The following is a 113,774-nucleotide window of genomic DNA, read 5'->3' on the forward strand; positions in this document are numbered from 1 at the left end:
GGCAGAGCGATCGCGGACACGGACTTCGTCGACGGCCACCCGAAAACAGAAGGCGCCGGCGATCGGGCCCGGGGCCGCGGCGCGTGGTGCGGCCGAGTTGCTGCAGAGCCTGATCAGCCATCGTGCCGAGGGGGTGTCGGCCGTTCGGCGCATCGAGGGTGGCTGGTGTGTCGAGGTGGAGGTCCTCGAGCTGGCACGCATCCCTGACACCACGAGCCTGCTCGCCACCTACGAGGTGAAGCTCGACGAGCAGGGCGAGCTGCTCGAGTACTTCCGTACCCGCCGCTATCGCCGAGGCTCGGCCGACGAGTGAGCGCACGGTGCTCACGCGATGAAAGGACGTCAGTAGATGGCCGCCACGAGCACATATTCCGGCTTCGCCGGCGAGGTCGTCCCGTGCCCGCCCAGAGCGGGCACGTTGTACGACGTGCTGGAGCTCATCCTGGACCGCGGCATGGTCATCGACGTGTTCATCCGCGTGTCGCTGGTCGGTATCGAGATCCTCAAGATCGATGCCCGCATCGTCGTCGCCAGCGTCGACACCTATCTGCGTTTCGCTGAAGCGTGCAATCGACTCGACCTGGAGCGGGATTCGGGAAGTGTCACCGTTCCCGAACTGTTCAGCGGCCAAGCCGCAAAGAGCATCGGGAAGAGCAAGGTCAAGAAGGCTGCCAAATCCGTCGGCGACACCGTGCGCACCGCGGTGGGAGCGGGCGACGACTCGGATGAGGATTCCGAGGAGGAAGCGCAGCCGAGGCGCCGGCGCGCCCCCGCCCGGTCCGGAGCGGCTTCCCGCCGGCGCACATCCGGGGAGGACTGACCGGTGACGGACGACGGCGTCTACGTTTACGGGATCGTCCGTGCGGCGCATCCGGTGCCCACGGTTCTGCACGGGGTGGGCAACCCGCCCGGAGCGGTGACGACGATCGGCGCAGGGCGGATCGCCGCGGTCGTCAGCCCCGCCCCACCGCAGCTGCGCGCCCGCCGCCGTGACCTTCTGGCACACCAGGAGCTGCTGCTGACGCTGGCCGAGCAGGGGCCGCTTCTCCCCATGCGATTCGGAATGGTCGCGCCCGACGCGACGGCCGTACGCCGGCAGCTGGCGGATGCCGAGGATCGCCACCTGGCAGTCCTGGACCGGGTCGCGGACCGGGTCGAGGTCAACGTCAAGGCGATGCCGGCCAAGGACTCCCTCGTAGCCGTCGTCAAGGACGACCGCACCGTCCGCGAGCTGCGCGAGGCGGTGCGCCGCCGGCCGAGCTACGAGGCGAACGTCCGCCTGGGATCGGCCGTGGCGGCGGCGTTGTCCCGCCGGGCCGCCGAAGCGGGGCGCGATGCCGTACAGGAGCTGCGCCGTGCGGCTCATGCGGTCGCTGCCGGACCGGAGGTCTCCGGGTGCGTGGTGAACGTATCGTTCCTGGTCGGCCGGGATGACTGCGCCGGCTTCACCGAGGAGGTGCAGCGGCTGGCCCAGCGCCATCGCGACCGGATGGAACTGAAGGTCGCCGGCCCTCTCCCGTGCTACAGCTTCCTGGAGCCCGAGCACGTCGCCGAACGAATCGGCGCATGACATGGGGCTGATCAGCGGACTGCTCACCCTGCCGCTCGCCCCCGTGCGGGGCGTGACCTGGGTCGCCGGCCAACTCGCTGAGGCCGCCGATCGTGAGCTCCACGATCCGGCACTGATCCGCGTCCGGCTCGCCGCCCTGAACCAGGAGTACGAGAACGGCCATCTGTCCACCGAGGCGTTCGAACGCGAGGAGGACCGGCTGCTCGACCTGTTGCACGGGTGCTGACCCGGTACGTGCGACGGCGCGGCGGCGGGTGGGCCGTTCGGGCTGTTCCGGTGCTTCGCGGCGAGGGCGAAGACGGGCGGGACGCGGAGGCCACGGGGAGTACGGGGACGGGCGGTGGGGGAGGGGCCAGGGCCGCCAGGGGGACGCAACGCCGGTAGAAAAGGGGAACGGGAGGAATAGGTGACTACATGACAGATGTCGATTACCGGCCAGGCGCCGCTCCCGCGTCCGGTCCCAGTACGGCCAGCCTCGCCGACATTCTCGAACGTGTCCTCGACAAGGGCATCGTCATCGCCGGGGACATCAAGATCGACCTCCTGGACATCGAGCTGCTCACGATCCGGCTGAGGTTGTTCGTCGCTTCGGTCGATACCGCGAGGAAAGCCGGCATCGACTGGTGGGAGACGGATCCGGCGCTCAGCTCGAAGGCGGCCCGCAGCGCACTCCGTGACGAGAACCGCCGGCTGCGCGAACGCGTCGAAGCCCTGGAGTCCGCCGGCGACGAGGCATCGGCCGCCCCTCGGAAGAAGAGCGGGGCGGAGGCATGACGACGCAGGCACCCACCGGTATGACGCGCCCTGCGAGCGCGGGATCGTCCGACCACGCGAGGGCCGAGACCGCCGTCTACGTCTTCGCCGTGTGCCGCCGACTCGACCCCGCGGCCCTGACCGGAGTCCCCGGGCTCGCCGACGGCCCCCCGGTGCGCGCGCTGCCGTTCGGCTCGCTCACGGCGGTCGTCCAGGACGTACCGGCCGCTGAGTTCACGGAAGAGGCGTGGCACCGACGCCTCGGCGACCGCCGAGAACTGGAGCGCTGCGCACGAGCCCACCATGAGGTGGTCACCGCGGCGGCCTCCTGCGGGCCGACGGCGCCCCTCGCGCTGGCCACCCTCTACCACGGCGAAGAACGCGCGAAAGAAGCCCTCGGCCGGGACGCGGACCGCTTCGGCACGGCGCTGGACCGCATCGACGGCCGGGCCGAGTGGGGGGTCAAGGTCTATGTGTCGGCTACGCCCACCGAGCCGTGCGGAGGCGGACCTGCCGCGTCGCCGCGGAACGAGTCCGATGCGGGCGCCGGTGCCGGCCGCGCCTACCTGCAGCGCAAGCGCGGGCTGCACCAGGCGCGAGAGCAGCACCACGACCGCACGCTGCGGATCGCCGAGGACGTCGATGCCGTGCTGTCCGGTCTGGCGACGGCCTCCCGACGGCTCGGCCTGCACGGCCAGGAGGCGACGGGGGAGAGGCATCGGCTGCAGATCCTCAACGCCACGTACCTGGTCCCGGCCACGACGGACGGAGAACTCCACACCGCGGTGGGAGACCTGCGGCGTCGCACCGGGGCGCACATCGAGATGTCCGGGCCGTGGGTGCCGTACTCCTTCGTCGGGGAGGTGTGAGCCGTGCCGGCGTCGTCCCATGAGCCTGTCCCCTGGGAGACACCCGGCCCCCTTGCCGGTCCCGTCGGTGTCCCGCTGGTGGACCTGCTGGACCGCCTTCTGGCCACAGGTGTCGTCATCAGTGGCGACCTCGTCATCGCCATCGCCGAGGTTCCCCTGGTACGTCTCTCACTTCACGCGCTGTTGTCCTCGGTCAGCGAGCGTGTCCCCGCCCCATGGTCGGACGGAGGCCCCTTGTGACGGACCAGGGCGCACGGGCGGAGAGCCGCTTCGACATCGACCGCGACGAAGTGGGCCGCGATCTGGTCGCTCTGGTGCTGACCATCGTGGAACTGCTACGGCAGTTGATGGAACGACAGGCGATCCGGCGGGTGGACCAGGGCGACCTGAGCGACGCACAGGTGGACCGGATCGGCGAGACACTCATGCACCTCGAAGAGCGGATGACCGAACTCTGCGACCAGCACGGCCTCCGCCTGGAGGACCTGAACCTCGACCTCGGGCCGCTGGGCTCGTTGCTGCCCCGCGCCTGACTCGGCGCTCTTCGGGCAGCGCGGTGCGGCGGGGCGGGTGGGCCTGCGCCGAGGCGGTACGTGGGGGAGTCCCGACGCAGGCGGGTGGGGGAGCGGGCCGGGCGCCGCGGCGCCGCGGTGCCGGTCAGTTGCGCAGCGGGCCTTCGCACTGGTAGTCGGCCGTGCCCGTACGCCCGTCGGACCCGACGGTCACCTCGCCGAAGGAGCAGTTCATGTCGGTGAGGTTGTTCACGCCCTTCGAGGCGCGCTCCAGGACGGCGTCGTCGACGGTCTTGGACATGTCCTTGAAGACGGCGTCCGCGCTGCCCCCGTCGGTCAGCTCCGTGGTGATCCGTCCGGTGCAGGCGAAGCGGCGTCGTTCGGTCGCGCCGGTGGCCCGGCATTCGGGGGTGATGCCCGTCGTCTCGGTGAACGAGGAGCGGATCTCGTCGGCAGTGGCGGCCCGGAGGTCGGGGAGGGCCGTGAACGTGGTGTCGGGCACGAACAGGTCGTCGACGTGGGCGATCTGCTCGTCGAGGAAGGCGTCATAGGCGCGCTGCAGTCCGGCGTCCTTGCCGAGACGGTCGCGCCACGCGTCGAAGGCCGCGGGGTCGTTGTCGCGGAGATGGCGGTACATCTCCCGGAGCAGCGACGGGTGTGCGTTCCACAGGAACTCGAAGAACGTGCCCGCGTAGTCGTAGAAGCGGAAGCCGTCGCCGTCGTAGGTGGCGTGCAGCAGCCGGTCCACGGTCATGCGCGGCCCGCCGTTCGCCGTGTCCGCGATGATGCCCTTGACGAGGGACTTGCGGACCTTGATGCCGTCGTCGCGGGTGCCGCCGTCGAAGAACTCAGCGGTGCCCTCGTCCATCGCGGTGGTGCGGTCGCCCTCGTACCAGGGGCCCTCACCGAAGAGGCCGGGTACCGCCCAGCGGCCGTTGAGGTAGTGCGTGTACTCGTGGCGGAAGAGTTCCTCGAGGGTGAGCGTGGAGTCCTGCGGTACGCGCCGCTGGTAGGTGTAGAAGGTGGCGCCCTGCTCGATGTACATGCCGCCGTTGTCGGTGCTGAGGCCGGTCAGCAGCGGCTGGAAGTTCTCGTAGTCGGCGCGCGAGGCGTAAAGCATCGTGGTGAGCGTGGTGTTGGTGTCTCCGGCCAGTGGCTCCCGCGTGCCGACGACCCGGTGGAACTGCGTCCTGACCTGCTTGCTCGCGTAGTAGAGCTGGTCGACGGTGTCCCGGTCGAGCGCGGTGCGCACGGTGATGCCGTCGGTGCCCCGCACGTCGTACGTGTAGGTGTCCGGGAAGAGGCGGCGCTCGATGTCCGCCTTGCAGACCTGGTACGGCGCGCAGGCGTCGAACTCGTTCAGCCAGGTGGCAACCTTGGCCCACGGGGCGCTCAGCTCGCCGAAGTTGCGGGCGGTGGTGTCCAGGAGCGGGCCGAGGGCGGAGACGATCTCGGAGTGCACGGCGTCGATCTGGCCGATGCGGCCGTACTCCAGCAGGGCATCCCGCACCACCCAGGCGTTGGGCCCGTCCTTGAGGTGGGTGTGCCCGGCGAAGTCCTTGAGCGAGGCCCGGTAGGCGGGGTCGGCGGTCACCGCCGACCGGAAGGCGGTGTCGTTGTTGCCCGGGGAGATGCCCAGGAAGTTCACGGTGAGCGCGCCGAACGCGGCGCCGCCCCAGGCGGGGCTCCGGGCGGTGTCGGGGTGAGCCGCGTCCATGGTGGCCAGCACCCTCTTGATGAGCGGGAGCTGGTACTGGCGCAGGCCCGGCGCGCCGGCCGCGATGAGGGCTTCGCGCAGCGTGTCGCCGTTGGTGTCGGTGGCGTCGAAGGTGTGGGCGGCCGTGCCGACGGCGTCCACCGCCTGGCGCATGGCGTCCACGGTGGGTGGGTCGGTGAGGTCGATCTCGTCGTGCGAGAAGTCGTGGAAGACGGCGGCGTGGAGATAGGTGAACATCTCCAGGAGGTGGCCGCCGTTCTTGCCGTCGTGGGCCGGGGCCAGCTGGGTGATGCGGCGGGAGACGGCCTGGACGTGCTGGTCCGACAGGACCGGGGCGAGCCGTGGGTCCCAGGTCCAGATCAGGTCGCGCAGACAGCCCTCGGCGGTGACGGCGGGGTCGGCGAGGAAGTCGGCGAACTCCTCGGGGCTCAGGCCCGTAATGCCGTCGAGGGTGCACGGTACGGAGGTCCGGCCCACGGTGGCGCGGGGCGCGGGCGCTTTCGCCGTGCGCGGTGCGGGCGTAAGGGCCCCGGGAATACGGGCGCGGGTCAGCCCGCCGGGTGCGGGGAGCGTCCGGGCGGCCGGGTTGGGGGCCTTGGCGCGGTGCTCGACGTGGTCCTGCGGATCGCCGCGATGGACCACCGATGCGGGTGCGGCCGCCGCGGGCGGTGCGGTCTTCGCGTCGGCCGCGAGTGCGGCGCCGCTGGGGACGGCGGTGACGCACAGGGCGACCGCCGTCGCGGAGGCGAGCAGGTATCTGCGCAGAGACAGCAGCGATGTCCGTGGGGCTCTGCGGGGGGTGGTCGAAGGGAACACCGAAGACTCCTGTGTGAGGTGTGGGGGAAGCGCTCGGCACGGTGTGCGACCGGACGGACCGCAGGATCACCAACAGTGGTGCGAAGAAGGGCAGTTGGGGATGCGCTGCGGCACCATGTGATGTGTAAGGTAGTAATGTGATATTGCACTGGCAAGGTGTCTGTCGCGTCTTTCTCCGCCCCACTACCGCGCGTTGAGCGCTTGGAGGGCCCGCATGCACGAATCAGAGAACGCCGCCCCGCGCACGGCCGGCCACGACCTGCCCCCCACCCCGGAACTCGAGACGTTCATGACGCGCGGCTGGGCCGCGAGCCCACCGCCCACCGACCTCCGCGTGCCCGCAGCCGCCCTCACCGCGGCCCGCCGCGCCCGGCTCTCGGCCCGCTTCCCCGGCGAGCGGCTCGTCGTCCCCGCCGGAGTGCTGAGCGTCCGCTCCAACGACTGTGACCACCGCTTCCGTCCCCACAGTGCCTACGCCTGGCTGACCGGACTGACCGGGGCGGACCAGGCCGGGCACGCCCTGGTCCTGGAGCCCGACGGGCCGCACGGCCACGAAGCGGTGCTGCACCTGCGTCCCCGCTCACCGCGTACGGGCAGCGGCTTCTACCGGGACCGACGCCACGGCGAGTTCTGGGTCGGCCGCCGCCCCGAACCGGCCGAGGTCGAGTCCCTGACCGGCATCCGCTGCACCCCCCTGGGCACCGAGGCGCCGTTGCCGCCGGGCCGCGGCGCCACGACGGACTCCGAACTCGCCGCCGTGCTGAGCGAGTTGAGGCTCGTCAAGGACGCCTGGGAAATCGACGAGCTGCAGCGCGCCGTCGACCACACCACCACCGGGTTCGAGGACGTCGTGCGCGCCCTGCCGCGGGCCCTGGCCCACCCGCGCGGCGAGCGCTGGATCGAGGGCGTCTTCGACCTGCGCGCCCGCGCCGAGGGAAACGGCACGGGGTACGAGACCATCGCCGCTGCCGGCGCCCACGCCTGCGTACTGCACTGGACCCGCAACGACGGGCCACTCGACCCGCGCGACCTGCTGCTCCTGGACGCCGGTGTGGAAACGGACGGTCTCTACACCGCCGACATCACCCGCACCCTGCCCCTGTCCGGCAGGTTCTCGCCGGTCCAGCGGCAGGTGTACGACCTCGTGCTCGCCGCCCAGGAGGCGGGCATCGCGGCACTGAAGCCCGGGGCCCGCTTCCGGGACTTCCACCGCGCCGCGATGCGGGTGATTGCCGAAGGTCTCGCGGACTGGGGGGTGTTGAAGAGCCGGGAGGGCGACCTGCATCGCCGCTACACCCTGTGCAGCAGCGGCCACATGCTCGGCCTCGACGTGCACGACTGTGCGCAGGCGCGCGCGAAGGCCTACTTGGACGGCGTCCTGGAAGAGGGGCAGGTGCTGACCGTCGAGCCCGGTCTGTATCTGCAGCCCGACGACGAGACCCTGCCGCGCGAACTGCGCGGCATCGGCGTGCGCATCGAAGACGACCTGGTCATCACGGCCGAGGGCGCACGGCTGATGTCGGATGCGCTGCCACGTACCGCGGCGGCGATCGAGGAGTGGATGGGAGCGATGGCGGAGGGCTGACCCGAAAGGCTTCCGTGGCAGGGGTGTTGGGGGTCTTGGCAAGGCAAGTGCAATGTGAAATGTTACTGCCGTGCTGACGAGAGACTCCTCGGACGTGATCGTCGTAGGCGCCGGTGTGATCGGTGCCGCCTGTGCCTACTACGCGGCACAGGCCGGTCTGTCCGTCACCGTGATCGACCGCGGCCCCGTCGCCGGCGGCACCACCGGATCCGGAGAGGGGAATCTGCTGGTATCCGACAAGCCGCTCGGCCCCGAGCTCGAACTCGCCCTGCTGTCCTGCCGGTTGTGGCGTGAACTGGCCGACGTACTGCCGTCCCGCATCGAGTACGAGGAAAAGGGCGGCCTGGTCGTGGCATCCGACGACACCGGGATGGACGCCCTGCGCGACTTCGCCGCCGCGCAGGGCAGGGCAGGCGTCGTCGTCCAGGAGGTCCCGGCCGACCGGCTGGGCGAGGCGGAACCCCACCTGGCCCCGGGCCTGGCGGGCGGCTTCCACTACCCGCAGGACGCCCAGGTGCAGCCCGCTCTCGCCGCGGCGCACCTGCTGCGGGCCGCGGGCCCGAAGCTGCGGCTGCTCCTGGGCGAGGAAGTCACCGCGCTGCTCACCGGCGCGGACGGCCGGGTGCGCGGTGTGCGCACGGCGGCGGGTGAGCTGCGCGCGCCGCAGGTCGTGAACGCCGCCGGCACCTGGGGTGGCGAACTCGCGCGCCGTGCGGGCGTGGAGCTGCCCGTGCGGCCGCGCAGAGGCTTCGTCCTCGTCACCGAGCCACTGCCGCGCATGGTGCGCCACAAGGTGTACGCCGCGGACTACGTCGCCGACGTCGCCAGCGACTTGGCCGCGCTGCAGACCTCCGCCGTCGTCGAGGGAACTCCCGCGGGCCCCGTCCTCATCGGCGCCAGCCGGGAGCGCGTCGGCTTCGACCGGACGCTTTCCACCGCCGCGCTGCGCCGCCTCGCCGCCCAGGCCACCCGGCTCTTCCCGGCCCTCGCCCAGGTGCGCGCGATGCGGACCTACGCCGGATTCCGCCCCTATCTGCCCGACCATCTGCCCGCGATCGGGCCTGATCCGCGCCTGCCCGGGCTGCTGCACGCCTGCGGGCACGAGGGCGCGGGCATCGGACTCGCCCCGGCAACCGGACTGCTCATCGCACGCCGCATCACGGGTGCCGAACCGCCCCTGGATCCACGCCCGTTCAGACCCGAACGCTTCGCGCAGACCACCTGAACCGTCCTCGATGCCGCGTTCCGACCGGCCGCCGCGCCCCACCGCGCAGGACGCCCGCGCGCCCGGGCCGCCCGCCACGAAAGGAGGCCACCCCATGGCCCGTACCCCCGCCGACCTGGTCGGGGCGCAGCCCGATCCCCCCTTCGAGATCTCCTTCGACGGGCGCCCCCTGACCGCTCTGCCGGGGCAGTCCGTCGCCGCCGCGCTCTGGGCGGCCGGCATCCTCGCCTGGCGCACCACCAGGCGCGCCGGCCGCCCCCGCGGCGCCTTCTGCGGCATCGGCCACTGCCACGACTGCCTGACCACCATCAACGGCCGCCCCAACCAGCGGGCCTGCCTGGTCGCTGCGCAGCCCGGCGACGCGATCACCACCCAGGAGGGGCACGGCCATGCCGCACTCGGTATCTGATCGCGTCTTCGACCTCGCGGTGATCGGCGCGGGCGCCGCCGGACTCGCGGGTGCCGTCACCGCCGACGAACTGGGCCTGTCCGTCGCCCTGCTGGACGCCTCTGCGCGATGGGGCGGCCAGTTCTACCGGCACCCGGGCCCGGGGCTCGGCGCCGCCCGCCCCCAGGCGCTGCACCACGACTGGTCCACCTTCGCCGACCTGCGGCGCCGTGTCGCGGCTGCCGGCCTCACGCACCTCGCCGGTCACCAGGTATGGGGGGTGACCCGTGACGGCGACGACAGCGACGGCGAGGGCGGCGGTGGCGGTGGCGGTGGCGGTATCTGGAGCGTCCACGCGCTCACCGGCCCGGACGTCGACCCGGGGGAGGAGCGACCGGTGTGCGTACGAGCTCGCGCGGTCCTGTTGGCCACGGGCGCCACCGAACGTCAACTGCCCTTCCCCGGCTGGACGGTGCCCGGCGTCGTGGGTGCCGGGGGCGCGCAGGCCATGCTCAAGTCCCACCTGGTCCTGCCGGGCAGGCGCATCGTCGTGGCGGGCAGCGGCCCCCTGCTGCTCGCGGTGGCCGCCTCACTCGCCGCCGCCGGGGCGCGCGTCCCGGCGCTCGTCGAGGCATCGGGATACGGGAGCTACGCACGCCACCCCCGCACCCTCGCCGCCAACCCGGACAAGCTGACGGAATCCCTGGCCTACGGCTGGGCGCTGCTACGGCACCGGGTACGGGTGCGCACCCGCAGCGCCATCACCCGGGTGCACGGCACCGACCGTGTGGAGGCGGTCAGCGTCTGCCGCCTCGACCGCGGCTGGCGGCCACGGCCGGGCACCGAGCACCGCATCCCCTGCGACGCGCTGGCAGTGGGGCACGGCCTCGCCCCGCAGATCGAGCTCGCCACCCAGCTCGGCTGCGCCACCCGGCGCACCCCGGACGGCACGCACGCCCTGCTCCTGGACGCGCTGCAGGAGACCTCCGTGCCCGGGCTGTGGGCGGCGGGCGAGACCGGCGGCATCGGAGGGGTGCGACTGGCCCGTACGGAAGGGGAGTTGGCCGCCCGCGCCCTCGCTGCCCGGCTGCGCGGGCGGCCCGCCCTCGCCGACGGTGCCCGGGTGCGCGCACTGCGCCGTCGTCGCACCCGCCTGCGGGCCTTCGCCGAGGCCATGGCCACCGCCCATGCGCCGGGATCCGGCTGGCCGCACTGGCTCGACGACGGCACGGACGTGTGCCGCTGCGAGGAGGTCACCGCCGGGCGCATCCGCGAGGCCGTCGCCGAGCTGGGGGCCCGCGACGCGCGCAGCGTCAAGCTGCTCACCCGGGCGGGGATGGGCTGGTGCCAGGGCCGTCTGTGCGGCACGGCCGTGGCCTGCCTCGCAGCCCAGGGCGACCGGGTGCCGCCCGCACCCGAGCGCCGTCCCTTCGCTGTCCCCGTCCCGCTCGCGGCCCTCGCCCGACTCACCGAACAAGTCCCGGAGGACCGCGAGTCGGTCACGGGACCTGACCCCGACGCACTACCGCGATCCGGCCCCGGCCATCGCGGCCGACCGCCGGCCGGCCGGGTCACGCAGCCACCCGCCCCCGCTCCACCGCGCGAAGGACGCCCACCGCGCGAAGGACGCCCACCGCGCGAAGGACACGCACCCCACGAAGGACACGCACCCCACGAAGGACACGCACCCCACGAAGGACACGCACCCCACGAAGGACACCCACCACAGAAGGACGGCCCCTCCGAATGAACGACTTCCCTTGGACCGCCGAGCGCCCCTGGCGCGGCATCATGGTCGCCACCGCGCTCCCGCTGCGCTCGGACCTGAGTGTCGACCACGACGCGTATGCGGCGCACGTGCGACGGCTCCTCGACCACGGCTGCGACGGCGTGGTACCGAACGGCTCCCTCGGCGAATACCAGACGCTCACCGATGCCGAACGGGCCCAGGTGGTCCACACCGCCGTCGCGGCCGCCGGGGACGGTGCCCGGGTCATGCCGGGCGTGTCCGCGTACGGCAGCGGAGAAGCCCGCCGCTGGGCCGAGCAGGCCGCCGAAGCCGGTTGCGGCAGCGTCCTGCTCCTGCCCCCCAACGCCTATCGGGCCGACGCGGCGGCCGTGCGCGCCCACTACGCCGAGGTGGGCGCGGTCGGGCTGCCGGTGGTCGCGTACAACAACCCGATCGACACCAAGGTCGACCTCACGCCCACCCTGCTCGCCGAACTGCACCGCGAGGCAGGCATCGTGGCGGTCAAGGAGTTCAGCGGCGATGTGCGTCGCGCCTTTGAGATCGCCGAACTCGCCCCGGATCTCGACCTGTTGGTCGGCGCCGACGACGTCCTTCTCGAACTCGCCCTGGCCGGTGCCGTCGGCTGGATCGCCGGGTACCCCAACGCCTTCCCGGCGAGCTGCGCCGAGCTCTACCACGCCGCCGTCGCCGGCGACCTGGCCACCGCGCTGCCGCTGTACCGCTCCCTGCACCCGCTCCTGCGCTGGGACTCCAAGACCGAGTTCGTGCAGGCCATCAAGGTGTCCATGGACCTGGTCGGCCGCCACGGCGGCCCCGTGCGCCCGCCCCGTTCCCCCCTGACCGGCGCGGCCGCGGCCGCCGTGCGTGAGGCGACCGGAAAGGCCGTCGCCGACGGGCACCGCTGAGCGTCGGCAGGAGGACCACGCCCGCCCAAGAGCCGCTGCGAGAGAAAGAGGACCCCTCATGCGTACGCGCCACGTCTTCCACGCCGTCGACTCGCACACCGAGGGCATGCCCACGCGGGTCATCACCGGTGGCGTGGGGGTGATCCCCGGAGCCACCATGGCCGAACGGCGCCTGTACTTCATGGACCACATGGACTCCCTGCGCACCCTGTTGATGTACGAGCCGCGCGGCCACTCCGCCATGAGCGGAGCCGTCCTGCAGCCGCCGACCCGGCCGGACGCCGACTACGGCGTGCTCTACGTCGAGGTTTCCGGCCTGCTGCCGATGTGCGGCCACGGCACCATCGGGGTGGCCACCGTCCTGGTGGAGACCGGGATGGTGCCTGTCGTCGAGCCCGTCACCACCGTGCGTCTGGACACCCCGGCGGGCCTGGTGAGCGTCGATGTCCAGGTCCGGGACGGGGCGGCCGTCGCGGTCACCTTCACCAACGTGCCCGCCTTCTGCGTCGCCCTCGACCGCAAGGCGGACGTGCCCGGCTTCGGAACGGTGACCTACGACCTCGCCTTCGGCGGAAACTTCTACGCCGTCGTCGAACTCGACGCGCTGGGCCTGCCGTTCGACCGCTCCCGCAAGGACGACCTGCTCGCCGCCGGACTCGCCCTCATGGACGCGATCAACGCATCCGCCCACCGCCCCGTCCACCCCGAACAGCCCGAGATCGCCGGGCTCAAGCACGTCTACCTCGCCGCTCCCGGCTCCGACGCGCACCGCTCGCGGCACGCGATGGCCATCCACCCCGGCTGGTTCGACCGCTCGCCCTGCGGCACGGGCACCAGCGCCCGCATGGCCCAGCTGCACGCGCGCGGCCTCCTGCCCCTGTCCCGCGACTTCGTCAACGAGTCCTTCATCGGTACGGAGTTCACGGGCCGTCTCGTGGAGGAAACGACCGTGGGCGGCCTGCCCGCCGTGGTCCCCACCATCACCGGCCGCGCCTGGATCACCGGCACCGCCCAGTACTTCCTCGACCCGGACGACCCCTTCCCCCAAGGGTTCCTGCTGTGACCGGCACGCCTGCCCCCGTGGTCTCCGCCGCCGGCTCGACGACACCGGCCTGATCCGCACCAACGCCCCCGCCACTCGGCGTCCACGTCCGCCCGAGTGCCTGTCCGCCCGCCTGTCCGCCGGCCCGTCCGTCCGTCCGCCCGTCGGCGGTGCCGAGGTCATCCCGCGACGACCCACGCGAACAGGGCCGCGTCTCCTCGGAGTTCACTGTCACAAGCCGGGCCGACACCCTGTCACCAGCGGGAACAACGTGACATTGTACGGTGGGCCACCGCGGCAGCACCGGAGGGAACAGCATGGGCCACCTGAAGCAACGCACCCTGATCACCGCCCGAGAGCGGCTGCGCGACCAGGTCGCCCATGCACTGCGCGCCGCTCTCATCTCCGGTGAACTGCGGCCCGGCGAGGTCTACTCGGCGCCCGGACTGGCGGAGGACTTCGGCGTCTCCGCCACGCCGGTGCGCGAGGCGATGCTGGATCTCGCCCGCGAAGGGCTCGTCGAACCCCTGCGCAACAAGGGATTTCGGATCACCGAGGTCAACGAGCGCGACCTCGACCAGTACACCGAGATCCGCCTGCTGATCGAGGTCCCCATGATCGGGCGCATCACCCGCAGCGCGGACCGCGCCGACCTGGAGGCGCTGCGCCCCATCGCCGAGGGGATCGTGCGCGCCGCACGCGAGCACGACCTGATCGGCTACCTGGACGCGGACCGGCAGTTCCACCTGACGCTGCTCGCGCTCGGCGGCAATGACCGGCTCGTCGAGACCGTCGGCGACCTGCGCAAGCGCTCCCGCCTGTACGGCCTGACGGGGCTGGACGAGCGGGACCAGCTCGTCCCCTCCGCCGAGGAGCACCTCGAACTCCTGGACCTGATGGTGGCCGGAGACGTCAGGGGCGCCGAGGAGTGCATGACCCGCCACCTCGGCCATGTGCGCTCGCTGTGGGCCGAGGGTGAGGAGAGCATCCCGGCCGAGCGCCCTGTGCGGAAGAGGCTCGGCGCGGCACGCCAGTAGGGCGGTTCCGCGGGCCGTTGCCGTTCCGCCGTTGCGGGGCGCGTCGGCCCGCTTTCGGCCAATCCCGTTCGCCGTCTGGTGCTGCCGTGCGGCGGATTCGTAGCGTTGCCTGGCAGTCGTGACGGACCGCGCTTCGGTGGTGGCCGCGGGCAACGGCTGGCCGGTCCCGTCCCGATGAGCGCTGTCCCGTCCCGCTGAGAGAACAGGACCCCACCGCCTTGACCAGCACATCGCTCCGGCCCGACAGCGGCGGATATGCGGAGAACTTCGCCGCGTTGTATGACACCTGGTTCGGCAAGCCCGCCGTCACCGGCCCCACCGTCGACTCGCTCGCCGGGCTCCTCGGCGACCTCGCAGCGTGCAGCCCGGATCCGGGGCCGGTGCTGGAGCTGGGGGTGGGCACCGGCCGCGTCGCGCTGCCGCTCCGGGCGCGCGGATACGACGTGCACGGCGTCGACGGCTCACGCGAGATGGTGGCGCAGCTGCGGACGAAGCCCGGTGGCGACGAGATGCCCGTCGTCTTCGGGGATTTCGCGGATGTCCCGGTGGACGGCCCCTTCTCGATGGTCTACCTGGCCGGCGGGACCTTCGCCGAACTCCCCTCCCAGCAACGGCAGTCGGACTGTTTCATGGCGGCAGCCCGGCGGCTGCGGCCGGGTGGCCTCTTCGTGCTCGACGCGTACGTCCCGGAGGCGCTGGCCCTCGCGGCGGGACGCGGCCCGCAGGTGACGGACGGGGCCGACGGCTCCCTTGTCGTCTGCCACCGCAGCCTCGACCCCTCCGTACAGCGCTACACCTCTGACTACGTCATCACCTCCATGGGCAGTTCGCGCCACTTGCGGGTGCGGTTCCGGTACACGGGCCTCGGCGAGCTCGACCTGATGGCCGCCGCCGCCGGGCTGCGGCTGCGGGAGCGGTGGGGCAGCTGGTCCGGTGACCGCTTCACCGGTGCCAGCTCCTACCACGTATCGGTGTACGAGCTACCCGAGTGACTGGCCGAGATGCCGGTCGGGGCGCCTACGGGCAACGGCAGGGGGCACCCGGCTGCGAGGCTCACGTCCGGGGGCGGACGCCTGGAGTGCGGTCACCCGGGAGCGGCCGGGGCGAACGCCCGGGAGGGCTGCGGGGCGAGGGGACGCCGGTTGCCGAAGGGGAGAGTGGTGCGCCGGCATCTGACCGGAAGACCTCTGGCACGGCGATTCCGACGGCGGCACGCTGGTCGACGTTGTCCGGTACGCCGGTGTGCTCCCGTCATGGGACCGCATCGTCCTGAGTACAGGGAGACTCCATGGAAGAGATTCGTGATTCCGAAGTCGAGGCTCTGGAACCGGTGGGGGAGCAGGAACTTCCCGACTTCGCGCTGATGATCGACCTCCCCGACTGAGCCGGGTCGGCCCAGCGCACCAGCGGGGTCGGGCGTCAGCTCCCGGCCCCGCTGTCGCGCGCACCGCGAGCATCACGCAACAGCCCCGCGCCGCGCGGCTGACCGAGGAACGCCGAAGGACCAAGGACGGTGAGCGGATGACGGAGGCGTGTCCTGTACACCTCCTCACGCCCTATCCGTCCTTCCCCCGCCTGCTGTTCGGGCGCTGCGCCGTGCGATCGGCCGCCTTCCCCGCGAACGACGCGGCGGGCGGGCAGCGGGTGCTGATCGGATCCGCGGCGGGAACGGCCGAGGCCGACGCCGTGGCCGAGGCCGACGTCACGGCACGGGCGCTCGGCGAGCTCGCCGAGCGCGTGCACAACACCCTCGCAGGACGGGCCGCGGAATCGGATCCCACTGCCCTCGTCGCGTCGTACTCCGAGCTGCGCCGCAGGGGAGTGCCCGCGCTCGACCCGCTGTGCTGGCCGGAACTGGCGGCCCGACCGGAGCCGGCCCGGGACGCTCGGCTGCTCTGGGTGCCGGGCGAGTCGCTGACCGGTGGCGGGGAGGTGTTCGTCCCGGCGTGTGCGGTCCATCTCGCCCACCGTCCGCCGCCCGGCTGCGCCGCGCCCCTGCGGCCCGGTTCCACCGGCGTGGCCGCACACCGCACGAGGGCCGCAGCGACGGAGCACGCGGCGCTGGAGGTCCTGGAGCGCGACCTTCTGTGGCGGGCCTGGTACGGCGACGGCCGCCGGGCCGTCGTGCCGTTCCCGGAGTACGGCGCACCACTGCGCGAAGGGCTCGCCGCCCTCGGTCTGACCGCCGCGGTTCTGCTGCTGCCGGGCCCCGGCGGCACGGTGTGTGTGGTCGCGTGCCTGCACGACGGCAGCGGAGCCGCGCAGAGCTTCGGGGCGCGCGCGTCGTTCGCGCAGCCGGAACCGCAGTCGCAGCCGGAACCGCAGTCGCAGTCGCAGCCGCAGTCGAAGCCGGAGCCGGGGACGGCGAGCACGGCGGCGTACGACAGCGGCCCCGTCGCGCCGGCAACCGCCGTACGAGCTGCGGTACTGGAGGCGCTGATGGTGCGGTGGAGCCTGCGGACCCCGGCTGCCGAAGCGGCTCTGCGCCGGCTGCTACGGGACGGGTGGCGCGAAGTCGACGGGCCGTTGGCGCATGCCCTCTACGCCTTCCACCGGCAGGACGGCCTCGCCCGGCTCCTGGACGGTGGCGCCGCGCCGCACGACCGTCCGGCCGGGAGAGCGGCTCCGCCGCGCGGACCGGTCGCGCCCGGTTCGGCCGGCCGGATCCTCGCCGAGCACACCGGCGAGGACGTGGTGCTGGTCGGGACCCGGGCGCCGCGCTCCGTGGAGGCCGCCGGGGACCGGGACGTCGTACGCGTCGTCGCTCCCGGTGCGCGCAGGCTGCCCGCCCGCGAACGCCTGGGCTCTCCGCCGACCGGTGCGCGCGACCCCGCGCCGCACCCCCTCGGCTGACTCGAGCTCCCCGGACCCCCAGCCGCGAAGGACACTCATGCCCTCGGTGCCCGCACATGCCGTCATCGTCGTCCTGGCCGCCGTACTGCTGGCGTGCTTCGTGGTGTGGGGCACCAGGACCGACCCCCACCGACCGTTCTCGTGGGGCATGTACTCCGGGTCGTCCAAGGGCTTCCTGTGGACCCGGGACGGCGACGAAGGCGGACCGCCCCGCCTCGTGGGCCACCGCGAGCTGGGGCTCTCCCCGGAGGCGCACTTCATGAACGTCCCCGAGCTGCACCGGCTGCTGACGGCCACCCGCCCGCCGCTGTCCTTCGAGGGGCTGATCATCGGGTCCCAGGGTGGCTGGCGGGTGCAGTACGACGGGAAGAGCGGCGTCCTCAAGGCCGCCCGGGTGCCCGAGGGCCAGGAGCTCGACCGGCTCGTGCGGTCGCTGCGACGGCTGGGATGAACGGCTCGTTCACGGCCGGTTGGACGCCGATGGCGGTCGCGGTCTGCGCGCTGGCTCTCGCCCTCGTCTGGCGGGCCGGACTCGTCCTGTCCGACGCGCGGAGCGTCCGGCGCGACTACGCCCGCGCCGGCGCCTACCGCCCCGGCCGGGGATGGACCGGCCCGGACGCGCTCGCGGCCGAGTGCCGTCGGGCGGCGTCCGGACTGCTGCTGGGCGTGGCGCTGCCCTGCGCCGCGTTCCTGCCGCCGGGGCGTTGCTGGGGAGCCGCGGCCACCCTGCTGTGCTGTTCGGCCGCGCTTTGGCCGACGCTCGGGTACGGGCGCCTGCGGCAGGCCCGCTACACCACCGTGTGCCTGCTCGTCCTCGCCGCCGCGGTGGCCCTCGGCGCGGCCCTGGTACTGCTGCGTGTGCCCCGGTCCGCGCAGGTCACCGGCGGATTCGCCTCCTTCTTCGCCGCCCAGCTGTACCTGGTCGCGGGAGCGCGCAAGCTGCGCTCGCGCCACTTCATGTCCGGCCGGGTCCTGGTAGACAACGCGGCCTACAACGCGTGCCAGGCCGCGACCGGCAGCCGCGACTTCCTGCCCGTACCCGGCCCGCGCCGACTGACCGCGCTCCTGGCCGGACCCGCCTTCCCCGCTGCTTGCCGCGCGGCCGCCGTCCTCACCGCGGCCGGCGAACTAGCGCTGGGCCTGGGCGCTCTGGGAGTCGTTCCGGCCGCTTCGACCCTGGCCCTGGCGGTGCCCTCGCACCTGGCCTTCACGGCCGTCAGCCCGCGCCGAATCGTCCCGTTCTCGGCACTCGCGTTCGGGCTGCTGGTCCTCGCCACCTCTCACCCGCTGCTGTGACCGCCCTCCGCCGTCACCGAGGGAACGGCGTTCCCCAGCAGGGACGATGCCGGGACGGTGATCCGGCGCACCATGGACCGCCCGGCCGCCGTGAGGGTCGCACGGTGGTGGGCGCCGGCCGGGTCGAAGGGTTCGCCGCCCAGGGACTTGGCGTAGCGGCCGCACGCGGCGGCGAAACCGTCGGGCAGGTCGTCGGGCGCACCGAGCCGGAGCCAGCGCTCGGCGGCGCGCAGCGCGCCCGCCCGATCGGCGGTGAACGTCGCGTAGTCGAGAAACCGCACCCGCTCTTCGCCACCGGATCGCGGTTCGGGAGCGGCGAACGGTTCCACCAGCGCCCGCCACAGGTGGGCGTAGAACGCCGTGTCGGCTTCGGCTTCGGCTTCGGATGCGGCGCCCGGCGCTGCCAGGTCCAGTAGCGCGCGCAGCGCCGGATCATGCCGCAGCGCCTGCCAGCTCGGTGGTGACGACGTGAGCGACGCCACGACCTCCGCCGGATCGCGCCAGACCAGCAGCCAGCGCGCGGGCCCGGCCAGGCCGCCCAGCACGTCGAGCACCACCAGCGAGGTCCAGCTGGTCAGTTTGACCACCAGACGGCGGCCGTGGGCCTGCGCCGCCGCGTCGCAATAGGCCAGCAGCGCCCGCACCACGGCGTGCGCTGACCGTCGTTCGGCGTCGTTCCGGGCCCGCATCGCGTGCAGGGCGGCGTCCATCAGGAACAGCGGTTCCTTGAGCACGAGCGTCCCCTGACGCAGGGACAGTTGGTTGGCGAGCATGGTCGAGCCGCAGCGGCTGGTGTGCGCGATCAGGCGAAGCGCCCGGGGCGGGGAGTGGCACGCTCCGTCGGTGTCCGCCCAGGCGAGCAGGTCCTCCAACGGCCGCCACACCAGGAGGCGTTCGTCGTCGGTCGGGTACGCGACGTCGTACCAGGGCTCGTGGAATCCGCTCAGGGCCAGCGGGCGCAGGGCGATGCGCCCGGCGGACAGGTCGAGGGCCACCGGCAGGCGGCCGTCGGTCACGTCCATGAGGAGGACCCGTTCGGCAAGGAGAAGGACTCGCGGGAGGGGCGGGCGGCGTCCCGCGCCGCGAAGAACGCCTCCAGCACGGCGGGGTCATCGAGCCGCTCGGCGAGGGCGGAACGCAGCTGCGAGAGCGCGTCGGACGACGCGGCAGGCCCTTTGCCGCGTAGCAGGCTCACGTCCAGCGCCGGATCGTCGGGCAGCGCCGCGCCGAGCCAGCCCAGCAGGTCGGCCGGGGTGGGGCGCCAGACGCCGAGCGTCAGATGGAGTGAGGGCGCCGTCTCGGTGCGCGTGCCGTGCCACCAGCCGCGCGGTACGTACAGCACCTGCCCCGGCTCCAGCAGGACGTCCGCCTCCAGGGGCCCGGGGCACTCCTGTCCCGCTCGGCCGCTGCGGTCGGCCAGCGCCGCGCCGACCGGTCCCGCGGCCCGCCCGTGGAGGTGCCACCGCTTGTGCCCGGCGACTTGGAGGACGAAGACGTCGTGGTCGTCGCGGTGCGGCCCGAAGCCCTCCGCCCCGGGCCAGGCGGCGTACGCGGTCACCTCGACGCGTTCGCGCAGCCGCCGCTCGACCGCCGCGGCCAGCCTCCCCACCCGCGAGTGGAAGACGTCCACCTCACTCAGCGCCAGGGTCCCGCCGCTCCGCAACCTCTCGGTGAGGGCGGTCGGCACCAACCGGTGCCAGGGGATCCGCCGCCGGGACAGCTCGGGGACCGTATACGCATCGGAGGAGACGAGACGGCCGTCCTGCACCACCCGTAACTGACGAGGCGTCAATCGGTGTCGCGAAAGGATCTCGTTGAGGTCCTGCCAGCCGAAGAGCGCGTCGAATCGGTCGTCCGGTGCCCCGGTGAAAAGGTGGAACGCCCGGCCGTAGACGCCGCGGTGGAACGCTCGCGTACCCAGCGGTGCCGTCAGATCGTCAAGGTCGTACGCACACACCGGCGAAGGCACGGCCACCCCCGAATCGCCACCCCGTGCGGAGAGTCGCTGACCGGCTCAGCGTACGGGCTCGGAGAGCGGCCCCGCCAGGGCGCGTGCACCGGCCGGCCGGCGCACCGCGATGCACAGCCAGAGCCCGCAGGCGAGCGAGACGGCCAGGCTTCCCGCGCCGGCGACGATGAACGCGATCCGCGGGCCGCCCCACTCCACCAGCGCCGCACCGAGGCCGAGTGCGGCAGCGGTGGACGCCTGCCGCACCGCCCCCACGGCGGCCTGCACCCGGCCGCGCGCCGACTCCGGCGTGAGCAGCTGCACCAGCGCTCCCCGGGCGATCAGCATCCCACTCGCGGCCAGGCCCGCCACCACGTAACACAGCGCGGTCGCGGGGACGGTGGCCAGCAGACCGCATCCCAGCACCGCGAGCCCGGTGACTGCCTCGCCGCACACCGTCGCGCCGACCAGCACGGACACCCGGTCCGGCAGCTGCCGCGCCAACGGCACGCACGCGAGCATGCCGCCGGTCCAACAGGCCGCGATCAGGCCGTAACCGGCGTCGCCGACGCCGAGCACGTCCTTGACGAAGAACACCTGCACCACATTGGTCGTCGCCGCGAACAGCGCGACGACGCCGGAGCCCGCCGAGACCGCCAGCAGCAGCGGCGGTACGGGCGACCGCCTCGGCCGCCCCGTGCGACGACCGGCCCGCCTCGCCCCGGCCGACCCGCCGCCGGGGCCGCGCCTGGTGCGGATCGCCGCGCACCCGAGGCCGAGCAGGACGAAGCTTGCGGCGTCCAGCGCCAGGGCCGCCCCCGTCCCCGCCCACTCGGCCAGCACGCCCCCGGACGACAACCCCACCGCGCCGCCCAGCAGCGTGGCACCGCGCTGCCGTGCCGTCGCGTCGACCAGCCGGCCCGGCTCCGCCAGCGAGGGCAGCAGCGCGTTGAGCGCGGTGGCCCCGGTCAGGGCGGTCACACCCAGTAGCGTCACCACGAGAAGCAGTCCGCCGAACGACGGGACGGCTGTCAGCCACAGGCAGCACAGCGCCGAAGCGGCGTTGGCGCAGATCATGAGCGTGCGGCTGTCGACCCGGTCGGCGAGGAGGCCGGCGCCCGGCGCGCAGGCGGCCACCGGAAGCGCCCCCGCGAGCAGCAACGCCGTGACGCTCCACGGGGCGTGGGACACATCATGAACCCGCAGCACCAGGGCGCTCTTGGCCAGCGAGTCCCCGCACGCGGAACCCCCCGCCAGTGCCGCGGCAATCCGCAGATCACGACGTGCCCGCGAACCGCCTGCGGCGGCGGGTGCATCGTGGTGCGTCTCTTGCCTCATGCCGTCTGCCGGTGCACGCGCGTGATCCATCACGATGGGCAAATCTACCCATAGATGAAGAAACGGACGAAGCTGAGTGCCGAAAGAACGGCCCGACGAACGATCGCCCCCTGGGACGCCGCCTCAGATCCCCGGGTCCACCAGGTCCGGTTCCCCCCACGGCCATCTTCCGATGCTCACCCTCGCCGAACAGTTCGCCGATCACCATGCCCGGGAACCCGATCGGCTCCGCGCGGCCCTCCAGCGCCACCCGAACCCACCACTGCCGCCCCCGATGTTCCACCAGCACATCCGCCCACTCCCGTGACGGCGCGTTCAGCCCGCGCAGCACTGGGCCGCCCTCCGGGCCGTACTCCCTGAACGACGACAGGAACCCCAACTCCCGCACCAGTCATGCCAGATGTGCCCACGGCGACATCGGCAGCGGAGGCCAGTCCCACCGGCAGCGCTCGGCATCGTCCTCCGGCACTTCACCCGCCCCGGACACCAGCGGAGAATCAACCGCCGCACCGGTATCCCTGAAGGTGAACGTCCGCGACGCGATGCCGCCCGGAGGGGTGAGTGTCCGGGCCCCACCCGTCCGGCGTCTCCGTCACACGACCAGCGTCGCCAGCAGCGTGACACCCGCCAGGAACCAGGCGACATAGTCGCCCACGTGACCGGAGTGCAGCCGGCGCAGCAGTGTGGCCCAGCGCGGCGGTTCGCGGAGTGCGGGCCGCCGCACGGCCAGGAGGGCGAGCGCCACGGCCAGCGCGGTGGCCAGCACGTCCCACAGCACACCGGCTGTGGCCCAGTGCGGCGGGGGAGTGTGCGCGGGCTCCGCCGCTCGCCCTTACAGGACGGCCGCGAGGTAACCGGCGTGGTCGGTGAAGGCGTCGGCGGCTCGGCCGATGCCTGTGCGCAGGGCCGGGACCGGCCCCACCGCCAGCGCCCCGGCAAGCAGTGCCGTGGGCACGACGAGCATGCTGTCCGGGATCCGGGAGAGCCGCCCACCACGGGTCTCCGGCTCCTCCTCCATCCCGGTCGTCTCCTCGGCGGCGCCGTCCGGGCGGGGCTCCGGGGCCGCCCTCTCCGGAACCGGTCCCCGCCCCAGGAACACCCGCGCCCCGGCCCGTAGCACCGCGCCCCCGGTGGCCGCCGACACCAGGACGCACAGCGCCGTCGCCCAGCCGCCCGCCGCCTCTTCGACGACGGCCTTGCCCAGCGCGGTGCCGAACGGAGGCAGCCCGGCGAGTGCCAGTCCGCCGGTGCCGAACAGCCCCGCCACCCAAGGGAGTTCACGCCCCCTGCCGTGCAACTGGAGCTCGTCGACGCTGCCGAACCGGTCCAGGAGGATGCCCACGCAGGCGAAGAGCGCGGCCTTCACCCCGGCATGCGCCAGCACGTACAGGGCGACGCCACCGAGCCCTTCCGGGGTGAACACCGCGAGGCCGACGAGGAACAGTCCGGCGTGCGCGACGGTGGAGTAGGCGAGCAATCGCTTGACATGGCGCTGCTGCCAGCACATCACCGCACCCGGGACCGCGGTCAGCACGCCAAGGGCCAGCAGCGCCCGGTGCGCGTCGGGCACCGGGATGCCGCCGGGGCCCGCGAAGACCGTCCAGTAGACGCGGGCCGTGCCGTACACGCCCAGCTCGACCATGACCCCCGACAGCAGCATGCACACCGGCGTCGGCGCCACCGCATGCGCATCGGCGAGCCAGAAGTGGAACGGCACCGCCGCCGCCTTGACCAGCAGACCCGTGGCGACGAGGACGAAGGCGGCGATCACCAGCGCGTCCGGCCCGCCGGGGTGCGCATCGAGGGCGCGGCCGATCTGGGCGAAGCCGAGTTCGCCGGTGCGGGCGTACAGCAGACCGATGCCCAGCAAGGTGGCATAGGCGCCGAGGGAGTTGACGATGCCGAACACCAGCGCCCCCTGGACGGCGCGGGCCTCCTCGACGCGGTGGCCGGTCAGCGCATAGGCGACGACACCCATCAGCTCGAAGAAGACGAAGGCGTTGAAGAGGCCCCCGGTGAGCGAGAAGCCGCACATGCCCGCCTGGAAGAGCAGCACCAGGGCGGGGAAGGAGCCCGCATGGCCCCGTGGCGGCTCGTCGAAGTACCGCCAGGCATAGGCGAAGGCGGCCAGCGCCAGCAGCGAGACCAGCGCCGCCAGGCCGAGACCGATGCGGTCACCGACCAGCACGATGCCCACACTTGCCCCGCCGTGCGGCCGCCACCCGCCCAGCCATTCCACGGGCCGCTCGGTGGACGACTGCGTGGCGGCCGATGCGCACAGCGCAAGCGCCACGGTGCCCGCGGCGAAGAGGCATCCCAGCATCTCCGCCGCATACCGGGGCAGCCGGCGGCCCGCTCCGACCAGCAGCGCCGCGCCGAACAGCGGAGTGGCCACGATCAGCGGCAGGGTCTGTGCGACGGTCACCCCCGCAGCTCCGAGAGTTCGTCCGGGTCCACGGTCCGGTGCCGTTTGGCGACCTGGATCACCAGGGACAGCAGCAGCGCGGTGACGGTCGCCCCGATGACGATGTCCGTGAGGGTGAGGGCCTGGACGACGGGATCGACGACGGGGCGCGAGCCCGGCGCGATGTCGGAGAACACCGGGGCGGTGCCGCCTTCCCGATACCCGATGGCGAGCAGCAGGACATAGGTCGAGGACTGGCAGACCGCGAGGCAGCCCACGGCGTGGATCAGGTTGCGGCTGGTGGCCAGCCCGTAACAGCCGATCAGAAACAGCCATGCCGCGATCACGTACGGCAGCAGACTCATGTTCTGCCCTCCGTTTCGTCGTCCAGGTCTTCGCTCTCGATCTCCACGGCCTGGTCCAGGAAACGGGCCAGCAGCACGACCACCCCGCACGCCACCTCCACGCCGATGGCCGCGTTCAGCAGGGGGACGGTGCCCCCGGAGGAGAGCGTGTTGAAGGTGTCGTAGGGAAGGAAGTTGGTCAGGAACGCCGCCCCGGTCAGCAGCGCGGCGGCCCTCATCATGAACTACGGACCGCACGCCGTGCGCCAGCTCGTCACGCTGCGCCGGCTGCCGCCCGCTCCGCCGGACACCCTGCAACGGGCCCTGGCCGTCGTACTGTGCGCCACGCCCGACGTGCGCGACCGGGCTCGAACTGTGGCGGCAGGCGGTGGCCCGGATGCGGGAGGGGCGCCCGCCCCAGGCCACCGCATCGTTCGTGGATCCGTGGTCGCTGGAGGTGCGGTCGGCGGCACTGGCCGCGCATGCCCGGTACGGCAGTCTGGAGGCGCTCGACGGGTTGTCCGGACAACTCCGGGAACAGCTGCGGAAGTTGCTGGCCGGTCGGCCCGTGGTGGGACCCCCCGAGCAGCTTCCGGTGTACGGCACGGTTCTGCGGGCGCTGGGCCTGGCCGGTCTCTGCCAGGGCGACACCTCGGCCGTACGGCTGATGGCGTTGGCGGAACGGATGCGTGTACTGCGGCAATTCCCGACCCTGTCCGCCGCCCGGGCCCGGGAAGCCGTCGGGGCCGCCGGGGACGCGGTCCGGGCGGCGTACGCCGACGCGGTGTCGGAGTACGCCGCCCTGGGGAGCGCCGAGTTGCGGGCGGCGGCGCTGTGCGCGATCAGCGCGTCGCCGGGTCCCGATGGAACCGCGCCTTCGACCAGAAGTAGCCGAGCAGGGTCAGGCCCAGGCACCAGACGACGGCGAGCCACCCGTTGCGGCCGATCGCGCTGCCGAGCAGCAGGCCGCGCAGGGTCTCGATGGCGGGGGTGAAGGGCTGGTACTCGGCGAACCAGCGGAACCAGCCCGGCATGGCGTCCACCAGCACGAACGCGCTGGACAGGAATGGCAGCATCATCAGCGGCGTCCCGTTGTTGCCCGCCCCCTCGGGCGTGGGGCTGGCCAGGCCGACGCCGACGGCGATCCAGGTCAGCGCCAGGCTGACGAGCGTCAGCAGGCCGGCCGCCGCGATCCACTCCACCACGGTGGCCTGCGGGCGGAACCCGATCGCAAGCGCGATGCCCAGCACCAGCACCAGGGCCGCCAGCGTCTGCACCACGCTTCCCACGACATGGCCGATCAGCACGGAGGAACGGGAGATCGCCATGGTGCGGAAGCGGGCGATGATGCCCTCGGTCATGTCGACGCAGACCGACACGGCGGTTCCGACGGAGTGCCCGCCGATGGTCATCAGCAGGATGCCGGGGACCAGATAGGCGATGTACGCGGAGCGGTCGGCGCCGCCGCCCGTGATGCCGGCGCTCATCACGTCGCCGAAGACGTACACGAAGAGCAGCAGCAGGACGATCGGCGTCAGCAGGACGTTGAGGGTGAGGGAGGGGTAGCGCAGCGCGTGCAGGAGGTTGCGCCGCAGCATCGTGGACGAGTCGCGCACGGTGAGGGACAGGGGGCTCATCGGACGGTCTCCTGGGCGGCGGACGTGCCGGACGGGCCGGAACTGGTGGACGTGGCGGACGGGCCGGAACTGGTGGACGTGGCGGACGGGCCGGAACTGGTGGACGTGCCGGACGTGGCGGGTTGGTCGCCGGTCAGGGCGAAGAACACGTCGTCGAGGTCGGGGGTGTGCACGGTCAGTTCGTCGGCCTCGATACCGGCCGCGTCGAGCCGGTCGAGGAGGGCGCGGAGCTCGCGTTGGCTGCCGCCGCTGGGGAGGGTCAAGGAGAGCGCTTCCTCGATGGGGGCACCCCCTGCTCGAGCGACGCCGAGAGCGCGGGGGAGGGTGGCGTCGCGCAAGGCGTCGGCCGCGTGCTCGTACGCCTGAGGCTCCGCGAACCGGAGGCGGACATGCCCACCCGGGACGAGCCGTTTGAGCTCCCCGGCGGTGCCCTGGGCGACGATCCGCCCGCGGTTGAGGACCGCGATGCGGTCGGCGAGTTGGTCGGCCTCCTCCAGATACTGGGTGGTGAGGAAGACGGTGACGCCCCCGGCGACGAGCTCACGAAGGATGTTCCACATGGTGTGCCGGCTGCGCGGGTCGAGGCCGGTGGTCGGCTCGTCGAGGAAGACGATCCGCGGCCTGCCGACCAGCGTCATGGCGAGGTCGAGACGGCGGCGCATACCGCCGGAGTAGGTGGCAGCGGGCTTCCTCGCGGCCCCGGCCAGATCGAAACGCTCCAGCAACTCGGCTGCGGCCCGGCGGCCTTCACGGCGGGGGAGATGGTGCAGGTCGGCCATGAGGAGCATGTTCTCCTCGCCGGTGATCATGCTGTCCACCGCGGAGAACTGCCCGGTGACGCCGATTGCGGCACGCACCGCCTGGGGCTCGGCGGCAAGGTCGTGCCCGGCCACCCGCAGCACGCCGTCGTCAGCGGCGATGAGGGTGGAGAGGATCTGCACCGCGGTCGTCTTGCCGGCACCGTTCGGCCCGAGGAGGGAGAAGACCGTGCCCGCGGCGACGTGGAGGTCGACGCCGTCGAGGACGGTCTTGTGCGGTTTCAGCGCGGTTTCAGCCGTCTCCATGCCTCCCCTGTGGGGCTCTCCGACCGCCTCCCGCCGCCGACCCACCAAGCGGCGGCCGACGGCCCGCCACTCACAGGGAGACGTCGGGGTGGAGGCGCCCGACGGTCCACACCCGTTGGCGTCGTACGGCGAGGGCGGTCATGGCGAGGAAGCCGGCCGTGAAGAGGAAGAGGACGACGAAATCCCGCAGCAGGTTCGCGGTGAGCCCGCCCGATACGGTGACCCGCAATCCGTCGACGAGGTAGGTCATCGGGAGCAGGGGGTTCAGCACCTGGAAGAAGGCCGGCTCGGTAGGCAGCGGATAGAGCCCGCCGGAGGCCGTGAGCTGGAGGATGAGCAGGACCAGTGACAGGACGTCGCCCGGCACCCCGAAGACGGTGCGCAGGCAGTGATCGACGGCGACGAAGGCCGCCGCCGCGGTGACCAGGAGCGCGAGCATCCCGAAGCGGTGGACCGGACTGAGCCCGAGGGTGAGGTCGACGACGCCGTAGAGCACGAGCGCCCCCACGGCGCCGAGCACCGCCGCCGGCAGCCACCCTGCGACGGCGGTGGTGAACGCACCGACCCGGCCGGCCAGGGCACGGGCGTTGAGCGGCCGCAGCAACAGGTAGGCGAAGAGGCCGAACACCCACAGGGCGATGCCGAAGAAGAACGGGGCCAGACCGCGTCCGTAGACCCCCGCCGGGTGCAGGTTGCCGCGATCGATGTGGACGGGTGTGCCCAGTACCTCGGCGGCGTGGGCGACCTGGTCGGGGCTGGTGCGGGGAATCTTGTGCAGTCCCTCGTCCACGGTGCGGGAGACGTCGGAGGCGCCGTCGTGCGCCTGGTCGGCGGCGGAGCGCAGGGCTCCGGAGCCCTTTTCCAAGGTGTCGAGCCCGTCGACCAGGCCGCGCGCGCCGTCGGCGGCGCTGTGGGAACCGGTGTCGACGAGGCGGAGCGGAGTGTGCAGGGCCAGCACATCACTCCTGATGGAGCCGATGTCGCCCTGGAGTCGCTCGGCGTCACCGAGGGAGCGCCGGGCGTTGTTCTCGGCGGCGGCGGCCCGGCCGTCGAGGTCGGTGGCGGTGGTATCCAGGTCACGGGCGTGGCTCAGGGCCGTTCGGTAGACCGGGTCGTTGCGCAGTTCGGGATGGGAATCGGCGAGATCGGTGAGGTCCGCCACGGCACGCGAAGTGCCCTTACGGGTGGCGCTGGTGGCGGTGTGCACCGCGTCCAGCCCGTCGGTGGTCAGCCGGGCGGTGGTCACCAGAGCAGCGGCGGCGCCGGGCAGGCGGTCGGCCGCGGCCCTGTCGAGGCGGCCGGAGAGGTTGTCGATCTGCCCCGCGGCCCGGGCGGTCTGCTGCGCCCCGGTGGAGACGCCGCCGGCACCGTGGTGCAGCGTGGACGTCGCCGACGCGACCGTGGAAGTGCCCTGCTGCGCCACGCGGGTGGCGCCCACCAGCCGGTGGGCGCCATCAGCCGCGGTGGACAGCTTGTCGCGCACGTCCGACAACTCGCCGTAGACGCTGCGCACATAGGCGGCGTGGGTGGCGGAGTTGACCTGGTCCTGCAGCTTGTTCTGCACCACCTCGGTCATGATGCCGGCGATGTAGTTGTGGGCATCGTTGAGTTCGATATGGATACCCGCCTGCTGCGGGCGGGTGTCGGCACCGGTGGCGAGCTTGCGGCTGAAGTCGGAGGGGATGTCGATGGTGAAGAAGTAGCGGCCGTGCTCCAGGCCGTCCCGTGCCTCGTCCGGTCCGACGAAGTGCCAGTCGAAGGTGCCGGATGCCTTGAGCTGCTTGACCAGTTGGTCGCCGGCGTCCACCCGGCGACCCTGCTTCGCATGCGCCGGCCGGTCCTGATTGACGACGGCGACCGGCATACGGTCGGTCTTGCCGTACGGATCCCAGTTCGCCCAGAGGTACATGGCCCCGTACAGCAACGGCACCAGGCAGAGCAGCACGGGGACCAGTCGGCGCGTCGGGCCTCGGAAGCGCCGGAGTTCCAGCAGCGCCAGCTTGACGGCTTTCATATGTCGACGTCCTCTCGGACAGCGGCCGGCGCGGCCGGGAGACGGTCCCGGCTGCGCCGCGGCAGTAGCAGCGCGATCAGGCCGGGAGCGGGCGGGGGCGGACGGAGGCAGCCGGCCAGCACGGTGGGACCGTTGTCCTGGACCCGGCGCAGGGCCTCCCACACGGGTCCGTGCGCGCCGGGCGGCAGGCCGTCGTCGACGTCGTCGACCACGAGGGCGCCGGGCTGTTCGGCGAGGGCCAGTGCGGTCGCCAGCAGCAGCCCGTCGGCCGGGCCGAGGTCCTCGACCAGGTCCGCCTCCCTTGGGGCGAGGCCGAGGGTCTCGAATGCCTGGCGGATGCGGCGCTCCGTCACCCCCGGGCTGGTCAGGCAGCGTTCGGCCATCACCTCGCGCACCCGCAGCCGCCCTTCGAGATCGACCGCGGGCGCGGCCCGGGCGACGGCGACCAGCCTGCGCACCCGCCGCCCCTCGGCGGGCAGGACATACCCACCGACCCGGATGGCTCCGCCGGAGAGCCGCATCCGTCCGGCGAGCGCCAGCAGCAGAGAAGTACGCCCGGAACCGGCCGGGCCGTGAACAGCCAGCAGTCCGCCCGCGGGCACGTCCAGGTCCACTCCCTCGAAGACCGGGCCTCTCGGCCCCCGCACGCTCGCCCCGCGGGCCACCACGTCGACTCCAGCAGCTGTCATGCAGCAAGTCCTCGCCAGGATCGGTCAACCCACCCCTGAAGCACGCCAGTTGTGATGCTCTTCACGCGGTGCTGCGGTGCCCGGGTGCCCGAGGCGGGACGGGTCCGTCAGTCCACAGGAGCGGGGACACGGCGGCGCGCGATCACGCCGAGAACGATGTCCACGACCAGGAACGCCACGAGCGAAATGCCGAGCAGCGGCACCGCCCAGCCCACCATCCCTACGACGAGCGCGAGCGGAATCAGCACGGGCAGCGGAACCTGCCGCCACGCCCCGCGCCGCACCGGACGCCCGAAGGACAGGGGGCGGTCGCGGGTGGGGCGGCGCTGCCACCACATCCGGTAGCCCCAGACGATCAGGAAGATCAGCGCCAGTGCGAGCGCGGCCAGCGCGAGCTGGTTGACGATGCCGAAGAGGGTGCCGGTGTGCAGGTCGATGCCGTAGCGGCTGAGCTTGGCCAGCACGGGATAGTCGGAAAAGCGCGAGACGTCGGTGACCTCTCCCGTGCTCGGGTCCACGGCTACGGCGTCCTGCTTCTCGGGCCAGCTGCGCTGGACCTGCTTGACGACATAGGCGGTGCCCCGGTCCGTCGGCAGGTCGATCTCGACGGGGTGGGACAGCCCCTCGGCACGGGCCGCCCTGAACACCTTGTCGATGCCCACGTCCGCAGACGCGGACCCACCCGACGAGCCGCCCTCCGGCCCGCCCATCCCTGGCATGTCCGGCATGCCCGCCATGCCTCCGGAGTCGCCATGGTGGGCATGGTCCCCGGCCACGGCCGTCGAGACGGTCGGCGTCGCCTGCCCGAGGGACCGGCGGAACGAGTCGATGTTCGCCCCGGTGTACGTGGACCAGGTCAGGCCGGTCGCGGAGAGGAACATCAGGCCGACCGCTGCCCACACCCCCACCGCACCGTGCCATGACAGCGTCCGGCGCCGCCCGGTGCCGGTGCGATCCGGCAGTGTGAGAGCCCGCAGCTTGCGGTGCGTACGCTTCCGGCCGATCCACAGCGCGAGCCCACCGCCGGCGACCACCCACAGCCAGCTGGCGGCCAGTTCGCTGTAGAGGCGGCCGTTCTCGCCGAGGTGCAGGTTGCGGTGGAGGTCGTCGAGCCAGGTGCGCAACGGCAGCGCACCCGTGGCGCCGTACGTCTCCAGGGCACCCCGAACGCTGCCGGTGTGCGGGTCGACGAAGACGGCGAGCTGGTGGTCGGCGGGCACCCCCGGCACGTCGGCGAGCAGGACGCGGGTGGTGTCCCCCGGCTGCGGTGCCGGGCGTACGGCGCCGACCGTGCCCTCCGGGTGCGCCTTGCGGGCGCCGGCGACCTGTTGCGACAGCGGCAGCGTGCGCTCACGGCCGGGACCCTCAGCTCGTGCGCATAGATCATCTTCTCCGCCTGGAACGAACCGGCGTACAACAGGCCGGTGGCCGCGGTGACAAGGAGAAAGGGCGCGACGAGCACACCGGCGTAGAAGTGCAGTCGCCGCACCAGCGGGCGAAGGACGGACCACCCGGTACGCCCTACCGTCGCCTCTCGCTCGCCGGAGTCGACGGTGTCCGAGGTGTCGCCGGTATCGCTCGAGGCGAGAGGTTGTTCCGTGGGCACGCGGGTGCTCCCAGCTCGAAGGTGATGTGGCCCAGTCCTACTGCCGCGCCGTTCAGGGTGTCGGGCGAACGAACGTGTGAGTTCCGGCGGCGTGGTGTGAGGCGGCCCACACGGCAGGTTGTCGAGATCCGACCCGCACTTCAGATCGTGAACCTGCGGTGGGCGGTGGGCGGTGGGCGGTGGGCGGTGGGCGGTGGGCGGTGGGCGGTGGGCTTCGCTATCCGGTTCATCGCTCCGGTTCAGCGACGGCGTTGGGCCGTAGGAAGCGTTGGAGGATCAGGCGCAGGGTGGGGAGCTGTTCGGCCGGGCTGAACGAGGGATCGGTAGCGGCGCTGGTGTAGAGAGCGGCGATGAGAGCCATCACCCACGATGCGGTGTCGTCCGGGTCCAGGTGGGGGTCGATCTGGCCTGCTGCGGCCGCGTTCCGGAGCAGGGTGGTGATGGTGGACCGCTCCTCGTCGTTGTCACGGCTCAGCAGCGCTTCGAGGTCGGGGTCGCGGTAAGCCTGCATCATCGCCTCCATGACGAGGGCTGGGACCAGCGGCTCCGTGGAAGGGGCGGCGAGGAGGTCCACGGCGCCGAGGAAGGCGGTCCACGGGTCGTCGGCGGCGCGGGCGGCGGCGAGACGCTCGGCCTTGGTGGCGCCGTCGTGCCCCTCGTCCTCGAAAACGGCGTGGAAGATCGCCCGCTTGTTGGGGAAGTAATGGAACAGGTTGCCCGCACTCATGCCGGCGGCTCTGCAGATCTCTGCCGTGGTGGTGCGCTCGAAGCCTTTGGCGGCGAAGAGTTCGGCCGCGGCGTTGACGATGTGCCGGCGCCGTGCCCGGTGCCTGGCTGGGTCGACCGTCCTCATCGCGCCCTCCTTCTGGTCGGTTCATTCCCGTCGGATCCCAATAATAGACCGAGCGCTCGGTCTATTATTGGGATCCACAGCAGGGATGAGGGGGAGCATGGACATGGACATGGACAAGGACAGGGGCAAGGGGCCGGCGCGGGAGCTGCGGGGTGACCGGCTCACCGTGCTCGGTCGGCCGACCTGGAGCACCGTGTGCGTCTGCGCCGTTCTCGTGCTGGTGGGGGCGGGCGTCGGCTGGCTCGTCGGCTTCCTGGCCGGCTGGCTCGTGACGCTGCCGTGGGCGCCGTTGCAGGGACCGGCCCGGCTTGTCGCGTCAATCCCCGCTCCGGGGCTGCCCGTCATGGGCTCGCTGGCAGGGCTGGCCCTCGGACTTGTCGCCCAGCACGAGCAGTTGGTGATCCGCCTGTCGGAAGATCGAGTCGTGCTCACACGAAAGGGCCGTGAGCAGGAGTTTTCGCGCGCCGCCATCGCCACAGTGTTCCGGGACGGCAAGTACCTCGTCCTGCTCGGACACGGCGGTGGCGAACTCGACAGGCAGGAGTGCGACCTGGACGTCGGCCGCGTCGCCGACGCCTTCACCGAGCACGACTACGTGTGGGCGGATGCCGATCCGCACAAGGACGAGTTCCGCCGCTGGGTCCCGGATACTCCCGGACTCCCGGAGGGCGCGAACGCCATCCTCAGGGCCCGCCAGGAGTCGTTGGAGAAGAAGGGCTCCTCCGACGACGACGTTCGGGAGCTCCGTGCGGAACTGTCCCGTCTCGGCGTCGTCGTGAGGGACGAGAAACGACGTCAGTACTGGAGGACGTTCCGCCAGGCAGGCCCGGCCGTGGAATGACGTGAGCGCCGCTCGCGCAGCACGCCCGCCGGGCCGAGGTGCCGTCCGCCGGGCCGAGGTGCCGTCCGCCGGGTCGAGGTGCCGTCCGGCTTCCCAACTCTTCCCCGGTGACGTCGTCCGCCCGCCGCCGGTGTCGCCGCGATTCCGTGATCAAGAATCGTTCGGTCCGGGAACTGCGGGAGTCACTCCGCTGCTGCGTCGCGGGTGCGCTGGTAGTGGCGCCTTGCCTTCATACGGTTGCCGCAGACGGCCATCGAGCACCAGCGGCCCTTGTTGGTCTTGCTGCGGTCGAGGAGGAACCGCCGGCACTCCGGGTTGGCGCACGGCCGCAGCCGGCCGGGCATCGCCTCCTGCAGCGCGCTCCACGCCATGACCGCCTCTACCGCCATCCGGCGCTCCGCTGGGGCGTCCAGCTCCCACGACACCCCCGCGGACGAGAGGTGCGGGAAGGAGGTGACGTCTTTCAGGAGCGGCGCCAGCGACGTGGCGGGCCGACTGTCGCGCACCACGTCCTGCAGGGCGTCGCGCGCCTGCACGAGGCTTCGGAGCTCGTCAGCGGTGCCGCGGCCGCCGTGGGCCTGCTGCCAGGACCTGGCGGCTTCCGGGTCTGCGAGCTGGTCCTGGACTACGCCGTTGACCACCGGCGTGGTGTTGAGGAGGTCCAGCAGTGCGTCCTGCTGTTCTCGACCGGCCACCATTCCACCTCCTAACCTTATCGATTCGCTTGACAGGTTACACAAAGACCCGTTCCGACGAGAGATCCGACGAGAGATCCGACGAGAGAAGCGCATTTTGGTGATCCGTCTCCTCGGCTGGGCTCCGCCGGCCGGCGACCGTTCGCGGGCGGAGGCTTGCGGCGGGCCGCCGCCCTGCCGTCCCGGCATGACGGCGCCCCGACCGCAATCTTCAACTAACCCATAAAAGCACCTTGACAGGTTAGGTCGATCGTGCTCGACTGGATGCATAACCATCAAAGGTCGATAGAGAGGTTAGGGACATGGTCTCCGCAGTCCACCACCGCACCGCCACCGTCAACGATCTCGAGGTCTTCTACCGGGAGGCCGGCGACCCGAAGTCGCCCGCCGTACTCCTCCTCCACGGCTTTCCGACCAGCTCGCACATGTTCCGCCACCTGATCCCGGCGCTCGCCGACCGCTACCACGTCATCGCCCCCGATCACATCGGGTTCGGCCAGTCCGCGATGCCGGCCCTGCAGGACTTCCCGTACACCTTCGACGCCCTCACCGACGTCACCTCCGGGCTGCTCCAGCACCTGGGCATCGACCGGTTCGCGATGTACGTACAGGACTACGGCGCTCCCATCGGCTGGCGGCTCGCCCTCCAAGCCCCCGACCGCGTCACCGCGATCATCACCCAGAGCGGCAACGCCTACGAAGAGGGCTTCGTCAAGCCCTTCTGGGACGGCGTCTTCGCCTACGCACAGGCGCCCGGACCGGACACCGAAGCTCCCATGCGCGGCGCCCTGACCCCCGAGATCACCCGCTGGCAGTATGTGAACGGAGTCGCCGACACCAGCCTGGTCAGCCCCGACAACTGGGTTCACGACCAGGCGCTGCTGGACCGCCCCGGCAACGACGAGATCCAGCTCAGGCTCTTCCGCGACTACCCGACCAACGTGGACCTCTACCCGCGGGTCCACCAGTACTTCCGCGACTCGCAGGTCCCGCTGCTGGCGGTCTGGGGCGCGAACGACGAGATCTTCGGCCCCGACGGCGCCAGGGCATTCACCCAGGACCTGCCACACGCCGAGATCCACCTGCTCGAATCCGGGCACTTCGCCCTGGAGAGCCACCTCGAGACCATCACCGAGCACATGAGCGACTTCCTCGGCCGCGTCCTCACCTGACGCGCAGGGGGCGGCCCGCACTCGCGAGCCGCCCCCTCGGACGGAGCCGTCACCCTCCTTGGGCGGAGCCGTCACCTCGCTTGAACGGAACCTTCACTCCGCGGTGATGTCCCGGGTGGATTCGACGAGGACGCTCCCTCCGTCCTGACCGGTCATCACGAGCCGTGGCAGCCAAGGACCCTTACGTTCGTAGGCATGGGTGACGGCCGCCTCGCCGGTCTCCCGCTGCGTACCGTCGCCGAAGTACCAGTGGTAGCGGTAACCTGCGGCGGGCGGCTTTCCCTCCACCGTCACCGACATGTGGACCTCACTGCCGACATGCACATGCTTCGGGACGTCGAGCTCCGCCCGAGGCCCCTGCCGGGGGAGGTGGAACCACTCGCGAACACTTGGGTTGAGGAGGAAGGCGTCGGCGTACTGCCGGGCGCCCTCGATGTCGGGGTGACCGACGGCCGCGCTCAGGCACTGCGCCGGAGTCGGGCTGAGCTCGGGGCAGGCCCGCGTGCGCAGCGGAAAAGCCGGGTCGGTCACCGGGGTGTTCCAGACCTTGGAGTTCCGGGTGAGCAGGGCGTTGTCCACGGTGAACAGCCCGTCGGCCGCAACGGCGTACGGCCCGTCCGCGGACGCCTCGTTGGCGGCGTCCGCCGCCTGGCGATAGGCGGCATCGGCCAGTTGTGTGTACTGCTCGTAGCGCTCGGCCACCCTGCCGAGGGCGCCTTTGCAGGAGGTCAGCCGCGCCCCGGAGACCCCCGGGGCCGAACAGGTCCGTACCGGGATCGGAGAACTGCTGCGGCTCAGCGCGTAGTAGAAGTCGGCCACGATCACCTTCGGTCGCCCCGGCAGGGAGTGAGCCTTCTCGATTGCCGCCTGCATCCCGCGTCCGCCGTATCCGACCTTCGCGCCGCTGAAGTACGGCACGTTCTTGGCCGGGTTCTCCGCTGCCGCGCCGATGCCGGAGCACTCGCGCTTCACCGCCTTGGGCAGGTTCTCCGAGCCGGGGGTGACGCCGATGCCGATGCCGAAGAAGGGGTCGAGGTCGTTGATGCACCCGTTGATCACGACCAGATCGAGGCCGTGACCGGCCGCCCGCGCCTGCGCGCCCGCGTTCTCCAACTGGCAGAACACGTCCGGCATTTGCTGGGTGACCTCGCCGAACTCCATCTCCCCGTCGCCGTCCGGGTCCTGCTTCTCCGTCGTGCGCAGACAGGCCGCGTCATCGTTGCCCGCGGGCAGCTCGGGCGCGTCCAGCACCGCGCCGGAGATCGAGTAGTCCATGTGCTGAACGCCTCGGCCGGTCTCGCGGCCGAGCAACTGGCCGGTCAGGTAGGGGAATTTCTGGTCGTGGTCCAGGCCCTGCCCCCAGACCACGGAGTCACCGACGGACGCCACCCGCACCGGGTCGCACCCCCGGCGCACGCTGTCCCGCCAGACCTTGCCATAGCGGCCGGGTGCAGGGCCGCCGGACGAGGCGGCGATACGGGCGTCGACCTGTAGGGCGGTCTCGGTTGCAGGCACCCGGTCGAAGGGGATCCTGAACTCCGCCGTGCCGATGCCGGCGGCCATGTCGAGGCGCCCGCCGGCCAGCCGCTTCTCACCGGCGCGTACGCGCCACTCCACGGCGGCTCCGCGCTTCGCCGCGGCGGGATCGTAGACCTCCACCCGGCCGCGCACGTCTCCGCTGCACACCGGATTCGGCGTCAAGTCCACGTCGAGGACGAGGGGGAACGACGATCCCGGCAAGGCGCTGGTCTGCGCCACGGCGGGGAACCCGCCGAGGAGCTGGCCGAGGAGTACGGCGGCCGCGCCGGCCGCCGCGAAACGCCTCGCCGCCCACGCGCGACGGGCCACCCCCGGCCGGCCGGGAACGGAACCCGCGCCGGTGCCCGGCCGCCTCGCCACAACCCACCGCGTCCACGGCAATCTCACGCCAACACCCCTGTCCTCGTGGTGATTTCAGTTCGTACGGAGTCCGGAATCCCGCATCGGTAGGGATGATGACAGTCAGGAGACCGGCATGGACTGCGGGCGAGGTCCCACACCGAGTGAAACTGATCACTTACCTGCAGTTACGGCCCGCGGTGCAAGGCGGCGCGGGCGCAGAACGAGCGGCCGGCGGAGCCGGGTGGGCTGGGGACGGCTCGGTCGCCGGCGCCTGGAGGGCAGGTCGACGGGGTGGGTGTCGGCGGTCCGCCAGGACGGGGCAGGGCCTTCAGGGGTGCTCAATGAGGGTCGCGATGCCGGCGCAGAGAAGCCGCACGCTCCGGATGAACTTCTCGTCCTGGTCGTGGGCGGCCGCAGCGGTCACGGTCCTCGGGAAGCGCTCGCGGAGATCGGCGATGTCCTCGGCGCTGATGGTGGGGGTGGTCGACTCGCCCTGTTCCTGCAGTACAAATCCGGTGATGTGGCTGAACAGTGCGTCGGCTGCGATGCCGGCCTGTTCTTCGGGTACGCCGGCGTCGTTCAGGGTCTGCAGCAGCCGCTCCATCAGCGACAGGGCTCCGGAACTGAGTACTTTCGGGCTGTCGGCGAACATGACGGCCCCGCCCAGGTGCTGCCGAATGCCCTTCCGGAGGGTGACGGCCTGGGCCTCGACCCTCTTCTGCCAGGCGGCGTGGACGGGCAGCGCGGCCAGCGCGGTGCTGCCCGCGTCGTATGCCTGCCGGGCCACTCGGTCCGCCATCAGCTGGAGCAACGCGGCCTTGTTGGGCACGTGGTAGTAGAGGCTTCCGGCGTGTGCACCCAGCCGTTCGGCTACCCGCCGCATGGACAGCCCGTGGTACCCGGCTTGTGCGAACACGGCCAGGCCCGCGTCGATGATGCGGTCTGCGGTCAACTTCATGAAGCGATCCTCACGCGAATTTTCAAACAGCGTTTGAATTCTACCTCCGAGAGGGCTAATCTCGGCATGGACAATTCAAACGGGGTTCGAAGGGGGATGGTGGCGATGGGCAATCTGCTGTTCAACGTGACCACAGCGGCGCTGATGGTGCTGATGTTCAAAGGTGGCCTGGCCCTTGTCGGACAGGAGACGGTGGGGCAGCGTCGCATCCCCTGGGCCGCGGCCGGGCTGACCGCGGTCGCACTCGCCGGCGTGCTGGCGCAACTGTGCTGGTCGGGAGCGATGGACGCGTTCGACAGCGACCCGAGCAAGTCGGGCTGGTGGCGTGTCGTCACCTCCGTCTTCCTGCAGAACGGAGGGGTTTTCGGCGCGGTGTGGAACATCGCCACCCTCGCCGTCATGGCGGCTCTGGCGGAGTGGTTCTGGGGCGGTCCCCTGATGGTGGCCCTCTTCGCCGCAGGAATCCTCCTGCCGCAGCGCATCGACGCGCTCTTCGGCGAGACCGGCGTCAGCGCCGACCCCCGTAACTTCGCCGGGAGTTCGGGAGCGACCTACTTCCTCGCCGCGACCCTAACCGCCGGTCTCCTGTTGCGAGGTGGCGACGGCAAGAAACCCTCGACGGAGAGGTTGCTCGCCCTGGGCGTGCCCGTGCTCGGGCTGGTGCTGTGGTTCGCGCAGTCCAATGGACACGGGCTGGTGGCGTTCTACGGATTCGCCCTCGGCGGCCTGGTGCGGGCCGCGGGTCGCCACATGCTCCACCCTGACCGCGACCTCCGGCAGCCTCCACGGACGACCATGGCCTCGCTGGCGGGGATCGTCTCCAAGCGGCCCCGCCAGGCCGGCTGAAGCCCGCGCCGTCGCCGAACGCTCCGGCGACGCGCCGTTCCTCGCCCCTCACCGGACGAGCGGCCGCAGAGCCTCGCCGGTGGTCAACTCGGCCACCTCGAGCATGTGGCGGTTCAGGACGGCGCAAACAGGTCAGCAACTGCAATGCGTGGGGGCGATCACACCACGCCTGACCAGCCATTCCGTGAGTTCGTCGAGGCGCAGAAGCGGGAGCTGGCCAGGCCATCGGTGCCAGTCCAACCCTCCGCCCAGATGATGCGTCAGCACACCGAGCGGCATGCCCAGTTCACCCCGGACGGTGAAGGTGACGTCCCCCCAGCACATGCAGCTGAAAGGAGCGGCTTCCAGCTCTACCTCCAATAGGGCAGCCAGCTCGGCGATCTCATGCACACCGCCCACCATGACCGACCGTTCGCCCACCTGGGGCCGGCGAGGAGATACCTCAACGGAACGAACGGACGCCCACAGAGCATCCACCCGTCGCAGCGCGGCTGAACCCATGCCATCTCCCCTCGCCGTACGGTAATGGCGGATTCGTCATGGAACCAGAGTCACGACAACCCACCGACACTTCACGAGGCTAGGGCGGTGAGGAGGACGCGCTCGCGTAGCAGCGGGAGGTCGGCACGGCCGAACATCCGGCGCTTGATCGAACGTGTACCAGATCCGGTTCTCGCTGACGAAGCCACACGGGGTTGCGGGCGTGGAGCCGGCGGGTCGTCTTCGCGGGTACGGTCGACGCCTGACGCGGCCAGGGCATGCTGGACGTGTACGCCCGGCGGCCGACGGGGAAGTGACTGACCGGCCGCCGCGGGGCCACGGGGCGGGTCGGCGGCGGGGCGGCCGCTGGGCCGAGGCGGGAGGACGACGGGACACGATCTGCGCCGTGCGGCGGTGCTGGGGCGAGGTGAGGGGGTGGGCCGAGGTGTCCTCGCGTTTACGGGCGTTCGCCCGGTTGATCACGGTGGTGGCGGTCGTCACCGTCTATGTCGCGCTGCACTTGACGGTCACCGCGGGCATGGACCTGCGGGCCCACGACCGCTTCCGCGGCGCCCCGGCGCGCGCTTCCGCGTTTGCCGCCGCACTGGACCGCCACGCCGACGGGGCGGCGTCGGCGCGCGCTGATATCCGTGACATCCGTGAGGGCGCCGCGTGGTTCGAGCGGAATGCCCCGTCGGGGAAGAGCCGGTCCGCGGTCTCCTCCGCTGCCGGCGACGTCGAGAAGGGCAGGGTCGTCCTGGCCCGCGCGCGTGTCGCCGGGCTGGCGGCGGAGGTCGGGCGGGAGCAGGCGGGGCTCGAGCGGGAGCTCACCTCGTCGAACGTGGCCGCGCTGTGCTGGGCGGCGTCCGCCGGGGCGCTGCTCATGGTGGCGTGGTGGCTGCGGCGGCGGCGCCGGTCGGGTGCGGCGGAGCTCGTCGACGTCGTGAGCCGGTTCGTCCCGCGGCAGCCGTGGTGGCGGCGACCGGTGTTCCTGGTGGCCAGCGGCGTCGGGTGCGCGCTGTTCGCGTCGGGATTCCTCGCCGCCTCCATGTCGGAGCAGCAGGGCTACAAGATGGCGCTGGAGGCGCAGGCGCTGTTGCTGGTCTGCGGCCTGGCAGCGCTGGGGGCCGGAGTTCTGATCCTGCGATACACCCGCCCGCGCTCGGCGCGCGGCGCGGCCCAGGCCCTGCTGGCCGACGGTCGCCGACCCGTGCTCTACCTGCGCAGCTTCGCCGACGACGACACTGCGGCCCAAGTCGACGACGGGACATCCGTCAACATCCACTCGCGGGAGGAACAGCTCGCGGGGGCGTTGGGCGCCGTCGGCCCCGTGATCGCGGTGGGCAGGCCGGGGGAGCCACTGCCGCGGCTGGGAGCGGCGCGGTTCTACCTGCCGCTCGACGACTGGCGGCCCACAGTGCTGAGGCTGATGGAGCTGTCCCAACTCATCCTGTTGCGCCTGGGTTTGGGAGACGGGCTGTGGTGGGAGGTCGAACAGGCCCGCGCCACCCAGCCCGCACGGAAGCTGGTCCTGCTGGTGCCGGGCGGGCTGCCGGGCGTGGCGGAACGTCTGGACGAGCACCTGCCGACGCTGTCCGGGCTGGCCGAGGTGTCCGGGGACGATCCCTGGACCTCCGCCGTCATCACCTTCGGCCCCGAGTGGACGCCCCATGTGCACCCGGTGGGGCCCGTGCCCGGTACCCCGCGGGGCGTGCTCGCGCGCTGCCGGGCCCGCGCCAGGCAGGCCGCTCGGGCGTCGATGACCGTATACACGCCCACACACCACGTGGCCCGCGCCCTGAAGACCGCCCTGGCGTCCGTGGGAGTCCGCAAGCGGACGATGGCCTGGAGGGCCACCCTCGCCACACAGGCGTCGCTGTGGAAAGGTCTCACGCTGGTCGCGGCGCTGGGGCTGCTGTCGTGGCTGGTGTCCCGGGCGCTGCCGCTGCTCGACCTCCGGTAGCGCCGCCCCGTGGCGACAATTCAGCTCAACAACCCCTGGAAGAGCGGGACTTGCCAGAAACCGGGGACGCGACAGGGCGGCAGAGAGTAACGTCCTCCCGACGTCACGTAGTGTCCAGCGCTCGTACGCGCTTCCGGGGGGATCATGGACGCTCCACAGCAAGGCACGCCCACGGGCGCGAGCCCGGTCGGCACACAGCGGCACAGGACGGTGACCGGCCCGGCTGGCGCCGCCACGATACTGATCCTTTTGGCGCTCGTGGGCAGCGTGCTGGGCACGGTGTCCGACTGGCGCAACTACCTCGTCGTCCACGACTACCTGGCCGGGGCGGCGACGGTCACGGACCTCGAGGCGGCCGACACCTTCTCCACGTCCGTGTCGATACCGGGGTCCGTGGTGTACATCGCGGCCGGCGTGGTGTTCCTGGTCTGGTTGTGGCGGGCGAGGATCAACGCCGAGCTGTTCGGCGGCCCCACCGCGCACCGCCGGTCCCGAGGGTGGGTGGTCGGTGGCTGGATCACCCCGGTGGCCAACCTGTGGGTCCCGTACCAGGTCGTGTCGGACATTTGTCAGGCGAGCGCGCCGCGGCGACCGGCTCTCCGCGGCCTGGTCATCGCCTGGTGGGCGCTGTTCGTCGCTGACACGATGATCAACCGTGCCCTTCTGCGGTTCTACCTGAGTGAGGAGATCACCGAGAAGGGGCTGCGGAGCACCGCGAACCTGGCCACCCTGACCACGGTGCTCGAGGTGGCCGCCGGCGCGCTGATCGTCCTGATCATCAAGCGGATCACCACGTGGCAGACTCAGCGGCTTGCCCAGAGTGCGGTGTGAAGGAATCGAGTGCGCACGCCGTGAACGCGGCGACGCACGAACATGAGGGGTCTTGAACGGCAGTCGGCGGCGGCCTGGACTCCGGCACTGCCACTGCCACCGTCACCGTCACCGTCACCGTCACCGTCTCATGCTCATTTCGGCCGTCCGGTGCTGCGTTCGCGAGACGGGATCGGGTGGCTGCGGCGGCGAGCGCCTGGGGGCCAGACCACATGGACGGGCATGCCCGCTTCCCGGGCCTGGGCGACCACGGCGGCCGTGCCACCGCCCTTCTCCGACGGTTCCCCGTCCCACACGGCGATCAGTATCTCCGCCCGCTGGAGCAGTTCGGTGTTCGCCGCTTCGAACGCCGTCAGACTCGCCTCCGGATAGGGCATCACCGTGATGTGGGAAGCCGCTTCCATCAGGCGGTCGAACCGGGCTCTGTGCTCCTCGTCGTCCAGCGATCGCCGGTAGTCGCGGAACGGCAGGACCACCGAGAGCTCGCTGCCACAGGCCAGCACGGCTTCGGCGAACAGCGAGTCGGCGCCGGGTGCGATGCAGGACACGCCGACAAGGCCATGGGCGCCCGCGGCCAGTTCGCCGAGCACCTCGCCCAGCGCATCCCGCAGGAGGGCGTCCGTGCCCTCAGCGAGGTCCATATGGCCGGTTACGCCGACTGTCCGCATCACACCTCGTTCGTCCGCCGGTTCACGCTGCATGGCCAGTGTCCCACCGGACCCGCCGCGTGCGCCCGACGGCACCCGGCGCGGACGCTCAGAAGGCAGCGGCTACGAAGCCCACGATGTAGGTGACGCTGAAAATGAGGGGAACGACCTGCTCCACGTAGGTGAGCGGTACATACCGGCGCCAGTCTCGGCCCTCGCCCAGGGCACCCCACTCCGCGTCCGAGTACGCGAACGCCGGCAGCTTCCGCTCCAGTGCGCCGATCACCGCGTATTTGGCCGCGTTGAGTTGACGGTAGGAGCGCGTGATCACGAACCAGGCCAGACACTGTGTCAGCAGGATCACCAACCCTGCCAGGAGTACCCACATCGAGCCGCCGGGCCAGTTCGCCCCGGACGTGGCGGCGACGGCAGCCACGACCGCCGTGTTGAGGGTGAGGAAGAAGGTGTTGGTGAGATTGCGCCGGGAACTGACCCGATCGGCCATCTCGACGCACAGCTTGTACTGCTCCAGGATCGCGCCCTGGTATGTGTCCGTGGAATCGGCGTAGTCCGACGGGCTGACGCCTTCGTTCCAGAGCATGTCGTCGATGCCGACCATGGGCTCATGATGGCCGACCGCCGACTGCGGGTAAAGCGATTCAGCGTGGGAAGTGCTGTCAACTGGTCTGAAACCGGACTGAGTTACCGCCTTCCCGGAGGCATCCGCTTGGGCGACGACGTACGAGCAGCTACGGCAAGGCACGTGCTTCGAGAAGCCCTGCCGACGTTGCCGTGTTGCGAAGGGCGGGGCTGCCTCACCACCTCAATTGTCGATCAGATCGCTGCGCGCGCGCCCTGCGTTCCGTACGCTCGAAACATCGAACACTACGAACGGAGAACCGATGAAAACCCCCCTCAGCCGCCTGGTCTCCCGCGCCACGTCATTCCTGCTGCGCGGACGGCGGCCCCGGTTCGACCACGCCGAGTCCCACCGACCCGCCAGGCCCGACCAGCACGCAGGTCTGATCAACCACTACCGCCCCTCTCCCCCCGCAACGGGCGGAGGTCTGCACGGGCCCATGTGACCCCACGCTGCGCAGTGGGCTCAGGGCGCCACCCGCGTCTGTGAGCCGCCTATCGCAGCAGCGCTGCCGGCCCGCCCCGACGCACCGCAGCCGGCGCCGCATGGTCGCCACGCCATGCGGCACTGCTCGACGCGGTCGACGAACTGCACGACTCGGCGCCACTCTCGCAGCCTGCCTGGGATGCCCTGGGCGTCCACTACGAGGACGCCCAACTCCTGGAGTTCCTCGTGCTGGCCGGCTGGTACCGAACCATCCGCTACCTGGCCAACGGCCTCCTCTTGGAGGAGGAAACCTGGGGCGTCCCGTTCCCGGCACAGTGACCATCATCCTCTGTCCCTGTCCCTGTCCGACAGTGTGGGACAGCCGTCCGACTGGATCTTCCCTTCCCTGGTCCATGGAAGGGCCGGCCTCGTACGCGGGGCGGCGCGAAGGGCGACGGTCGTCATGGACGGGACGTCGCGGGGTAAGGGAGAGCAATGGTCCAACGCAGCGTCACTGCACCGATCCCGGCCTACGCACCACGTGAAGGCCCTGTGTGGGCGGGCTGGGTGTACCTCGGGCTGGCGGCGTTGGCCGGTGCGCAGCTGCTGGCCGCCGTGCTGCAGGCGCCCGCCGGTGCACCGGAGCCGGAGCTGGTGTCCAGCCTGGTCGGCGTGGTCGCCTTCCCCGCTTTGGCGGCGACGGCCTTCCTGCGGGGCCGTCGGCCGGCCCGGCCCCACGACCGGGCCGGCTCTCGGCGGTAGTGGTCAGGCGGTGCGGAGCGCGGGGTCGCTGGTACCGGGCGCGCCCGTCTCGACGTGGCCGGCGAGCCTGCGCAGGTAGCCGCTGTCGCTGTCGGAGTGCACGCGCAGGTCGTACCAGCGCTTGCTGTGGCCGAGGTCGACCCATCGGGTCTGCCGGCCGCCCGCCTCGATGGTGATCTTGCTGCTCTTGCCGCCGTAGGCGTTGGTGACGGTGAGGTGGCAGGCGGTCTTGGCGGGGTTGGTGACGGTGAGTTCGATGCGGCCGGTGTTCTCGTCGTGGTGGCCGGTGACTTCCGGGCTCGCGGTCGCGGCGGTTCCTTCGTAGGTACGCAGGTAGCTGTTGGGGCCGTGCACGGTCAGCTTGTACGTTCCGTCGGAGGGGCCGGCGCTCCAGGTGTCGGAGATGTTCTTGCCTGCTTCGGCGGTGTACGTCCAGGGCCCGTCGTCGCGGTTGCCGGAGGTGACGAGGAAACAGGCGCCGGCCTCGTCACCCGGGGTGAAGGTGAGCTTGATGTTGCCGCTGGAGGGCTTGACGGCCGCGGTGACGAGGGGTGTGTAGGGAAGGGGCCGGGTGGGCTTGGTGCCTTTTTCCTGCTTGGGCAGGGCCGGGGCGGCGGGCGGCGAGTGGGTGTAGCTGCTGTGCCGTTCCTTGTCCGGCGGCTGGTAGGCGTCGGTGCTGGGCAGGGGTGCGTGCTTGGTGTGTTTGAGGCTGAAGTCGAATGCGGAGGTGAGGTCGCCGCAGATGGCACGGCGCCAGGGTGAGATGTGCGGTTCGTGGACGCCGAAGCGGCGTTCCATGAACTGGATGATGGAGGTGTGGTCGAAGACCTCGGAGCAGACGTACCCGCCGGTCGACCACGGGGAGACGACGAGGGTGGGGACCCGCATGCCGAGCCCGTAAGGGCCCGCGCTGTAACTGCTGTCGCCGGGGAAGAGGTCGAGCTTGGTGTCGACGGTGGAGGCTCCCCAGGAGGAGTCGGTCGGCGGGTAGGGCGGCGGCACGTGGTCGAAGTAGCCGTCGTTCTCGTCGTAGGTGATGAACAGGGCGGTCTTGCTCCATACCTCGGGGTTGGACGTCAGCGCGTCCAGCACCTGCGAGATGTACCAAGCACCGTAATTTGCGGGCCAGTTGGGGTGTTCACAGAAGGCTTCCGGGGCGGCGACCCAGGATATCTTCGGGAGGGTTCCGGCCTTGACGTCCGACCGGAGGTCATCGAGGAGATGGCCGCTCTTCTTGATGTTCGTTCCCTTGCACGCCTTTTCGTAAAGGGGGTCGCCTGGCTTGGCGTTGCGGAACGTGTTGAAGAACATCAGCGAGTTGTCGGCGTAGTTTCCGCGGTAGGCGTCTTCCAAGGCGCCCCACAGCCCGTCCTCGGTCAGTCCGTCGCCGATGTCCTGGTAGATCTTCCACGACACCCCGGCCTTCTCCAGGCGCTCGGGATAAGTGGTCCAGTCGTAGCCGGCCTCTTCGTTGCCGAGGACCGGCCCGCCGCCCTTGCCGTCGTTTCCGACGTGGCCGCTGTAGAGGTAGTAGCGGTTGGGATCGGTGGCTCCCATGAAGGAGCAGTGGTAGGAGTCGCAGACCGTGAAGGCATCGGCCAGGGCGTAGTGGAACGGTATGTCTTCCCTGGTCAGGTGGGCCATGGTGCCGGATGTCTTGGCCGAGATCCAGTCGTCGTACTTGCCTTTGTTCCACGCCTGGTGGCCGGTGTCCCAGTTGTGGTCGAGTCCGGCGATGAACTGCATTCCCAGATCGTCGGCGTCCGGATGATAGGGCAGGACTTCCTCTCCGCTCCCGGACTGATGCCATACGGACTTTCCGCTTTCCAGCGTCAATGGCCGGGGGTCCCCGAATCCTCGGACGCCTTTGAGGGTGCCGAAGTAATGGTCGAAGGAACGGTTCTCCTGCATGAGCACAACGATGTGCTCGACGTCTTTGATCGACCCCGACCGGCCGGCGGCGGGGATGCCGGCGGCGCGCATGATGCTGGCGGACAGAGCCGCGACGCCGGCGGTGCCGCCCGCTGCCTGGAGGAAGCGTCGGCGGTTGAATTCAGGCATGGAGCTGTACCTCTGAAACGTGGGGGATAGAGGGTCGGTCACCGTAAACCGGCTCACCCTTGAGACGTCAAATGGTGCGAAGGAAAGGTGAAGGACCGGAGATATTTCACCTTCAGAAGCAACGTGGCGACCCTTCAGGGCCTCTCCTTCTGTCGGCGCACAGGGGGCGCGGAAGGCCGGCTGCGCACCTCCGCCCATGTGTCACCGCACCTGCCGATCGGTAGGTGCGGTGACACATGGGCGGCATGAGTTGCCCGTTCGAAAGGACGGGGCCGGGAACGGGGCCGGGAGGGAGACCCGGGCATCGCGGTCGTCAGCCGCGGGGGCTGCTGATCCGTTCGGGTCGGATCACATAGATCACCCGGACTTGGTCGCGGCCGCCGAACCAGGGGTAGGGCCCGCCGAGATACTTCTGTGCGAGCGCCTCGATGTGGTCGATGGCCCCCTCGGTGGTCACACGCACCACCCGGCCGCGGATCTGGACATAGGAGGCCGGTTCCGAAGGGTCGGCGACCGCGACGGCCACCCGCGGATCGCGCGCGATGTTTCGGGTCTTCTGATGCGACTCGACGCTGTTGATCAGGACGTGCTCGCCGTCGGTGTCGACCCATGTCTGGGTGAGCTGGGGCGAGCCGTCGGGCATCGTGGTGGCGATGTAGCAGGTGCTGGGGCGGCGCAGCAGCGCCACCACGTCCTTGCCGAGGGGTACGGGCACGGGGTTCTCCGGGAGTCGGTTCGGCGGGGTGCTGGGCAACGGTAGCCACGGTGGGGAACCCGGCCCTCCTCGCCCCCTCGACCCGTCGATCACCGGCGTGTACGGATCAGAACGGTCACCCGGGGCGGCGGTCGGCTCGCCCTTCGACATCGGTGACGTGTGTGGCCGAGCCGGCCGCAGACGCCCCTGTCACCCGGCAGCGCCCGGTCTTCCGGAATGCGGTCCAACCCTTTACCCGAATCGCTTGGTGAGCCGCAGCAGGCGTGAGGAAAGGCGGGCGTAGGAGCAGCTCGACATGTTGGCCGGCGCGTCAAGGGGAAGGAATCGCTGGGTGGCGATGGTCTGCGATTCGGTGTAATTGAGGATGCCTTCGCGTCCGTGGCGACGGCCGATTCCGGAGTCCTTCATCCCGCCCATGGGGGCGTCCAGCGAGGCGTAGGCCGCTGCGTAGGGTTCGTTGATATTGACTGTTCCCGTGCGGATGTGGGTTCCGAGATTCCGCCCTCGTCGGGGTCGGGAAGTCCAGATGCTGGCGTTGAGTCCGAAGGGCCCGGTGTTGGCTTGACGGATGGCGTCGTGTTCGTCATGGAAGGGGTAGACGGCAGCGACGGGCCCGAATACCTCTTGGCCGTGCAGGGGCATGTGCGGTGTCACGTCGGTGAGAATTGTGGGTTCGTAGAAGAAAGGGCCGACCTCGGGACGGTGATGGCCCCCGGTTACCAGTCGTGCGCCCTTGTTGACGGCGTCTTCGACATAATTGTGTACTGACTCCAGGTGGGTGGCAGAAACCAGTGATCCCATATCGGCGTGGTAATCCAAGGACGTGCCCAGGCGGAGCGCACGGGTTTTTTCGGCGAAGGCATGGAGAAATGCGTCGTAGCGACCGGTGTGTACGAGTACGCGCTCCGTGGACATACACAGTTGGCCGGCACTGGTGTAGCAGGCACGTACCGCGCCTGCTGCCGCGTCGTCCACATCGGCATCGTCGAGGACGATGAAAGCGTTTTTTCCTCCGAGCTCCAGCGTGCAGCCGATAAGGTGCGCTCCGGCCAGTTGCGCGACATCGCGGCCTGTTTTGGTGGAGCCGGTGAAACAGACGTAGTCGCTGCGAGTCACCACGAGCGGGCCGACCTGGTGGCCAGGGCCGGTGACAATCTGGAAAAGGCCTTCGGGAAGACCTGCACGACGCATCATCGTCTGTACCCAGACCGCTGTGAACGCGCCGTGGACATCAGGTTTGCACACCACGCCGTTGCCGGCGATCAATGCGGGCAGGACGTCGCCCACGGCGAAGGTCAGTGGGTAGTTCCACGGCGTCAGTACGCCGACGACGCCGCGTGCGCGTCGGTGCTCCACTGCTGTGGTGAGGAGTGGCAAGGCTCCTCGGCGTCGGCGAGGGCGTAGCAGGGCTCTGCCGTGGAGGCTGTAGTAACGGGTGGTCAAAGCAGCGTCGATGATCTCTTCGAAGGCGTGTTTGCGGGCCTTGCCGGATTCGAGCTGGATGAGGTCGAGGACTTCGTCCTGGTGTCGGAGAAGCAGGTCGTGGAAGCGGAGGAAGACCGCTGCGCGTTGTCGTGGGTCGCGCGCCGACCACCGCTGTTGGGCTGTCCGGGCGGCGATGAAAGCGCGGTCGACGTCGCCGGCGTCGCAGTGGGGTACCTGGCCCAGCGCCGCCCCGGTGAAAGGCGCGATGCTGGTGATGTACGTATTGCCGGATGCTGGTACGGCCGCCCGTCCCAGTGGCAGATGCACTTCAGTTGCCTGATGGTGGCCGGCTGGTGTGTCATCGGGCGGTTGCAATGCGGTTCCATTCCCAGGACGTTGAAGTACCGGCTCCTACCCCATGTGGCGGTTCGAGTAGGACTTGCGTCGCGCGAACAGGGGGAAAGCGTCAGCGTGCAGCTACGGTACTGCGTGGCAATGGGTTCGGCGATGAAGGCATCCGTTGTGTTCGACGGTGGATGAGTTTTCCTTGCTCCCCACCGAGGCGTGGGTTCGCACGGTCACCACTGGTCTGTGTCGGCACGGCACATCACGAGGAGAACTGATGCGGCGAAAGGTGATTGCGCACCGCAGAGAGAATCAGCTGAAGCGCGGCGCGCCTGCCGTTTTCGCAGACCGGTACCGTCATGCTCGACATATCGCGTCCCTCGACGCCTTCCGTGATCATCTGGAGATCTATCGGATGAGTTCGGGGCTGGAATTTCCCTGGGACTATCAACGATCGCTTGAGCTTGCTTTGGTGCGGACGTTCGCCGTCCCGGCGATCGGTGGACTGCTGGACGCCACTGGGGAGTTCGACCGGGCCGGCCAGCGGCGATACGACGACACACTGGTGCTGATGGCGGCACTTGCCAAATACGGGTACGACTCGCCGGAGGGCAGGACGGCACTCCGGACGATCAATGCAGCGCACAGCTGGTACAACATCGGGAACGACGACATGCTGTACACGTTGTCGGCGTTCGTCTACGAGCCCATCAGATGGATCGAGAGGTTCGGGTGGCGGCCGCTGCTTGACCAGGAGCGGTTTGCTGCCTTCTGGTTCTATCGCAACGTGGGGGTCCGGATGAATATCTCTGGAATCCCTCTCTGCTACCGGGAATTCGAGAAGTACAACAGAGAGTACGAACGTTCCCGATTCGCTCTCACCGCGGGCGGCCACAGGGTGTCCGATCACGCCATCGGGGTGGTGCGTGAATGGTTTCCGAGAATGCTGCGCCCGGTCGTCGGCAGGAGCGTGGTCTGCCTGATGGACCAGTCGATGCGTGGCGCGCTCGGGTATCCCGACCCGCGAATCTGGTCGCAGGTGGTTCTGCGCGCCCTCCGTCTGCGGCGATGTCTGCAGCGTCTGGCTCCACCACCTCGACGGTCGTACTACGACAAGCCGCCCAAGGTACGCAGCTATCCGGGATCGCAGAACGACTACTGCGTCGCGGACTTCGGAGTGACAGTTCCCTCTCCGGTGGCCGCGAAGTGGCGGCGGAGTCCGTGATGCCTACGCGATACGTGCCCGCTGCACGGTGTATCGCGAGAGTGCGTGGATGAAACGGGTGTGAGGTGACCGGGGGAGCAACGGCTTCAGATGCGCCCAGGCCGGTTCCAACATCTGCTCGGTCTCTTCGACGCAGGCATCGAGGGCTCCGCAGGATTCCAGTGCGATGGTCACGTCCCGCACGCTGGTCTCGGACATCTCGCCGTTTCGGATTTCCTCCCAGACGGCACGGAAGTCTCGGCGAGGCAGCAGCGCCACCGCATGGGCCAGCGGCATGGTGACCTTCCCGTTGCGCAGGTCTTCACCGACCGACTTCGTCGGCGTTCCCGCGTGCATGACTCCTCGAAGATCCAGGACGTCGTCGGTCACCTGGTAGGCGGTCCCGATCGCCTCCCCGAACCGCTCCAGTGCACCGAGTGGTTCGGGGGAGGCCCTGACGAGTAGTCCCGCGATGCGGAAGGCGGCCCTGACGGGGATTCCCGACTTCAACCGGTGGGCGAGCCGCACCTGGTCGAGAAGCGGCTCGGCGCGTCCGGTGGCGATGGCCAGGTCCATTTCCCGGTGCAGGCCGAGGATGTCGAGGGCTTGCCCTGCGTGCGCGGCACGCAGGGCTGTCAGATAGGTCTCCTGAAGGGTGCAACGCAACAAGGCGTCGTCCGGCACGACCTTGCGCAATGCGCGGTCGAACGCGAAGAAGGCCGCGGTGCCGGCGTTGATCGCGGTGGCGGTTCCGTAGACCGTGTGGGTGGTGGCCTGTCCGCGCCGCAAGCGTGCCGTGTCTTCGATGTCATCGATGATCAGGGAGCCGGTATGCATCAACTCCCCGGCAGCCAGGAGCGGTGCGAAGTGTGTGCTGTCGCCGCCCAGCACATCGATGACCTTGGCCAGGAGATATGGGCGCCAGCGCTGCCCACCGGCATCGAGGAGGTGGCGTACGGGGCTGACGAGTGTCTGATGGATGCGGTGCTGAACCTGTTCGGCGAGCGCGGGGGCGAGTTCCTGGCCCTCCGGCAATCCCAGCAGGTCGCGCGTCAGATCCAGGTCCACCGCGCCGGCGGCGGGATACAGCGCGCCGATGTGGGCGTTGAGGTGTGCGGCGAAGCGGCGCATGTCCCTGCGCGCGATGCCTGGCAGCTTTGCCGCCTGGCGGTGCTTTCGGCGCCGCGGTCCGGGATGTGTTCCCCTCGCGGTGGCACACGTGGCGAGCGCGTCGCCTCTGCCGTCGTTGCCTGCCGATGGTCTGGGGCCGGGCCACATCTGTCTACCTCCGTCACATCAGAAGTCAGCGGACTGTCGAGGGTCGCCCTACACCATGACGGTCAGGGCTCGTCGCGACGAGGAAAAGGTCATCTTTCTGACGGGTGCCAGTGGTTCTCCGTCGACGTGGTACGGCATGGGCCGCGAGGCGGTGACGGAGAGGACCGTCTGCTGCGCGAAACGGCGTACCGGTCCCACGTGTTCACAGCGCGGCCGCAGCAGCATGCGCGTCATGAAGGATGCGCAGCGGTGCGCAGACAAGTCCATGAGGGCCAGGGCTTCGAGATCGGTACGGAAGGACGCTCTGGGGCTTGGACACAAAGGCCAAGATCCCAGGTAGGCATACGGTGAGGTGTTGGAGACGAGGCAGGCGAAGACGGCCTGTGCTGCCTCGCCGTCACCCGAGGACACCGTCAAGGCGGGGTTCCTCCGGTCGGTGCCCCACAGGAAGTGCCGTCCGCCTTCGGCGACGTAGCGTGTCCAGGTGGCGGCGTGACCTGAGCGGCGGTGCTGGTGGATCCGCTCCATCAGCTCCGCGCCCCAACCCATTCCGGCGCTCCCGAGGAAGTACCGCTCATTCGTCTTTCCGAGGTTGACCACCATGCGTCGCCCTTGCCTTGCCGCAGAGGCCAGTTGGCGGGTGCTGCGCACCACGTGGGGCCGCAGCCCGAAGGCCCGGGCTACGACGTTGATACCCCCCGTGGGAATGATGCCCAGTGCAGGCCGGCTCTCGGGAGGGCGGTCCGGTTCGCTGAGGAGGAGGCCGTTGACCGCCTCGTTGACGGTTCCGTCGCCTCCCATGACCGCCACAAGGTCACGGCGCTCCCCGACCGCCTGTCGCGCCAGCTGCCCGGCATGCCCGGCGTATGCGGTGATGGCGACCTCGAGGCTGACGGCGGCAGCCAATTCGGTCACAGCTGAAGTGACATCTGCTGTGCGCACCCGAGTGGCGGTGGGATTCACAATGAGCAATGCACGCACGAGATCACCGCCTTCGACCGGATTGCTCCATCGGCCGGGGCTCCGAAGGGGGCCGTGACATCGCCGGGTCCCGGCTCTCGCCGGGCAGCGCGATGAGAACGAGGGACGCCCCCGCCACGCAGATGGCTGCGCACAGCCAGGATGTCGTGCGCAGGGCGGCGACGAACGCCTGAGTCGCGTCATCAACCAGCCGGTGCGCCAGTTCCAGACGGTGCATTCGCGCGAGGGAGCTGAGTTGCGCCGTGCCGTCCGCGGCTTGCGCTGCCAGATGCTTGGCCTCCGACAGGGCCCCCAGGATCTGGTCGTGGGCACCCCCGCCGTCGATCAGTCGACCACTCGAGGTATGGGCCATGTGCGTCGCGTAGACGGTGTTGAACACCGACCCGGCGACCGCCACCCCGGATGTGCTGCCCATACTGCGCACCGCGTCGTTCATACCCGCCCCGATGCCCGCCTTCTCCCGCGGTACCGCACGCATGATCAAGCTTGTGGCCGGCCCGCCCGCCAGTCCGGCACCAGCCCCGACGAGTACCAGGAAGATCTCAAGTCGCCCGAGGGGAGAGCTCGTGGTGATGCCGGCGAGGACCGCGAAGGCGGACCCGCACAGCACCATTCCCGTGACCATGACCGTTCTGGGTTCCGCCCATCTCGTCACCACGGCTGAGAACAGCCCGCCCACCGCGACAGACAGCCCGCCGGTCAGCAGCGTCGCCCCGGCGTCGAGCGGCGACATCGCGCGCAGCCCTTGCAGGTAGAAGGTGAGAAGGAACGTCGACCCCACCAAGGTGAAGAACATCAGACAGAGCATCCCCGCTGCGACCGCGTATCGACGATCGCGGAACAGGCCCAGCGGCATCATCGGTGCGCTGACCCGACGTTCCCAACCCACCATCGCCACCAGCGAGAGCAGGCCGGCGGCGGCTACCGTCAGGACCAGCCCGTCGGTCCAGCCACGTGTCGGAGCTTGAATGAAACTCCAGGTGATGGCGAAGAGGCCCGCGCTCGTCAGCGCGAGTCCGGCCGTGTCCGGCTTGGGGGCGGTGTGCTCGCGACACGACGGAACCACCACGACGACACAGGCCAGCGTCAGCGCGACCAGCGCGATGTTCCCCCAGAAGCTGGCCCGCCATGAGTAGTGCCGCAGCAGCCAACCGCCAAGAACCGGTCCGACGAGAACGCCCACACCTGCGATCGTCGACCAGAGCGTGACGGCGAAGCGCTGACGAGCCGCATCCTGGAACACATGCACCACGATGGAGAGCGTCGACGGCATGATGAGCGCCGCACCGAGCCCCATCACGGCACGGGCCGCGACGACCTGCGCGGCGCTGTCGGCCACCGCCCCGATGACGGATGCCAGGGCGCAGACCACCAACCCCACCACGAGAGCGGTGCGTCGCCCGTGCCGGTCCCCCCAGTTCCCCGCGGCCAGAACGCAGGAAGCCATGGCGAGCGTGTACGCGCCGACCACCCACTGGAGTTCCGCCGCGCTGAGTCCGAGATCGCGCTGGAGTTCCGGCAGGGTGACGTTGATGACCGTCTGGTCCACACCCAGCAGCATCAACGCCAAGCACAGAACAGCGAGTACGGGCCATGGCCGCATCAGGTCAGCCTTCCCTCTGAGGGACGGGAAAGTGACGATGCACCAGAGCATCGAACCACTTTTCTGGTAGCCACTGCCGAAAGGCCAGTGAGGTACGCGCTGCCGCTCCCACGACATAGCGCGACCGCGGTGGCCTCACGGACAGAGCACGCTCCACCGCGCAGGCGACCCGTTGCGGCGACACGACCCCATACCTGCGGGGTGAAGCCTGGACAGATCGGTAACAGTGCGCGAGAGCGCTACGGAAGGACGCATACTCCGAGATCCCGGGTGCGGCGCTGGAGGCAAGAACCTTCAGGGCCGTCTCGATGAAACGGGTGCACACAGCGCCCGGCTCGACCGCGCTGACGTGAACGCCGAACGGCCTGACCTCGTACCGCAAGGCCTCGCTGAAGGATGACAAAGCGTGTTTGCTCGCGTGATAGCCACCGCCCCCCGGGAGCGTGAACCGACTCGCCACCGAAGAAATATTGACAATACGTCCACCTCCTTCGGCGCGTATGCCCGGCAGGACCAGTTGCGTCATGGCGATGTGCCCGAAGACATTGACCTGGAACTGACGGTGGATGTCTGCCATCCGAAGCTCCTCCACGGGGCCCGCGAGGGCGTACCCGGCATTGTTGATCAGACCCCAGACAGCGCCGTGCCTGCTCTCGACAACGCCCACGCACTCCCGCATGGAGGATTCGTCCGCAACGTCAACGGCGAGGACATGCGCCCCCGCAGAGGCCAGATCCCGCAGCACTTCGATACGGCGTGCCGTCGCGTACACCTCGTAACCTTGCTCGACCAGGTGCCGAGCGGTACAACGGCCGATGCCGGAGGAACACCCCGTGATGATCACAGCGCGTTCGTTCGTACCGGACCGGGGCCCCTTGCGGGCCTGAGGGCGCACAGTGCTCTCGCGCTGTCCATCGAACGGGCGCGACTTCACCATCGGACGCCCCGAAGCCATGGGAGTTGCTCTCTCGAACGACGTACCCCGGCGCCCCTGCCCTGATCCAGATCCACGACAACATCAACTCCCGCACGGACATGAAAGAACTCGGCCTGGACCGCCGGCGCTACTGTGCCGGGATTCGGGCCACGGCCGGGTGTGGGAGGGCAGAAAGCCACATCCGGCACATGATCCGCCACGTCGTGGCAAACCCGGAATTCCTTGTCGGCGGCCCACACCGTCAGTGGTGAGTCCGTACCCGACGGAAATGCCGGAGCGGCACCGTGCAAGCCTGGACCACCCGCCTAGCGGCGGGCGCGTCACCTCATCGGAGCCGACACGTGGACGCGGGCGCGGTGCCGCCGCCCCCGCCGGTCTCACCCCATGACGGAGCGGCAGGAGCCTTGGGCGACAGGGCGTTTGCGGGAGAAGGCGCCGAGGTTGATGACGTTGCCCGTGTGGTCGCCGGTGTACCGCACGGGGGAGTGGTCGTGGTCGTGGCCGTCCTCCACGCGGTCGATCAGGGCGGCGAGGAACCGACCCACCAGGGGAGCGTTCTTGAACTGGTTGCCGCTCGTGCCCATCGCGACGTAGAAGCCGCCGAGATCGGTGCGGTCGTAGATCGGCGTCCAGTCGTCGGCGGCGTCATAGACGCCGGCGATGCCGGTGGGTCGGTTGGGGACGGTGAGCTGTGGGAGGCGTCGCGCGGCCCGCGTCACCTGGGCCGCGAACCGCCCGGGTGTCGGGAAGGGGCTGGACGCGTCCGGGTCCTCGACCCACTCCAGAGGGTCGCAGGCGGGTTCGGTGCCGCCGACGAGGACCTTTCCCCCGGTGGCGGGGCGCACATAGATGCCGAGGTCGAGATCGGCGAGGACCGGTACAAAGGCGTCTTCGACGCCGTTCCCGGGCGGCGCGGCCACCTGGTGGACTTCCTGGCGCAGCGGCCGCACCCCGACCGTGAACTCGCCCCCGACGCCGGCCATCCGGTTGAACGCGCCCGACCACGGTCCGGCCGCATTGACCACCACCCGCGCCGCGATCCGGTCGCCGTCGGCGAGCCGGACGCCCGACACCCGGCCCGCGCACCGCTCGACGCCGACGACGGTGCGGTGGAACAGGAACCGCGCCCCGAGACCGGCCGCCGCGTCCGCGAGGTTCTGCGCCGCGAGCTGCGGATCATCGACGAAACCGGCGTCCGGTGTGAACAGGGCGCCGAGTTCGCCGGACGGCTCGGCGAAGAACGCATCGTCCTGCACCGCCTTCGGAGGCCAGTACCGACCCGCATCGATACCGGGCACCCGGCTGCGCAGCGTCGCGGCGTCCCATCGTTCGTAGGGCACACCGATCCGGTCGAACAGGGCGGCAACCGCCGCCGTCCCGGCATCCGGTGCGTCGAGCAGCGCCGCACCGGTCCGCCGGAAGGCCGCCACGGGACCGCCGTCACGGCCGCCCGGATGCGACGCCCAGTTCTCCCAGTGGTGACGCGCTTCCCAGGCCGTGGCGATGCCGTCCCAGGTGGAGTAGTTGAATCGGACGACCGCGCTCGAGGCGCTGGTCGATCCGTGGCCGGCGCCGCCGGACTTGTCGACGACGACGACACGGCGCCCGCCACGCGCCAGCTCGAACGCGACGGCGGAACCGATCACGCCGGCCCCGACGACGACCGCGTCCGCGCCGGTCGGCCGGAGGTCCGTTTCCTGGCTGGTCATCGGAGGGAGTCACCGTCCGTTCGGCGTCGTCGGCGGAGGCTGTGGTGTGGATCCGGCACTCGACGGGAAGTGACACGCCGTCAGATGCGGCCGCCCGTCGGCGCCCGGCTGCGGGTCCCGCTCGGCGCAGACGGTCCGCTCGGGATGCCGGTTCGGCCCGACCGGGCAGCGCGGATGGAACCGGCATCCGCCCGGTGGCGCCGCAGGATCGGGCATCTCACCGGAGACCTGCGGTTCCCCGGTCCGCAACGGCCCGTGCACACTCGGTACGGAGGCGAGCAGCGTCCGCGTATACGGGTGCTGCGGATCGGCCAGCAAGCGTTCGGCCGGGGCCGTCTCGACGATCCGGCCCAGGTACATCACCGCGATCACGTCCGACACATAGCGGACCGCGGCAAGATTGTGGCTGATGAACAGCATGGACAGGCCCAGCCGGCGCTGCAGATCGCGCACCATGGTCAGGACCGCCGCCTGCACCGACACATCGAGCGCCGAGGTGATTTCGTCCGCGATCAGAATGCCGGGATCGACGGCGAGCGCACGGGCGAGGGCCACCCGCTGACGCTGGCCGCCGGAGAGCTCCCGCGGCATCCGGTCCCCGAGCCGCGGGTCGAGTCCGACCAGGTCCAGCAGGTCGGTGATGCGCTGCTCGCGGGCGCGCCCGTCGAGCCTGCGGAACGCACCCGCCGCCTCGGTCAACGCCTGACGCACCGTCATCCTCGGGTCGAGCGCGGTGTCCGGGTCCTGGAACACCATCTGGACCCGTTGCCCCAGCCGGCGCCGGTCGCCGACCGTACGGCTGCGCACCTCGCGCCCGTCCACCAGAAGGCGCCCGCCGGAGAGCGGGGACAGGCCCACGATCGCCCGCGCCAGACTCGACTTCCCCGAACCGGACTCGCCCACCAGGCCGACGGTGGCGCCATCAGGCACCACCAGCGAAACACGGTCCACGGCCGTGACCGCACCGCCCGGCCCCTCGTGGCGGACGGTGACCTCGTCCAGCGTCAGCCCCGTCATGACGTCTCCGCCTCCTCCTGCGACGACACGGCCGGCAGCGGATACCAGCACGCCACCTGATGGTCGGTACCGAGCGGGGACAAGGCCGGGTTCTCCGTCGCGCACCGGTCCTGCCGGTGGCCGCACCTGCCGTGGAACGGACAGCCGGTGACGGCGCCGGACGCCTCGGACGGCCCCGCATCGGCCGTGCGCAGCGGGCGGTTCCGGTCGACGGCCATGTCGGGCACCGACTCCACCAGGGCGCGTGTGTACGGATGGCGAGCGCCGGTCGCGAGGTGTGCGGCCGGCAGGTTCTCGACGACCAGGCCCCCGAACATGACCAACACCCGGTCACACAGCTGCGCGACGAGCGCCACGTCGTGGCTGATGAACAGGACCGCGGTGCCGGCGTCGCGCCGGATACCGGCCAGCAACTCCACGATCTGCCGCTGCACCGTGACGTCGAGCGCCGTCGTCGGCTCGTCCGCGATGATCACCTGAGGCCGCATCATCAGGGCCGTCGCGATCATCACCCGCTGCCGCTGCCCCCCGGACAACTGGAACGGACGGGACCGCAGCAGCCGGCGCGCACCGGGGAGCGCGACGCGCTGCAGACTCGCCACGGCCTGCTCGGCGGCTTGCGCCCGGGTCACCCCGCGGTGCGCCCGCACCGCCTCGGTGACCTGTGTGCCGATGCGCAGCGCGGGATTGAGCGATGAGGCCGGGTTCTGGAAGATCACCGCCATACCGGTCGCGAGCTGCCGGTGCCGCGCCCTCCGTGTCAGGGCCGCGGCGTCCGTGCCGAGGAAGCGGTGGGTCCGCCAGGTCGCCCGCGCCCGCTCCGGCAGCAGGTCGGCGATCGCCAGCGCCGTCATCGACTTGCCGGACCCGGATTCACCCACCAACCCCACGATCTCGGCGCGCCGCAGGGCCAGTGTGACACCGCGGACCGGGCGGACCACCCCGTCGGCCGTGGGGATGACCACCTCCAGGTCCTCGACCCGCAGCACGTCGTCGTCCGCCGTCGGGCCCTTCGCGGCGGTCGGCCGGGTCGCCGGCTCGCCCGCGCGGGGCGAACCGGCGCGTCGGGCGACGCCGCCGGCCAGCACCTCACCGAGCAGCTGAAAGGCCAGCCCGGCGTAGACGATGGCGATACCGGGCGCGACCGCGGACAGCGGCTCGACATAGATCCGGTTCAGCCCCTGGCTGAGCAGCAGTCCCCAGTCGTACGCGGGCGCCTGCACGCCCAGCCCCAGGAAGCTCAGCCCGGACAGCGCGACGAGCATCGCACCGGCCGAGATCGTCGCATTGAGCATCAGTGGTTCGGCGATGTTGGGCAGGACGTGACGCGTCAGCAGCCGGTGGCGGCGCAGGCCCAGAACGCGCGCCGCCGCCATGTAGTCCGTGCCCGCGACGCCGGCGGCGAGCGTCTGCGCGATCCGGGCGAAGCCCGGCGTGGCGGCGACGGCCAGCGCGAACACCGCGCCGCGGGCCCCCGCACCGAAGATCACCGAGCAGAAGATCGCGACCAGGAGGCCGGGGAAGGCCAGCAGGAGAGTGATCAGCGCTCCGAGCAGCCGCCGGCTGCGCGCGCCCACGACGGCGGTGAGCGCCCCGAGCGTGACCCCCACCGCCGCGCCGAGCAGCGCCGCGGTGAGCGCCAGCAGCAGGGACAGCCGGGTTGCCGCGAGCACCCGTGCCAGCAGATCGCGGCCAAGGTGGTCGGTGCCCAGCAGATGCGCGGCGGACGGACCCTGCAACACCGCCGACGGGTCCGGGCGATCCGCCGCCGGGCCCCAGACCACGGGCCCGATGACGGCCAGGACGACCAACGACCCGAGCATCGTCACCGCGACGACCGCCATCGGCGAGGACCACCGGGACCGGGTCGCGCGCGACCGCGTCCGGGCGGTGGAGCGAGGCGCCCGCAGGGGCAGCGAAGGCATCATGGCGTCAGCTCTCCCGGATGGCCGATCGGGGGTCGAGCAGCGCGAGCACCACATCGACGAGGAAGTTCGCGACGAGCACCGCCGAGCCCAGGATCAGCACCGCCGCCTGCACCACTGCATAGTCCTGCGCCACGGCGGACTGCGCGATCGCCGACCCGATACCGGGCCAGGCGAACACCTTCTCGACGAGCACGGTCCCGGCGATCAGGGCGGGCAGCAGGTTCCCCGCGATCGTCAGCGACGCGGTCAGCGTGTTCGGCGCCGCGTGGCGCAGGTAGAGAGCGGCAGCCGGCAGTCGCTTCCCCCGGGCGGCCCGCAGGTAGTCCTCGCCCAGGACCTTCAGCGTCTCCACCCGCACGATCCGCAGGAGAACGCCCGCCGGGGCGAGCGCCAGCGCGAGCACGGGCAGCACGAACGACGCCGCACCCGCGTCGCCCGCAACCGGGAACAGGTGCAGCCCGACGGCCAGCCCCGCCGTCAGCCCCGCGGCGAGGACGAAGTCCGGCAGGCCCGCCACCACCGACGTCGTGGTCGTGAACACCAGCTCCGCACGGGGCCGCCGCCCGTCGCGGGTGAGAATCCCGGCGAGCAGACCCCCCGGAAGAGCCACGACGAGCACGCAGAGGAACGCCAGGACCGCGAGCTGCAGGGTGGCCGGCAGACGCGTCCTGACCAGGTCCGACACCGGGTCGCCGGTCACCAGCGACACCCCCAGATTGCCGTGCGCCAGATCGCTCACGTAATGCCGGTACTGGGTCAGCAACCCCTCGTCCAGGTGGAGTTCGTGTCTCTTCGCCGCCACCAGGCCGGGCGCGGCGTCCACCCCGAGCGCGGCGCGGACCGGGTCGCCCGGAATCAGACGGATCATCGCGAACGAACCGGTGACCACGATGCACAGCGAGACGACCAGACGCAGCGCACGCCGGCACAGGAACACCGGCCACGGGTGACGCCGCACCATGGCACGGAGCCGCGCGGACACGGTCGTCATCGGTGAACCTCCTCCTCGTCCGGAACGGCGACTATCGGTGCAGCCGGATGCTGGTCGGCACGACCTGCCCGCCGAAGCCGACGGAGAACGTCGTCCGGAAGCCGTAGACCCCGCTCGTACCGTCCGCGATGGGCAGCGCGTCCGCCGAGCGGAACAGCGCCGCGGAGGCCCGGTTCCACGTCCGGCAACTGTCCCGGTCCGTCTGGCGCAGGGCGCGCGCGACCAGCCGGCGGTACTCCGGGTTGTCGATCCCCGCGAAGTTCAGCCCCTTGTCCGGTGGCGGCCCGGAGAAGTACCGGATGAGTTCGGACGGCAGGGGAGGGCCCGGCGAACTGCCCACCACCACATCGAAGTTCCCGTCCTGGTACATCGCCTTCACCAGCGCATTGAGACTCTCGCTGACGAGCTCGACCTCCACCCCCAGCGCGGTCCAGGTCGCGGCCATCAGCTCCGCGACCGAGGGCAGCGTCGAGCCGAGGTCGGGACTGCTGAGCAGCCGCACCCGCAGCGGCCGGCCGTCCTTCGTCAGCCGGCCGTCGGCGTCCTTCCTCCAGCCCGCGGACCGCAGTCTGCGCGCGGCGTCGTGCGCGGGCAGACTCGCCACGGCCACGTCCGCGTGGCAGACGGCGTTCGTCGCGGTCAGGCCCGTCGCGGGCGTTCCACGGCCGCCGACCGCCACATTGGCCAGTCCCTTGCGGTCCAGGGCGGCGACGAGGGCCCGGCGGACGACCGGGTCGCCGAGCGGACGGCCGTCGCGCTGATTGAAGAAGGTCAGCCCCAGCATCGTCGGCACCTCGGCCGTGACCAGGCCGCGACCGACGAGCCGGGCGCGGTCCGGCCCGGTGACCTTCGCCATGTTCACCCCGCCGGTGAGCAGCAGGTTCGCCGCGGTGGACTCCTGCGGCACCACCGAAATGACGATCTTCGCGGGCTGGCCCGGCGCACCGTTCGACGCCCCGCCCGGTCCCCAGGCATAGCCCTTGCGCACGGTGAAGACGTACGGCCCGCCGGAGCGGTACCCGCTCAGCACGTACGGGCCGGTGCCGTTCGTCCCCCTCTCCAGCGACCCGGGGTGCTTCAGCCCGCCGGGGCAGACGACGGGCAGCACACCGATCGTCCGCGTGATGAAGCTGTACGGCGACGACATCCGCACCGACACCGTGCCGGCGGCATCGTCGGCCGTCGCCGTGAACGAGACGCCGGGCAGCGCCGCCTGGGCGCCGGCGAGCCGGTTGCGCGGGTCGGCCGCGTACGTCAACGACCGCGCCACCCCGGAGGCGGTCAGCGCCGTACCGTCGGAGCAGGTCACGCCCCGGCGCAGGGCGAACGTCGCCGACGTGGTGGTCGTCCGCCACGTCGTGGCGAGACCGGACACCACCCTGCCGTTCGGTGACACGTTGACCAGCGAGTCGTAGGCATAGCGGGCCACCCCCGTACCGAACTGGGAGTAAGGGTTGAAGCTCGTGGTCTCGGAAGCCGTGGCGATCCTGGCGGTGCCGCCGACGACGACCGGGGAACGCGTGGAGGACGTGACACCCGCCTCGTCGCAACCGGCCAGCGCCACCGATACGGCGGCTGCGCACGTCACCACGGCCGACCGTGCGGCGGCCGATGACACGGTGCGACGGAGCATGGCGCTCATCGTGCCACCACAACGGCCCGTGCCGGCCGACTACTTCGGCGCCGCACGGCCGTCGAGCCGTCCAAACCGTCCGTTCGGGTGACCCCGCCGGTATCTGCCATTCGCAACGCGCGCTCGTGACAGCCCTCCGTCCCTGACCCACACTTGCCCCATGGCGACGCACGCACCAGACCCGGCCGGCGAGCCCGCGACGAAGAAGATCGATGACCTCGCAGCCGCCTACTGGGACTTCCTGCTCTCGCGAGACCCACTGCTCCGGACGCGCCGCGGCCTGCCCGTCGAATCGCTGCCCGGGGTGTCCACCGAGGAGTCCGAGGAACGCGCCCGTTTCGCGTCGGGCATCCAGGACCGGCTCCGCGCGCTCGACCCCACCGGCCTGGCCGGCCCCGACGCCGACACTGCCGGCTTCCTCGCCGCACTGGCCGAGCAGGACGTGCGAGCCCACCGCCACCACTGGCTGACACCGACCGCCACGCCGTACCAGCTCTTCCGCCTCCCCCAGTACGGCGACGCGGTCTTCCACCCCTACACCTTCGAGAGGGAACCCGACGCGGACCGATACCTGTCGCTCGTGCACGATCTGGCCCACTCCGTCGCCACGATCGCCGACAAGACGGCCGGACAGGCGGCCCGCGGCTTTCGCATCCCCGCCCCCGCCCTGCCCGGCGTCCGCACCACCCTCACCGGCCTGCGGGCGATGACCGCACGCTACGTCGCCGTCGACGACGAGCGGCTCGCCCGGCTTGCCCCGGCCGGCCGCGGCCGGCTGCGCGACGGCGTACAGCGGCTCGTCGCCACGGAACTGCAACCGGCGTTCGACCGCCTCCTCGCCGTCGTCGACGATCCCGCCTACGCGAGCCACGCCCCCGAGGCCGTCGGATGGGCACACTACGACGGCGGCGAAGAGGCGTACCGGTCCTTCGTCCAGACGTACACCACCAGCGACACGCCACCCGAGCGGCTCCACGAACTCGGCCGGGACCACTGCCGCGAACTCGCCGAACGGATGCGTGAGGCCCGCACCGCGCTCGGCTTCTCGGGCCCCGAGACCGAATTCCACCAACGGCTGGCGACCGAGACCCGCCTGTACGCCGCGTCCCCCCAGGAGGTCGAAGCCCGCTACCGGAACCACCTCGACCGGCTCGCACCGCTGCTGCCACGCTGGTTCGCGGCCCTGCCGCGTGCTCCGTACGGCGTGGCCCGCCTCGACCCGGCGCTGGAGCCGTCCATGACCTTCGGCTACTACGAGCTGCCCACCGCCGCGCAGCCGGTCGGGCGGTACCGCTACAACGGCTCGGACCTGAAGAACCGGTCCCTGCTCGGTTCCGCAACCCTCATCTACCACGAGCTGGCACCCGGACATCACTTCCATCTCGCCCGCCAGGCCGAGAACTCCGCGCTGCCCGACCTGCGGCGGGAACTGACCGTGTTCGGCGGCTTCGACGAGGGCTGGGCGGAATACGCGGCCGGACTCGGCTGGGAGATGGGCCTCTACGCCGACCCGTGGGACGCGTACGGACGGCTCGCCCACGAACGATTCACCGCGCAACGCCTCGTCGTCGACACCGGGCTCAATCTCGGAACGATGACCATCGAGCAGGCGAGGGCCTTCATGCGCGCCCATTCCACGGAATCCGATGCCCAGATCGCCACGGAACTGCTGCGCTATTCGACCGACCTCCCGGGACAGGCGCTGACGTACCGCGCGGGCTACACGGAGTTCACCGCCCTGCGGGCGAGGGCCGAAGGCCGCGCAGGCGCCGGGTTCGACGTACGGGCCTTCCACGAGTCGGTCCTGGCAGGAGGCACGTTGCCGTTCCCTGTGCTGGCCCGCCGCGTGGCGCGTGAGCTGTCCGCGCGCGACGATTTTCCTGCCGGCGCGCCGGCAGCGTCCTGACCGCGGCCCCGAGACCTGATGCCGCCCGGCCATGGTGTGCGAAGGAGGGAGGGACGGATGCACCCGGGTATGCGTGCCACCCACCTGATGCTGGCGCTGATCAGCCGGGACTGGGCGGGGCTCCCCATCGCCCTGCTGGTCGCCGCGGGCGGTGGCTGGTGCACCGCTCTCGGCGCCGCCTGGGTCGTCCCGGGCGCCCTGCTGCTCGGCGTCGCCGCGCTGCTGGCCGCGGGCTCCCTGCGGCATCTGGTGCACGTGGCACGCGCCGGAGCGAACAATCCGCCGCCGGGCCGGATGGTCGACGTGGGGGGCCACCGCATGCACCTCCTTGCCGAGGGCGACTCCGCCACCAGGCCCGCGGTGGTGTGGATGCCCGGCGGTCACGCCCCGGGCCACGCCATGCACCATCTGCACACGATGCTGCGCGAGCACACGCGATCCATCCTGATCGACCGGCCGGGCTCGGGGTGGAGCGACGCCGGGCCCTTCCCGCGCACGACGGCGACCGAAGCGGCGGAACTGCTCACGGTCCTGGAGCGGGCCGGTGAGGAAGGGCCCTTCGTGTTCGTGGGTCACTCCTTCGGCGGGCTGCTCGTCGCCAACGCAGCCAGATGCCGCCCGGACCTCGTGGCGGGCCTCGTCCTGCTCGATCCGACACCCCCGGACGTCATCACCTACGGCCCGCCGAATCCGGTGCTGCGGCAGTCCGGTCCCCGCCTCTTCCTCCGCAGCGCCGTGCGCAAGTTGTTCGGCATCCACTCCGGCGCGGGCGCCGAACCCTCGCCCGCCGTCGGTTCCAGGACCCGGGCCGACTGCGCGGCGGCGTCGATCTTCCGCGAGCTCACGCCGGCCGGGATGGCGGCCGTCGGTTGGCAGACCATGGTCTACGACGGCGACCTCGGGGACCTGCCTCTGCTCCTCGTCGCACCGCGTGATCTGACCGGCGGCGAGCAGGTGCTCGATGCGGCCGGTGACCCCGAAGAGGCCGTCCGGGTGCGTCGCTTCTACCTCACCACCCGGGAACGCTTCCTTGCGACCTCCACGATGGCCAGACGGGTCCATGCTCCGGAAGGAACCGGCCATGGATTCCCCGACGAGGTACCCGGATTCGTGGCCGAAACCGTGCGGACACTGTTGAGCGAACTGGAGTCGAACCGGCCGGCCCCCTCGTCGTAGGCGCCCGGAATTCCTGGCAGGCGGGCGGTTTTCCACCGTGCCCGACGCCTATACGGCGCCGCCGGCCTGATTCGACGGGCCCCGGCGGGCCCTGTACCCGAAAGGATGAATGGGGCCGGAGCTATTTGGCTCCATCCATCACGCCTCGGCTATGGTGTGTGAAGTGGGTGGTAAATTCCGGGAAGTGGAAATTCCTGCTATTCCGTAGCGTCGATTCGAGTGGCATCAACGTGAATTGCGGGAGGAGTGAAATCCTCCCTTGATCGGCGTCGGCCGAATGCTTCCGTCCGCTGAACTATGCGCTGTTTCAGTGCGTGCCGGGGTGAGGCATTCGTGCTGCGCACACATAAACGAGAGGGATGTAGACCATGCTGCCTGTAGTGCCTCCCTTCCTGATCGGGCTCATCGCGGCTCCCGTCGCCAAGAGGATGATCAAGCCGCTGGTGCGGGGAGTCGTCAAAACGTCCGTGGGACTGGCGATGGAAGTGAAGAAGGCCGCTCACGAGGCCGGCGAGGGGATCCAGGATCTCGCCGCCGAAGTGGCCGCCGAAATGGTCACCGCCCAGCTGGTTCCTGCAACCGACGGCGGCCTCGCCGGCGGAAACGACACCGAGAGCAAGAGCACCACCAAGCCCCGCGCCGCCGCAGGGGCCGTCGCGAGCAAGGCGAACTGAGCCGCGATACTTCCGTCGGCCCGGCGCCTGTGTGGGCGCGAATCCCGCCTCCTGATCGCTTCATGGGACGCTGATTGCACCGTCACGCGAGAGACGCGCCCACACCCGGGTGACCGCACCCCGTTCGGCAATCTGATTTTTTCGCATTCCCCTCTTTATTGACTGGGCTCTGCCACGCCTGAATTCCGGGGGAGCGTGTCACTCCGAAAACAGGTGGTTTTGCACATGCCACCCCTGGTGGGTACAGCAACCGCGTGCCGGACACGCTCGCCGGCGGCGCGGCAGCGACCTTAGCCATGGGCGACCACACTCTGCTGCGCAAGCCCCTCGTGGCCTTCGGCGGCATCGCGACGGCAACGGTCGTCGTGATGCGGCGAGCCTGGTGCAGAGCCGCCGCCCAACGGAACTCCTCGTCCGGGTGAGCGGACGACCCGGATCCCGCCTTCGCACCGTCGACGGGCTCTACCGCTTCTACAACGGGAGTTCCTGGAACCGGCCGATCTGGGTGGACCACCACCGCTTCGCCGGCGACATCGACGAGAAGCAGGCCGGAGTCCTGGAGCGCCTGGCTGGACGACGTGGCGTCCTAGAACAGGCCGCACGGAACGCACCGGCTCCGCCACCGAATTCCACCCCACCACTCAACAACGAGGGGAATGCCCATCCATGGAAACCCTGCTGTACACGGCCGAGCCCATTCAGGAAGGCGGTACTTACCGACTCATCGTCAGGGACCGCCTGCGTACACGGTGCAGACGGCGCCGATCGCCAAGAAGGCCGTGGAGAAGCTCCCCATGTTCCTCTCCATGCTGAACGCGAAACAGGCCGGCGGCTGCCGGTAGTACGTTGTCATCGGGCGGCATCTCGCGTGCCGCCCGACCGCAGGAGAGCGGCCGAAAGAGAGTGATCGCACCATGACGTTGGCCCACCGGAGTCCCGGGCAGCCCCGCGCCGGAGGCGGCGCGGGCACGTGGTTCCGCGTCCACCGGGCGGTGGGCGAGCCGAGGCTGCGCCTGATCTGCTTCCCCCACGCCGGCGGCACCGCCCAACTCTTCCACGGGTGGCGCGCCCTGCTGCCCCAGGACGTCGAACTCCTCGCGGTCCGCTACCCCGGCCGTCAGGACCGCTTCACCGAACCCTGCGCCGAGAACATGGACGCCCTCGCCGACGCGGTCGACGCGGCCCTGGAGCCCTACCTCGACCGGCCGCTGGCGCTCTTCGGCCACAGCATGGGCTCCTCCGTCGCCTACGAGGTCGCCCTGCGGCTCGAAAGGCGCGGCATCGTCCCCCAACGGCTGCTGCTCTCCGCACGCGCCGCCCCGCACCGGGCCAGGCGCACGGAACTGCACAAGAGCGACGACGAATCACTGATCGCCGCAGTCCGACGGCTCGGGAACCTCGACGCCGAGGCCTATGACATCCCTGAACTGCGCGAACTACTGCTCCCGGCACTGCGCGCCGACTACCGGCTCCTCGAGAACCACCGCCCTCAGCACCCGGGCCGCGTACGGGCGCCGATCACGGCCTATATCGGTGACAACGATCCCCACTGCGCCCACGCCGACGCACTCACCTGGTCCGAGCTGACCGCCCCCGGCGCATGCGACGTCCGTTCGTTCCCGGGCGACCACTTCTACCTCGTGCCGCGCGAACGCGAACTGCTCGCCGACATCACCGGCCGCTTGCGGTGAAGAGCCGACCGTGCGCCGGGGCGGCTCGAAGCACCACCTGACCACCGGCGGGTACGAAACGCCGACTCACCGTGCGCGCGACCGGCGGCGACCGCAACGATGTCCATGTCACCCGGCTCCTGCCGCTGCTGGACGCCGTCCCGCCCGTCCTGCGCCGCACGGTCGGCCACGGCGCGGAGCGGTCCCGCCCGCCGACCGTGGCGCCGCTCCACCTGGATTCGATGGGTGTTCGCCCGTCGACGCTGCGTATGTCCTGTGCCCGACTGTGACGGGGCCTATAGCGGGGTGGCGGCGCTTGTGCGCATGCTTTTCGGGGGGTCAGTGAGAGAGCGAGAAATGGTGATGTCCCTACCCCGCAAGTCCATGGCCTTGACCGCCGGTGTGGTGGCCGCCGCCACGTTGGTGGTGGCCGGCTACGGCGTCAGTGGCGCCGCAGCGTCCCAGCCCGACGCTGCCGAGGGCGCGAACACGTCCGTCCCGGTGCTGCCCGCGCGCTTCGCGCAGCAGAAGGTCCAGTGGACGGCGTGCGGCGCGGACGTCACCCCCCACGCGGTGCCCGGCGCGGAGTGCGGCTGGGTGAAGGTGCCCGTCGACTACGCCGCACCGAACGGGGAGACCGTCAAACTGCGGGTGTCGCGGGTGCCGGCCAAGGACCACAGCCGTCGGCTGGGGTCACTGCTCTTCAACCCCGGTGGACCCGGCGCGGGCGGTGCGTCCGACGTGGCCGACGGAAATTGGCAGGCCGGCAGACAGGCTCGGGCCCGCTACGACCTGGTCGGCTTCGACCCACGAGGCATAGCCGGTTCCGGGCAGATCAAGTGCCCCCACGGCGTGGCGCAGGAGCCCGAGAATCCGCCGCGTACTGAAGCGGCGGCCAAGAGGACGTTCGCCGACGCGACCAGGCGTGCCCAGGCGTGCCAAAAGGCGAGCGGTGCTGTTCTCGCGCACATGGACAGCAGGAGCGTCGCGCGCGACCTGGATGTGCTGCGTACGGTCCTGGGCGACGCCAAGCTGAATTACACCGGCGTCTCCTACGGCACCTTCATCGGCCAGGAGTACATGAAGCTGTTTCCCGACAAGGTGGGCCGGATGGTGCTCGACGGTGTCATCAACCCCGCCGCCGACCTGCAGCAGGTCGCCCGCCGCGACGTCAAGACCTCCGATGACGCGATGCGCCGATACGCCCGGGACCTCGTCGTGCGCGGGGACGACCGCCTGGGCACCACGGCCGGGACGATTCTGCGGAGGCTCACCGAGTTCGCCAGGAAGCTGGAGCGGGAGCCCCTGCACGGGGCCAACGGCGCGAAATTCACCGACGCCACCCTGTCCACGTACCTGGGGACGGCCGTGACGGACGAACAGAGCTGGAAGCCACTGACCAAGGCGCTGGCGGCCGCCCTGGACGGGGACGTGACCGCCTTCGAGCACTTTGAGGCCGGGGCGGCCGGCGAGACCGGTGGCGAGAAGCCGACGCCGCAGGAGGAGCAGGCCGAGAAGAACGTGTCCTTTAGCTTGCCGGCGGTGCTGTGCCTGGACTCCCCGTCCGCGCCGAAGTCCCCGAAGGAGATGCTCGACACCGCCGACGCGTTCGCCAAGCAGTCGCCGCTCTTCGGGCGTTACTACGCCTGGCAGATGATCGACTGCGCGACGTGGCCGATCGGTCCCACCGGTGGGGGCAAGCCGATCAAGGCATCCGGAGCGGCGCCGGTGCTGCTGGTGTCGTACACCGACGATACGGAGACTCCGCTGGAGAACGCGAAGGCGGTGCACCGGCAGTTGGACAACAGCTCGCTGCTCGTACGCAGGGGCCAGGGGCACGGGGCGTACGCCTCGGAGAATCCGTCCACATGCACCGACCGTGCCGTCGACAGGTATCTGGTCGAGGGAAAGCTGCCGGACAAGGCCGCCCGGTGTCCCCGCTGACCCGTCGAGGCCGGGTGACCACCGCCCTCCGACCGGCGGGACTCGCGGCAGGTGCCGCAGGGCGTTCACGATGGTGGGTTCCACGATGGTGGGATCCGGGCCGGCCGCCTTGGGCGATCATGCGGCCGGGCCCGTACCTTCTCCTCATGGACTTCAACATCACAGCGGAAGAGGAGATCCTCGTGTTCCGAATCGCCGAGCGGGTGGGGGCCGGCGACTCCCCGACAGATGACGACCTGGCGGCTGAGCTGGGTGATGAGGTCCGACCGCAGCTCCAGAGCCTCCTTGGGAAGGGCTGGCTGGTCGTCGACACCGAACGCTCCCTGAGCCTCTCCCGGATCGCTCAGACGGCCATCTCCAGTCGGCGGGAGACCGGGGGTTCGGGGGCATGACGGAGCCCGCGCCGCTTGACGGGGGGCTCCCCGTTGCCCACGACGCTTTCGGCCACTGATCTGCCCCGCCGCGCCGGCCGCCGGACGGCGGTACGGCACGGCGGGGCGGGAGCGGCGTACGGCGTCCGGGCGGAGGAGGTTCCTCATCTGCATCCACGCCGGTCAGGAGGCGGAACCTAACCGATGTCGGGCTCGGACCGTATCTCGATCGGGTCCCCCGTCCGCTCCATCTCCAGGACGACGAGTTCGTTCCGCCCCCGTCGCCACAGATGGCTCGGCGCGTACAGGGTGACCTGCGGTCCGAGGGACCAGTACCGGCCGAGCGCGAACCCGTTCAGCCACACCATGCCCTTGTCCCAGCCCGGCAGGGCGAGGAAGCCGTCCGCTGGGGTGTCGACCTGGACCCGCGCCCGGTGGAACGCGGGGCCGGTCGGCGTGTCTCCGCTGCCGAACCTCAGAGCCGAGAGGTCGTCGAGAGGCAGCCGCCGGATCTCCCAGTCGCTCAGTTCCTCGTCGTCGAGGAGAACCTTGCCGCTGATTCCCTTGGGATCATTGAGGCCCTGGCCGAAGTTGACCCGCCCGGTGGGATCGACCAGGACGTCGAGGGTGCCGGACGTGCCGGCCACGGTGACGTCGACGGTGTGCTCGGGCTGGTTACGGTCGAAGGTGCCGATGCGCTTGCCGTCGCCGAACACCAGCGCACGGTCGCCCAGGCCCGTGACCCTCAGCCTCTTGGTCCCCGGCCCGGGCACCCGGGTGCGGTAGTGGATCAGCCCCTGCGGCTGCCCGAGCGCCTCCATGTGGACGGGAGCGGTACGCCGCACCGGAGTGCTCAGCACGTCGAGCGCTTCCAGCAACGGCACCGACTCGCGGACGGTGACCTTCTGGGCCGGCATACGGCGTGGCGTGGCGGGCAGGGGCGTGCTCGGCAACGTGGTGTATCGGGCCAGCACCTCCCGCACCTTGTGGAACTTCTCGGTGAGTTCGCCGGATTCGCTGATCGGGGAGTCGTAGTCGTAGCTGGTGACGGTGGGCTGGTAGGCGCTGCCGCTCAGGTTGGCGCCCGCGGACCAGCCGAAGTTCGTTCCGCCCACCGCCATATAGAAGTTGATCGACGCTCCCGCTTCGAGGATCTTCTCCACGTCGGCGGCGGTCTGCGCCGCGTCGGTGGTGTGGTGCCCTTCTCCCCAGTGGTCGAACCAGCCGTCCCAGAACTCCGTGCAGAACAGCGGCTTGTCCGGTTGGAAGGTGCGCAGCTCCGCGAAGGGCCCGGTGGGGTCGCCGGCGAAGTTGACGGTGGACAGGAGGTCGGGAAGGCTGCCGTCCTTCAGCGCTTGCTGCGTTGCCCCGTTGGAGCAGAACAGCAGGCTGTCCACGCCCTGCGCCCGCATGCTGTCCCGCAGATGTTCCAGGTGCGCATGGTCGTCGCCGTAGCTGCCGTACTCGTTCTCGACCTGCATGGCGATGATGGGCCCGCCGCGGGTGGCCTGGAGATCGACGAACCGGGGCAGCAGTTCGGCGAACCAGGCGTCGACCGCCCGCTCGTAGGCGGGGTCGGAGCGGCGCAGCGGCGCGTCCTTGTCCTTGAGGAGCCACGCCGGCAGGCCGCCGAAGTCCCATTCCGCGCAGATGTACGGCCCCGGCCGCACGATCACCTTGAGCCCGACCTCGTCCGCGGTCCGTACGAAGGCCGTGACATCACGCCATCCGGTGAAGTCGGCCTTTCCCTCGTACGGTTGGTGGAAGTTCCAGGCGACGTAGGTCTCCACCGTGTTCAGGCCCATGGCTCGCATGCGCAGCAACCGGTCGCGCCAGTCCTTGGGATGCGTCCGGAAGTAGTGGAAGGCGCCCGAGAGGATCCGGAACGGCTTGCCGTCCAGGAGGAATTCGTTCCCGCGGAGGGTCAGTCCCCGCGGGCTGTCGGCCTGGGCGAGGGTCGTACGGCCGCTGCCGAGGGCGACACCCGCGGACGCGGCCCCCACCATGGCCGCGCTCAGAAATCTACGTCGGCTGAACTGTGTCATGTCTGCTCTCCTCGACTCGACCGGCCGTCACCCAAGGTTCGAAGATGTTCAGTGGTGCGCGTTTCTGTGCATAGGGAGTGTTGTATAGAACAGAATCGAGCACAAGGGTTCGTGAGCGGGGGTGCTGGCGTCACCTTGCCGGCGGGGACGGGGTGTTGTGTCGAGTGCACGCCCACAGCGCGAGCCCGAGGCAGCTGAACGCGGCACCCAGTGCGCATACGGCGCCCCAACCGGCCACCGTGTAGAGGGAGGTCGCGGCGATGGCGCCGGTGGCGCTGCCGATCGAGTAGAAGACCATGTACCCGCCGATCAGTCGGCTGCCCGCGTCCGGGTGCAGCGCGTAGATCAGGGTCTGGTTGGTGACATGGACCGCCTGCACGGCGAGGTCGAGAAGGATCACCCCGACGACCAGGGCCCAGAGCGAGCTGCGGGTGAAGGCCAAGGGCAACCACGAGGCGGCGAGCAGCGCCAGGGCGATGCCGGTGGTCCGCCCGGAGAGCCCGCGGTCGTTCAGGCGGCCTGCCATGGTCGCGGCCAGGGCGCCGGCGACACCGATCAGCCCCAGCGCCCCGATCGCGCTGTGGGACAGGAAGTACGGGGCCTCGCTGAGCGGCAGCGCGACGCTGCTCCACAGGGTGCTGAAGGCGGCGAAGATCAGCAGACCGAACAGGGCCCGGAGCCGCAGCAGTCGTTCCCGTGCGAACAGGGTGATGGTGGAGCGCAGGAGCTGTCCGTAGCGCAGGGTTGTCGGCGGAGCGTCACCGTGGCGCGGCAGCACTCGGTGCAGGACCAGGGCGAGCAGAGCGGTGAGCGACGCCGAGGCGAGGTAGACGGAGCGCCAGCCCGCGAGATCGGCCATGAGGCCGGATGCGGTGCGGGCGAGCAGGATTCCGATGACCACGCCGCTGGTGACCAGACCGACGACCCGTCCGCGCCCGGCGGGAGGGGCCAGTGATGCCGCGAAGGCCACCAGCGTCTGCGTGACGACCGCGAGAAGCCCCGTCGCGGCCATGCCCGCGAGCAGGATCGCCGCCGTGTGGGCGGCGGCCACCACGGCCAGCGCCACCACCAGCAGCAGTAATTGGGCCACGATGAGCCGCCTACGGTCGGCCACGTCGCCCAGCGGCACGAGGAAGAAGAGTCCCAGCCCGTATCCGACATGCGTGAGGGTGACCACGCTGCCGACCAGTGCCGGGCTCATGCCGAGGTCGTGGCCCATGGTCACCAGGAGGGGCTGGGAGAAGTAGACGTTGGCCACCGCGGCCCCGCAGGCGACGGCGAACAGAATGACGACGCCACGGGACAGGGCGAACGCGGAGCCTTCCTCGCTCGCCGTGCCCTCCCTGCTTCGGGCCGCGGTCCGTCGTGTTGCGGCCTCACCGTTGCCGGGCATCGGCACTCCTCCGGATATCTGGTTTCATCTTGCTACCAACGATGTCGGTGAAGGTAGCCCCTTTGGTAGCATGTTGCAACCATCGTGAAGGAGAAGGTAGGGACGCCATGGTGACCAGGACGCGCTTCGACGACAGTGAGTGCCCCGTCGCCCGCTCGGTGGACGCGATCGGCGACTGGTGGTCCCTGCTGATCGTGCGGGACGCCTTCGACGGAAGCCGGCGCTTCGGGGAGTTCCAGCGCAGCCTCGGTGTTGCGAAGAACATCCTCACCGCACGTCTGCGCACCCTGGTCGCCGGCGGTGTCCTCGAATCCGTCCCCGCCTCGGACGGCAGCGCCTATCGCGAGTACGTACTGACCCCGAAGGGCAAGGCGCTCTTCCCCGTCATCGTGGCACTGCGGCAGTGGGGCGAACAGAACTTCTTCGCCCCCAGCGAGCCGCACTCACAGCTGGTCGACCGCCGAGAGGGGCATCGCCTCCGCGCACTGGAAGTGCTGTCGGCGGACGGGCGACGGCTGAATCCCGACGACACCACGGTCCACAAGATCTCCACCCAGTGATCCGAGTCGGAGACCGGGTGCCGGCACGCCACTCTGCCGATGATTCCGAGGGCGGGCGGGACGAACGGCGCGAAGGGCTGCGGCGCGTGCTGCCCAAGGGGCTTGGGCGATGAGCGGGGCGCACAGGGCGACCCAGGCCGCCTCGTGCCGTACGGGCTCGACCTCGAGTCATGAGCCGTGAGATGAGTCATGAGCCATGAGCCGGTTGGGCCCGTTGGCCATCGCCTCTCGAACGCGGCCGTGTTCGTCAGAACACCGCCCCATCCAACAGCCCTATCAGGCCAAAATGCCCTCCCACCCCGCGGGAGGGCCCGATCACACGGATGGGTGACTGCGCTCGGTGCGTACGCGGGGCCAGGATCGCCTTATGAAACCCTCCTTGATCCGCCGCGCATGTGTGGCGGCCCTGGTGCTGGCGACGACGATGGCCCCCGCGGTGGCGGCCCAACCGGACGACAACGCCGCCCGGTCCGACATCGGGGCGCGGGCTCGGTTGCTGGGTGAGAAGATCGTTCCGCACAAACTCTCCTTTCAGAACACGACTGTTGGCGGGCTGTCCGGCATCGACCGGGATCCGTGCACGGGCGACTACGTCATGATCAGCGACGACCGCTCGGTCCTGCAGCCCGCCCGTTTCTACACCGCCAGGATCAAGGTGGACGGCGGCGGGGTGCACTCCGTCGACTTCACCGGCACCCACCCGTTCCTGCAGCCGGACGGCTCGGTCTACCCACCGGCGAGCGCCGGCGACGGCAAAGCCGTGGACCCGGAAGAGCTGAGAGTGGACCCGTGGGACTGCCGGTACTGGTGGGCACAGGAGGGCGACCGGCCGAAGTCGTCGAGTGACCCGGTGATCCAGCCGTCGATCCAGTTCGCCGCCCGCTCCGGTGCCTACCGTGGCCAACTGCCCCTGCCGTCCCACTACGAGGTCGGCATGGGCGATCGGGGCCCGCGGCGGAACAAGGCGGTGGAAGCGATCACGTTCGGAGCCAGGGGCGGCGTGCTCACCAGCGCTGTCGAGGGCCCGCTGCTCCAGGACGGCCCGGAGCCCAACCTGGAACACGGCGCTTTGATCCGCGTCACCCAGCAGAGCCGGCAGGGCCACGTGCTCGGGCAGTTCGCCTACCCGCTCGAGAAGATCTTTGCCGAGCCCGACCCGTCCAGCCCGTGGCCCCCGGACACCGGCGTGCCCGCGATCCTCGCCTTCCCCGGGGACCCCGGGCGCTACCTCGTACTCGAACGTACCTGGGTGGCAGGCGCGGGTTTCAAGATCCGCATCTACGACGCCACCACCCGCGGCGCGACCGAGGTGCAGCAGATGGACTCCCTGGTCGGGCAGAGGGTCGTACCGATGCACAAGAAACTGGTCGCGGACTTCCACGACTTGGGCCTGTCCACGGTCGACAACACCGAGGGCATGACCTGGGGTCCGACCCTGCCGGGCGGCGAACGAACCCTGCTCCTGATCAGCGACGACAACTTCGCCGAGGACGAGGTCACCCAGGTGGTCGCACTCGGCATCCGCTGAGAAGCCAGTAACGGCAACTCTCCACGACAACTGACCCGAACGGGCTGTGGCTTCGCTCCACAGCCCGTTCGGCCCGTTCGGCCCGTTCGGCCCGTGCGCCGCGGAGACCACGTATGGCTCTCAGGCGGTGACATGTGGGAGGCACCCGGACCCGTCCGGGCGGTCATCTCCTTTGCGGGACAGCCTGGACCTGTGCGCTACCCGGGCCGCCGTCGACGGGCTCCCGTCAGGCGAGATCAGGCAGGGCCAGCCCGTTCTGCCAGGAGATGTCCCGTCCGATGTAGCGGGGCCGTGCGAAGGGCCAAGCATCCGAGATCCACTGGGGGACGAGTGCGTCCGGAGCGTGCTGCAGGTCGGTGCCGACCTGGCCGTCCACCACCCACCATGAGATTTCGGCGTCGGCCCCGACCTTCGCGGGGGGGGGGCGATGTAGACGCAGAACGAAATCAGCAGGAAGCCAGGTCATGGGCTGGAGGCTGGCCGCAGGTCCACCGGACCGCAGTCGAATTCCTCTCGTCGGCACGGCACGACCGCATGGGGAGATTGCGGTGGAGTACCGACAGCCACCGCCGGGTTCGCGGTCGGCTGCTGTGGGTTGTCGTGGTGGGTTGTCGTGGTGGGTGAGGCGCGTGTGGAGAGCGTTCACACGAGGGCGCCAGTCGTCGTCCGTGGCTCGTGGGACGGCCCGCTGACGCGCCACGGCAAGGAGCCCGGATGGCCTGCCACCCGGCGGGATAGATTTCTGCCGTCCTGATGCCGAGGCGGGAAAGGATGGGTATGGCGAGCGCGGCGTTACTGCCACCCGTCGATGTGTGGTTGCTCGTGCGCGAGCGCCCGGCTCCGCTGCAAGGCGCGACCCGCGAGCTGGCCGACGCCCTCGCGGCGCTCCACGGGCCGCGGTTCGCCGTCTGGCACACCGATGAGTTCGTCTTCGGCTTCCACGAAGGGAGGTTGATCCTGCGGACTCTGGGCGGCGCGGATGTTCCCGCCCCGAAGGTGGTGTGCGTACGTCAGATTCCCGGCTCGATGCGCCACGACCGCGAGGTCACCCTCTTGCGGCATCTGGAGCGCATGGGGGCCACGCTCCTCAACCCGTTGGACGCGCAGCTCGTGTGCCGGAACAAGATCTGGCAGTTCCAGGAACTGGCTCTGGCCGGACTGCCGGTGCCCCACACACTCTCGTACGCGACGGCCCCCTTGGAAGGTGTCGTACGCACGCCCCGACTCGACACGCCGTGTGTGGTCAAAACGGTCAGCGGCTTCAAGGGCGAGCAGGTGTTCCTCGCCCCCGACACGCAACTGCTGCACGGTGTGGCGGGTGCCCTGGCGCAGGAGACACCGCATCTCTTCCAGGAATACGTGCCCCACTCGCACGGCCGGGACCTGCGCCTGATCGTGGTCGACGGCGAACCCGTGGCCGCCGCGGTGCGTACCTCCCGCAACGGCGGCCTCACCTCGAACATCGCACAGGGCGGCGCCGCTGCCCTGTGCCTGGGCCGCTATCCGGAGGCGGAGGATCTGGCGGTACGGGCCGCCCGGGCCGTGGGACTCGCCATCTCCGGGGTGGACCTCCTGTTCGCCTCCGAGGACACGTTCACCGTCTGCGAGGTCAACGCCGTCCCCGGCTGGCGCCCGCAGATGACGGCGGTGACTCCGGCCATCACCGACTGCATCGGCCGCCGCCTCACCGCGTGGACGCGCGCGGAGTGAGGACCTGGCCGATCACTGATCTTGTGGTGGATTGTGGTGGGTCATGGTGCGTCGACGGGTGCGGCGCGGCAGGATGACGCCCCTGCTGCCGGGTGTCGACGGGCGTGGGTGCCGTGCTTGACGGCATGGGTGACGTCCAGTGGCACGTGGCCACCGGGGTCCCACCTTCAGCCCCCGAGGAGGACCACCTCAAGGGTGCGCGGCCCGTGCACGCCCTCCACCCGGTCGAGTTCGATATCGCTCGTCGCGGAGGGGCCGGAGATCCAGGTCTGCGGGCTGGTCGCGTCGAGCCGCTCCAGGCCCTCGACCACCGAACCGACGACCTGGTCCGCCGTCCGCACCACGCAGATGTGGTGGTCGGGAACGAGCGTGATCCGGCGCCGCCCCTGGCCGGGCCCCGCGTCGAGCACGATCGTGCCGCTTTCGGCGATGGCCACCGCACACCCCGTCACCACGCTGTGCACGGCGTCCAGTTCCTGTGTGGAGGACGCCCGGTCATCGCGGAGGATCTCCGCGGCGATGTCCGCCGTCCACGCGGTGGGCAGTCCGTCGGGTACGAGGACGCGCTCGGTGCCACGCGCCGTGAGCAGCCCGGCGACCAGTGCGGGCAGCGCCCGCTCGTCGCGGCAGCGGTGTACGAGCGCACGGTAGTCGGCCAGGTTCTCCGCGAGCAGATCGACCGTCTGCGCGGAGGTCCGGCTCCCGTGCACCCGCAGGTAGTCACGGGGCACGGCGACGTCCTGCGGCCGCTCGCTCCCCGGTACGTCGCGCAGGGCGCGGCGTACCCGTCCCAACACCGTCTCCCGGCTGCTCACTTCGGGTCTCCTTCCGGGCGGGTACGGCGCCACCAGTCGCGGAAGGACTCGGCGGGAACGGCGGGTATGTCGCGGGTGTCCGTCCAGGCACGGCCGGGGCCGGGGAGCCGCTTCGGGTGGAGGCGGCGGGTGCGGGCCGCGAGGCGCTGCCCGGTGGCGAGAGCCGCCGGACGGTCCAGGGCCCAGCGGGCGGCACGCATGGCCGCGCGTTCGGCGGCGTGGCCCTTGGCGGGCTTGAGGGTCCGCCGCTCGCCGCGGATCGTCGCCTCGCCACCCTGCACGACGCGTTCGCGGAGGTGGACGAGGACCTCGGGAATGTCGATGGCGACCGGGCACACCTCGTAGCAGGCGCCGCACAGCGAGGACGCGTAGGGCAGCGAGGCGTCGAGTTCGGTGGCCGTACCCCGCAGCTGCGGGGTGAGGATGGCGCCGATCGGGCCGGGATACGCGGAGCCGTACGCGTGGCCGCCCGCCCGTTCGTACACCGGGCACACATTGAGGCAGGCCGAGCAGCGGATGCAGCGCAGCGCCTGGCGGCCGACCTCGTCGGCGAGGGTGTCGGTGCGGCCGTTGTCGAGGAGGACGAGATGGAAGGTCCGCGGGCCGTCGTCGTCCGTCGTACCGGTCCAGGTGGAGGTGTACGGGTTCATCCGCTCCGCGGTGGACGACCGCGGCAACGTCTGAAGGAAGACCTCCAGGTCCTGCCAGGTCGGCACCAGCTTCTCGATGCCGACGACGGAGATCAGGGTCTCCGGCAGGGTCAGGCACATCCGGCCGTTGCCCTCGGACTCGACGACAACGAGGGTGCCGGTCTCGGCGACCACGAAGTTCGCACCCGAGATGCCCACCTCGGCGCGCAGGAACTTCTCCCGCAGATGCAGCCTGGCGGCCTCGGCCAGGGCGCGGGGGGCGTCGGTGAGGCCGTCCGGAGCCGCCCGTCCCCACTGCTTCATCTCGCGTCGGAAGATGTCCCGGATCTCGGTGCGGTTGCGGTGGATGGCCGGGACGAGGAGGTGCGAGGGGAGGTCGTCGCCGAGCTGGACGATCAGTTCGGCGAGGTCCGTTTCGTACGCGAGGATGCCGGCATCCTCCAGTGCCTGGTTGAGACCGATCTCCTGCGTGGCCATGGACTTGACCTTGACGACCTCGCTCTCACCCGTCATCCGTACCAGCTCGGTGACGATGTGGTGGGCCTCGTCCGCGTCGGCCGCCCAGTGGACATGACCACCGGCCGCCGTCACGGCCGCCTCGGCCTGTTCGAGGTAGTGGTCGAGATGGCGCAGGGTGCGGTTCTTGATCGCGGCGCCCGCGTCCCGTAGCTGCGCCCAGTCGTCCAGCTCCGCAACCGCCGTGGCCCGCTTGTCGCGGATGGTGTGGGTCGCATGCCGCAGATTGCCGCGCAGCGACGCGTCCTGCGTCGATTCCGCCGCTGCCTTCGGGAAGGCGGGCATGCCGAGGTAGGTGCCGCTCATCGGGTGGCCATTCGGTAGGGGGAGTCTTTGGTGGCGGCGAGAATCTCCGCGATGTGGACCGGCCGGACAGGGGAGCCGCGCCGTGCGAGTGTGCCGCCGATGTGCAGCAGACAGGAATTGTCGACCGTGCAGACCGCCGAGGCCCCCGTCTCCTCGATGTGGCCTGCCTTGTCCGCGCCCATCGCGGCGGAGACCGCGGCGTTCTTGACGGCGAAGGTGCCGCCGAAGCCACAGCACTCCTCGGCGCCCGTCAACTCCCGCAGTTCCAGGCCCGTGACCTGCGACAACAGCGCCAGCGGACGCCTGCCGAGGCCGAGCATGCGCAGCCCGTGGCAGGTGGGGTGATAGGTGACGGTGTGCGGGAAGTACGCGCCGACGTCCGTCACACCGAGGACGTCCACCAGGAACTCGGTCAGTTCGTACGTCTTGGGGACGGCGCTCGCCGCCGCGGAAGCCAGCTCCGCTCCCCGTCCCTCGGCCCGTGCCTTCGCCCCGATGCGCGGATAGTTGTCGCGGACCATGGCGGCGCACGAACCGGACGGGGTGACCACGTAGTCGTACTTCTCGAACGCCGCCGCATGGCGCCGCACCAGCGGCTCGGTCTCACGTCGGTATCCCGTGTTGAACTGGGGCTGACCGCAGCAGGTCTGGGTGGCGGGGAAGTCGACCTGCACGCCGAGCCGTTCGAGAAGGGTGACGACGGCCCGCCCGGTTCCGGGATACAGCGTGTCGTTCACACACGTCACGAAGAGTGCTACGCGCATGCTGCCTCCTCCGCTGTCCCGTGGGGCTGCGGGGTGTGCGAGATCCGGGCTACGGCCCGGTCCCAGGCGGCGCGTCCGTCGGCGGGTGCGAATCGCCGCAGCGGCACGGCACTGCGCAACAGGGCGCGCAGGTCGGCGAGTTCACCGTGGACGGTGCCTGCGGCGCGGGCCTGGACGAGTACGTTGCCCAGGGCGGCCGCCTCGGTGGGGCCCGCGACGACCGGCAGACCGCAGGCATCCGCGGTGAGTTGGCACAGCAGCGCGTTGTGTGCGCCGCCACCCACGATGTGGACGGTGTCCACGTCCCGGCCCGACAGGCGCCGGGCATCCTCGATGGCTCGACGGTGGGCGAGCGCCAGCGAGTCGAGGACACAGCGGGTGACCTCGGCCGGCGTGTCGGGGACGGGCTGCCCCGTACGGCGGCAGGCGTCGGCGATGCGCTGCGGCATGCGTCCGGGCGCGAGGAACTCCGGGTCTCCCGCGTCGACGACGCAGCGGAGCAGCGGCTCGCGGGCCGCCCGGTCGATGAGGGCGGAGAGTTCCTGCGGACGGCCCTCGGCCTGCCAGTCGCGCAGGCACTCCTGGAGCAGCCACAGACCCATGACGTTGCGCAGATAGCGGACGGTGCCGTCGACGCCCAGCTCGTTGGTGAAGTTCGCCCGACGGCTCTCCTCCGTGAGCACCGGCGCGTCCAGTTCGAGCCCCGCCAGGGACCAGGTGCCGGTGGCGATGTAGGCGAACCGCCCGTTTCGGGCAGGGACCGCCACCACCGCGGAGGCGGTGTCGTGGGAGCCGACCGCGGTCACGGGCACCGGCCCCGCGAGTGCGGTCTGCGCGAGGGCGTCGGGAAGCAGCTGCCCGGCCGGATCGCCCGGCCGACGCAGGGGCGCGAACAGGTCGAGGTCGATGCCGAGCGGCGCGGCGACGGACCGGGCCCAGTCGCCGGTCCGGGGATCGATCAGCTGCGTGGTGGAGGCGTTGGTGAGCTCGGTCCCGGCTTCGCCGGTCAGCCAGTACGAGAGGAGATCGGGGATCATCAGCAGCCGGTGCGCGGCCGCGAGTGCGGGGGAGCCCTGTGCCGCGGTGAGCTGGTAGATCGTGTTGAACGGCAGGTGCTGGAGGCCGGTCGTGGCGTAGAGCTCCCGGGGCGACAGCACCGCGGCGACCCTCTCCGCCGCGCCCTCGGTGCGGGAGTCGCGGTAGTGCACCGGGGTTTCGAGCAGCGTGCCCGCCGCGTCGAGGAGCCCGTAGTCCACCGCCCAGGTGTCGATACCGACGCTCGCCGGCGCCCGGCCCGCGCTGCGGCCGGCGGCGCGCAGCCCGTCCAGCACCCCCCGGTGGAGCGTATGAATGTCCCAGTGCAGGGTGCCGGCCTTTCGCACCGGGTGGTTGGGGAAGCGGTGGACCTCCTGCAGACGGAGCGTGCCGCCGTCCCGGTCGGACGCGTGCCCGACCATGACGCGGCCGCTGGACGCGCCGAGGTCGACGGCGGCAAAGGGGAGGGGTTCGGTGGGTGGCACGTCGGACCTCGTGGATCGGAGGGTGGGGGAGCGGTACGGCCGGTACGGCCCGGGACCGTCGGGCTCCGCTTTCTGATGCTTGGTGGTTCGGTGCGGGTGCGTCGCGGCGGGTGATGCGGGGAGGAGGCCGGTCCGGCGCGGCCCGTGCCGGCCCCCCCCGGCCCGTCGTCCCCCGCCTCAGCGCAGGAACGCCGCCGCGACGCCCGCGTCCACCGGAATGTGCAGACCCGTCGTGTGGCTGAGGTCCCCGCCGGTGAGCGCGAACACCGCATTGGCCACATGCTCGGGCAGCACTTCCCGCTTGAGCAGCGTCCGCTGGGCGTAGAACTCGCCGAGCTTCTCCTCCTCCACCCCGTAGACGGCGGCCCGTTCCGCGCCCCAGCCCCCGGCGAAGATGCCGGAACCGCGGACGACACCGTCGGGATTGACGCCGTTGACCCGGATACCGGACGGGCCCAACTCGGCTGCCAACAGCCGCACTTGGTGCGCCTGGTCGGCCTTCGTGGCGGAGTACGCGATGTTGTTCGGCCCGGCGAACACGGCGTTCTTGGACGCGACGTAGACGATGTCGCCGCCGAAGCCCTGCTCCGCCATCACACGGGCGGCCTCCCGGGACACGAGGAAGGAACCGCGGGCCATGATGTCGTGCTGGAGGTCCCAGTCCCCGGCCGTCGTCTCCAGCAGCGGCTTGGAGATCGAGATGCCGGCGTTGTTCACCACCAGGTCGACCCCGCCGAACGCCAGGACGGCCGCCGCGAACGCCGCGGCGATCTGCTCCTCCGACGTCACATCCACCGTGACCGCGACCGCCCTGTCCGGCCCGCCCAACTGTTCGGCCACCGCGGCGGCGTGGTCGCCGTTCAGGTCCGCCACCACCACACACGCGCCCTCCACCACGAGGCGGTGAGCGATCGCCCGGCCGATGCCGCTGCCCGCGCCCGTGACCAGGGCGACGCGGGCCGCCAGAGCCCGGGGCTTCGGCATGCGCCGCAGCTTGGCCTCCTCCAGCGCCCAGTACTCGATGCGGAACTTCTCCGACTCCTCGATCGGCGCGTACGACGACACCGCCTCGGCGCCGCGCATCACGTTGATCGCGTTGAGGTAGAACTCGCCCGCGACCCGGGCCGTCTGCTTGTCCTTGCCGAAGCTGAACATGCCGACACCGGGGATGAGCACGATCGCCGGGTCGGCGCCGCGCATCGTCGGCGAGTTCGCGTCGGCGTGCCGCGCGTAGTAGGCGGCGTACTCCTCGCGGTACTCGGCGTGCAGCTCCTTGAGGCGGGCGGCCACGGCGTCCAGTGGCGCGGAGGGCGGGAGGTCCAGGACCAGCGGCCGGACCTTCGTCCGGAGGAAGTGGTCGGGGCAGGAGGTGCCGAGCGCGGCGAGGCGCGGGTGTTCGGCGGACGCCAGGAAGTCGAGGACGGCCCCGGAGTCGTCGAAGTGTCCGACCTGGGGGCGGTCCTGCGAGGCGATACCCCTGATCAGCGGGGCCAGGGCGGCGGCGCGCTCCCTGCGCTCGGCCGCGCCGAGCCCCGCGTATCCCTCGATCACGGGACCGAAGGGCGCCACCTTCCCGTGCTCGGCGAGGAACGCCTCCGCGGTGCGGATGATGTGCAGCGAGCGCTGCTCGCACTCCTCGGCGGTGGCACCCCACGCCGTGATGCCGTGCCCGCCCAGGATGCAGCCGATCGCCTGCGGGTTGGCCTCCTTCACGGCCGCGATGTCGAGGCCGAGCCGGAAGCCCGGACGCCGCCACGGCACCCACACCACGCTGTCGCCGAAGCATGCGGCGGTCAGCTTCTCGCCGTCCGCGGCGCAGGCCAGGGCGATCCCCGAGTCGGGGTGCAGATGGTCCACGTGTGCCGCGTCCACGAGGCCGTGCATCGCCGTGTCGATGGACGGCTCCGCGCCGCCCTTGCCGTGCAGACAGAAGTCGAACGCGGCGACCATCTCGTCCTCACGTTCCACACCCGGGTACACGTCCTTCAGCGCGCGCAGCCGGTCGAGGCGCAGGACGGCGAGCCCGTCGGCGGTGAGGGTACCCAGGTCGCCGCCCGAGCCCTTGACCCACATCAGCTCGACATCGCCGCCGGTCACCGGGTCGGCCGCGGTGCCCTTCGCCGACGTGTTGCCGCCCGCGTAGTTGGTGTTGCGCGGATCGGCGCCGAGGCGTTGCGAGCGGGCCAGCAGGGCGGCGGCTTCGGGATGGGGTGCCATGGTGTTCTCAGTCCTTCACAAGAAGTGGGTACGACACGTGCCCCAGAGGGGCACGGGGAACTGCGCGATCAGCCCGGTACCGGCCGCGGCCTGTTGCCGGGCTGCCCGGCCTGATCCGAGGGAGAGGCCCTACGCCCCCCAGCCGGCCTGCTGTCCGCCGATGCGCTCGGCGGCGATGCGCTCCGCCCAGCCGGAGGCGTGGTAGGCGGCGACGGGATCGGCGTTCAGACCCAGCTCCTCACGCACCTCGGCCAACAGCGGCCGCACGTCCGTGTGGTACGCGTCCATGAGCACCGCGTTCGCGGCGAGGACGTCGCCTCCGCGCTGGGCGGCCGACAGGGCCTCTCCGTCGACGAGGAGCACCTTGGCCGTGGCCTCCTGCACGTTCATCACCGAGCGGATGATCGCCGGGATCTTGGCCTCGATGTTGTGGCACTGGTCGAGCATGAACGCGATGCCGGACTCCGCGTCCAGGCCGCCGCCGCGCCGCACCTCGTACATGATGCGGAAGAGCTGGAAGGGGTCGGCCGCGCCGGCCATCAGGTCGTCGTCCGCGTAGAAGCGCGAGTTGAAGTCGAACGCGCCGAGCTTCCCCTCCCGCAGCAGGAACGCGACGATGAACTCGATGTTGGTGCCCGGTGCGTGGTGCCCGGTGTCCACACACACCTGCGCCTTCTCGCCGAGCTTGAGGCAGTGCGCGTACGACGTGCCCCAGTCCGGCACGTCGGTCGCGTAGAAGGCGGGCTCGAAGAACTTGTACTCCAGCACCATCCGCTGGTCGTCGCCGAGCCGCTCGTACACCGTCTGCAGTGCCTCGGCGAGCCGGTCCTGACGGGCCCGGATGTCGTCCTGGCCGGGGTAGTTGGTGCCGTCGGAGAACCACAGCTTCAGGTCGCGCGACCCGGTGGCGTCCATGATGTCGACGCACTCCAGGAGGTGGCCGACGGCCTTGCGCCGCACCGCCGGGTCCGGGTTGGTGACGCTGCCGAGCTTGTAGTCGTCGTCCTGGAAGACGTTGGAGTTGATCGTGCCCACGGTGACGCCGAGCTGGGTGGCGTACTCGGCGAGTGCCTCGTATCCGCCGGGGCCTCCCTCGACCCGGTCCCACGGGATGTGCAGCGCCACGGTCGGCGCGGCGCCGGTGAACTCGTGGACCTTCGCCGCGTCGTCGAGCTTCTCCTGCGGAGTGCGGGGGACGCCGGCCTGGGCGAACACCTTGAAACGTGTTCCCGAGTTTCCGTACGCCCAGGACGGCGTCTCGATCGCCTGGCGCTTCAGCACCGCCTTCGCAGCCGCTGTCCGCTCCTCGTGTGCTGTGGACCCGGTCATGTCTCTCCTGTGAACGATCATTATGAAACGATTCAATACTGGACGCCAAACGGCGCGTGAGGCGTGTGTCAACGGCACTGGACGGCCCGGCTCAGACCGCGGCCCGCTCGGCTTCGAGCTGGTCGAGGGGCTTTCCGGTGGTGTTCGGCATGAACAGGCCGATCACGCCGCAGACGAGCAGGCAGCCGGTGAGGAAGGCGGCGACCGTGGTGATGCCCGTACTGGCGAGGGTCGGCACGAAGAAGGACCAGATGCCGAGGAAGACGCGGGCGACGCCGAACGAGATGCCCTGGGCGGTGCCGCGCAGCATCGTGGGGAAGAGCTCCTGGCTGACGGTCTTGTAGAAGCCCTCGCCCGCCATGGTCTGGCCGATTCCCCAGAGGATGACGTTGAAGACGATCGTCGAGAGGGTGAACGGCAGCACCAGGAAGAGCCCGTACGCGGCGATCTGCATCAGGGACCCGGCGATCCACATGGCCCTGCGGTACCTGTGGCCCCGGTCCGACAGCCGCATGAAGATGGCGATCGTGCCCACGATGGCGAGCGCGAAGCCGGCGCAGGACAGCAGCACGCTGGTGGCCTGGGTGCCCGCGCCGAGGGTCTTGACCATGTACGGAGTGAAGATGCCGTTCGTGCCGGCGGCGAGGTTCCAGAACAGATAGATGCCGCCCGTGTAGAGCAGGGCCCGCAGGTTCGGACCGCTGAGCAGGTCGCGGACCTTCACCTTGGCGGCGCGGCCGGATTGCGCCGCGGACTTCCATACGGCGGACTCCGCCATGCCCCGGCGCAGCGCGTAGGTGACGAGCGCGACCACGAACAGATGGAGGAAGACGAGGCGGATGCCGAGCAGGCCGAGCCCGGACACCGCCCAGGCCATGAGCAGCACGACGACCGGGCCGAGATTCCAGGTGACCTGGGTCAGACCCATGAGCTTGCCGCGCGCCCGCGCCGGTGAGAACTCACCGACCAGGGCGAGCGAGGTGGGGACGTCGGCGCCGACCGCGAGCCCGACGAGGAAGGTGCCGATGAACAGCATGACCGGGTTGACCGCGAACGCGACGAGGAGGATGGCGGCGGCATAGACCAGCAGGTCGTACTGGTAGATCCGCTTACGCCCCAGCTTGTCGCCGAGCCGGCCGCCGACGAAGGCCCCGATCGCGGCGCCGAGGGCGTTCGGCCCGATGGCGGTGAGGGTGCCGACGGCGTTGCTGGACAGGCCCATCCTGTCCTGGAACAGGGAGAGGCCCGAGCCGAGCGCGACGATCGAGCCGGCGTCGAGATAGGAGGCCATTCCGGCCAGCGCGGTCCACTTCCACTGCTGCTTGGTCACGGCGCCGCTGTCGGGGGCGTCCGCAGTGGCCTTCACGGTCTGCACGGGCGTCACACGGGACTCCTTCGTCTTGGTTGAAACGACTCAAAACTGACCCACGGGTGGAGGGTCGGTCAAGATGTCTGGCGGTAATTCTTCGCTCGCGATGCCACGTCTCCGGTGCCGGAAAACATGGGTATTGATGGCATTCAAGGGGATTTCGTACAGAGTTGACGAACGCTGCGGGCCGCGCGAAACTCCACTGCATCCCATCTTGAATGCATTCAATTCTTCCGTGGAGGAGAACCCCTTGGAACGTGTCTGTTTCCTGCTGAGGGTCCGCCGGGACCGCATCCAGGAGTACCGCACGCGGCATGCGCACGTATGGCCGGAGATGCTCGATGCGCTCTCCGCGGCCGGGTGGCGCAACTACTCGCTCTTCCTGCGCGAAGACGGCCTCCTGGTCGGCTACTTGGAGACCGAGGACTTCGCCGCCGCACAGGCGGCCATGGCGGCCACCGACGTCGACGCGCGCTGGCAGGCCGAGATGGCGGGCTTCTTCGAAGAGCTCGACGGGCGCGGCCCCGATGAGGGGATGAGGCCGCTCACCGAGGTGTTCCACCTGGCCGGGCCCTCGCCCAGGCGGTGACCCGACCCCCGCGCACGCGATGACGGCCAACGGATAAAGCCGGTGACCCCGGCCGACCGGGGTCACCGGCCGACCGCGAGCGTCGGCCTCAGCTCTCGTGCACCGGCGTGAACCGGTGTGTGCCGGAGCTCGCCGCGAAGACGGCACATCCGTCCTCCATCCGGAGGAACTCCGATGTTCCGTGCGCGACTTGGGCGGCCTCGGCGGCGGGGATCCAGACCTCGGCGGTGGTGTTGGCGGGCACGGTGAGGGTGAGATGGAACCCGTCGTCGTCCGCCTTCCAGCGGGTGGCGATCGGGCCGTGGACGGAGTCGTAGCGGCCTTCCGCCCTGGTGACCCCGCCGCCGGGGCGCGGCCGGACGAGGATCTTCCGGAAGCCCGGTGCGGCCGGCGCGATGCCCGCGATGTTCGCGTACATCCACTCGCCCACGGAGCCGTACGCGTAGTGGTTGAAGGAGTTCATCCCGGCATCCTGGAAGCTGCCGTCGGGCTTGATGGAGTCCCAGCGCTCCCACATCGTCGTCGCGCCCTTGTCGATCTGGTAACCCCAGCTGGGGAACGACCGCTGGACGAGCAGCCGGTACGCGACGTCGGTGTGGCCGGTCAGGGTGAGCACGGGCAGCAGGCGCGGGGTGCCGAGGAAACCGGTCGACAGATGCCAGTCCTTGGCCTTGATGAGGGCGACCAGGCGGTCGGCCGCGGGGCCTCGGTCGGCGTCCGTGAGCAGGTCCATGGACAGGGCCAGCACATACGCGGTCTGGGTGTCGCCCTTCACCTTGGCGCCGCCGGAGACGTACGCCGTGCGGAAGGCGTCCCGCACGCTGTGGAAGAGCGACGTGTACGGTGCCGGGTCCTTGCCGAGCGCCTCGGCGGCCCGCGCGACCAGGTCGGCGGCATGGGCGAAGTACGCCGTGGCGATGACGTCCTTGGGGGTCTCGTCCTGGATGTTGAGCCAGTCGCCGTAGCCCTCGGCCGGCCGCAGGAAGCCGCTGCTGTGCTTCTCCAGGTAGTCGAGCCACTTCACCATCGAGGGCCAGGACTGTTCCAGGACCCGGGTGTCGCCGTACGCCTGGTACAGCGCCCAGGGCACGGTCACGCCGGCATCGCCCCAGCCCGCCACGCCCTTGCCGACCGTGCCGACAAAGGGAGCCACATCGGTGAACGCGCCGTCCTCCGCCTGGCCGTCACGGAGGTCGTCGAGCCACTTCGTGAGGAAGCGCCCCGACGCCATGTTGTACGTGGCCGTCGGCGCGAAGACATTGATGTCGCCGGTCCAGCCCAGCCGTTCGTCGCGTGCGGGTGTGTCGGTGGGGATGGAGACGAAGTTGCCGCGCTGGCCCCAGGTGATGTTGCGGTGCAGCTGGTCGAGCATCGGCACGTTCGTCGAGAAGTCCATCGTGAGGGGTGCGTCGGTGTGGATGACCCGCCCCACGACGGCGTTCAGCGGCGGCTTCCCCGGGTAGCCCGTCACCTCGACGTAGCGGAAGCCGTGGAAGGTGAAGCGAGGCTCGTACGTCTCCTTGCCGCCGCCCTTGAGGATGTACGTGTCGGTGGCGCGGGCGGTGCGGAGGTTGGTCGTGTAGAGCGTGCCGTCCGGGTTGAGGACCTCCGCGTGGCGCAGCCGTACGGCCGTCCCCGCCGTGCCCGAGACGGTGAGACGGACCGCACCGACCATGTTCTGGCCGAGGTCGTAGACGTGGACGCCGGGCTTCGGCTCGGTCATCTTCCGGGCGGTCAGTTCGCGCTCCACGCGGGTGGGGCCGCCGGCCTCGGCCACGAGAGCGGCGTTCACCTTGTCGACGCCTTCGGCTGCGGCCCAGGAGGCGTCGTCGAATCCCGGGCGCGTCCAGCCGTCGGTCTCCAGGCGGGCGTCGTACTCCTCGCCCCACATGATGTCGGCACTCGTGACGGGGCCGAGCGAGGCCCGCCAATCGGTTCCGGACAGCACGCGCTCGGTCGAGCCGTCGGTGTACGTGACCTCCAACTGGGCGAGGAACGCCGGTCGTTCGCCGTACTGGTGCGGACCGAACATGCCGACGTTCCCCGCGTACCAGCCGGCGGCGACGGTCACGCCGAGCGCGTTGGCCCCGGACCCGACCAGTTCCGTCACGTCGTACGTCTGGTACTGCACCCGCTTGCGGTAGTCCGTCCAGCCGGGCGCGAGCCGGTCCTCGCCGACCCGCTCGCCGTTGAGCCGGGCTTCGTACAGACCCAGGGCGGTGGAGTAGAGGCGCGCCCGCGCGACCGGCCGGCGCTTCAGGCGGAATTCCTGGCGCAACTGCGCGGCGGGGGCGGAAAACGTTGTCACCTTTCCCCAGGGGCCCGTGCCCCACTTCGCGATCACTTTCGCCTGCTGCCAGGAACCGTCGTCGAATCCTGGCCCACGCCAGTCCCCGCCGGGCTCCTTGTCGGTGGCCTTCCACGTGGCGTCGGTGGCGAACGAGCGCACCCCGTCCGCCGTCGTCAGCTCCAGGACGCCGAGGAGGCCGGCCGGGCTGACGGTGGCGTTCGTGGCGGATACGGCGATCACCGAGACGCCGGGACGCAGCTGGGCGGTGACGTCGACGAGGGCGGGGCGGCGCCAGTTCTCCGCCGGGCCGTCCGCATCGGCGTGCGCGACCCGCGTGCCGTTCACATAGGTGGTGCAGCCGTCGTCGGCCGTCACGACCAGGCGCGCTCGGGTCACCCCTTCCGGGATGCCCACCCGGCCGCGGAAGTAGCGGGTCCCCACCGGAGCCTCGGTGACCGGGTCGCCCTCCGGGAACCAGATCCACGAGGCGTCGTCCAGCGTCGGCGCGCCGACCAGCGCGGCGGGCGCGGCGATCCACTTCGCGGACCAGTCGGACGCGGCCGTCAGGCCGGTCTCCCACCAGGAGGGCTCACTCCATGCGCCGGCCTTGCCCCGGGCGTCCCAGACGCGCACCGACCAGTAGTAGCGGGTACGGGACGTGAGCGCCGGCCCCGCGTACGGCACCAGGACGGAATCCCGGGACATGACCTTGCCGCTGTCCCATACGTCGGGCTTCGCGAGGCGGCCCGCGGAACTGGCGACGCGTATCCGATAGGCGCTCTGCGCCTGCCCCGGCTCGTCGGACGTCATGGGCCAACTCAGCCTGGGGCGCGGCACGTCGAGGCCCAGCGGGTGGCTCGCATACTCCACTGTCGGCCCGGTCACGCGGACGGCCTTCGCGGCGTCTGCTGCTGCTCCTCCGGTGGTGGCTCCGGCTGCTGATGAGGCCAGTGAGGTGCCCGATGTGGCGGAGGCGATGGCCGTCCCCAGGGCTGCCGTGGCGGTCGTGCTGAGCATTCGTCGTCTGCTGATCACGGTCGGCTCCCTACGACTCGATGATGAATCGTTTCAGGGAGGGAAGCTAGGATGGCGAAAGTGGCCTGTCAAGGGCCGATGTGGGTCTGTGGCGAGTTCGAAGATTCCCAGTCCATGTCATTGACGCCGCTGTTGGTGCGGGGCTAGCTTCCGTGCACACTGCTGTGATCTCTGCTTTGAAACCTTTCATGGTCACCATCGGCTACTCGGCTACTCAGCTACTCCTCAACCCGTTGGCCTTTCGCGCTCGGCCTTTCGCGGACGGTGTCCATGGGGTGCGGCGGGGGAGTCGTCAGTTGTAGGGGAAGGCTGCGGCAAGGCCGGGAAATGCTGAGAAATGCCGAGGGGTTGCCGGGTCGGTGTTCGCCTCAAGGGCTGCGTCGCCGGTGGCCGGACAGCCAGGGCACGGTCCGCTCGATCAGTGAGGGCGCGGTCCGCTCGATCAGCCGGCCGTGTGCGGCGTGGGGAGGACCCCCGTCGAGAGGAACATCGCCGACTTCGGCCTTCCGGTCACCGCGGCGCCGGGGCTCTCCCCACCGTGCTCGGCCCCACACGCCACCAGCGCATTCGCGGGTAATCTGAACCGTTCCCGTTGCTCCTCGCCCCATGGAGGTCCCGCCCGATGGCCCAGTCGGTGGGTATCAAGGACGTAGCCCGCGCCGCCGGGGTGTCCGTCGGCACGGTCTCGAACGTCATCAACCGCCCGGACGCCGTCGCCTCCGACACACGGTCCCGCGTGCTGTCCGCCATCGACCGCCTCGGCTACGTACGCAGCGAATCGGCACGCCAGCTGCGCGCCGGACGCAGCCGCATCATGGGTCTGCTCGTCCTGGACATGGGCAACCCGTTCTTCGTCGACGTCGCGCGTGGCGCCGAGCGCGCCGCGCGCGCCGCCGGGCTCGGCGTGATGGTCTGCAACAGCGCGCAGAGCCCTTCAGAGGAGGCCGAGTACCTCTCCCTCTTCGCCGAGCAGCGTGTGCGGGGCGTGCTCCTCACCCCGGCCGACGCCAGCGGTCGCAACATCGAGAGCCTGCGACGGCACGGCATCCCGTTCGTCCTCGTCGACCGGGTCGCCGAGGGCACATCGGAGTGCTCCGTCTCCGTCGACGACGTCGCCGGCGGCGCCCTCGCCGTGCGCCATCTCGTCGACGCCGGTCACCGCAGCATCGCGTACCTGAGCGGCCCGCCTGGACTCAATCAGGTCAAGGACCGCCGCGTGGGCGCCCTTCAGGCCCTGGCCGAGGCGGGGCTGCCGCCCGAGGCGCTGCGCGAGCTGAGCACCGAACGGCTCGACGTCGCGGCGGGTCGCGACGCGGGCGCCCGCCTCCTCGGCCTCGCCGAGCGGCCCACTGCCGCGTTCTGCGCCAACGACCTGCTCGCCCTCGGCGTCCTCCAGGCGATGTACGCGGCCGGGGTGCGTGTCCCCGAGGACATCGCCATCGTCGGCTACGACGACATCGAGTTCGCGGCGGCCGCCGCCGTGCCGCTGACCTCCGTGCGCCAGCCCGCCGTCACCATGGGCGCGATGGCGGCAGAACTCCTCCTCGAGGAGACCGAGCCGGGCGACGAGCCCCACGAGCACCGCAGGGTGGTGCTGCAGCCCGAGCTCGTCGTACGGAGGTCGAGCCTCGGATCGCGCTGACGTGTGCGGGAACCGGCGGACGCGGGCGCCGAGTTCCCGGTCGATCGCGTCACCCATCACCACCAGGTGTGCCGGGCAGGGATTCCCGACTTCACTGCGACATCCCTGGCTCATCATTCCTGGCTCATCGCTTTCGAGGGTGTAGGTGGGATCTGAATCCACCGGTTTCCAGCAAACTCCTGGCGATGTGGTGGGTCAGGTTCCGGAAGCCCAGGGCGGAGCCGCTGAGTCGCGGAGCCGCTGAGTCGCGGAGGTGCTCGAGGTGCCCGTTGTCCCTTCGGTCGGGCCGTTGCTGGTACCGGGGCGGTCGAAGTACGCAAGAAGTCGACCCGCACTTCCGGCACCACGGATCCCGCTCGGCGACTCGGCACTCGATCACCGTCTGATCCGGCTCAAGGCGTTGCCCGACGACTTCCGGACCGAGTTCATCGGGACGGCAGAACCTGGTCGGACAGGGCGTGGCGAAGATGGCGTCGAACCTGTCGAGGTCTTTCGGACGGGCAGTGCAGGAAGAACGTCCATCCTGGAACGATCACTCCGCTGATCTGGGTTTCTTGCCCTGGTTGGCATGGAAGCGCGCCTTCTTCTGACGATTCCCGCACGTGTTCATGTCGCACCATTTGCGGGTGCGGCTTTGGCTGGTGTCGAAGAAGGCGGCTTGGCAGGTTGGCGATGCGCACAAGGCCAATTTTCCGTCTCGTTCGCCTGCGATGATGCTGATCGCGTCGGCGGCGATCACGCTGAGGGCATCTTCCACGCAGGAAGCCGAGCCGAGCCGCCATCGCCGCTTGCCCTCGGGCGTCAGGATCGCTGCGGCCCGACCCTGAGCGCTGCAGTCATTGATGACGTGGACAGCAGACGCAGGGAGAGCGTCCTGGACCGCGGCCGCTGTGGCGGCGGCGTGAATCGACTCCCTCAGTTCCCGAGCGAGGTCGAGCTGGGCGGTGGTGCAGGAGTTCACGGCGAGGCCGTACACCGCCAGCCAGTCGATGAGTCGGTGCGGCGTGGGAATGCGCTCCACGGCGTCGCCATGACGCTCCGACAGCGTCCCCGTGAAGCTGGTCGCCAGCACGTTACCGAGGCGGAAGTCAGGGAACTCAGTGCGCATGGAACCACCTTAGCTGGTTGCACACTGACGTGAAGGCATAGTAGAACCGTCTAAGCCGGTTCGCGATGGTCCGCATCCGGTTCCGCGACGGCCAGGAGGTCTCATGCCCCGTCCAACCAGCGACGTGCAAGCATTTGAAGCCCACGCAACTGACGCTGACCTCGACGATCTGCGCGCGCGACTGGCCGCGGCGCGGCTGCCGGAGGCTGAGACGGTCCATCGCGCCGGGCCCGACCCTCGCCGATGGGAACAGGGCGTTCCTCTCGCCGACCTCGTCGATGTCGTGAACTACTGGCGCACCGGGTACGACTGGCGGTCGTTCGAAGCGCGCCTCAACCGGATCGGCCAGTTCCGCACGATCATCGATGATCTGGGAATCCACTTCCTGCACCGCCGATCCGCGCGCGCAGATGCCACTCCTCTGATCTTGACGCACGGCTGGCCAGGCAGCATTGCTGAGTTCATCGATGTAGTGGACGAGCTGGCAGATCCGAAAGATGCAGACGCGCCGGCGTTCCACGTCGTGGTTCCGTCGCTACCGGGCTTTGGTTACAGCGACAAGCCGGCCACCACCGGGTGGGGAACCGAGAAGATCGCGGCCGCATGGGTGGAACTGATGGGAAGGCTCGGCTACAGCAAGTTCGCAGCCCACGGCGGCGACTGGGGAGGGAATATCACCACGGTTCTCGGCGGCAGGTTCCCGGCGCACGTTCTCGGCATCCACACCACGTTCGCGGAGGCGCCGCCCGGGTTGACGACGGACGGGCTGACGGCGGCCGAGCGCAAATGGACCGAGGAAACCCGCGATTTCTGGCGCCACCGCGCGGCGTACGCGAAGCAGCAGTCGACCCGACCGCAGACCATCGGCTACTCGCTCGTCGACTCACCGGTCGGGCTTCTTGCCTGGATCCTTGACAAGTTCGCCGAGTGGTCGGATACCGAAGACAGCCCGTTCGAAACGATTTCCATAGACCGCGTTCTTGACGACGTCACCCTGTATTGGCTGACGCGGACCGGCGCATCGGCGGCCCGCATCTACTACGAAAGCCACAACTCGCTGGACCCCGAACTTCGGGTCGACGTCCCGTCAGCAATCAGTATGTATCCCCGCGACATAGAGAAGTGTCCGCGTCCCTGGGCGCAGGAGCGGTACCGACAGATCGTCCGATGGAGGTCGCCCGAAAACGGGGGACATTTCCCGTCGCTGGAGGTTCCCGAGTATTTCGTCAAAGATCTGCAAGAGGGCCTCGCGGCAGTGCTGGCCGCTCATCGGTGAACGCGGCTGGTGCCGGCACTCGGTCACCGTCTGATCCGGCTCAAGGCGTTGCCCGGCGGCTTCCGGACCGAGTTCATCGGGACGGCAGAACGTGGTCGGACAGGGCGCGGCGAAGTTGGCGTGGAGCATGTCGAGGTCTTTCTGATGGTGGACCTCGACGTCTACCTGGCCACGCCCCCGACTGCGCCCTCAACGGCGAACAGTCACAGTCTTCGACACCGCGGCGTTCTACTTCTCCTGGCTGCGCTCCGCCAACGAGCTGATCAATTCGGCCCTGGCCACGTACCCGGACGACCTGGTCATCGCCACCAAGGCCGGTCCCGCACGGGATGCGTCCGGCGAGTGCATCGCCCGGGCGCGGCCCGACCAACTGCGCGGCCAGATCGAGGAGAACCTGCGCCGGCTGGGCCGCGACCACCTCGACGTACTCATCCGACACCTCGGCGTCTCCCGCGCCCGCCCCGCCCACCTGGACGAGGCCCTGGCGATTGCACCGGTGGATCGACGGCAATGCACCGTGACACCGGCCGCGGACAGCGCATGCGACCTGGCCCGTACAACGTGATGCAGGAGATCGAGAACGCCCGCATCGGCCAGGGGCCTCAACTCCCGGTGTTCGGCGCACCATTCGACGCCCTTCCGTAGAGGCTCGGCGCCTTCCGTCCGTCCGTACGTGAGCGGCTTCCACGGCCCCGACGCGGGCCAGTGTCGCCTTGCCCCGACGAGGCACGGCCGAGTGAGGCCGGGCCCAGGTGCGGGGAGCGCTTCGCCATCCTCCCGGTCAGGAGGGTCAGGAGTGTGCAAGGCCGTCGATCAGGCCAGACCGATGTGAGTCCGCCAATCCGTTCCACTCCGGCCCCAACGCAACCCCGCCTCCGCCACAGTGGCCCTCAACTGCTGTTGTCACCGTGGGGGACCGCTCGGGTGCTGACGATCAACGTTGCCGTATTTCTCCTCATCATCGTCGTCCTCCGACTCCGTCGACGCACCCAATCCCGCAGCCGCCGGGACGAGAAGTTGACCGTCGTCATCGTGCTGGCCCTGGGTGTCGTCCTCGCCCCCACACCCGTCGGCGAAGGCATCCTGAACGTCCTCACCCAGCTCGTGCACGGAGTCTCCCAGGCCGGCCGGTAGGGGATTCCGGCCGTTCGGTCGGGGCTGTGCCGCTATCGGGTGCTGAACGTCGCATCCTCCGTCAGATCGGACAGCGGCGTTCCGTTCAGGCCCTGGGACGGCTTCAGCGCCTCCCCAGGGCGCGCCACGAACGGCAGGCCGAACGTGGCAGGACCGTCCGCGGCATGCACGGCATCGGTCCCCGCCTCCGCACCGGACACGGACACGGACGAGTGATCGGCCGCAACGCCAACCACGGAGCACAACCAGCCAACGTCACCGGGTCCGCCCACCGCGGGCCGGTCACCGCACAACACTGAGCAGACCAGACCGCATCTCCGGGGGAACCGCATGGCCACACCCGCACGCCGACGCTCCGCCGCCACCCGACGCTCCGCCGCCGCCCGACGCCCGACCCGCCCGAAGCGCCGGCCCCGCGGCAAAGCCGCCCGGCGTCGTGCACGCGAAGCTCAGGCGTTTGTGGCCCTTCTCGTCGGGGCCTTCGTCATCGCGGCCGTGAGCGCCTATCCCGTCACCAGCACCATCGTCATCGTCCTCGCCACCGCCGCGGCCCTGACCATCCACCTCGCCCGCACCGGCCGGCTCCGCCTCCCCGCGGGCCTGGCCGGCGCAGCGGGGGCCGGGGCCTGCCGGGACGTCACCCACACCATCGCCGCCTACCAGAACATGGGCTACACCGAGTTCGAACACGCCATGGCAGACCTCGCCCGCCGCGACCCCGCCGTCCGCAGAACCGAGGTCTCCGGCGGCAAGAACGACCGTGGCCTCGACGTCCTCGTCCACCTCCACAACGGCGACCGCTACCTCCTCCAGTGCAAACGCTGGAAGGGCCGCGTCGGCTCCGAAGAGGTCATGAAGATCAACGGCACGTACCGGGACATCCACCACTGCGTCGGCGCGGCCATCATCACCACCAGCGCCTTCACAGCGGACGCCGAGCGCACCAACGCCATGCTGCCCAAGGCGCTACGACTCGTCGACGGCCGCGGCCTCGCCCGCTGGGCCTCCGGCGGCAGACCCCCCTGGGCCTGAGGCCGCAGGGAAACGCCATGAGATCGGACCGAAGCTGTCGTTGCAGTGCGAATTCCGCAGGTCAGCTGACCGATCGTCAGCCGATGGTGCTGCGAGAAGAGCTTCGAGGACGCCATCCCGCGCATCCGCGGCAGAACGGGGCGGGCACGCCACCGGCCCCGGCGGCTGTTCGTCGACCGCGGCCACGACGTCGACACGTACCGCCGCCCGCTGGAAGCGGGGCATCAAGCCGCTGGGCACCGGCACCCGGTGATCGCCCGCCGTGGTGCGCCGCACGGCTCCGGGCCCGGGACCGTGCGGTGGGTGGTCGGGCGGACGAACGCCTGGATCCACGGCTTCCGGCGCCTGCGGATGCGCTGGGACACCGGGACGACATCCGCGAGGCGCTCCTCGATTGCATTCGCATGCCTGCCCGATGGGGGGCACTTATGGTATGCGGCATGACGCTGCAACTTGTTCAGTTGAACTTCAAGGCCAGGGACGACTCGGCGCTCGGCCAGTTCTGGGCGGAGGTGCTCGGTTGGGGTGTTTCCAGTGAAGGGCCCGGCGTCACCAACCTGGAACCCGTGGGCTTCGACTGGCCGGACCCGTCCGCCGTCTGCATCGATCTCGTCCGCGTCCCGGACCCGGAGACGGTGAAGTGCCGCGTGCACCTCGAGCTTGCGACCACCTCCGACGCCCATCAGGCGGAGATGGTCGCACGTCTGAAGGAGCTCGGGGCGACGCCCGCCGATGTGGGTCGGGGCGACGTGCCGTGGACGGTGATGGCCGACCCGGAAGGCAACGTGTTCAGTGTCCTGGAGCCCCGGGAGCTCTACCGGGACAGCGGGCCGATAGCCGCCGTGGTCGTCGCCTGCGCCGACCCACGGGCCATGGTCCGGTTCTGGGGCGAGGCGATCGACTGGACCGTCCACGAGCTGACCGACGACCGCGCCCTGCTGCGCTCCGTCAAGGGCGTCGGGCCGTACCTGGAGTTCCGCCGCACGCCCGACGACGAGGTCGTATGGAACCGCGTCCATCTCGACGTGATGTCCGACCCCGTCGAGGATCAGGCGAGGGAGGTCGCCCGGCTCGAAGGTCTCGGCGCGACACCGGCCGACGTGGGGCAGGGTGATGTCTCCTGGGTCGTCCTGGCCGACCCGGCGGGCAACGAGTTCTGCGTCCTCGGCCGGGGCTGACGCGGAACTCCGTTCGGGGCTCATGGCGGTGCGGCAGTGCGTGGCGCCGGGCCCCGCCCTCCCCGGCCGCCGGGCACCGCACGAGCTGCCGGGCCCCGCACGAGCCGCCGGGGACCGCAAGAGCTGCCGGGGACAGCCGTCAGCGTCCGGTCCGTCTCGCAATCCAGGCTCGAAGGCGTTGGCTGAGCACGACATCATGCGGCAGCCGCTCCAGCTCCTGCGCGTCCACGTCCACACCGTGCCGCCTGAGGAGGTCGGCCAGGGTGCCCCAGTGGTCGGCCGCCTGCTGTTCATATGTCTCGCCGTCGCTCGGCTCGTCCGGCCCGACCACCACCCGGGCCGTACTCTCGATGTCCTCGACCGAGATCCACGCCCGCAAGTCCACTCCGCCGCCGTGCAGCGAGGAGCTCCAGCCGCGGTTGTCGAGCAACACCAGGCGGCGGCCGTCCGCAATGACGGCCTCAAGCCGTGCCGACACGGACATCTGTCGAGCGCCGCTGGCCACCTCGTCCAGATCGACGCGAGTGATCAAGCCGGTCGCAACAGTCATGCCACTTTCCTCTCGGCTTGCCCAGCGCTCGACTTGGGGCCGTTGGGTTGCACGGTCACGGTGTGGACGACGCGCGGGAGCAGCTCACCCGGGGCGAGTGGGCTCACACCGTTGACCATGATGCTATCCCTGCCCACCTGCTGCGTCTCATGGGTTGTCTCGCGGTCGTGGGAGCCGTACGGGACGTCGCCGGGCGAGCGCTGGCCGTCGGCCGGCTCAGCCGGCCCAGGTTCCTGCGGCCCGCCCGGGGACGACCGGCGAAGCTCCTCGCGATCGTCAGTGTCGCGGGCGATCGCGAGGCTCGGTCACGCGACCAGGCGCAGCCAGGCCGCCGCGAGTGCGGCGTGGCCGGCCGGCGTCGGGTGCACGCCGTCCGTGGCCCAGTACTCCGGCCCGGTCTCCGCGGCGAGCTCGGCGAACATGCCGTCGGTGGCGAGCAGTTGCGCGCCGTACTTGCGGGCGAGCCTGCGTACGGCATGGATCTTGGGGTTCAGGTCGGCGCGCCATTCCTCTCGCTCCTTCTCTCCGACGAGCGCGGCACCGGCCTCGACGACGCCGTGGATCGGCAGGAGGAACGGCTCTATGAGGATCAGCTCCGTGCCCGCCTCGGCGAGGGGGGCGAGCAGGCGGTCGTAGCCCGCTTCGAACTCCGCCACGGGGATCACGTACCCCTTCGGATCCAGCGTGTGCCAGCCCATGTCGTTGACCCCGACGAGGATCGACACCACGTCCGGGCGGGCGTCGAGCACGTCTGCCTGCCAGCGGGCTTCGAGGTCCATCACCTTGTTGCCGCTGATCCCGGTGTTCAGCCAGGTCACGGGGCAGTTCGGGTGCCGGAGTCCCCACTCGCCCACGACACGCAGCGGGTAGCCGAAACCGAGCCCGTCCTCGCTCGCCAGCCGTTGGCAGTCGGTGATCGAGTCGCCGGTGAACATCACGGTGCTTCCCGGTCGGAGAGTGATCGTCATGTGTGCTCCTTGAGCTCGGGTGAGGAGAGAAGAGCGGATGAGAGCGTGGATATTCCGGCGATCGAAACCGCCTCAGAATGCCCCTTCGCGTCCTTTTGGCGCCCGCGGAAACGCAAACGGAGCGGGGCAGTGGCTTGAGATTTTCGGGCCACCGAACCAGCGGCGGGCAGCCCGATCAAACTCCTCGCGATCGGGGGTGCGATCGCCTGCCCAGGCGACTATGCCGTCGGGTCGGACAAGCACGGCACCCAACCCGGGGTCGTTCTTCGCCGGACCGGCTACATAACGCATCCTGCTCTCCCAGCCCATCGCTGAACCGCGTAGGCATCGGTCGATGCTGAAATCGAGCGCGACGCCTCGTCCGTCCTGCATCAGGTTGCCGAGGCGAGTGCCGTCCTCGAGGCGAAGGTCCGGGGCGCTGCGGCCGACCAGTGGATGCTCGCTTCCGAGGTCGTAACGGATCGACGAACCCGACACCCGCTCGAACACGTAGGTCGTTCCGGCACGGGTCCCGATCAGGTCGCGAACCACTCCTTGGAGCGCCCGGGCATGCGGGTCCGGTCGCATGGCCGCCACTTGGGCGCGCGACCAGTCGAGCACGCCCGAGCCGATCGGATGGCGCTCGCGGGTGTAGGTGTCGAGAAGCCCGTCCGGTGCGTGCCCGTGCACGGTCGCCGCGAGCTTCCACCCCAGGTTCATGGCGTCGCCGATGCCGGTGTTCAGTCCCTGCCCGCCAAGGGGGGAGTGGATGTGAGCGGCGTCGCCCGCGAGCAGGACGCGTCCCCGCCGGTAGCTCGTCGTCTGCATCGCCCGATCGGTGAAGCTCGAGGCGAGACGGACGTCGCTCAGCGTCACGTCGGTGCCGGACACACGGCGCAGAACCGCCTGGAGGTGGTCGCGAGTCGGCTGCCGCGAGCGATCGAACACGCCGCCGTCGAAGTCCATCATGCCGATGTGGCCTTCCGAGGGCTGGAGGTACATGCCCGTCGGCGTCAGGGTGATCCCGGAGCGCAGCTTCTCGGGATCGGCGACGGTGGCGTGCATGGTGTAGCCGGTGAACTGTGGCTCGGTGCCGATGAATGCGAAGCCCGCGAGCCGACGCACCGCACTGCGTCCGCCATCGCAGCCGACGACCCAGCGCGCCGCGTACTCGTGCTCGCCGGCTTGCGCGACCGCGCTCTCTTCGTCCTGGCCGATGGCCGAGACGGCGACACCGCGCCTGATCTCCACGCCGAGCTCGGCTGCCCGCTCGGACAGCACCCCCTCGACCGCTTCGAGGTATGTCAGCATGCCCTCCATCGCCGGGCTGGGAAGCCGGTACGGCAGGGCGGCGACATCGACCTGGGCCGGATCGAGCACCATGCCCGCGAAATGGCCCACGCCACGAGGGGGTGAGGGCTCGTCCGTCTCGGGGTCCGCGCCGGGATCGTCGTGGGCGCCCGATGCCGTCAGCAGCTGGTGCAGCATCCCGCGGCGGTAGCACGCCTCGACCGACGCGGGGGACAGGCCCCGCATCCCGAGCGGCTTCGCCTTGAACGGGGAGTGGGGCTCGGGCTCCCGTTCGAGTACCAGGACGGAGCAGCCCGCGAGGCCGAGCTCGCAGGCGAGGAACAGACCGACCGGGCCCGCGCCCACGATCACTACGTCATGCATGAGAGATCCCCTTCTCCGACCCACGGCCGGACGGGTATCCGGCCGGACCTCTCGAAAGGTGCCGGACCTCACCGACATCGGGCCGACAGCTCCGACATGCCACCGACGGACCCCCGCTGACGGTCCTTCGAGCCGCCCGGCTTCAGCGCTTGCTCGACCCGAGCGGTACCCGAATGTTCTGTCCCTCGTACCCGGACCATCTGCTTCTCACGGTCGCCACCCCGGCGTCTGGTGCCTGCCCGGTCCGGCCGACCGGTCTCCTTGCCGGCCGAACCAGTCGACGCACAGCACCAGGGAGTCGTCCAGCGATTCCGCGTCGCGGTATTCGACCAGGTCGCGAAGCACGGCACGGGGCACGGCTGCAGCCGGGAGCAGCCTGCCGGCGTGGAGGGCCCGGGCCAGGGCGCGCTCTGCGTAGGCTTCTCCCTGTGGCGACTGCGCCGCGTACACGCCGTCGCTGACGATGAGCAGCCGATCCCCGCGCAGTACCTCGAAATCCTGCGTCTTGTAGTGGGTTTCCTCGAACATGCCGAGCGGCATCTGCGGTTCGAGTCCTATGCGCTCGATCGTCTTTCCCCGCAGTCGCCACAGTTGGGGTGAGCCTGCATCCACGGCCTGGACTCGGCCCGTTGCGAGGTCGAAGCGCAGCAGCAGGGTGGATACATGGGCGGCTCCCCGGTATTGGGCATAGAGGGCCTGGTCGGCCAGCGCTGCCTGGTCCTCGATGCTGATGCCGGCCCGGCGTGCGTTGCGCAGCGCGTTCACGGCGAGGTGGGTGAGCATCGAGGCGTCGACGCCGGTGCCCATGCCGTCGGTGACGGTGAGGGTCAGCTGGTGGGCGTCCGAGGCCCAGTCGTAGTTGTCGCCGTGGGTGTCATAAGCGGGTTCGAGTTGGGCGCCTATGGCGTATTCGTCGGTGGAACAGGCCCTGGCCGGCAGAAGCTGCCACTGCATTTCGGCGGCCAGGGTGAGCCGGTTGATACGTCGCGCCTGTTGGTAGACGTCGGTGTCGCGTTCCGCCACGAGGAGCTCGTGGCCGAGCAGACCGGCCACGTGGACAAGGTCGTCGACGGCTTCCGGAACGGACCGTTCGACGGGCAGCCGAACGGTCAGGATGCCGGTGCGCTCCCCGCGGACGGTCACCGGAAGGTGGTGGTCGACGACGTCCGCTTGCTGGGCCTGCTGATGGGGTTGCTGACTGCCGAAGGCCCTGCCTTCGGCGCTGTTGGCGAGGGGGACGGGTGTGGCAGCCGCCCCCACCGCATCGAAGGGAGCGAGGGCGGTGGCCGCGTAGTCCGCGAGCAGCAACTCCACGGAGAGTGCTCCGTAGCCTGTGGCGAGTGCCTCGCGAAGTGTGTCCACCAGAGCATGCGGGGGCGACGCTTGCAAGGCTCGTGCTACCTCAAGGCGTTGAGTCATCACTCAGGCATTCTTCGTCCGTGGACGAGGGCAAAGGTGGGGTCGGCCGGGTGCTGGGCCGAAGGAACGGTGTGCTCGGGGGCCCGCTACGGTGGCCGCCCGTCCCCCGTGAGCGCGGAAGGGCCGGTGGCCCTCGCGCAGTTGCACTGGCCGAGGCGCAGGTGGGGGGCAGGAGACGGCTGGATGCGTGGCACGCGGCGGCCTCCTCCCCACTCGCACAGGAGGGTGACAGCCCACGCATCGTCGGCGGCCACGCTCATGTTCTGACAGCGCGTAGCGGATCTCAGGCCGCTGTTGTCCCAAGCCACGCCAGGCGTAGCCGCCTTGTGCTGTGACGAGAACAGATTGTTGCCTTATGGCGAATGTTGTCAAATGGCAACTATCGCTTCTATCCTGGACCGAGCTGGTCACCGTCCCGTGCGAACGTCCGGACCGGTGAGTTGCTCAAGCCCCTAGCCCCTACAGCGAGGTTCACCGTGCTGCCCCAGCCCAGTGGAGGCCGACCGATCGAGACAGAGAGGCTCGTGTGGCAAGGGCGAGACGCTCTGATCGTCGCCATCACGGGGGACCTTGATGTCGACAACGTCGTGCCCCTCGACACGATCCTGAGTGAGGCGGCCGAGGGCGGCATATCGCCCGTTGTCGTCGACCTGTCCGCAGCCACGTTCGCAGACTCCACCACGGTCAATGTCCTGCTCCAGGCGCACACCGCGCTGGGACCGGCCCTGCGCCTCGCCTCCCCTTCCGCCGTTTTGGAACGACTCTTCACCATCACCGGGCTCGACACGGTCCTGCCGCTCTACGCGTCCGTGACCGAGGCCCTCGAGGCCGAGCCGTCAGCCCCCCTCGGAACCGACGGCGGCGACCGCGAAGACTAGTTCTCCCAGCGCCCCGACCAGCGCGCATCGCTTCTCCGTCGGCATCCGCCGCAACACCGCCGCCATTCGTGCCCGCCGCTTCGCCCCGAACTCCTCCAGCAGTGCACGACCCTCACGGCTCACGTCCAGCCCGATCTCGCGCCGGTCGCCGGGCGCCGGCCGGCGAAGGAGCAGGCCCGCAGCCTCCAAGGCGGCACAGACCCGGCTGGCGCGGGGGAGGTCGAGTCCCACGGCAGCGGCAACCGCGGTCAGATTCCGTCCGGGAGAGTCCGAGACGAAGCACATCACTTTCAAGCCGTGGGCGGTCAGCCGCGGCTCCGTCGAGGCGGCCACCTCTCTCAGCAGGTCCGCGACCGCCTCGACCGCGGTAGCCAGTTGTTCCGCAGCCTCGCGCTGCGCCTCCCTCGGCAATTCGGGGCCGTGGCCTTGCATGAGCGCATCCCGTTTCTCGGCGACCGGCGGCAAACGTGGTGCGCCGGGAGGCCGCGGGCGGAACCCTCCGAGGAGCATCCGACGGCGCACGCTTCTCTATGCCCTTCCCGGTTGTCCCCGGATCACACAGCATCGTCCTGGGCCACGACACGACACGACACGACACGACACGGCACCGACACGGCGACGGGACGACCTTCAGCGCGCCCGGCCCGCCTGCGTCGGGTGGCCGTCATGCGCAGGGTGGCGATTCACGACTTCCTCCCCCCCGCCCGGCGGACGGCCAGGGCAAGCGTGTCGTCCGGATGCAGAACGACAGTGTGCATGTCCTCCGCGACGGCGGTGGGGATCTCGTGCACCGGCCGGCCGGCATGGGTCGAGGCGCTCTTGACGAGTCGTGCCTCGCCCTCGATCGGATCCCGTCGGCTCTCGGTCAGGCCGTCGGTGTAGAGCACGAGAAGGTCTCCCTCGTGCAGTGTGTCGGCCAGCACGGAATCGCTCCCGGGAAGCGGGAACCCGATTCCCCGGCCGCGGACCTCCAGGTAATCAGCGGTTCCGTCGGCGCGGACGACCAGGGCCGGCGGGTGGCTGCCGTTGGCCAGGCGAAGTGCTCCGGTTGCGGGGTCGATTCGGGCGAGCAGGACGGTGGCCATGACGTCGGGGTCGAACGGCGTGAGGATGTCGTGGGTACGGGCCACGATGGATTCCAGCGGATGGCCCTCGAGGGCCAGGGTGCGTACCGCATGCGTGACATTGAGCGCACTGCGGGTACTGCGCACCCCGTGGCCCAGCGCGTCCACGACCGTGATGTGGACCGTGCCGTCGGGAAGCAGGAGCCAGTCGTAGAAGTCTCCTCCGGTGGGGGCGTCGGTATCGGCCGGGGCGTAGTGAACGGCGAATTCCAGGCCGCTGACGGTGATCGGCGGGGGCCGCAGCGCGTCCTCCAGCTCGCGCAGGATCCGACCGTGCGCCCGGCGCAGTCGCTCGTCCCTCTCCTCCAGTTGGACGTACAGGGCGAGCACTCCGCTGTTGGTCTCGGCGAGTTCGTCCTTGAGTTGGTGCAGATGGGTGGTGAGGGTGTCCACCCGGGAGAGCGCGGCGCTGAGATCACCATCGAGCGCCGCGATCTCCGCCGCGTACGCCTCGGCGCCTGCGACCTCGCGGGCAGGGCCTGGAGAAGGCGCCGCGATGCGCTGTGCGGCCGGCGGGGCGGGGCGCGGCGAGTCCTCTCCTTCGCCGAGGGGGAGGCGCCAGGCAACGGTGCCGTCGGGCGTGGCCTGCCCTTGCAGCGGAAGGCCGGTCATGCGCGGCGCGGCTGGTGCCTGTCCGGCGTGCAGGGTGACCGCCAGCAGTTTCTCAGGGCCGGGCCCGGATTGCTCGAAGACCTCCAGGCGGACGGGGCCACCGGCGTCGAAGGCGGCCGCGGCCACCTGGGAGACGGAGAGCAGCAGACGCGCTCCGTTGTCGGACGGAAGCGGGTGTGCTGCGCAGATCTCCCGGACGGCGCGGCGCAGGCCCGGCAGACTGTGGAAGGTGCGGGTGGTCACGGAAGCCTCTGGGGTCGGGCGGCGAGCGCGGTCGCATCGTCGCGGGTGAGGCGGTGGATGCGGGCGATGACGGCGGCTCGGTCGGGTAGCGCCGCCGGCAGGCAGCAGTGTCCGGCGGCCGTGCGGGCGGTCCCGGCGGCAAGATCGACGGCGCTGTCGTGGTCCACGGCGATGCGTGTCGTCGGCAGGGCCCCTGGGAGAGTCACCGCCCCGCCCATCGCGTGGCGATCACGGTCGTGCCGTGTCCGGACGAGGTGTGCAGTTCGAAGGTGTTCATCAGCCGCCGGGCACCTCCCAGGCCGTGGCCGAGGCCCGTTCCGGTGGTGAAGCCGTCGGTCAGTGCCGCATCGACGTCTCCGATGCCGGGGCCGTTGTCATTGACCGTCAGACGCAGCCCGGTGTTTCCGCCCAGCGTGAGATGATCGATGGTCACGCTGCCCCCTCCGCCGTGGATGTAGGCGTTGCGCGCCAGTTCGCTGGCGGCGGTGACCACCCGCGTCTGGTCGACGATGCTGAATCCGGCGTGCTGGGCGGCCGCCCGCACTGCGTGGCGGACGGTCAACAGGTCGTCCTCGGTGCGTACGTGGTGGATCGCCCCGGCCCCGCTTCCGTCGCGGTCGGCGGTGTGGTTCGCCGTGGTGGCGGCGCGAGCCACCGTGCCGTCAGTGCTCCGGGCGGAACTCAACCCGGCCCCCTCCGGCCGACTGGGGGCTCTGACGCCAACCCATCGCCGCCATTCCTTGTTCGGCGTTGAGTGCGGTCTCCACTCCGGTGAGCTGGAGTCCCAGCTCGACCAGGGTGATGGCGACCGGCGGCCGCATGCCGGCAACGATCACCCGGGCACCCAGCAGCCGTGCCGTGGTGGTCAGCTCCATCAACGTACGGGCCACGAAGGAGTCGACGATCTCCAGCCGGGAGATGTCGATGAGTACGCCGCGGGCTCCGTCGCTGGAGATGCGGTGGGTGAGTTCCTGGGTGAACGCTATGGCAGTCGTGTCGTCGAGTTCGTTGAGGAGGCCCGTGACCAGGACATCCCCCAGGCGCAGAATCGGGACGCCACCCGAGGCGGGGGCGTTCATCGCCCGTCCAACGGGGCGGTGTCCGATGCCGCATCGGTGAGCTTCATGGCTTCACCGAGGGCGTCGGCGAGGGTGGCGCGGGTCAGGATCGTCGACAGGTCGATTCCGAGCTGCGCGATGGTCTGGGCGATGGGCGGCCGGATGCCGCTGATGACGCAGTCCGCTCCCATCAGGCGCACCGCGTTGACGGTGTGTATCAGGTGCTGGGCGACCGAGGTGTCGACGGTGGGTACGCCGGTGATGTCGATGATGGCGATCAGCGACTCGTTCTCCTGGACGGCCTGGAGGAGGTTCTCCATCACCACCTGGGTGCGTGCGGTGTCGAGTGTGCCGACCAGCGGTACGGCCAGGACCTGGCGCCACAACCTGACGACCGGCGTGGACACCTCCAGCAGCTGCTGGCTCTGCCGACGGATGATCTCCTCCCGACCCTCGACGAAGATCTCGAACGAGAGCGCACCGGCACTGTCCAGCAAGCGGTTGATCAGTACCGCGCTGCGGAAGAGGTCCTCCCCCTCACGAGTCCGCCGCTGCACGGCCTCCAGCAGGGCTTCCTTGAGCGACAGGACCGCCAGGGAGGTCGCGGTGGGGGAGACGCCCCTGCGGGCACGGCGCAAGGAGATCTCGGACACCGTCCGGTGCATCTCCTCGTGCGAAGCGACCACTTGCCCGACCGGGAGACCGAGCTCCAGGCCGGAGAGCAGGGCACCGACGAGCGCATCGGCTTCCTCGCCCAGCTCGGCCTCGCTCACGTCCCCGTCCAGCGACGGCTGTGCCAGCTGCAGTCGCACCCAGCGGTCCGAGATCTCATCGGCCTCTTCGCGCAGCACGTTCGTGACACGCTCGCGTGCGGCAGCCTCAGCGGAAACCAACTCATCGTCCCTTCGGTCCGGCCCGCCTGAACGCCTCGGGACTCCTCACCCGGCGGTGCAGCCGAGCCCACCCGCGCTCGTCAATAATTGCCTTCCGGCAAATGTTAGCGAGCACGATCAAGCGTTGACAGCCGCGGGCCCCCTCTTCATCCGCTGAGGTGGGTGGACGGCGGGAGGAGATATGAGATCCGGATTCTCGGGGATCCGGCAGCCCGGCGGAGCCCCGTGGGCGGGTGTGGACCGCGCGCATCGCGGGGGAGATCACGCGCCGACCGGCGGCGGAGGCAAGCGGCCGGTGGGCTGCGACGAACCCGGACCATGCCGGAAGCAGCCGCCTACTGGAGGGAACCGCGCACGGGCCGCGCGGAGCCGGAGTCAGCAAGGACGCCGGCGCCGAGCCCACACCGGTGCGTGCCTAACGGAGATCGTTGCCGAACCAGTCAAAACACAGCACCAAGGCGTCATCCAGCGTCTGCGCCTCGCGATATTCGGCCACATCGCGGAGAAGGGCCCCCGGCGCCATGGCGGCGGGCAGCAGACGCGTCGCATGCAGCGCCCGCGCGAGCGCCCGCTCGGCATACTTTCCGTCCCGCGGCGAGGGTGCCTCGTACACCCCGTCGCTCACGAACAGCAGCCGGTCACCCGGCTCGACCGTGAGGCTCTCGGTCGTGTAGTGGGACTCCTCGAACATGCCCAGCGGCAGCTGCTTGTCCAGATCGATGCGCTCGACGGACTTTCCCCGCAGCCGCCACATCTGCGGCGATCCCGCGTCGATGATCTCCATGTGCCCCGTCGCGAGATCGAGGTGCAGGAGCAGCGTCGATACGTAGGACGTGCCCCGGTAGTGGTGGTAGAGCGCTTGGTCGGCCAGTGCCGCCTGATCGGCGAGACCGACGCCGGCACGGCGCGCGTTGCGCAGGGCGCTGACGGCGAGGTGGGTGAGGAGCGATGCCTCGACGCCCTGCCCCATGCCGTTGGTGACGGTGAGGGTCAGCCCGTCGGCGTCCGAGGCCCAGTCGAAGTTGTCGCCGTGCACGGCGTAGGCGGGTTCCAGCTGGGCGCCGACGGCGTACTGCGCGGTGGTACACGCCCGGGCCGGGAGCAGCTGCCACTGCATTTCCGCCGCCACGGTGAGGCGGCCGACGCGGCGTGCCCGCTGGTAGACATCGGTATCCCGCTCGGCGACGAGGACCTCGTGGCCCAGTTGCTCGGCCACCTGCCTCAACTCGTCGAGGACCGTCGGCGTGGAGCGCCCGGTGGGGAGCCGGACGCTCAGGATGCCGATCCGGTCGCCCCGCACCGTCACTGGGAGATGGTGGTCGATGGCCTCGCCCTGCGGGGTCTGCTGCTCGCGCCGCTCCTGGCTGCCCAGTGCCCGGCCTTCCGGGCTGCTGGAAATGGGCAGCGAGCTGTCGTCGCCTCCCGAGGAGTCGTATGGGTTGAGGACCGTGCCGCCGTAGTCCGTCAGCAACAGGCGCACCGAGGTGGCCCCGTAGGCGGCGGCGAGATGGTGACGCAAGGTGTCCAGCAGGGCGTGCGGGAGCGATGCGCGCAGTGCCGCCGACACCTCGAAGCGTTCAGTCATGGTTCCCGAGCACCCTTCGTGCAGGTTCAAGAGCAGGGTCGGTCTGACAACGGCAGGCGCAGGGTGACAGAGTGTTCGTGTGTCCCGTTTCACCAGTCGGCCCCCTTCCCGCGAGCAGGCGAGCGCGGCGGCCCTTGCTGCCTCCGAACTGCTCGAGGTCCTGTGGGGTCGCGGACAGGAGGCGGCACACTCGGCGGGGGTCTCCCCTTCCCAGCTCCGCGCCCTGCTGGTGATCGAGAAGCGGGAAGGCACGAATCTGCGCACTCTCGCCGAAGCGCTCGCCTCGCGCCCACCGGCGGTCAGCAGGCTCTGCGACCGTCTGGAAGCGATGGGTCTCGCCGAACGAGGCCCCAGTGCGACGAGCCGACGTGAGGTCGAGCTGCGGCTGAGCTTGCGCGGCAGGGTGCTGCTGGAGGAGTACCGCGCGGCGCGGAGCCGGGACGTCACGGCAACCCTGGAGCGGATGGAGCCCTCCGAGGTAGCCAAGCTCGCGGCCGGCCTCGAGGCCTTTCACGCGGCTGCCGCCCGGCTCGCAGCCGACGAGGATGGCGCGGTCAGCCGGCACAACAGCGTCGCGGACAGTGCGTAGCGTCACCTGAGCTCCGTCTCTCGATCCGATGTCCCCCGCCGGAAACGCTCTGCGCAGACGAGACGAACGGATCGCCGCCGCACCGGCGACGTTATCAAAGCGCAATATCGCCACCTCGCCGGGCGATCGGGCGTCCCGGCGAGGTGACAGTCCGGAGGGCCACGCGCCTCCAACAGGTCCAACGGGGGCTTGGCTCCGGCCGACCCATGACCAGCAACCAGCGACCAGCGACCAGCGACCAGCGACCAGCGACCAGTGACCAGCGACCAGTGACCAGCGATCGCGGTGAGCATCGCGGCGCGGAGCTTAGTCAGGCAGCGGGTGTGCAGGCAGGCGGGAGTCATCGACCCCAAGGCATGGCGTCGTCCCTGCCACCGCTGCCTGCAGACTCGGTGCCGGCGCACTGATGCCGACAGCAGGCTCCCCGTCGGTCGGAGTGCCACGGAAGACGAGAGTGCTCAGGCGGCTCAGGGCTGGTTGCGCGCCTGCTCGGCCGCTGCCCGGCCCGCCTCGGCCTCGCCGTCATCCGAGCCCGTGCTGAGTTTCCCGCCGGCGCTTTCCAGGTGCGCCCTGACGAACCACTGAGCCTTTTCCAACCTCGTTCTGACACCGCGAAATGGAGAGGTGGGGGCAGCTCTGACGAGCTGGTGATGCGGGCGGTGCTCATGCGGCCGAACTCCCGTGCCCGATCCCGTCGCCGTGGGGAGAGCGCGGCGATTGAGTGCGGCGGTATTTTCTGTTGCCGCACCCGATGGTGAAGCGGGGAGCCATGGATGGTGAAGCAGGGAACCATACGCGCACACCCGAAAATGCCTTGTTTGCTTCCCGGGTCACGGGGGTATCCGGATGCGTTTTCCGTTCTCGGGGCGCTGCTGCCGAGAATTACTGGAAGCAGGTCTTCTGGTGGGGCCTTTACGTTTTCTCGGCTGACTCGCGGGCACGCCCACAGTGCACGGCCGCTCAGCGGCATCTCGCAGCCGGCATTACCGGCAGACAGGTAGGAGGCCGCCCATGCTCACAGCAATCGCAGACGTCGTCAGGGCCATCGGCGGTGCCATCGCCACCGTCATCACCCTGCCGTTCAAGGCCGTCGCCCGCCTCTTCGGCGGTGCCGCCGACAGCGCGCACGGCCGCCACTGAGAGCCCTCCCGACATACGTCGCGAGGAATTTCCGACCAGCCGCACGGCAGCGCGTTGAACAGCTGCGCACGTTTCGGGTACGGCGACGGAAGGGATTGACCCTGCCCCTGCGTCAGGGTTGGAGCCTTGCCGCATGACGAACAACAGCACGTCCCCGGCTCGGCTCGCGCCGCCGATCGGAGGGGTCCAGGAGATCGACGGCCGCCGCATTTTCGTACATCGGTCGGGCAGCGGCGGCCCGGCCGTGGTGTTCCTGCCGGGCGCCGGCGCGGTCGGCCTCGACTATTTCGGCGTCCAGCAGGAGGTTTCGCAGTTCACCACCGCCGTCGTGTACGACCGTGGCGGCACGGGCCACAGCGATCCCCTCCCGCTGCCGCGCACCGCCGCCGCGGTCGCCACGGAACTGCGCGAGCTGCTGCGTGCCCAGAACATCGCCGCGCCATACGTTCTCGTGGCGCACTCCCTCGGCGGCTTCTACGCGCATCGGTTCGCGCAGCTGTACCCGCAGGACGTGGCCGGGTTGGTCTGGTTGGACGCCTTTCACCGCGACTGGGACGACTTCATGCCTTCCGCGGCGGGTCTGGCCGCGGTCGAGCGGATGGCACCTGATCGGGAGCAGCTGGAGCGGATGCGCCCGGCCCTGCGCGAGATGTTCGCCGAGTTGTTCGCGGACTACCCGGAGCACATGCGGCAGGCGCTGACCGATGCCAAGGTGAGTGATGAATGGACCCGCGCCGGCATCGCCGAGCGCACCAAGTTGGCCGAGCTCGCCACCGAACTGCGGGCCGGGCCGAACATTCCTGACGTCCCGGTGGTTGCTCTCTCCGTGGTGGGCATCGACCCGGGCCAGCAGGCGCTGATGTCGGAGCGGACGCTGCACGAGATGAACGACGGCAGGACGAGAATGGACGCGGCCCTGGTGAGCGCGGTCGCGCGCGGGGAACAACGCATCCTCTCCGACACCAGCCACCACCGGCTCTGCTTCGATCGCCCCGATGCCGTGGTCCGGGCGATCCGCGACGTCGTCGACCGGGCGGCTCGCCCATAGACTCGGCACGACCACGTTGCACGAAGACCCGAGGAGGACGGTGCTCACGATCGGCCAGCTCGCGGCAGCCGCCGGCGTGACTGTGCGCACCGTTCGCCACTACCACCACGTCGGCCTGTTGCCCGAGCCCGAGCGCGATGCCTCCGGCTACCGCCGCTACGGCGCGCAAGCGGCGGTGGACCTCATCCGGATCAGGACCCTCGCCGATGCCGGAGTGCCACTGGCGCGCATCGACGCGCTGCTGCATGCACAGCCGGCCGAATTCGACGCGGCCGTCACCGACATCGATGCCGAGTTGCAGCGCAAGATCGACCAGCTCACCGACTACCGCCGCCGGATCGCCGAACTGGCCAGCGGCGAAAGGCTTGTCCTGCCCCCCGAGGTGGTTGCCATCCTGAACCGGATGCGCAGTCTCGGGGTCAGCGAACGGAGGGTACGACTCGAGCGCGACTCGTGGATCCTGATGCAGGCACTGGACCCGCACGCGATGCCGCAGCGCATACGGGACAAGAACGCCGGCTTCGACGACCCCGAGACGACGCGCCTGTATCTCGCCTGTGATCAATCGGTCGACTGGGATCCAGACGATCCCCGCCTGGACGGGCTCATCGACGACCTGGACGCATGGGAGATCACACACGAACGAGACGGCAACCGGGCCGGGTATCTGAAGCTGGTCTCTTCCCGGATCTCCGAGGCATCACCGGCATGGCAACGCGTCCTCGATGCGCTCGCCCACCGCGCCAAGCAGCGCGGACGCACCGGGCACGACAGCCGACAGGCGCAGCAGAACCCGAGGTGAACCGGCGCCCCGTTGATGTGATCAGCGTGGCCACTTCGCGGTGCGCCGGGGGTGGGCCGCGGCGACATGGCGGATGGCCGTCTGCTCGGTGTCGCCGAACAGTTGCATCAATGTCAGGGGGCGGCGCTCTCGTCCTGGGCGGTCATGATCAGGGTGTTCCTCATACATGGTTGACACCGTCCACGCGATCATGGTGGCCTTGCGCGGCCATACCCACCGAGCGCGCCCAAGGGCACGTCAACGCGCAGCACTTCCACGGCACGTCAAGGAACAACACGTCAACGCACGGCACGTCAACGCACGGCACGTCAACGCACGGCACGTCAACGAACGCGATGTGAAGTGACCTCGGGAGCAACCAGTGACACAGGGCCGCCGGACGGATTCGACTGAAGTGGTGGTGCCGCATCACGTCTACGGATTTCCCGGCGTGGGATTCGGCGGCTATGTGGCAGGAATTCTCTCCCGGAAGCTCTCGGGCGACTCGGTAAAGGTGAGATTCCGGCGGCCCACGCCCCTCGGTTCCCCCGTAGCCCTGCGAGCAGCCGCGGACAACGGTTATGAACTGGCAGACGGGGAGGATGTCCTCCTCACTGCCCAGGAGTGCGAAACGGTTGATTCGCCGCCTTCCATCCCCTCCTGGGACGACGTCCGCATGGCCGAAAAGCAGCACCCACTGACCGACTCACCGTTCTACCGAGGCGACTGCTTCGGCTGCGGCGGGGACCGGACCCCGGGCCAGGGCCTGCGGCAGACCTTCTCGCTGCTGCCCGAACAGTCCCTGGTGGCCGCCACCTGGACGCCGGACCCCGAACTCGGCCCTGGCGGCGACGAGTTGCCAGCGGAGCACGTCTGGGGCGCCCTCGACTGCCCCGGCGGCTGGGCCTGCCGTCTGTTCAGCGCCGCGCCGCACGAGACCGTGACGGCCCATTTGGCGACGACCGTGACCAAGCCGGTCGTCCTGGGCGAGGAACACATCACCTTCGGCTGGGTCATCTCCAAGGCGGGCCGCAAGCACATGGTGGGAAGCGCCATCGCCACCCGTGACGGCGAGCTCTGCGCCCGCTCCACGGCGCTCTGGCTCACCCTTCCTCCCCAGGCGGCCTGGTAGGGCTTTGTTACGTGGGCTTGTCGCGGTGAAGGCCGCGGTGGGTTCATGTACTTCACCGCACGAGGTCTTGGTGCTCCACCGTCATGCCCGACTGGCCGACTCATGACATAAGTCATCCCCAGAAGGTGACTCAAGGCCCTGCATGGTCGGCTGCCGATCCTCGTAGACTC

The 113,774-nt window shown here is 70.3% G+C and carries 100 protein-coding genes and 9 pseudogenes (1 of these 109 running past the window's edge); 53 read left to right on the forward strand and 56 right to left on the reverse strand.

Going from position 1 to position 113,774, the window contains the following annotated elements:
* The 8 genes from ACGFML_RS25350 to ACGFML_RS25385 all read left to right on the forward strand — a co-directional run.
* A protein-coding gene (locus tag ACGFML_RS25350) for a gas vesicle protein (RefSeq protein ID WP_393547312.1) crosses the window boundary here: on the forward strand, positions 1-313 show its 3' portion. Its footprint begins 2 nt before the window's first position; only the last 313 of its 315 coding nucleotides appear in the window; only part of the start codon is in view: it crosses the left edge, with 1 base visible at position 1; the stop codon is at positions 311-313.
* A 36-nt stretch (positions 314-349) separates the two neighbouring features.
* The gene (gvpJ, locus tag ACGFML_RS25355; RefSeq protein ID WP_393547314.1) at positions 350-820 is read left to right on the forward strand and encodes a gas vesicle protein GvpJ; all 471 of its coding nucleotides are present in this window, start codon (positions 350-352) and stop codon (positions 818-820) included.
* A gap of 3 nt (positions 821-823) precedes the next feature.
* Positions 824-1,570: a GvpL/GvpF family gas vesicle protein gene (locus ACGFML_RS25360; protein ID WP_393547315.1), complete on the forward strand. Its 747-nt coding sequence runs from the start codon at positions 824-826 to the stop codon at positions 1,568-1,570.
* 1 nt (position 1,571) lies between these two features.
* Positions 1,572-1,796 carry a gas vesicle protein GvpG gene (locus ACGFML_RS25365; RefSeq protein ID WP_393547316.1) on the forward strand — a complete coding sequence of 75 codons (225 nt, stop codon included), beginning with the start codon at positions 1,572-1,574 and terminating at the stop codon, positions 1,794-1,796.
* 188 nt (positions 1,797-1,984) lie between these two features.
* The gene (locus ACGFML_RS25370) at positions 1,985-2,344 is read left to right on the forward strand and encodes a gas vesicle protein (RefSeq protein WP_393547318.1); all 360 of its coding nucleotides are present in this window, start codon (positions 1,985-1,987) and stop codon (positions 2,342-2,344) included.
* Positions 2,341-3,192, forward strand: coding sequence for a GvpL/GvpF family gas vesicle protein (locus tag ACGFML_RS25375; RefSeq protein ID WP_393547320.1), 852 nt, complete (start codon positions 2,341-2,343; stop codon positions 3,190-3,192). The genes ACGFML_RS25370 and ACGFML_RS25375 overlap by 4 nt, the downstream gene beginning before the upstream one ends.
* Before the next feature lie 3 nt (positions 3,193-3,195).
* Positions 3,196-3,432, forward strand: coding sequence for a gas vesicle protein (locus tag ACGFML_RS25380; protein WP_393547322.1), 237 nt, complete (start codon positions 3,196-3,198; stop codon positions 3,430-3,432).
* Positions 3,408-3,725, forward strand: a complete 318-nt coding sequence (locus tag ACGFML_RS25385; protein ID WP_393547324.1) for a gas vesicle protein K — start codon at positions 3,408-3,410, stop codon at positions 3,723-3,725. The genes ACGFML_RS25380 and ACGFML_RS25385 overlap by 25 nt, the downstream gene beginning before the upstream one ends.
* Positions 3,726-3,849: 124 nt before the next feature.
* Here the strand turns inward: ACGFML_RS25385 and ACGFML_RS25390 are convergent, their stop codons facing one another.
* Entirely contained in the window at positions 3,850-6,237 is a 2,388-nt protein-coding gene (locus ACGFML_RS25390) for a collagenase (RefSeq protein ID WP_393547325.1), read from the reverse strand.
* A gap of 214 nt (positions 6,238-6,451) precedes the next feature.
* Between ACGFML_RS25390 and ACGFML_RS25395 the strand changes: the two genes are divergently transcribed.
* The 11 genes from ACGFML_RS25395 to ACGFML_RS25445 all read left to right on the forward strand — a co-directional run bounded on the left by ACGFML_RS25395 (position 6,452) and on the right by ACGFML_RS25445 (position 18,318).
* Positions 6,452-7,822 (forward strand): aminopeptidase P family protein, encoded by a 1,371-nt coding sequence (locus tag ACGFML_RS25395; protein ID WP_393547327.1) that lies wholly within the window; start codon positions 6,452-6,454, stop codon positions 7,820-7,822.
* A 70-nt stretch (positions 7,823-7,892) separates the two neighbouring features.
* Entirely contained in the window at positions 7,893-9,047 is a 1,155-nt protein-coding gene (locus ACGFML_RS25400; RefSeq protein WP_393547329.1) for an NAD(P)/FAD-dependent oxidoreductase, read from the forward strand.
* A gap of 94 nt (positions 9,048-9,141) precedes the next feature.
* A complete protein-coding gene (locus ACGFML_RS25405; RefSeq protein WP_393547331.1) occupies positions 9,142-9,456 on the forward strand; it encodes a (2Fe-2S)-binding protein in 315 nt (104 codons plus the stop codon).
* Complete coding sequence (locus ACGFML_RS25410; protein WP_393547333.1) at positions 9,437-11,185, forward strand: FAD-dependent oxidoreductase; 1,749 nt, start codon at positions 9,437-9,439, stop codon at positions 11,183-11,185. The genes ACGFML_RS25405 and ACGFML_RS25410 overlap by 20 nt, the downstream gene beginning before the upstream one ends.
* The gene (locus tag ACGFML_RS25415) at positions 11,182-12,090 is read left to right on the forward strand and encodes a dihydrodipicolinate synthase family protein (RefSeq protein WP_393547335.1); all 909 of its coding nucleotides are present in this window, start codon (positions 11,182-11,184) and stop codon (positions 12,088-12,090) included. Before ACGFML_RS25410 ends, ACGFML_RS25415 begins: the two co-directional genes overlap by 4 nt.
* Positions 12,091-12,148: 58 nt before the next feature.
* The gene (locus tag ACGFML_RS25420) at positions 12,149-13,153 is read left to right on the forward strand and encodes a proline racemase family protein (protein WP_393547337.1); all 1,005 of its coding nucleotides are present in this window, start codon (positions 12,149-12,151) and stop codon (positions 13,151-13,153) included.
* Between the two features lie 296 nt (positions 13,154-13,449).
* On the forward strand, positions 13,450-14,169 hold the full coding sequence (locus ACGFML_RS25425) for a GntR family transcriptional regulator (RefSeq protein ID WP_393547339.1): 720 nt from the start codon (positions 13,450-13,452) through the stop codon (positions 14,167-14,169).
* Between the two features lie 218 nt (positions 14,170-14,387).
* Positions 14,388-15,161, forward strand: a complete 774-nt coding sequence (locus ACGFML_RS25430; RefSeq protein ID WP_393547341.1) for a class I SAM-dependent DNA methyltransferase — start codon at positions 14,388-14,390, stop codon at positions 15,159-15,161.
* 529 nt (positions 15,162-15,690) lie between these two features.
* On the forward strand, positions 15,691-17,022 hold the full coding sequence (locus ACGFML_RS25435) for a YcaO-like family protein (RefSeq protein ID WP_393547343.1): 1,332 nt from the start codon (positions 15,691-15,693) through the stop codon (positions 17,020-17,022).
* Positions 17,023-17,059: 37 nt separating this feature from the next.
* Positions 17,060-17,473 (forward strand): hypothetical protein, encoded by a 414-nt coding sequence (locus ACGFML_RS25440; RefSeq protein WP_393547345.1) that lies wholly within the window; start codon positions 17,060-17,062, stop codon positions 17,471-17,473.
* Positions 17,470-18,318: a hypothetical protein gene (locus tag ACGFML_RS25445; RefSeq protein ID WP_393547347.1), complete on the forward strand. Its 849-nt coding sequence runs from the start codon at positions 17,470-17,472 to the stop codon at positions 18,316-18,318. The genes ACGFML_RS25440 and ACGFML_RS25445 overlap by 4 nt, the downstream gene beginning before the upstream one ends.
* Here the strand turns inward: ACGFML_RS25445 and ACGFML_RS25450 are convergent.
* The 12 genes and pseudogenes from ACGFML_RS25450 to ACGFML_RS25505 all read right to left on the reverse strand — a co-directional run bounded on the left by ACGFML_RS25450 (position 18,303) and on the right by ACGFML_RS25505 (position 32,215).
* The gene (locus ACGFML_RS25450) at positions 18,303-19,340 is read right to left on the reverse strand and encodes a hypothetical protein (protein ID WP_393547349.1); all 1,038 of its coding nucleotides are present in this window, start codon (positions 19,338-19,340) and stop codon (positions 18,303-18,305) included. The two genes, ACGFML_RS25445 and ACGFML_RS25450, sit on opposite strands and share 16 nt — an antisense overlap.
* Entirely contained in the window at positions 19,331-20,287 is a 957-nt protein-coding gene (locus ACGFML_RS25455; protein WP_393547351.1) for a cupin domain-containing protein, read from the reverse strand. Before ACGFML_RS25455 ends, ACGFML_RS25450 begins: the two co-directional genes overlap by 10 nt.
* A 45-nt stretch (positions 20,288-20,332) precedes the next feature.
* The gene (locus ACGFML_RS25460; protein ID WP_393547352.1) at positions 20,333-21,604 is read right to left on the reverse strand and encodes an MFS transporter; all 1,272 of its coding nucleotides are present in this window, start codon (positions 21,602-21,604) and stop codon (positions 20,333-20,335) included.
* A gap of 592 nt (positions 21,605-22,196) precedes the next feature.
* Positions 22,197-24,029 (reverse strand): annotated as a pseudogene (locus tag ACGFML_RS25465) (proton-conducting transporter membrane subunit).
* Entirely contained in the window at positions 24,026-24,373 is a 348-nt protein-coding gene (locus ACGFML_RS25470) for a sodium:proton antiporter (RefSeq protein WP_393547354.1), read from the reverse strand. Before ACGFML_RS25470 ends, ACGFML_RS25465 begins: the two are co-directional and overlap by 4 nt.
* A pseudogene (locus ACGFML_RS25475) lies at positions 24,370-24,582 on the reverse strand (sodium:proton antiporter); the annotation flags it as partial. The gene ACGFML_RS25470 and the pseudogene ACGFML_RS25475, both read right to left, overlap by 4 nt.
* A 612-nt stretch (positions 24,583-25,194) precedes the next feature.
* On the reverse strand, positions 25,195-25,989 hold the full coding sequence (locus ACGFML_RS25480) for an ABC transporter permease (protein WP_393547356.1): 795 nt from the start codon (positions 25,987-25,989) through the stop codon (positions 25,195-25,197).
* The gene (locus ACGFML_RS25485) at positions 25,986-27,053 is read right to left on the reverse strand and encodes an ATP-binding cassette domain-containing protein (RefSeq protein WP_393547358.1); all 1,068 of its coding nucleotides are present in this window, start codon (positions 27,051-27,053) and stop codon (positions 25,986-25,988) included. The genes ACGFML_RS25480 and ACGFML_RS25485 overlap by 4 nt, the downstream gene beginning before the upstream one ends.
* A 70-nt stretch (positions 27,054-27,123) precedes the next feature.
* Positions 27,124-29,067 carry a YhgE/Pip family protein gene (locus ACGFML_RS25490; protein ID WP_393547360.1) on the reverse strand — a complete coding sequence of 648 codons (1,944 nt, stop codon included), beginning with the start codon at positions 29,065-29,067 and terminating at the stop codon, positions 27,124-27,126.
* Entirely contained in the window at positions 29,064-29,756 is a 693-nt protein-coding gene (locus tag ACGFML_RS25495; protein ID WP_393547362.1) for an ATP-binding cassette domain-containing protein, read from the reverse strand. The genes ACGFML_RS25490 and ACGFML_RS25495 overlap by 4 nt, the downstream gene beginning before the upstream one ends.
* Before the next feature lie 107 nt (positions 29,757-29,863).
* Positions 29,864-31,362, reverse strand: a pseudogene (locus ACGFML_RS25500) (PepSY-associated TM helix domain-containing protein).
* A gap of 226 nt (positions 31,363-31,588) precedes the next feature.
* A complete protein-coding gene (locus tag ACGFML_RS25505; protein WP_393547364.1) occupies positions 31,589-32,215 on the reverse strand; it encodes a TetR/AcrR family transcriptional regulator in 627 nt (208 codons plus the stop codon).
* 97 nt (positions 32,216-32,312) lie between these two features.
* Here ACGFML_RS25505 and ACGFML_RS25510 point away from each other — a divergent pair, with 97 nt between their 5' ends.
* Entirely contained in the window at positions 32,313-33,056 is a 744-nt protein-coding gene (locus tag ACGFML_RS25510) for a hypothetical protein (RefSeq protein WP_393547366.1), read from the forward strand.
* Between the two features lie 182 nt (positions 33,057-33,238).
* Here the strand turns inward: ACGFML_RS25510 and ACGFML_RS25515 are convergent, their stop codons facing one another.
* Positions 33,239-33,754: a CGNR zinc finger domain-containing protein gene (locus ACGFML_RS25515; protein ID WP_393547368.1), complete on the reverse strand. Its 516-nt coding sequence runs from the start codon at positions 33,752-33,754 to the stop codon at positions 33,239-33,241.
* A 299-nt stretch (positions 33,755-34,053) separates the two neighbouring features.
* Here ACGFML_RS25515 and ACGFML_RS25520 point away from each other — a divergent pair, with 299 nt between their 5' ends.
* Complete coding sequence (locus tag ACGFML_RS25520) at positions 34,054-34,923, forward strand: alpha/beta fold hydrolase (protein ID WP_393547370.1); 870 nt, start codon at positions 34,054-34,056, stop codon at positions 34,921-34,923.
* A gap of 93 nt (positions 34,924-35,016) precedes the next feature.
* Here the strand turns inward: ACGFML_RS25520 and ACGFML_RS25525 are convergent, their stop codons facing one another.
* Both ACGFML_RS25525 and ACGFML_RS25530 read right to left on the reverse strand, forming a co-directional pair.
* Positions 35,017-36,771: a PKD domain-containing protein gene (locus tag ACGFML_RS25525; RefSeq protein ID WP_393547372.1), complete on the reverse strand. Its 1,755-nt coding sequence runs from the start codon at positions 36,769-36,771 to the stop codon at positions 35,017-35,019.
* 361 nt (positions 36,772-37,132) lie between these two features.
* Positions 37,133-37,762 carry a TetR/AcrR family transcriptional regulator gene (locus ACGFML_RS25530; RefSeq protein WP_393547374.1) on the reverse strand — a complete coding sequence of 210 codons (630 nt, stop codon included), beginning with the start codon at positions 37,760-37,762 and terminating at the stop codon, positions 37,133-37,135.
* Positions 37,763-37,828: 66 nt separating this feature from the next.
* On the opposite strand from ACGFML_RS25530, the gene ACGFML_RS25535 reads away from it, so the two are divergent.
* A complete protein-coding gene (locus ACGFML_RS25535) occupies positions 37,829-38,608 on the forward strand; it encodes a hypothetical protein (protein WP_393547376.1) in 780 nt (259 codons plus the stop codon).
* A gap of 132 nt (positions 38,609-38,740) precedes the next feature.
* Here ACGFML_RS25535 and ACGFML_RS25540 read toward each other — a convergent pair whose 3' ends face one another.
* A complete protein-coding gene (locus tag ACGFML_RS25540; protein WP_393547378.1) occupies positions 38,741-38,998 on the reverse strand; it encodes a hypothetical protein in 258 nt (85 codons plus the stop codon).
* Between the two features lie 535 nt (positions 38,999-39,533).
* Between ACGFML_RS25540 and ACGFML_RS25545 the strand changes: the two genes are divergently transcribed.
* The gene (locus tag ACGFML_RS25545; protein WP_393547380.1) at positions 39,534-41,051 is read left to right on the forward strand and encodes a transferase; all 1,518 of its coding nucleotides are present in this window, start codon (positions 39,534-39,536) and stop codon (positions 41,049-41,051) included.
* Positions 41,052-41,309: 258 nt separating this feature from the next.
* The gene (locus ACGFML_RS25550; protein ID WP_393547537.1) at positions 41,310-41,882 is read left to right on the forward strand and encodes a DUF4328 domain-containing protein; all 573 of its coding nucleotides are present in this window, start codon (positions 41,310-41,312) and stop codon (positions 41,880-41,882) included.
* 134 nt (positions 41,883-42,016) lie between these two features.
* Here ACGFML_RS25550 and ACGFML_RS25555 read toward each other — a convergent pair whose 3' ends face one another.
* Positions 42,017-42,550, reverse strand: a complete 534-nt coding sequence (locus ACGFML_RS25555) for a hypothetical protein (protein ID WP_393547381.1) — start codon at positions 42,548-42,550, stop codon at positions 42,017-42,019.
* A gap of 88 nt (positions 42,551-42,638) precedes the next feature.
* Positions 42,639-43,148 carry a hypothetical protein gene (locus tag ACGFML_RS25560; RefSeq protein ID WP_393547383.1) on the reverse strand — a complete coding sequence of 170 codons (510 nt, stop codon included), beginning with the start codon at positions 43,146-43,148 and terminating at the stop codon, positions 42,639-42,641.
* A 283-nt stretch (positions 43,149-43,431) separates the two neighbouring features.
* Between ACGFML_RS25560 and ACGFML_RS25565 the strand changes: the two genes are divergently transcribed.
* From ACGFML_RS25565 to ACGFML_RS25575, 3 genes and pseudogenes are all read left to right on the forward strand, one after another.
* Complete coding sequence (locus ACGFML_RS25565; protein ID WP_393547385.1) at positions 43,432-43,614, forward strand: hypothetical protein; 183 nt, start codon at positions 43,432-43,434, stop codon at positions 43,612-43,614.
* A 95-nt stretch (positions 43,615-43,709) separates the two neighbouring features.
* A pseudogene (locus ACGFML_RS25570) lies at positions 43,710-43,934 on the forward strand (carboxymuconolactone decarboxylase family protein); the annotation flags it as partial.
* Between the two features lie 156 nt (positions 43,935-44,090).
* Complete coding sequence (locus tag ACGFML_RS25575) at positions 44,091-44,357, forward strand: hypothetical protein (protein ID WP_393547387.1); 267 nt, start codon at positions 44,091-44,093, stop codon at positions 44,355-44,357.
* A 3-nt stretch (positions 44,358-44,360) separates the two neighbouring features.
* Here the strand turns inward: ACGFML_RS25575 and ACGFML_RS25580 are convergent, their stop codons facing one another.
* The 3 genes from ACGFML_RS25580 to ACGFML_RS25590 form a co-directional block, all read right to left on the reverse strand.
* Positions 44,361-46,418 carry a phosphocholine-specific phospholipase C gene (locus ACGFML_RS25580; RefSeq protein WP_393547389.1) on the reverse strand — a complete coding sequence of 686 codons (2,058 nt, stop codon included), beginning with the start codon at positions 46,416-46,418 and terminating at the stop codon, positions 44,361-44,363.
* Positions 46,419-46,731: 313 nt separating this feature from the next.
* Positions 46,732-47,133, reverse strand: coding sequence for a PPOX class F420-dependent oxidoreductase (locus ACGFML_RS25585; protein WP_393547390.1), 402 nt, complete (start codon positions 47,131-47,133; stop codon positions 46,732-46,734).
* Positions 47,134-47,364: 231 nt separating this feature from the next.
* On the reverse strand, positions 47,365-48,933 hold the full coding sequence (locus tag ACGFML_RS25590; RefSeq protein WP_393547392.1) for a succinic semialdehyde dehydrogenase: 1,569 nt from the start codon (positions 48,931-48,933) through the stop codon (positions 47,365-47,367).
* 247 nt (positions 48,934-49,180) lie between these two features.
* Between ACGFML_RS25590 and ACGFML_RS25595 the strand changes: the two genes are divergently transcribed.
* A complete protein-coding gene (locus ACGFML_RS25595) occupies positions 49,181-50,128 on the forward strand; it encodes an oxygenase MpaB family protein (protein ID WP_393547394.1) in 948 nt (315 codons plus the stop codon).
* A 3-nt stretch (positions 50,129-50,131) separates the two neighbouring features.
* Here ACGFML_RS25595 and ACGFML_RS25600 read toward each other — a convergent pair whose 3' ends face one another.
* The 9 genes from ACGFML_RS25600 to ACGFML_RS25640 all read right to left on the reverse strand — a co-directional run bounded on the left by ACGFML_RS25600 (position 50,132) and on the right by ACGFML_RS25640 (position 62,184).
* Positions 50,132-51,385, reverse strand: coding sequence for a polyprenyl synthetase family protein (locus tag ACGFML_RS25600; RefSeq protein WP_393547396.1), 1,254 nt, complete (start codon positions 51,383-51,385; stop codon positions 50,132-50,134).
* A gap of 48 nt (positions 51,386-51,433) precedes the next feature.
* Positions 51,434-52,366 carry a diacylglycerol/lipid kinase family protein gene (locus ACGFML_RS25605; protein ID WP_393547398.1) on the reverse strand — a complete coding sequence of 311 codons (933 nt, stop codon included), beginning with the start codon at positions 52,364-52,366 and terminating at the stop codon, positions 51,434-51,436.
* A gap of 4 nt (positions 52,367-52,370) precedes the next feature.
* Complete coding sequence (locus ACGFML_RS25610) at positions 52,371-54,020, reverse strand: MFS transporter (protein ID WP_393547400.1); 1,650 nt, start codon at positions 54,018-54,020, stop codon at positions 52,371-52,373.
* Positions 53,974-54,813: an SDR family NAD(P)-dependent oxidoreductase gene (locus ACGFML_RS25615; RefSeq protein WP_393547402.1), complete on the reverse strand. Its 840-nt coding sequence runs from the start codon at positions 54,811-54,813 to the stop codon at positions 53,974-53,976. The genes ACGFML_RS25610 and ACGFML_RS25615 overlap by 47 nt, the downstream gene beginning before the upstream one ends.
* A 470-nt stretch (positions 54,814-55,283) precedes the next feature.
* A complete protein-coding gene (locus ACGFML_RS25620; RefSeq protein WP_393547404.1) occupies positions 55,284-56,615 on the reverse strand; it encodes an NAD(P)/FAD-dependent oxidoreductase in 1,332 nt (443 codons plus the stop codon).
* A gap of 9 nt (positions 56,616-56,624) precedes the next feature.
* Positions 56,625-57,632, reverse strand: coding sequence for an oligopeptide/dipeptide ABC transporter ATP-binding protein (locus ACGFML_RS25625; protein WP_393547406.1), 1,008 nt, complete (start codon positions 57,630-57,632; stop codon positions 56,625-56,627).
* Positions 57,629-59,476 carry a dipeptide/oligopeptide/nickel ABC transporter permease/ATP-binding protein gene (locus tag ACGFML_RS25630; protein ID WP_393547407.1) on the reverse strand — a complete coding sequence of 616 codons (1,848 nt, stop codon included), beginning with the start codon at positions 59,474-59,476 and terminating at the stop codon, positions 57,629-57,631. The genes ACGFML_RS25625 and ACGFML_RS25630 overlap by 4 nt, the downstream gene beginning before the upstream one ends.
* An 88-nt stretch (positions 59,477-59,564) precedes the next feature.
* Positions 59,565-60,551 carry an ABC transporter permease gene (locus ACGFML_RS25635; RefSeq protein WP_393547409.1) on the reverse strand — a complete coding sequence of 329 codons (987 nt, stop codon included), beginning with the start codon at positions 60,549-60,551 and terminating at the stop codon, positions 59,565-59,567.
* Positions 60,552-60,582: 31 nt separating this feature from the next.
* The gene (locus tag ACGFML_RS25640; protein WP_393547411.1) at positions 60,583-62,184 is read right to left on the reverse strand and encodes an ABC transporter substrate-binding protein; all 1,602 of its coding nucleotides are present in this window, start codon (positions 62,182-62,184) and stop codon (positions 60,583-60,585) included.
* Between the two features lie 160 nt (positions 62,185-62,344).
* Here ACGFML_RS25640 and ACGFML_RS25645 point away from each other — a divergent pair, with 160 nt between their 5' ends.
* From ACGFML_RS25645 to ACGFML_RS25680, 8 genes and pseudogenes are all read left to right on the forward strand, one after another.
* Positions 62,345-64,090 (forward strand): DUF885 domain-containing protein, encoded by a 1,746-nt coding sequence (locus ACGFML_RS25645; protein ID WP_393547413.1) that lies wholly within the window; start codon positions 62,345-62,347, stop codon positions 64,088-64,090.
* Positions 64,091-64,147: 57 nt separating this feature from the next.
* Positions 64,148-65,266, forward strand: a complete 1,119-nt coding sequence (locus tag ACGFML_RS25650) for an alpha/beta fold hydrolase (protein WP_393547415.1) — start codon at positions 64,148-64,150, stop codon at positions 65,264-65,266.
* 368 nt (positions 65,267-65,634) lie between these two features.
* Positions 65,635-65,940, forward strand: coding sequence for a DUF5132 domain-containing protein (locus ACGFML_RS25655; RefSeq protein WP_393547417.1), 306 nt, complete (start codon positions 65,635-65,637; stop codon positions 65,938-65,940).
* 296 nt (positions 65,941-66,236) lie between these two features.
* Positions 66,237-66,362 carry a hypothetical protein gene (locus ACGFML_RS25660; protein ID WP_393547419.1) on the forward strand — a complete coding sequence of 42 codons (126 nt, stop codon included), beginning with the start codon at positions 66,237-66,239 and terminating at the stop codon, positions 66,360-66,362.
* Between the two features lie 492 nt (positions 66,363-66,854).
* The gene (locus tag ACGFML_RS25665) at positions 66,855-67,631 is read left to right on the forward strand and encodes a thioesterase II family protein (RefSeq protein ID WP_393547421.1); all 777 of its coding nucleotides are present in this window, start codon (positions 66,855-66,857) and stop codon (positions 67,629-67,631) included.
* Positions 67,627-67,806 (forward strand): annotated as a pseudogene (locus ACGFML_RS25670) (IS5/IS1182 family transposase); the annotation flags it as partial. The gene ACGFML_RS25665 and the pseudogene ACGFML_RS25670, both read left to right, overlap by 5 nt.
* Before the next feature lie 167 nt (positions 67,807-67,973).
* Positions 67,974-69,554, forward strand: coding sequence for an alpha/beta hydrolase (locus ACGFML_RS25675; RefSeq protein WP_393547423.1), 1,581 nt, complete (start codon positions 67,974-67,976; stop codon positions 69,552-69,554).
* Positions 69,555-69,700: 146 nt separating this feature from the next.
* Positions 69,701-69,946 (forward strand): hypothetical protein, encoded by a 246-nt coding sequence (locus ACGFML_RS25680; protein WP_393547425.1) that lies wholly within the window; start codon positions 69,701-69,703, stop codon positions 69,944-69,946.
* 176 nt (positions 69,947-70,122) lie between these two features.
* Here ACGFML_RS25680 and ACGFML_RS25685 read toward each other — a convergent pair whose 3' ends face one another.
* Positions 70,123-71,970 carry a beta-galactosidase family protein gene (locus ACGFML_RS25685; protein WP_393547427.1) on the reverse strand — a complete coding sequence of 616 codons (1,848 nt, stop codon included), beginning with the start codon at positions 71,968-71,970 and terminating at the stop codon, positions 70,123-70,125.
* A 130-nt stretch (positions 71,971-72,100) separates the two neighbouring features.
* Positions 72,101-73,363, reverse strand: a complete 1,263-nt coding sequence (locus ACGFML_RS25690; protein ID WP_393547429.1) for an MFS transporter — start codon at positions 73,361-73,363, stop codon at positions 72,101-72,103.
* Positions 73,364-73,470: 107 nt separating this feature from the next.
* Here ACGFML_RS25690 and ACGFML_RS25695 point away from each other — a divergent pair, with 107 nt between their 5' ends.
* Both ACGFML_RS25695 and ACGFML_RS25700 read left to right on the forward strand, forming a co-directional pair.
* Positions 73,471-73,923, forward strand: coding sequence for a winged helix-turn-helix transcriptional regulator (locus ACGFML_RS25695; RefSeq protein ID WP_393547431.1), 453 nt, complete (start codon positions 73,471-73,473; stop codon positions 73,921-73,923).
* 379 nt (positions 73,924-74,302) lie between these two features.
* Positions 74,303-75,451: an esterase-like activity of phytase family protein gene (locus tag ACGFML_RS25700; RefSeq protein ID WP_393547433.1), complete on the forward strand. Its 1,149-nt coding sequence runs from the start codon at positions 74,303-74,305 to the stop codon at positions 75,449-75,451.
* 226 nt (positions 75,452-75,677) lie between these two features.
* Here the strand turns inward: ACGFML_RS25700 and ACGFML_RS25705 are convergent, their stop codons facing one another.
* Entirely contained in the window at positions 75,678-75,827 is a 150-nt protein-coding gene (locus ACGFML_RS25705; protein ID WP_393547435.1) for a hypothetical protein, read from the reverse strand.
* Between the two features lie 395 nt (positions 75,828-76,222).
* On the opposite strand from ACGFML_RS25705, the gene ACGFML_RS25710 reads away from it, so the two are divergent.
* Entirely contained in the window at positions 76,223-77,161 is a 939-nt protein-coding gene (locus tag ACGFML_RS25710; RefSeq protein WP_393547437.1) for a RimK family alpha-L-glutamate ligase, read from the forward strand.
* A 167-nt stretch (positions 77,162-77,328) separates the two neighbouring features.
* Here the strand turns inward: ACGFML_RS25710 and ACGFML_RS25715 are convergent, their stop codons facing one another.
* From ACGFML_RS25715 to ACGFML_RS25745, 7 genes are all read right to left on the reverse strand, one after another.
* Complete coding sequence (locus ACGFML_RS25715; protein WP_393547439.1) at positions 77,329-77,976, reverse strand: lactate utilization protein C; 648 nt, start codon at positions 77,974-77,976, stop codon at positions 77,329-77,331.
* Positions 77,973-79,448 (reverse strand): lactate utilization protein B, encoded by a 1,476-nt coding sequence (locus ACGFML_RS25720; RefSeq protein ID WP_393547440.1) that lies wholly within the window; start codon positions 79,446-79,448, stop codon positions 77,973-77,975. The genes ACGFML_RS25715 and ACGFML_RS25720 overlap by 4 nt, the downstream gene beginning before the upstream one ends.
* Positions 79,445-80,212, reverse strand: coding sequence for a (Fe-S)-binding protein (locus tag ACGFML_RS25725; RefSeq protein WP_393547442.1), 768 nt, complete (start codon positions 80,210-80,212; stop codon positions 79,445-79,447). The genes ACGFML_RS25720 and ACGFML_RS25725 overlap by 4 nt, the downstream gene beginning before the upstream one ends.
* Positions 80,203-81,669 (reverse strand): rhamnulokinase family protein, encoded by a 1,467-nt coding sequence (locus tag ACGFML_RS25730; RefSeq protein WP_393547539.1) that lies wholly within the window; start codon positions 81,667-81,669, stop codon positions 80,203-80,205. The genes ACGFML_RS25725 and ACGFML_RS25730 overlap by 10 nt, the downstream gene beginning before the upstream one ends.
* Before the next feature lie 240 nt (positions 81,670-81,909).
* Complete coding sequence (locus ACGFML_RS25735) at positions 81,910-83,949, reverse strand: bifunctional aldolase/short-chain dehydrogenase (protein ID WP_393547444.1); 2,040 nt, start codon at positions 83,947-83,949, stop codon at positions 81,910-81,912.
* Positions 83,950-84,078: 129 nt separating this feature from the next.
* The gene (gene rhaI / locus ACGFML_RS25740) at positions 84,079-85,278 is read right to left on the reverse strand and encodes an L-rhamnose isomerase (protein WP_393547446.1); all 1,200 of its coding nucleotides are present in this window, start codon (positions 85,276-85,278) and stop codon (positions 84,079-84,081) included.
* A 91-nt stretch (positions 85,279-85,369) separates the two neighbouring features.
* Positions 85,370-86,662 (reverse strand): MFS transporter, encoded by a 1,293-nt coding sequence (locus ACGFML_RS25745; protein WP_393547448.1) that lies wholly within the window; start codon positions 86,660-86,662, stop codon positions 85,370-85,372.
* Positions 86,663-86,897: 235 nt separating this feature from the next.
* Between ACGFML_RS25745 and ACGFML_RS25750 the strand changes: the two genes are divergently transcribed.
* Positions 86,898-87,236, forward strand: coding sequence for an L-rhamnose mutarotase (locus tag ACGFML_RS25750; protein ID WP_393547450.1), 339 nt, complete (start codon positions 86,898-86,900; stop codon positions 87,234-87,236).
* An 88-nt stretch (positions 87,237-87,324) separates the two neighbouring features.
* Here the strand turns inward: ACGFML_RS25750 and ACGFML_RS25755 are convergent, their stop codons facing one another.
* Positions 87,325-90,561 carry an alpha-L-rhamnosidase gene (locus ACGFML_RS25755; protein WP_393547451.1) on the reverse strand — a complete coding sequence of 1,079 codons (3,237 nt, stop codon included), beginning with the start codon at positions 90,559-90,561 and terminating at the stop codon, positions 87,325-87,327.
* Between the two features lie 622 nt (positions 90,562-91,183).
* Here ACGFML_RS25755 and ACGFML_RS25760 point away from each other — a divergent pair.
* Complete coding sequence (locus ACGFML_RS25760) at positions 91,184-92,203, forward strand: LacI family DNA-binding transcriptional regulator (RefSeq protein ID WP_393547453.1); 1,020 nt, start codon at positions 91,184-91,186, stop codon at positions 92,201-92,203.
* Positions 92,204-92,327: 124 nt separating this feature from the next.
* Here the strand turns inward: ACGFML_RS25760 and ACGFML_RS25765 are convergent.
* Positions 92,328-92,536, reverse strand: a pseudogene (locus ACGFML_RS25765) (hypothetical protein); the annotation flags it as partial.
* Positions 92,537-92,735: 199 nt separating this feature from the next.
* A complete protein-coding gene (locus ACGFML_RS25770) occupies positions 92,736-93,311 on the reverse strand; it encodes a CGNR zinc finger domain-containing protein (RefSeq protein ID WP_393547455.1) in 576 nt (191 codons plus the stop codon).
* 103 nt (positions 93,312-93,414) lie between these two features.
* Between ACGFML_RS25770 and ACGFML_RS25775 the strand changes: the two genes are divergently transcribed.
* The 6 genes and pseudogenes from ACGFML_RS25775 to ACGFML_RS25800 all read left to right on the forward strand — a co-directional run bounded on the left by ACGFML_RS25775 (position 93,415) and on the right by ACGFML_RS25800 (position 97,931).
* A complete protein-coding gene (locus ACGFML_RS25775; protein ID WP_393547457.1) occupies positions 93,415-94,587 on the forward strand; it encodes an epoxide hydrolase family protein in 1,173 nt (390 codons plus the stop codon).
* 202 nt (positions 94,588-94,789) lie between these two features.
* A pseudogene (locus ACGFML_RS25780) lies at positions 94,790-95,086 on the forward strand (aldo/keto reductase); the annotation flags it as partial.
* A gap of 425 nt (positions 95,087-95,511) precedes the next feature.
* Positions 95,512-95,721, forward strand: coding sequence for a hypothetical protein (locus tag ACGFML_RS25785; RefSeq protein WP_393547459.1), 210 nt, complete (start codon positions 95,512-95,514; stop codon positions 95,719-95,721).
* Between the two features lie 495 nt (positions 95,722-96,216).
* Complete coding sequence (locus ACGFML_RS25790; protein WP_393547461.1) at positions 96,217-96,753, forward strand: restriction endonuclease; 537 nt, start codon at positions 96,217-96,219, stop codon at positions 96,751-96,753.
* Positions 96,754-96,861: 108 nt separating this feature from the next.
* A pseudogene (locus tag ACGFML_RS25795) lies at positions 96,862-97,116 on the forward strand (IS5/IS1182 family transposase); the annotation flags it as partial.
* A 77-nt stretch (positions 97,117-97,193) separates the two neighbouring features.
* A complete protein-coding gene (locus ACGFML_RS25800; RefSeq protein ID WP_393547463.1) occupies positions 97,194-97,931 on the forward strand; it encodes a VOC family protein in 738 nt (245 codons plus the stop codon).
* A 139-nt stretch (positions 97,932-98,070) separates the two neighbouring features.
* Here ACGFML_RS25800 and ACGFML_RS25805 read toward each other — a convergent pair whose 3' ends face one another.
* The 4 genes from ACGFML_RS25805 to ACGFML_RS25820 all read right to left on the reverse strand — a co-directional run bounded on the left by ACGFML_RS25805 (position 98,071) and on the right by ACGFML_RS25820 (position 102,521).
* Positions 98,071-98,481: a hypothetical protein gene (locus ACGFML_RS25805; RefSeq protein ID WP_393547465.1), complete on the reverse strand. Its 411-nt coding sequence runs from the start codon at positions 98,479-98,481 to the stop codon at positions 98,071-98,073.
* A gap of 305 nt (positions 98,482-98,786) precedes the next feature.
* Positions 98,787-99,449, reverse strand: coding sequence for an SGNH/GDSL hydrolase family protein (locus ACGFML_RS25810; RefSeq protein ID WP_393547466.1), 663 nt, complete (start codon positions 99,447-99,449; stop codon positions 98,787-98,789).
* Between the two features lie 72 nt (positions 99,450-99,521).
* The gene (locus ACGFML_RS25815; RefSeq protein WP_393547468.1) at positions 99,522-101,102 is read right to left on the reverse strand and encodes an FAD-dependent monooxygenase; all 1,581 of its coding nucleotides are present in this window, start codon (positions 101,100-101,102) and stop codon (positions 99,522-99,524) included.
* 207 nt (positions 101,103-101,309) lie between these two features.
* Entirely contained in the window at positions 101,310-102,521 is a 1,212-nt protein-coding gene (locus ACGFML_RS25820) for a PP2C family protein-serine/threonine phosphatase (protein WP_393547470.1), read from the reverse strand.
* A 524-nt stretch (positions 102,522-103,045) separates the two neighbouring features.
* Between ACGFML_RS25820 and ACGFML_RS25825 the strand changes: the two genes are divergently transcribed.
* Entirely contained in the window at positions 103,046-103,399 is a 354-nt protein-coding gene (locus ACGFML_RS25825; RefSeq protein ID WP_393547472.1) for an STAS domain-containing protein, read from the forward strand.
* Here ACGFML_RS25825 and ACGFML_RS25830 read toward each other — a convergent pair.
* From ACGFML_RS25830 to ACGFML_RS25860, 7 genes are all read right to left on the reverse strand, one after another.
* Positions 103,358-103,831 carry a MarR family winged helix-turn-helix transcriptional regulator gene (locus ACGFML_RS25830; protein ID WP_393547474.1) on the reverse strand — a complete coding sequence of 158 codons (474 nt, stop codon included), beginning with the start codon at positions 103,829-103,831 and terminating at the stop codon, positions 103,358-103,360. The genes ACGFML_RS25825 and ACGFML_RS25830 overlap by 42 nt on opposite strands.
* A 251-nt stretch (positions 103,832-104,082) precedes the next feature.
* Entirely contained in the window at positions 104,083-105,378 is a 1,296-nt protein-coding gene (locus tag ACGFML_RS25835) for a PP2C family protein-serine/threonine phosphatase (RefSeq protein ID WP_393547476.1), read from the reverse strand.
* Entirely contained in the window at positions 105,375-105,584 is a 210-nt protein-coding gene (locus tag ACGFML_RS25840) for a hypothetical protein (protein ID WP_393547478.1), read from the reverse strand. Before ACGFML_RS25840 ends, ACGFML_RS25835 begins: the two co-directional genes overlap by 4 nt.
* Complete coding sequence (locus ACGFML_RS25845) at positions 105,581-106,063, reverse strand: ATP-binding protein (RefSeq protein ID WP_393547480.1); 483 nt, start codon at positions 106,061-106,063, stop codon at positions 105,581-105,583. Before ACGFML_RS25845 ends, ACGFML_RS25840 begins: the two co-directional genes overlap by 4 nt.
* Complete coding sequence (locus ACGFML_RS25850; RefSeq protein ID WP_393547482.1) at positions 106,041-106,457, reverse strand: STAS domain-containing protein; 417 nt, start codon at positions 106,455-106,457, stop codon at positions 106,041-106,043. Before ACGFML_RS25850 ends, ACGFML_RS25845 begins: the two co-directional genes overlap by 23 nt.
* The gene (locus ACGFML_RS25855; protein WP_393547484.1) at positions 106,454-107,329 is read right to left on the reverse strand and encodes an STAS domain-containing protein; all 876 of its coding nucleotides are present in this window, start codon (positions 107,327-107,329) and stop codon (positions 106,454-106,456) included. The genes ACGFML_RS25850 and ACGFML_RS25855 overlap by 4 nt, the downstream gene beginning before the upstream one ends.
* Positions 107,330-107,744: 415 nt before the next feature.
* The gene (locus ACGFML_RS25860) at positions 107,745-108,914 is read right to left on the reverse strand and encodes a PP2C family protein-serine/threonine phosphatase (RefSeq protein WP_393547486.1); all 1,170 of its coding nucleotides are present in this window, start codon (positions 108,912-108,914) and stop codon (positions 107,745-107,747) included.
* A 79-nt stretch (positions 108,915-108,993) separates the two neighbouring features.
* Here ACGFML_RS25860 and ACGFML_RS25865 point away from each other — a divergent pair, with 79 nt between their 5' ends.
* Entirely contained in the window at positions 108,994-109,503 is a 510-nt protein-coding gene (locus ACGFML_RS25865) for a MarR family winged helix-turn-helix transcriptional regulator (protein ID WP_393547488.1), read from the forward strand.
* Positions 109,504-109,970: 467 nt separating this feature from the next.
* Here the strand turns inward: ACGFML_RS25865 and ACGFML_RS25870 are convergent.
* Positions 109,971-110,099, reverse strand: a pseudogene (locus ACGFML_RS25870) (DNA starvation/stationary phase protection protein); the annotation flags it as partial.
* A 415-nt stretch (positions 110,100-110,514) separates the two neighbouring features.
* Here ACGFML_RS25870 and ACGFML_RS25875 point away from each other — a divergent pair.
* From ACGFML_RS25875 to ACGFML_RS25890, 4 genes are all read left to right on the forward strand, one after another.
* Positions 110,515-110,643 carry an LPFR motif small protein gene (locus tag ACGFML_RS25875; protein ID WP_393547490.1) on the forward strand — a complete coding sequence of 43 codons (129 nt, stop codon included), beginning with the start codon at positions 110,515-110,517 and terminating at the stop codon, positions 110,641-110,643.
* Between the two features lie 133 nt (positions 110,644-110,776).
* On the forward strand, positions 110,777-111,691 hold the full coding sequence (locus ACGFML_RS25880; RefSeq protein WP_393547492.1) for an alpha/beta fold hydrolase: 915 nt from the start codon (positions 110,777-110,779) through the stop codon (positions 111,689-111,691).
* Positions 111,692-111,731: 40 nt separating this feature from the next.
* The gene (locus ACGFML_RS25885; RefSeq protein WP_393547494.1) at positions 111,732-112,493 is read left to right on the forward strand and encodes a MerR family transcriptional regulator; all 762 of its coding nucleotides are present in this window, start codon (positions 111,732-111,734) and stop codon (positions 112,491-112,493) included.
* Positions 112,494-113,148: 655 nt separating this feature from the next.
* Positions 113,149-113,604 carry a PaaI family thioesterase gene (locus ACGFML_RS25890; protein ID WP_393547496.1) on the forward strand — a complete coding sequence of 152 codons (456 nt, stop codon included), beginning with the start codon at positions 113,149-113,151 and terminating at the stop codon, positions 113,602-113,604.
* Positions 113,605-113,774 lie beyond the last annotated feature (170 nt).

This window comes from Streptomyces sp. NPDC048650 (assembly GCF_043199095.1).
Taxonomy (GTDB): Bacteria; Actinomycetota; Actinomycetes; order Streptomycetales; family Streptomycetaceae; genus Streptomyces.

Bases quoted from the DNA above. Each gene is read 5' to 3' on its own strand.
- gvpJ (WP_393547314.1), top strand. From the start codon at position 350: ATGGCCGCCACGAGCACATATTCCGGCTTCGCCGGCGAGGTCGTCCCG.
- ACGFML_RS25365 (WP_393547316.1), top strand. From the start codon at position 1,572: ATGGGGCTGATCAGCGGACTGCTCACCCTGCCGCTCGCCCCCGTGCGG.
- ACGFML_RS25370 (WP_393547318.1), top strand. From the start codon at position 1,985: ATGACAGATGTCGATTACCGGCCAGGCGCCGCTCCCGCGTCCGGTCCC.
- ACGFML_RS25375 (WP_393547320.1), top strand. From the start codon at position 2,341: ATGACGACGCAGGCACCCACCGGTATGACGCGCCCTGCGAGCGCGGGA.
- ACGFML_RS25385 (WP_393547324.1), top strand. From the start codon at position 3,408: ATGGTCGGACGGAGGCCCCTTGTGACGGACCAGGGCGCACGGGCGGAG.
- ACGFML_RS25395 (WP_393547327.1), top strand. From the start codon at position 6,452: ATGCACGAATCAGAGAACGCCGCCCCGCGCACGGCCGGCCACGACCTG.
- ACGFML_RS25405 (WP_393547331.1), top strand. From the start codon at position 9,142: ATGGCCCGTACCCCCGCCGACCTGGTCGGGGCGCAGCCCGATCCCCCC.
- ACGFML_RS25410 (WP_393547333.1), top strand. From the start codon at position 9,437: ATGCCGCACTCGGTATCTGATCGCGTCTTCGACCTCGCGGTGATCGGC.
- ACGFML_RS25415 (WP_393547335.1), top strand. From the start codon at position 11,182: ATGAACGACTTCCCTTGGACCGCCGAGCGCCCCTGGCGCGGCATCATG.
- ACGFML_RS25420 (WP_393547337.1), top strand. From the start codon at position 12,149: ATGCGTACGCGCCACGTCTTCCACGCCGTCGACTCGCACACCGAGGGC.
- ACGFML_RS25425 (WP_393547339.1), top strand. From the start codon at position 13,450: ATGGGCCACCTGAAGCAACGCACCCTGATCACCGCCCGAGAGCGGCTG.
- ACGFML_RS25435 (WP_393547343.1), top strand. From the start codon at position 15,691: ATGACGGAGGCGTGTCCTGTACACCTCCTCACGCCCTATCCGTCCTTC.
- ACGFML_RS25440 (WP_393547345.1), top strand. From the start codon at position 17,060: ATGCCCTCGGTGCCCGCACATGCCGTCATCGTCGTCCTGGCCGCCGTA.
- ACGFML_RS25445 (WP_393547347.1), top strand. From the start codon at position 17,470: ATGAACGGCTCGTTCACGGCCGGTTGGACGCCGATGGCGGTCGCGGTC.
- ACGFML_RS25450 (WP_393547349.1), bottom strand. From the start codon at position 19,340: ATGGACGTGACCGACGGCCGCCTGCCGGTGGCCCTCGACCTGTCCGCC.
- ACGFML_RS25460 (WP_393547352.1), bottom strand. From the start codon at position 21,604: ATGAGGCAAGAGACGCACCACGATGCACCCGCCGCCGCAGGCGGTTCG.
- ACGFML_RS25470 (WP_393547354.1), bottom strand. From the start codon at position 24,373: ATGAGTCTGCTGCCGTACGTGATCGCGGCATGGCTGTTTCTGATCGGC.
- ACGFML_RS25480 (WP_393547356.1), bottom strand. From the start codon at position 25,989: ATGAGCCCCCTGTCCCTCACCGTGCGCGACTCGTCCACGATGCTGCGG.
- ACGFML_RS25485 (WP_393547358.1), bottom strand. From the start codon at position 27,053: ATGGAGACGGCTGAAACCGCGCTGAAACCGCACAAGACCGTCCTCGAC.
- ACGFML_RS25490 (WP_393547360.1), bottom strand. From the start codon at position 29,067: ATGAAAGCCGTCAAGCTGGCGCTGCTGGAACTCCGGCGCTTCCGAGGC.
- ACGFML_RS25495 (WP_393547362.1), bottom strand. From the start codon at position 29,756: ATGACAGCTGCTGGAGTCGACGTGGTGGCCCGCGGGGCGAGCGTGCGG.
- ACGFML_RS25505 (WP_393547364.1), bottom strand. From the start codon at position 32,215: ATGAGGACGGTCGACCCAGCCAGGCACCGGGCACGGCGCCGGCACATC.
- ACGFML_RS25510 (WP_393547366.1), top strand. From the start codon at position 32,313: ATGGACATGGACATGGACAAGGACAGGGGCAAGGGGCCGGCGCGGGAG.
- ACGFML_RS25515 (WP_393547368.1), bottom strand. From the start codon at position 33,754: ATGGTGGCCGGTCGAGAACAGCAGGACGCACTGCTGGACCTCCTCAAC.
- ACGFML_RS25520 (WP_393547370.1), top strand. From the start codon at position 34,054: ATGGTCTCCGCAGTCCACCACCGCACCGCCACCGTCAACGATCTCGAG.
- ACGFML_RS25530 (WP_393547374.1), bottom strand. From the start codon at position 37,762: ATGAAGTTGACCGCAGACCGCATCATCGACGCGGGCCTGGCCGTGTTC.
- ACGFML_RS25535 (WP_393547376.1), top strand. From the start codon at position 37,829: ATGGACAATTCAAACGGGGTTCGAAGGGGGATGGTGGCGATGGGCAAT.
- ACGFML_RS25555 (WP_393547381.1), bottom strand. From the start codon at position 42,550: ATGCGGACAGTCGGCGTAACCGGCCATATGGACCTCGCTGAGGGCACG.
- ACGFML_RS25560 (WP_393547383.1), bottom strand. From the start codon at position 43,148: ATGGTCGGCATCGACGACATGCTCTGGAACGAAGGCGTCAGCCCGTCG.
- ACGFML_RS25565 (WP_393547385.1), top strand. From the start codon at position 43,432: ATGAAAACCCCCCTCAGCCGCCTGGTCTCCCGCGCCACGTCATTCCTG.
- ACGFML_RS25575 (WP_393547387.1), top strand. From the start codon at position 44,091: ATGGTCCAACGCAGCGTCACTGCACCGATCCCGGCCTACGCACCACGT.
- ACGFML_RS25580 (WP_393547389.1), bottom strand. From the start codon at position 46,418: ATGCCTGAATTCAACCGCCGACGCTTCCTCCAGGCAGCGGGCGGCACC.
- ACGFML_RS25595 (WP_393547394.1), top strand. From the start codon at position 49,181: ATGCGGCGAAAGGTGATTGCGCACCGCAGAGAGAATCAGCTGAAGCGC.
- ACGFML_RS25600 (WP_393547396.1), bottom strand. From the start codon at position 51,385: ATGTGGCCCGGCCCCAGACCATCGGCAGGCAACGACGGCAGAGGCGAC.
- ACGFML_RS25610 (WP_393547400.1), bottom strand. From the start codon at position 54,020: ATGCTCTGGTGCATCGTCACTTTCCCGTCCCTCAGAGGGAAGGCTGAC.
- ACGFML_RS25620 (WP_393547404.1), bottom strand. From the start codon at position 56,615: ATGACCAGCCAGGAAACGGACCTCCGGCCGACCGGCGCGGACGCGGTC.
- ACGFML_RS25625 (WP_393547406.1), bottom strand. From the start codon at position 57,632: ATGACGGGGCTGACGCTGGACGAGGTCACCGTCCGCCACGAGGGGCCG.
- ACGFML_RS25630 (WP_393547407.1), bottom strand. From the start codon at position 59,476: ATGGCGGTCGTCGCGGTGACGATGCTCGGGTCGTTGGTCGTCCTGGCC.
- ACGFML_RS25635 (WP_393547409.1), bottom strand. From the start codon at position 60,551: ATGACGACCGTGTCCGCGCGGCTCCGTGCCATGGTGCGGCGTCACCCG.
- ACGFML_RS25640 (WP_393547411.1), bottom strand. From the start codon at position 62,184: ATGCTCCGTCGCACCGTGTCATCGGCCGCCGCACGGTCGGCCGTGGTG.
- ACGFML_RS25645 (WP_393547413.1), top strand. From the start codon at position 62,345: ATGGCGACGCACGCACCAGACCCGGCCGGCGAGCCCGCGACGAAGAAG.
- ACGFML_RS25650 (WP_393547415.1), top strand. From the start codon at position 64,148: ATGCACCCGGGTATGCGTGCCACCCACCTGATGCTGGCGCTGATCAGC.
- ACGFML_RS25655 (WP_393547417.1), top strand. From the start codon at position 65,635: ATGCTGCCTGTAGTGCCTCCCTTCCTGATCGGGCTCATCGCGGCTCCC.
- ACGFML_RS25660 (WP_393547419.1), top strand. From the start codon at position 66,237: ATGGGCGACCACACTCTGCTGCGCAAGCCCCTCGTGGCCTTCGGCGGC.
- ACGFML_RS25665 (WP_393547421.1), top strand. From the start codon at position 66,855: ATGACGTTGGCCCACCGGAGTCCCGGGCAGCCCCGCGCCGGAGGCGGC.
- ACGFML_RS25675 (WP_393547423.1), top strand. From the start codon at position 67,974: ATGTCCCTACCCCGCAAGTCCATGGCCTTGACCGCCGGTGTGGTGGCC.
- ACGFML_RS25680 (WP_393547425.1), top strand. From the start codon at position 69,701: ATGGACTTCAACATCACAGCGGAAGAGGAGATCCTCGTGTTCCGAATC.
- ACGFML_RS25685 (WP_393547427.1), bottom strand. From the start codon at position 71,970: ATGACACAGTTCAGCCGACGTAGATTTCTGAGCGCGGCCATGGTGGGG.
- ACGFML_RS25690 (WP_393547429.1), bottom strand. From the start codon at position 73,363: ATGCCCGGCAACGGTGAGGCCGCAACACGACGGACCGCGGCCCGAAGC.
- ACGFML_RS25695 (WP_393547431.1), top strand. From the start codon at position 73,471: ATGGTGACCAGGACGCGCTTCGACGACAGTGAGTGCCCCGTCGCCCGC.
- ACGFML_RS25710 (WP_393547437.1), top strand. From the start codon at position 76,223: ATGGGTATGGCGAGCGCGGCGTTACTGCCACCCGTCGATGTGTGGTTG.
- ACGFML_RS25720 (WP_393547440.1), bottom strand. From the start codon at position 79,448: ATGAGCGGCACCTACCTCGGCATGCCCGCCTTCCCGAAGGCAGCGGCG.
- ACGFML_RS25725 (WP_393547442.1), bottom strand. From the start codon at position 80,212: ATGCGCGTAGCACTCTTCGTGACGTGTGTGAACGACACGCTGTATCCC.
- ACGFML_RS25730 (WP_393547539.1), bottom strand. From the start codon at position 81,669: ATGGTCGGGCACGCGTCCGACCGGGACGGCGGCACGCTCCGTCTGCAG.
- ACGFML_RS25735 (WP_393547444.1), bottom strand. From the start codon at position 83,949: ATGGCACCCCATCCCGAAGCCGCCGCCCTGCTGGCCCGCTCGCAACGC.
- rhaI (WP_393547446.1), bottom strand. From the start codon at position 85,278: ATGACCGGGTCCACAGCACACGAGGAGCGGACAGCGGCTGCGAAGGCG.
- ACGFML_RS25760 (WP_393547453.1), top strand. From the start codon at position 91,184: ATGGCCCAGTCGGTGGGTATCAAGGACGTAGCCCGCGCCGCCGGGGTG.
- ACGFML_RS25770 (WP_393547455.1), bottom strand. From the start codon at position 93,311: ATGCGCACTGAGTTCCCTGACTTCCGCCTCGGTAACGTGCTGGCGACC.
- ACGFML_RS25775 (WP_393547457.1), top strand. From the start codon at position 93,415: ATGCCCCGTCCAACCAGCGACGTGCAAGCATTTGAAGCCCACGCAACT.
- ACGFML_RS25800 (WP_393547463.1), top strand. From the start codon at position 97,194: ATGACGCTGCAACTTGTTCAGTTGAACTTCAAGGCCAGGGACGACTCG.
- ACGFML_RS25805 (WP_393547465.1), bottom strand. From the start codon at position 98,481: ATGACTGTTGCGACCGGCTTGATCACTCGCGTCGATCTGGACGAGGTG.
- ACGFML_RS25810 (WP_393547466.1), bottom strand. From the start codon at position 99,449: ATGACGATCACTCTCCGACCGGGAAGCACCGTGATGTTCACCGGCGAC.
- ACGFML_RS25815 (WP_393547468.1), bottom strand. From the start codon at position 101,102: ATGCATGACGTAGTGATCGTGGGCGCGGGCCCGGTCGGTCTGTTCCTC.
- ACGFML_RS25820 (WP_393547470.1), bottom strand. From the start codon at position 102,521: ATGACTCAACGCCTTGAGGTAGCACGAGCCTTGCAAGCGTCGCCCCCG.
- ACGFML_RS25830 (WP_393547474.1), bottom strand. From the start codon at position 103,831: ATGCAAGGCCACGGCCCCGAATTGCCGAGGGAGGCGCAGCGCGAGGCT.
- ACGFML_RS25850 (WP_393547482.1), bottom strand. From the start codon at position 106,457: ATGAACGCCCCCGCCTCGGGTGGCGTCCCGATTCTGCGCCTGGGGGAT.
- ACGFML_RS25860 (WP_393547486.1), bottom strand. From the start codon at position 108,914: ATGACTGAACGCTTCGAGGTGTCGGCGGCACTGCGCGCATCGCTCCCG.
- ACGFML_RS25875 (WP_393547490.1), top strand. From the start codon at position 110,515: ATGCTCACAGCAATCGCAGACGTCGTCAGGGCCATCGGCGGTGCCATC.
- ACGFML_RS25880 (WP_393547492.1), top strand. From the start codon at position 110,777: ATGACGAACAACAGCACGTCCCCGGCTCGGCTCGCGCCGCCGATCGGA.
- ACGFML_RS25890 (WP_393547496.1), top strand. From the start codon at position 113,149: ATGGCCGAAAAGCAGCACCCACTGACCGACTCACCGTTCTACCGAGGC.